The sequence below is a fragment of the Sphingobium sp. TomTYG46 genome, from assembly GCF_055396345.1.
On the sequence record NZ_AP027324.1, the window covers coordinates 660324 to 773043 of the forward strand.

Here is a 112720-nt window from a genome sequence, read left to right on the forward strand (position 1 = left end):
CCGCTCTTTCAGCGCCGGACTCTCCCAATAACCCATCGGATCGCTGTCCAGCACCCGATGCGCCTCCGCAATCGCAGCGGCAGGCGCGCCGGTCGAAGGCTGCCCGAATTCCATATGCAGGATAGAGCGCCCCTCGGCCTCCAGCCGATGCGCCTCCACCCCGATCGCGATGGCGTGAAATGGATCGATCTGCGCAATCATGCGCGCCTCACTCCGAAATCCAAACCTCGACCGACACGCCATGCTGGCACAGCGCCACCCGGATCGGCAGCTCCTCTACCGGCCCGCCAGCCAGCGCTCGGTCATAGACCGCCTTTTTCGCCGCTCCTCCGATCTGCAAAAAGATATGCCGACTCTTGAGGATCGCCCTGGCGCTCAGTGACATGCGCTGATGCGGCGCGGCAGGCGGCGTGACCGCCACCGTCAGCGCATGGGTGGAAAGCCCCTCCGCTAACTCCTTCGCCTCCGGGAACAGCGAAGCCGTATGCCCGTCCTCACCCATGCCCAACAGCACGATGTCCAGCGGCCAAGGCAATTCCGCCAGCGCCGCTTCGCAAGCGGCCTGCCCGGCATAGACATCCGCCGCGCCATTCTTCATGCCAACAAAGCGCGCCTTCGCCGCCGCGCCCTGCAACAGCGTCTCGCGCACCAGCCGCTCGTTGCTGTCCGCATGATCCGCCGCCACCCATCGCTCATCGACCAGCGTCACGACGACCTTGTCCCACTCCAGCGCAGCGCCCGACAGCGCCTCCAGCACTGGCCGGGGCGACCGCCCGCCCGACAGCGCGATCGTCGCCACGCCCCGCGCCGCGATGGCATCGCCCAGCACCACCGCGATCCGCCGCGCCATGTCGGCAGCGGCAAGCGCGCCATCAACGAAAAGATGTTCAGTGGGCATCGCGGTCGCCCCTGATGTCGGTCAGCTTACGCTCCCATGCCAGCGCATGCGCGACGATCTGGTCCAGATCGGCATGGCGCGGCTGCCACGGGAATTCCGCCATGATCGCGCGATTGTCGGAGATCAGCGAGTCCGGATCGCCCGCGCGCCGTCCTTCCATCCGCCGCTCGATTTTGATGTTCGTCACCCGATCGACCGCATCCAGCACTTCCAGCACCGAAAAACCGCGCCCATAGCCGCAATTCAGCAGATAATTCTGTTCCGGCTTAGCCATCAGCGCGTCCAGCGCCAGCACATGCGCCGCCGCCAGATCAGTGACATGGATATAGTCGCGCACGCCCGTGCCATCAGGCGTATCGAAATCCGTCCCGAACACCGACACAAACTCCCGCTTCCCCAGCGCGGCCTCGACCGCCACCTTGATAAGGTGCGTCGCGCCGGCCGTCGACTGACCCGACCGCCCCTGCGGATCGGCGCCAGCGACGTTGAAATAGCGCAGCGCGCAGAAGTTCATCGGATGCGCCGCGCTCACGTCGCGCAGCATATATTCGGTCATCAGCTTGGACATGCCATAGGGATTGATCGGCCGCTGCGGCGTCGTCTCCCTGACCGGGCTTTCCTCCGGAATGCCGTAGGTTGCGGCGGTGGAGGAAAAGATGAAATGCGGCACGCCGACCGTCACCGCGCTTTCGATCAGGTCGCGGGTCTTGGCGCTGTTGTTATGATAATATTTGAGCGGGTTCTCCACCGATTCCGGCACCACCACCGACCCGGCAAAGTGCATGATCGCCTTGACGTCATGATCGCGCAGAGCCTTCTGCACCAGCGGCTGATCGGCGATATCGCCCTCGACGAAAGCCACATCGTCCGGCACCGCCCAGCGAAAACCCGTCACCAGATTGTCGATCACCACGACGCCATAACCCGCATCGCGGAGCGCCAGCACCGCATGGCTTCCAATATAGCCGGCACCACCAGTGACCAGAACCGTGGGCTTTTCGCTCATAGAATAGGATTTCCTCTGACAGAATCGGGCGTTCATCCTCCGTCATCCTGAACTTGTTTCAGGATCCATGGTGCCTCCACACTCAGGCGGAGCCGAAGGCGAGATGGATCCTGAAACGAGTTCAGGATGACGAGCGTGGGGATAGCCGCTGCCCGACGACTAACGCACTGAAGCTACAATGCCCACCCCGTTCATGCTGCACCGCGAGACGAAAAGGGGTTAGAGAGGGACACGCTGCGTGTGTCCCTAAAACCTTGTCATCCTGACCTCGTTTAGCTGCGCTGGCCTTCGGCCCAGGATCTATCGTGCCCCACACTCAACTCCTGCCGGAGGCGAGATGGATCCTGAATCAAGTTCAGGATGACGGCAGGTCAGCTTTCCATCGTGCTGAACAAACCCTCAAGCCGCAGCCTTCACCCCTTCATCATAGAATGTCGCCCCACTAGCCGCCATGTCCTGCAACTGCACCGTCGGCGCGAAGCGATCCCCATGCCGCGCCGCCAGCCGTTCCAGCACCGCCACCACATGCCCGATACCAACCGTATCCATATGGCTGAACGGCCCCCCGGTCCAAGGCGCAAAGCCCCAGCCGAAGATCGCGCCCAGATCGCCATCCTCCACGGTTTCCAGCACGCCTTCCTCATAACAGCGGGCGCATTCCACCAACTGGCGATAGAGCAGCCGTTCCTTCACTTCCTCGACATCGGGCTGCACGGCAGCGCGCGGGAACATCTCTTCCAGCCCCGGCCAAAGATGCTTCTTCCCACCCTCGGGATAATCATACCATCCCTTCGCGCTCTTACGGCCCAGCCGCCCCAGCTCAACCATGCGCGCCATCACTGCATCGGACGGCTGCGCCACATAGGAATCGCCCAATTCCTTCTGAGCCGCGACGACGATCTTGTGGCCAAGCTCGATCGACACCTCGTCGCCGACCGCCAGCGGCCCCACGGGCATGCCCAACTGCCGCCCCGCATTTTCGATGAGCGCCGGGTTGATCCCCTCGGCCACCATCTCCACGCCTTCCTGCACATAGGTGCCGAAACAGCGCGAGGTATAGAAACCGCGCGAGTCATTGACGACGATCGGCGTCTTCTTGATCTGGCTGACGAAATCCAGAGCTTTGGCGATGGCGGCCGGGCCGGTTTCCTTGCCCAATATGATCTCGACCAGCGGCATCTTCTCGACCGGCGAGAAAAAGTGGATGCCGATGAAATTGGCAGGCTTGCTCCACGCCTTGGCGAGCTTAGTGATCGGCAAGGTCGATGTGTTGGACCCAAAGATCACATCGGGGCCGAGCACCTCCTCGACGTTCTTCGTGACCTCCGCCTTGATCGCGACATCCTCGAAAACGGCTTCGATCACAAAGTCCGCTCCGGCGAGCGCCGCATAGTCGGTCGTCGGCGTCACGCGCGCCAGCGTTTCCGCCATCTTCTCCGGCGTCATGCCACGGCCCAGCCGCTTCTTCAGTACATCCTCGACATGCGCCTTGCCCTTCTCCGCATAAGCGAGGTCACGGTCGAACAGCATGACCTCCATGCCTGCCTGCGCCGCCACTGTCGCAATCCCTGCCCCCATCATGCCAGCGCCCAGCATGGCAAGCTTCTTCGTCGGCGCCTTGGGCTGGTCCTTCGGCCGCCGCGCACCGCGTTCGGCGGCATTCTTGTTGACGAACAGGCTGCGGATCATGTTCGCCGCCTGCGGATCGGCAGCCACCTTGGCGAAATATTTGCTCTCGACGCGGATCGCCCGGTCGAACGGCAGCAGCGCGCCTTCATAGACCGCCGACAGCAAAGCGGTGGGCGCATTCATGTTCCGCTGCGTCTGCTTCAGCGTCATCGGCACTGCGCCGACCATCGTCTGCACGAAAGCGGGATTGAACGCACCCGCACCACCGGGGAATTTGAACCCCTTGACGTCCCACGGCTGCGCGCTGGCGGACGGGTTCGCCTTCACCCACTCTTTCGCCTTCTCGACCGCCAAGCCCTGCGGCACGACTTCATCGACGGCCTTCAGCATCGCCGCTTCGGCTGGGCGGAACAGCTTGCCCTGCAACATGTACATCAGCGCCGCCTGCACTCCGATCAGGCGCGGCAGCCGCTGCGATCCGCCACCGCCGGGAAAGAGGCCGATCAGGATTTCGGGCAGGCCAAGCTGCGTCTTGGAACTATCGCCCACCACCCGCCGATGGCACGCCAGCGCCAGTTCGAACCCGCCACCGACGCACGTGCCTTCGATCGCGCATGCCACCGGCTTGCCACATGTCTCCAGCCGCCGGAACAGTTGGTTCAGCATGAAAACCTGCTCGAAAATCTCGGCCGGGGCAGGGCGCTTTCCCGCGCCGCTCGCCAGCATCGACCCGAAATATTTAAGGTCCATGCCAGCCATGAACCCGCTGTCCTTGCCCGAAGCAATCACCGCGCCCTTGATCGCTTCCTCCGACCCGATGCGCGTAATCGCCTCATCCAGATCAGCGAGGAAGTCGGGGCCGATCACGTTCATCGATTGTCCAGGCACGTCGATGGTCAGCGTGGCGATGCCGTCCGCATCGATGTCAAAACTGATGGTCTGCATAAAATCCTCTCCGATCCTCAAAGGCCATCCCCTTCAGGTTCAAACGAGGCACGTGACTCGTTTGAAGGGTTGGGGTGGGGGCCATCCTCCAGAGCCGCGCTCGGATCAGCCACTACCAACCCGTCCTCAAACCCGCTCGATAATGATCCCGGTCCCCATGCCCGCACCTACGCACAGGTTCACCAGCGCCGTGCCCTTGCCCGACCGCTCCAGCTCATCCAGCGCCGTCCCCAGCACCATCGCGCCCGTCGCGCCCAGCGGATGGCCCATGGCTATCGCGCCGCCATTCACGTTGATCCGGTCATGGTCCAAATCCATCGCCTGCATGTAGCGCAGCACCACGCTCGCAAAGGCTTCGTTCAGTTCCCAAAGGTCGATGTCATGGCTGCTCATCCCCGCCCGGTTGAGCAGCTTGCCCGCAACAAACTCCGGCCCGGTCAGCATGATCAGCGGCTCGGACCCGATCGACGCCATCGCCTTGATCCGGGCGCGGGCTTTCAGCCCATATTTCTCGCCCATTTCCTTGTTGCCGACCAGCACCGCGGCCGCGCCATCGACGATGCCGCTGCTGTTGCCCGCATGATGGACATGGTTCACCCGTTCCAGCTCTGGATATTTCAGCAGCGCAATAGCGTCGAAGCCCGGCATTTCCTCGCCCAGCGCGGCAAAGCTCGGCTTCAGGCTGCCAAGCGACTGCATCGTCGCGTCGGGGCGCATATGCTCGTCATGGTCCAGAACCACTTCGCCGATCACGTCGCGCACCGGAATGATCGACTTGGCAAAGCGTCCTTGGTCCCAGGCCAACTTGGCCCGCCGCTGGCTCTCCACCGCATAGGCATCCGCATCATCGCGGCTGATGCCGAATTTGGTCGCGATCACATCGGCGCCGATCCCCTGCGGCGCGAAATAGGTCTTGTAGGCGACCGCCGGGTCCATGGCGATCGCGCCGCCGTCCGAAGACATCGGCACCCGGCTCATGGATTCCACGCCGCCGCCGATCGCCAGTCCCGCTTCGCCCGAATAGATTTTCGCGGCGGCCATGTTCACCGCTTCCAGCCCGGAAGCGCAGAAGCGGTTGATCTGCACCCCCGGCACCGTCTGCTCATAATCGGCGTTCAGCACGGCGGCGCGGGCAATATCTCCGCCTTGCTCGCCGATCGGCGTGACGCAGCCAAGCACGACATCGTCCACATCCGCCGTGTCGATCGCGTTGCGATCCCGCACCGCCTCCAGCACCTGCGTCGCCAGCTGGACAGGGGTGATTTCATTCAACGAGCCGTCCGGCTTGCCCCGGCCACGGGGCGTCCTTACGGCATCGTAGATAAAGGCTTCCATCGCTCGGTCATTCCTCTCGGCATTGGCGTCAGGCGCGCCGCAAATGTATTTACGTTTACGTAAAGTGCAAGCGCAAAGGCAATGCGGATCGCGCTTTTCCCGCTATTTCCTTCATTGAATTGAACTCCTTTCCTTCCTTCCGGGTTTGACGCTCCAGTCGATTTCAGGTTCATGCATTTTCCGTGTCAGAGGCAGATTCCCCTCCAGCGCCAACGCCCTTCGCCATCCCCATCTTCCGCGCGATATGGTTCGCCAGCCTCGCGTCGAACTTCGGCGGGTTGATCCAGTCGGTCGGTGCGGCATGGATGATGACGTCGCTGTCTGGCTCTCCCATGCTCGTCGCGCTGGTTCCGGCCTCTACGACCTTGCCGATCATGCTGCTCTCGCTCTGGGCAGGTGCGGTCGCCGACAATCTCGACCGCCGCCTCGTCATGCTCGCCTGCCAATTGTCGATGCTGCTGGTGTCCGCGTCGCTCGCCCTATTCGCGTGGCTCGGGTTGCTCACGCCCTGGTCGCTACTGGCCTTCACCTTCCTCGTCGGCTGCGCCACCGCCATCAACGGCCCGGCGTGGCAAGCATCGGTCGGTGACATGGTCCCGCGATCCCAACTGCCCAGCGCCGTCGCGCTCAACAGCATGGGCTTCAACCTCGCGCGCAGCGTCGGCCCGGCGCTCGGCGGCATCATCGTCGCAGCGGCAGGCGCCGCCGCAGCCTTCCTCACCAATGCGCTCAGCTACATTGCCCTGACCATCGTGCTCCTCCGCTGGCAGCCGGAACGCGGGCCGAAGCTCCTGCCGCGCGAACGCCTCGGCCTCGCGATGAGGGCAGGCGCGCGATATGTCGCCATGTCGCCCAAGATCCAGCTGGTCCTGATGCGCGCAGGAGCTTTCGGCATTGGAGCGAGCGCAGTGTCCGCCCTCATGCCTCTAGTGGCGCGCGACCTGTTGAAGGGCGACGCCCTTACCTTCGGCATCTTGAGCGGGGCGTTCGGCATAGGCGCAGTCCTCGGCGCGCTCTCGTCAGGCAGGCTCCGCCGCCGCTTCGCCATTGAAACTATCGTGCGCTCCTCCGCCCTTGCGCTGGCAATCGGCACCGCGATCACGGCTTCCACCGGCTGGCTGCTCGTGACCATTGCAGGTCTCCTGCTTTGCGGCGCGGGGTGGGTGATCGCGCTGTCTACCTTCAACGTCTCGGTCCAGATGTCGGCCCCCCGTTGGGTGCTGGCGCGGGCCGTTGCCCTTTACCAGATGACGGCGTTTGGCGGTATGGCCCTGGGCGCTTGGCTTTTCGGCTGGCTGGCGGAACATATGGGCGTGGTGACGTCGCTCCACGTCGCCGCCGGGGTGCAGTTCGTGGCGGCGATGGTCGGCCTTTTCCTGCCGCTATCCCAGACCGGCGACGAAAATCTCGACCTTCTGAACCGCTGGCAGGAACCGCAAACCTCGGTGCCCATAGAGCCACGCAGCGGGCCAGTCGTCATCACCATCGAATATCGTATCCCGGCGGGGTCCGTAGTGCCTTTCCTTACCGCGATGAGCGAGCGCCGCCGCATCCGCCGCCGCGACGGCGCGCATGGCTGGTCGCTGCTCAGGGACCTTGCCGACCCCGAATTGTGGGTCGAGCGTTATCACGTCTCCACCTGGCTGGACTATGTCCGCCACAATAGCCGCCGAACCATGGCGGATACCGCCAATTCCGACGCTCTTGCGTTGCTGCACAGCGGACCTCATCCACCAGTCGTTCATCGCATGCTGGAACGGCAGACCGGTTCGCTGCCGATCGGCCGGATGCCCGACGTGCGGGAAATGGACGACCCGATGACCGATCCCACCCGGTCGAGCTGAACAGCTATCCCTGCGGCAGGTCGTCCGGCGTGTCGATATCGACCAGCGAACTGCTCATCGCTTCGATCTGAAGCCCTCGACTCAACAGCGCTCTCGCACCCTGATCACCGCGCAAGGTCAGCAGCTCGGGAAAATGCTTTCGTCCGATGAAGGCGGGCGGTGAGGAAGAAAAGCCGTCCGTGCTCGCCACCACCGACCGCACATCCTCCGCCGCCAGGCATATCCGGTTATAATGCGACTGCGGCACATAAGGCATGTCGGCCAGGCAGATGAGAATGCCCCGGCAGCGCCTGATCGGTATGACATGGTTCACGGCCAGCACTATACTGCTCGCCAGCCCCTCCTCAGGCTTGTCATTGACCAGAACGCTGTAACCACGCCTTTCAAGTTTCCGATGAATGGCGGGAGCATCGGCGATGGGACGCGTCACCGCCACCAGTTCGGCGAAGGCGAGGGAGGCGACAGCTTCCAGCGTATGGGCAACGACCGGCTTGCCATTGAGGTCGGCCATCAGCTTGTCCGCCTCGCCAAAGCGCGACGACGTCCCGGCGGCCAGCAACACGGCTGCGATCCGTTCAGTTCGCACGCTTCAGCCTTGATGCCGTGGATGGGAGACGGGCGACGGGACGGCCATGCTTATCGGATCGGCTTCTTGTGATGCGCCTTGATGTGCCACCCGACATGACCCCTGTCCATAGCATAGGTAAAGGGGGCTGGCGTTCCGCAAACATAGCCGCCATATGCGCCCTGAACAAAGATAATGAGGAGTAGTGTCGGCCATGGACTATGATCCCGATGCCGAGGCTGTAGGCGAAGCGACAAAGGAAGCGGTGCCCGTCGATGTGGCAGATGCTATCCGTACGTTGATCCGCTGGTCGGGCGACAATCCGACGCGAGAAGGCCTGCTCGAAACGCCAGAACGCGTCGCGCGTGCGTGGCGCGAATATTGCCGTGGCTATGCCGATGATCCGGCCTATCATCTGTCGCGCATCTTCCACGAAGTGGGCGGCTACGACGACATCGTGCTGCTGAAGGACATTCCGTTCCAGTCGCATTGCGAACATCATATGGCGCCGATCATCGGCCGCGCCCACATTGCTTATCTGCCCGGCAAATATGTGGTCGGCATTTCAAAGCTGGCGCGCGTTCTGCACGCCTTCGCCAACCGGCTTCAGGTTCAGGAACGCCTGACCGCCGAGGTCGCCAACTGCATCTGGGAACATCTGAAGCCCCAGGGCGTGGCCGTGGTGATCGAGGCCACGCATGGCTGCATGACCGGCCGAGGCGTTCGCACACCCAATGTTCTGATGAAGACCAGTCGCATGCTCGGCGTGTTCCGCGAGGACGAAAAAAGTCGCGAGGAAGTGCTGAAGCTCATCGAATCGTGAGCGACGAGGAAGCACCCGCTTACCGGCCCCTCGGCGGCGCGCGCGGGCAGACCGAAGGGCCATTGCCGCTGGCAAACAAGCGGTTGGCGCTGATCACCGGCGGCCACAGACGGCTGGGCGGCGTCATTGCCGCCGAGTTTGCGCGCGCCGGTTATTCGCTCGCCATTCACGGCAGCCATGACACGCGGCTGGACTCGGCGCTTGCCCTGACCCTCGATGAAAATGGCACGGAATGGGACGGCTTCACCGCCGACTTCTCTGATCCTGAAAGCGCCGAGGAATTGGTCGCCAAGGTCGCGGAACGCTTCGGCCGCCCGCCCGACATATTGGTGAACAGCGCCGCGATCTTCGGCCAAGACCGGCTGGATAATGTCTCCGCCGACGATCTGATGCGGCATTATGCCGTCAACTGCGCCGCGCCCGCGTTGCTTACAAAATCGTTCGCAACCATCCCGGCCGGGGTCGCGGATCGGTGCATCATCAATATCCTAGATCAGCGGATCGATCATCCGCACGCCGATCAGCTGGCCTATACCTTGTCGAAGTCGGCGCTGGCGGGGCTGACCCGCCTTTCCGCCGCCAGCCTCGCTCCGCATATCCGGGTCAACGCGGTCGCGCCCGGCCTCACCATCGCAACGCCCGATTATGATGAGGCACAGATGGAACGGCTGCAATCGGCCATGCCGCTCGGCCGCCTGCCGCTAGCCGAACAGATTGCGGAGGCGGTCCTCTATCTGGCGCAGGCGAGCGCCGTCACCGGGCAGACGCTTTATGTCGACGGTGGCGCACATATGCGCAGCTACGACCGCGACTTCATGCATATGGGACGGTGATCGGCGGCGGCTGTTGCTGCCCCGCTGCAATGCAGATTTGAAGGAATATGACGATGAGCTTCGAAACGATTTTGGTCGAACAGCGCGAAGCGGTGACGCTGGTCACGCTGAACCGTCCGCAGGCGCTGAACGCACTCAACACGCAAGTTCTGGCGGACCTCAGCGCCGCTTTCGCGGCCTATGACGCTGACCCCTCGCAACTGTGCCTGGTTCTGACCGGCAGCGAAAAGGCCTTCGCCGCAGGTGCGGACATCAAGGAAATGGTCAGCAAGGAAGCCGCCGACTTCTTCCTGGAGGACTTTTTTTCGGGCTGGCAAAAACATGTGGTGGCAACGCGAAAGCCGTGGATCGCCGCTGTCGCGGGCTTCGCGCTGGGCGGCGGGTGCGAACTGGCCATGATGGCCGACTTCATCATCGCGGCGGACACGGCCAAATTCGGTCAGCCGGAAATCAAGCTGGGCGTCGCGCCGGGCATGGGCGGTTCGCAGCGCCTGACCAAGGCGGTCGGCAAGGCAAAGGCGATGGAAATGTGCCTCACCGGCCGGATGATGGGCGCGGAGGAAGCCGAGCGTTCGGGCCTCGTCTCGCGCATCGTACCGGCGGCGGAGCTGGTGGATGACGCGCTCAAGACTGCTGCGGCCATTGCTTCCATGCCGCCCATGGCGACCATGGTGAACAAGGAGATGGTGAACCTCGCCTTCGAAACCATGCTGGAGCAGGGGCTACTGACCGAAAGGCGTCTGTTCCAGCTGCTTACTGCCACGGAAGATCGGGTAGAGGGCATGACCGCCTTCGTCGAGAAGCGTCCGGGTGTTTGGAAGGGCCGCTGACCGGCGCGAAAAAATATCCACACTTATCCACAGCTTTAGACAGGGGCTGTCGCTGAACCGTCAGATTCCGCTTTGAACGACTCACATTTGGTGAGACCTTCGGGTTATCGAAACGAAAGAAGAAACGGAGAAATCCGGATCATCAAATCGGCGATCATATCGAAGATTTGACTGACGTTTCGGTCATCAGGCTGAAATTGGAACTGCAAGGTTCGAATGGAAACTGATGGTCTTCTAAGAGCCAAGTCATGCACGCGCGAAAGCGAACGTCTGACATGGAATTTTGAAGACAGCTGCGGAATATGGCGAATAGCCGGACGGCCGGAGCAAACACGATGCCAAACCTTCTCGGTAGAAGCATCGCGCGCCGAGTCCGATGATCGCATCCTGAAAGGGAAGCGGATCCGGGACACGACGGAAGTGGGGACCGACAGCAATGTCGGCCCCCATTTTGCTATTGGGCTGCCCTGCACAGCTCCACATTATCCTAAAGTCTATGTCTCTTTATTGCCAATCCATCGGCGCGGCTCTTCTGTACTCTATGATGAGGATAGAGAAGGATCGCATCATGGATGACCAGCTGAATTCGTCGGTAACGGAGGACAGACGCAACTTCCTGAAGACCTGCGGCCGGTTCGCTGCAACGGTCCCGCCCGCCATGACCATCCTCTTGTCCACCTCGTTAAGCTCTGAAGCGATCGCCGCATCCAGTGGCGGTGGGGGCGGAGGCGACCGAGGCCCCAGGGACAGCGGCCCCAAGCCCGGCCCCGATTCCACGCCGAAATATGGCTCCCTGGACACTGGGATAAAGACAGTGGAAGTGCGGCGGGATAAACCAGAAAATAAAAAGGCTGGATTCTAAATCGCTGCCTGCAAGAGCGATGGTGCCGGCTAGAGGGTTCGAACCCCTGACCCCCTGATTACAAATCAGGTGCTCTACCAACTGAGCTAAGCCGGCACGTCGATCGGACGGAAAAGCGCCTTACTATCAGATGACACCGAACGTCCAGCCCTCCGTTGCGGCAATATGCGGATTGAGCGCGGGCGGGGTCCAGATGCTCGGCCTCGGCGCGACGTTGCGCATCCACGCGGCGGTCACGATCGCGTCCGCGCCATGATCATCCGGCGGCAATCCCTCATAGGGCTGGGAGCCGAGCGCGGATAGCGCATCGTCCAAAGCGCCAAGATCACGCATCTTCGTCCGCCCCTTGGGCCGCCCCGCCGCCCGCGCCGCGATGCTTGTATAAATCTCCACCACCAGCGACCCGTCGCGCGGTGCGGAGTCGAATGGCCAGACGGGAACATGATCCCGCACATGATGGAGCAGGCGCATCCCCGCAAAGCTCGCCTTCGCCACCTGAGCCGCGCCGATCGCGTCATAGACGGTGGAGGGCTTGCCCCCACCGCCCGCATTATAATGCGCTTCGCACACCCGGTTGTGCATGAAGTCCGCCTTCACCCCGTCCGCCTTGCCGAAGTAGAAATGGCGGCGGTGCGTGACGTGCAGCAGGCTGCCCGCGCCCAGATCGGGATCATCGCACACGCTATCCACATAAGCCCAGAAGTCAGGCCCCGTCACCGGCACCTCATCACCCGGCAGATACGCTTCCCGCGCCACGAAGGGCGGCGCAAAGCTGAAATCGAACCCAAACAGCGTCGGCGCCTCCGCAGCCGCCGCGATCAGCCATTCCGCCACCACCGCGCGGGACCAGAAACCGCCGTCTTTCGGATGGATAAGCCGGGGAACTGCATCACCACGCTCGCACAGCGCGACCGCTATCCCCTTATGCCGCACGCCCTTCGCGCCGGACCAATCGATCGCGGCATAGCGGGCGAAGCGCGGTGTCATTCGCCTCCGCCGCGCTCGGCCCGCAGCTTGTTCCAATAAGCCATGCGCTCGGCTATGCGCGCCTCGAACCCGCGATCGGTCGGCGCGAAGAAGGTCTGCGGCTCCATCTCCTCGGGCCAATAATTGTCGCCCGAAAAGCCCTCCGCCTGATCATGATCATATTGATAGCCCTTGCCATAGCCGATGGTCTTCATCAGCCGGGTAGGGGCGTTCAGGATATTCTTCGGTGGCATCAGCGACCCTGTATCCCGCGCGGATTTCCACGCCGCCTTCATCGCCGCATAGGCTGCGTTAGACTTGGGAGCCGTCGCGCAATAAAGACAAGCCTGCACGATCGCCAGCTCCCCCTCGGGGCTTCCCAGAAAGTCATAGCTGTCCTTCGCCGCAAGGCACTGCACCAATGCCTGCGGGTCGGCGAGGCCGATATCCTCACTCGCAAAGCGCACCAGCCGCCGCAGCACATAAAGCGGCTGCTCCCCCGCCGTCAGCATCCGCGCCAGATAGTAGAGCGCGGCCTGCGGGTCCGATCCGCGCAGCGCCTTGTGCAGCGCCGAGATCAGGTTGTAATGCCCCTCCCGATCCTTGTCATAAGCCGCCATGCGCCGGTGCAGCAAAGCCGACAGCCCAGCCGGATCGAGCGGCTCGCCAAGATCGATCGAATACAGCGTCTCAACCTGATTAAGCAGGAACCGCCCATCACCATCCGCGCTAGCCAGCAAAGCGTCCCGCGCCGCCGCAGTAAGTGGCAAAGGCCGCTGCGTGATCGCCTCCGCCCGCTCCAGCAACAGCTCCAGCGCGGCGGCATCCAGCCGGTGCAGGATCAGCACCTGCGCCCGTGACATCAACGCCGCGTTCAATTCGAAACTGGGGTTCTCCGTGGTCGCCCCCACCAGCGTCACGGTCCCATCCTCGACAAAGGGCAGGAAACTGTCCTGCTGCGCCCGGTTGAACCTGTGAATCTCGTCCACGAACAACAAAGTCTTGTCCCCGCGCCGGGCATGCTCCTTGGCCGCCGCAAAGACCTTCTTGAGGTCCGCCACGCCCGAAAACACGGCGGAGATCGGCTCGAACCGCATATCCACCGCGTCAGCCAGCAGCCGCGCGATCGTCGTCTTGCCCGTACCCGGCGGCCCCCACAGGATGATGGATGAAAGCCGCCCAGCCGCCACCATCCGCCCGATCGCGCCTTCCGGCCCGGTCAGATGCTCCTGCCCCACCACATCGGCCAAAGTACGCGGCCGCAGGCGGTCGGCCAGCGGCGCATTTTCTCCGGCATCACCCGGCTCGTTCACGGCATCGGAAGCAAAAAGATCGACCATCGCCCCGATATAGGGAAAGTGCGCGGTTTAAGGAACCGGGCTGGAGCGCAACCGCGCGCCCTGCGTCCGCTGGCGGATCACCCGTATATAGGTATCGACAAGCGCCTGGTTCACCTGATCCCACCCATATCGCTCCGCCTCCGCCATCGCGGCAGCTCCGGCATCGGCCCGCGCATCAGGATGTGTGCAATAGCTCGCCAAGGCATCGGCAAAGGCCCCGATCGCCCCCGGACGGATCAGGCGGCCAGTCACGCCCTCGGTAACCAGGCTTTCGCTACCCGTCGCCCGCGCCGCCACCGTGGGCAGGGCGCAAGCCATCGCCTCCAGCGTCACATTGCCGAACGTCTCGGTGATCGAGGGATTGAACAGCATATCCATGCTCGCAACCGCGCGGCCCAGCTCATCACCCTTCTGGAACCCGGTGAAGACAGCGTCGGGCAGCCGGTTCTGAAACCACTCCCGCGCGGGGCCTTCGCCAATGATCAGCACCTTGTGCCGCACATCGCGCATCTTCAGCTGGTCGATCGCATCGGAAAAGACGTCCAGCCCCTTTTCCATCACCAGACGGCCGATGAAGCCGATCACCGGCTCATCATCTTCAATCCCCAGCGACTGCCGCCACGCCATGTCGCGACGTCCCGGATTGAAGATGTCCCGGTCGATCCCCCGCGTCCAGATGCCCACATCATAGCTCATCCGCTGTTCACGCAGCAGCTGCGCCATGGATTCCGAAGGCGCGACGATAGCATCGCAGCGCCGGTAAAATCGCCGCAGCATCGACTCGATCACCGGCTCCAGAAAGGCCAGCCCATAATAGCGCGGATAGGTTTCAAACCGCGTATGGACCGAAGCAACCGCTGGTAGCCCACTGTTCCTCGCCCATGTAACCGCCCGGTGTCCCAGTGGATCGGGGCTCGACACATGGACCAGATTGGGCCGAAACCGCTTCAGGTCGCGCCGGACATGCCCCGACATGCGATAGGGCACGCGATATTCCTTCCGCCCTGGAATCGCCAGGGATGGCGCGCTCACCAGATCGCCGGTCGGCTCGAATGCGGGCGTCGCGACCGTCGGCGAATAAACGCGTACGGCCGCGCCCTGACGCAGCAAATAGCCCACAAAGCGGTTGAGCGCCTGGTTCGCGCCATCGCGCACATAATTGTAATTGCCGCTGAAGAGCGCGACGCGAAGGCCAGTAACGTCCATCTGCCGCGCCTTAACCCAGCCAAACGAAAAACCCAAGGGAACCGCATCCGCAACCGGGATTTTTGTCGTCATGATCGTATCGAAACGCCGCCATGATGTCGCGGCAGGAGAAGGATGAAGATGTCCGAAGCTTTCCGCAGGGGGATGCGCGTCAAGTGGAATTGGGGGCAAGGCGTAGGCCGTGGCCGCGTGGCCGAACGGTTTGACCGCCATGTGGAAAAGACGATCGAGGGCGCGCTGATCCGCCGCAATGGAACGGCAAAGAACCCCGCCTATCTCGTCCAGACCGACAGCGGCAGCGAAGTGTTGAAGCTGGCGTCGGAATTAAGCCGCGCCTGACCCCCTCGCCAACATTCCGCGCCACTGTCATAGGGGCGGAATGGCTGAGCATCTTACCATCGAGGCATTGTTGACCGGCGCGCCCATGCCCTTTCGCGACGGCGATTACAGCGCCATAGCGAAACGGCCTGTGGACGGCGTCGTCCGGATCGGATGGCAGGGATTTGAAGGGGATGCCGTCGCCGACCCCGTTCATCATGGCGGGTGGGACAAGGCGATCCATCTTTACCCCCAGGAACATTACAGCTGGTGGCGCGAACGAAAGCCCGACCATCCATTGCTTCAGGCGCCCGGAGCCTTTGGCGAAAATATAGCCTCCCTTGGCATGACGGAGGAGGAAATCTGCCTCGGCGACCGCTTCTCCCTCGGCAGCGCGCTGGTGGAGGTCAGCCATGGGCGGCAACCCTGCTGGAAGCTCGATCATCGCTTCGGCTCACGCGACATATTGGCCACCATCGTGAAGACCGGCCGCGCAGGCCTCTATTTCCGCGTGCTGCGCGAAGGGGAGGCGGACGCGAAAGGGCGCATGGACCTGCTCGACCGCCCTTTTCCCGAATGGCCCATAGCCCGCGTCTTTCGCCTGCTGATCGGCGGGCGGCACAAGGTCGAACCGGATGCCGTCCGGGCGCTGGCGAGCGTGCCCGTTCTGGCGGAGGTTTGGCGTGACCGCGCCCGTAAGTTGGTGGAATAGCGAGCAGCGCCGCAAATCTCGGCCAAGCCATCTGGTACGCCGCTCGGGCCTTCCCTATAGCTGATCCATGGCATCGACCCAAAAGCAGAAGAAACCCGAAAAAGTCCGGCCCGCCGGCTTCCCCACTCGCGATCAGGTGATGGAATTCGTCACCTCCTCAGATCAGCCCGCAGGCAAGCGGGAAATCGCCAAAGCCTTCGGCCTCAAGGGGCAGGAAAAGATCGCGCTGAAAGCGTTGCTGAAAGACATGGCCGACGAAGGGCTGCTGGACATTGGCCCCGCGCGCGCTTTCCACAAAATGGGCGGCGTGCCCAAGGTCACCGTCCTGCGCATCGTCGATGTCGATGGCACCACCCTCATCGCCACGCCCGAGCGCTGGGAAGCGGAAGGCCAGCCCGCACCCCGCCTGCGCGTAATGGAACGCGGCAAGAGGGGCGCGCTGACCATCGGGGACCGCATCCTCGCCCGTACGGAAGAGGCTGGGCGCGGCTGGGTCGCCCACCCGATGAAGAAGCTCGCCAAGGCAAGCGAGGAACTGCTTGGCGTGGTGGAAGCGGGAGAGGGCGGCAAGCTATGGCTACGCCCCGTAGACAAGCGCATCCGCAAAGATACGCCGATTAGCGACGCGGGCAACGCCAATCCCGGCGATCTCGTTCTGGCCGAACCCGTAGGCCGCCCGCCGCGCATCAGCGCCCGCGTGACTGACATATTGGGCGACCCCTTCGCGCCCCGCAGCTTCAGCCTCATCGCGATCCACAAATATGGCATTCCGCATGTATTCCCCGAACAGGTGGAAGATGAGGCTGTCGTCGCCTCGGACATCACCCTGAATGAGGATAAGCGAGAGGACCTGCGCCACCTGCCCATCGTCGCCATCGACCCGGTCGATGCGCGCGACCATGACGACGCCGTCTGGGCCGCACCCGATGAAGACCCCGCCAACCCCGGCGGCTATCGCGCCATCGTCGCCATCGCCGACGTCAGCTACTATGTCCGCCCCGGCAGCGCCCTCGACAAGGAAGCCCGAAAGCGCGGCAACAGCGTCTATTTCCCCGACCTCGTCGTCCCCATGCTGCCGCACCAGCTGTCATCCGACATGTGCTCGCTCCGCGCCGGACAAGATCGCGCAGCCATGGCCTGCCACCTCACCATCGACGCATCCGGCAAAGTTACCGCCTGGCACTTCACCCGCGCCATAATCCGCGTCGCCGCTGTCCTGGCCTATGAAGACGCCCAGGCCGCAATAGACGGCATAAAGCCCCTCCCCTTCAGGGGAGGGGTTGGGGGTGGGGCCGCGCCCCAGTCGTTGAGTCATGAGGATAGCCCCCACCCCAACCCCTCCCCTGAAGGGGAGGGGCTAGATTTGCTCGAATCCGCCCTAAAACCCCTATGGTCCTGCTGGAAACTTCTCCGCAAGGCCCGCGACAAGCGCGACCCTCTAGCCCTCGACCTTCCCGAACGCCGCGTCGTCCTTGACGAGCATGGCAAGATCGTCAGCGTCGCCGTCCGCGAACGCCTCGACGCGCATATGCTTATCGAAGATTATATGATCGCCGCCAACGTCGCTGCCGCCAAGGCGCTCGAAGGCAAGAAGGCGCCCGTCATGTACCGCGTCCATGAACCGCCCAGCCGGGAAAAGCTGGTCGCGCTCAAGGAGTATCTCGCGACCTTCGACATCGACTTCGCGCTGGGGCAGGTCATCAAGCCCTCCACCTTCAATCGCCTGATCGACCGCATCGGCGAGGCGGAGGAAAAGCCGCAGATCATGGAGCAAATCCTGCGCAGCCAGACCCAGGCCTATTACAGCCCCGCGAATATGGGCCATTTCGGCCTGGCGCTCGGTTCCTATGCGCATTTCACCTCGCCCATCCGCCGCTACGCGGACTTACTGGTCCATCGTGCGCTGGTCGGCGGTTACAAGCTCGAACTCCCCGCGCCCAAGGGTGGCGCGCTGCCCGACCGCACGTCGCTCAGCGCCGACGATCATGAAAATATGGGCCGCGTCGGCGAAATGATCAGCCAGCACGAACGCCGCGCGATGGAGGCGGAGCGGGAGACGATCGACCGCTATGTCGCCGCCTATCTCGCCGCTCATGTCGGCGAAATGGTCAACGCGCGCATCACGGGCGTGCAAAATTTCGGCTTCTTCGCGACGGTAGAGGGGCTAGGGGGCGACGGCCTCGTCCCGGTCTCCACCATGGGCGACGAACGCTTCTTCTACGATGAAGCTGGCCGCGCCCTTGAAGGCGTGGAGAGTGGCGACCGCTACACCGTCGGCCAACATCTCCAGCTACGCCTTGCCGAAGCCGACCCGATCAACGGCTCCCTCCGCTTCGAACTGCCCGACGCCCCACCGCAACGGCCGAGCTTCAAGAAGGACAGAACACGACCGGGCGCGAAACGCGGCCGCCCCGCAAACATCCGGCACATGGGCGCAAAGCGAGGACGGCATAAGCGATAAGCTGTCCCCTCCGTCCTCCAACGCGTCATCCTGAACTTGTTTCAGGATCTATCATGCCCCACAGACCAAAGCTCGATCGGCAAAACAGACGGTCCCTTTGGATCAACCACCACCGCCCCTCAACTCAGCCGATCGATCGCCTCCGCACTCAACCCGCCCGGAATGACCATGATAGGGCAGGGCAGCTTGCCCGCGTCCGCCCCCGCAAAGTGCGACACCAGCGCGCCAGGATGGCCGCTCGCCGCCGCCCCCAGCACTAGCGCCGCGACGTCGGGCATCTCGTCCAGCGTCTCGCGCACCAGTGCCACCGCGTCCCCCTGCCGCACAGTGATACTCGGGCGAATGCCGGACTCCTCGGTCAACGTACCCGCCGCGCTGGTGACGAGCGCCTCGGCCCGCTGCCGCGCCTCGTCCTCCATGGTCGCCTGCACGCCGCCCCACTGCACGAACTCGGCGGGCGGCACGAGCGCAAGGATACGGATAGACCCCGCCGTCTTGGCCGCGCGCCGGGCCGCGAAACGCAGCGCGGTTTCGGCCTCCGGCGATTCGTCCACTACAACCAGATAAGTCCGCATAGCTGTTGCATCCCACGCCAAAATGGCGGCTGATGCACTCTGCCGCCCTCATGTCTGAACCCATCTGGTAAATTGTGAACCAGTCTGGTGAAATGTGGCGGATTATAGCCCAAGGCGCAAGCCACGCCCTTGACCCTCCCGCCCAAAGGGTCAAAACGGCTTCCAACGCTTACCCGCCCGCCCGGGAAAAGAAGAGAGGCCTTCACGCATGAGCAAGACAATCCAGATGCCCGCCTTGTCCCCCACGATGGAAGAAGGGACGCTGGCGAAATGGCTGGTGAAGGAAGGCGACACCGTATCCTCGGGAGATCTGCTCGCTGAGATCGAGACGGACAAGGCCACCATGGAATTTGAAGCCGTGGACGAGGGCAAGATCGCCAAGATCCTTGTCTCTGAAGGCTCCGAAGGCGTGAAGGTCGGTACGGTCATCGCCATCATCGCCGAAGAAGGCGAAGACATGGCCGAGGCAGCGCAGGGCAGCTCCGCTCCCGCCCCCAAGGCAGCCGCCGCCGCGCCCAAGGCCGATCCCGTGCCCGCCAAGATAGAAGCTCCCGCACCCAAGTCCGAGACTGCACCCGCCCAATCCGGGAACCGCGTAAAGGCCAGCCCCCTCGCGCGCCGCCTCGCCGAAGCCAAGGGCGTTGACCTCGCCAGCCTGACCGGCTCCGGCCCGAACGGCCGCGTCGTAAAGGCTGACCTGGAAGGTGCCAGCGCCGCCACCCCCACGCCCGCCGCCGCGGCCCCCACCGCAGCCGCCCCGGCCCCAGCCGCACCTGCCGCCGCGCAGGACTTCGGCATCCCGCACGAAGTCATCAAGCTCAGCGGCATGCGCAAGACGATCGCGCGCCGCCTGACCGAGTCCAAGCAGCAGGTCCCCCACATCTATCTCACCGTCGACATTCAGCTCGACAAGCTCCTGAAGCTGCGCACCGAACTCAACGCCGGTCTCGCCAGCCGCAACGTGAAGCTGTCCGTCAACGACCTCCTCATCAAGGCGCTGGGCGTCGCCCTCATCCAGGTGCCCGAATGCAATGTCCAGTTTGCAGGCGACCAGATGCTGCAATTCAGCCGCGCCGACATCAGCGTGGCCGTTTCCATCCCCGGCGGCCTCATCACCCCGATCGTGACCGGCGCGGACAGCAAGGGCGTCGCCGCCATCTCGAACGAGATGAAGGACCTCGCCACCCGCGCAAAGGACGGCAAGCTCAAGCCTGAGGAATATCAGGGCGGCACCGCGTCGCTTTCCAACATGGGCATGTTCGGCATCAAGCAGTTCGAAGCCGTCATTAACCCGCCCCAGGCCATGATCATGGCGATCGGCGCGGGCGAAAAGCGGCCCTTCGTCGTCGATGACTCGCTCCAGATCGCGACTGTTATGTCCGCCACCGGCAGCTTCGACCACCGCGCCATCGATGGCGCCGACGGCGCCCGCCTGATGCAGGTCTTCCGCGAACTGGTGGAAAACCCGATCGGCATGCTCGCCTGATGCGCGCCGCCGACGAACTGCCGCCGGAGGAAAGCCCCGCCGTCCGCGTCATCGCCATGCCCGCCGACACCAATCCTTATGGGGATATTTTCGGCGGCTGGTTGATGAGCCTCATGGACTCGGCGGCGGGTTCCGTCGCCGCGCGCCATAGCAAGGGCCGCGCCGTGACCATCGCCGTCGAAGGCATGAGCTTCCTGCGCCCCGTAGTCGTCGGCGACGAAGTTTCGGTCTTCGCAAAGCTCATCTCGGTCGGCCGCACGTCGATGAAGATCGACGTCGAGGCCTGGCGCCGCACCCGTCATGACGACCGCTCCTACCGCGTGACCAAGGCGACCTTCACCTTCGTGGCGATCGGTGAGGATCGCCAGCCCCGTACCGTTCCGCCCATGATTGCGGCTTAACAAGAAAGTTTGACCATGGCTGAGAATTACGACGTCATTGTTCTGGGCTCAGGCCCCGGCGGTTATGTGGCCGCGATCCGCGCGGCGCAGCTTGGGCTCAAGACCGCCATCGTCGAGCGTGAAAATCTCGGCGGCATCTGCCTCAACTGGGGCTGCATCCCGACCAAGGCGCTGCTGCGCTCGGCGGAAATCTTCCATTATATGCAGCATGCGGGCGACTATGGCCTCGCCGCTGAAAAGATCAGCGCGGACATTGCCGCCGTCGTCAAACGCTCGCGCGGCGTCGCCAAGCAACTCAATCAGGGCGTCACGCATCTGATGAAGAAGAACAAGATCACCGTCCACATGGGCGACGGTAAGTTGACCGGCAAAGGAAAGCTCTCCGTCACCAGGGACGGCAAGACCGAAGAACTGACGGCAAAGAACATCATCCTTGCCACCGGCGCCCGCGCCCGGGATCTGCCCGGCACGCCCACCGATGGCAAGCGCGTGTGGACCTATCGCCACGCCATGACCCCGCCGGAAATGCCGACCAAGCTGCTCGTCATCGGCTCCGGCGCGATCGGCATCGAATTTGCGAGCTTCTACAACGACATGGGCGCAGAAGTGACCGTCGTCGAAATGATGGACCGCGTCGTGCCGGTTGAGGATGCGGACGTCTCCGCCTTCCTCGAAAAGGCCCTGAAGAAGCAGGGCATGACCATCATGACCAGCGCTGGCGTCAGCGATATTCAGGTCGGCGCCAACGGCATCAAGGCAAAGCTGAAGGACAAGGCGGGCAAGGAAAGCGCCGCCGAATTCAGCCATATGATCGTCGCCATCGGCATCGTGCCCAACACCGAAAATATCGGCCTCAAGGAACTGGGCGTCGCGATGGACGATCGCGGCTTCCTGAAGACCGACGAAATGTGCCGCACCAATGTGGATGGCCTCTGGGCGATCGGCGACATCACCGCCCCGCCATGGCTCGCGCACAAGGCCAGCCATGAAGGCGTCATCGCGGCCGAAGCGATCGCGGGCAAGCATCCCCACGCCATGGACCCGCGCAACATCCCGGGCTGCACCTACTGCCACCCCCAGATCGCCAGCGTCGGCCTCACCGAAGCCAAGGCGAAGGAAGCAGGCTATGAGGTGAAGGTCGGCATGTTCCCCTTCATCGGCAATGGCAAGGCGATCGCGCTCGGCGAATCCGAAGGTTTTACCAAGACCGTGTTCGACGCGAAGACCGGTGAACTGCTGGGCGCACACATGGTCGGCGCGGAGGTCACGGAAATGATCCAGGGCTTCACCGTCGGCAAGACGCTGGAAACGACCGAAGCGGAACTGATGCACACCGTCTTCCCGCATCCGACCATCTCGGAATCGATGCACGAAAGCGTGCTCGCCGCCTATGGGCGTGCGCTTCATATCTGATCGCCGCTCATGGCAAAGGGGCGCGGGGATTTTTGCCCTCGCGCTTCTTTGCGTTCTGGCAATCGCGCTGCTTCAGCGATCCGGCTGGTTCGATCCGCTGAACATCGGCGCGATGAAGGCGGCGGGGGCGGGCAGGGCGGCTGCCCCGTGGATCACGCCAGTCATGGTCGCGGCCTCGGTCATCGGCGACACGGTCGGGCGATTACTCATCATGGCCGTCGTGGCGATCGCTTTGCTCTACCGCCGACAGCGATATGCCGCCCAATGGCTTGCGCTCATCACGGTCGGCGGCACCTTGCTCAACACCGGCCTCAAGCAGATTTTCGCCGCGCCGCGACCTGATCTTCTGCCGCACATCGACATTGTGCATAGCTACAGCTTCCCCAGCGGCCATTCCGCCGGGACCATGGTCCTGTTCGGCGCGCTCGCCATGCTGACGCGCCTGGAGCGTGGTGCCCCACCATCACCGTTCGCCCTGAGCCTGTCGACCCGAAGGGCGGCGATAGCCAACGGCTTTCCTTCCTCCTTTAGAAAGAAGAGGGCTTCGACAAGCTCAGCCCGAACGGCGTTGAGTGGGCTATATCTCGCCGCCGCCCTCATCATCGCTCTCATCGGCACCAGCCGTGTCTGGCTAGGCGTCCACTGGCCGACCGACGTCCTCGCCGGCTGGATCGAAGGCTTGGGCTGGCTATGCCTCTGGCGCTACTGGCTACCAGCGGGGCGAGGGCAGAATCAGCGCGTCGCTTAGCCGTTCATGCGGCGGCATCCCATCGGCAGTGACAAAGCCATGCGCCCAGAAACTGTCATAGGCACTGCCCAGCGCGATCATTAGCAACAGCAGCGCCGATCCGGCAAAGACCGGCCGCGCCGCCCGCAACCCCGTCTCCGGCATCATCGCCAGCAACACCAAAGGCAGCAGCGGCAGGAAATAGCGCCCCTGCGTCCCCTGCACATAATCCGCGCCCAGCGGCGTGCCCGTCAGATACATGGCCGTTTCGATCAGCAAAGCGGTGCCACCAGCCACAGCCAGCCACCACAGCCTTTGTGCAGCACCCACCCGCACGCCCGATCCACTCAGGACAGCCGTCCCCAACATGACAGCCGCCAGCAGATAGGCGCCAAGCGGCAGCAATATCGCGTTCCAGCCAAAGCGGCCGACGATCTGCAACGCATAAACCGGCGACCTCTCGACAATGCTGGAGCCCAACACATAGGCATACGCCAAAGGATCGCCCATGATGACTGCCAGCTGCGCCCCAAGCGGCGCGGTCATGACATTCTCGCCTGTCTTGCGCGACACGATATGGTAGAGCGCCTGACTGCCGCCGGACATCTTCATCCAGCCGATAAAAGCCGCCGCTCCCAGCGCCATCGCGCCCAGCAGCAGCCATGGCCGCATGTCTCGCCGATGCTGCGGCCATTGCAGCCCCGCCGCCATCAGGGGCAGATACACCCCCTTCGCCAGCGCGAGCAGAGGCGCGGCAATCAGCAACCCGGCCGACCGGATCGGACTGCTACCCATTGCAGCAAGGCGCAAGGTCAGCGCCAGTCCCACAAAGCCCATTCCATTGATCACGGCGTCGGGAGAAAGCGACCCCGTCTGATAGCAGAATGTCGGCAACAATGCCGTCCCAAGCAGCGCGCATCGACCAAAGGGCATCAGGCCGAACGCGATTACCAACAACATGAGGCCCCCAAGCGCATTGATTATTCGCCCTGCGTAGAAGCTCCCCATGCGCGGCAGGCCCAGTGCATCACCAATCTTCAATCCGGCCGCTGAAGGCGCATAAAGCGTCGGCGCATAATTGGCGACGTTGGGAAAGTCGGCAAAGGCAGTGCCCGGCCGCCCCGCGTCCGCCCTCCACGCCCGCTCCACCATCCCGGGATCAAAACGCCGCGCCTCACCCGTAACTTCAGTGGGAAAGTCGATCTCGTGCAGATCCAGCGCAGATCGCGACAACTCAGCCCCGATTTCCTCGCCCCGCTGCTCCGTCATGACCCGCCCGTCCGCCAGCAGCAGCGCCTTCATATAATGCTGATTTTCGTCGGGTGCCTGAAAGGGGGGTGTAATCACCGCAAACGACAATGTGACGGCGCAGATCAGCGCCAGCAGCCAGCGCTCCAGTGCCGTCACCGGCACGGCAATGGGCGAAAGCATCGCCCGCTCCGAAGAAATCGATAGTCTTTCGTGCCGCAAGAAGCTGCTCCACCAACTTAACCCTCTCCCCTGGGGGAGAGGGCAGGGAGAGGGGGCGGCGCGACACCCGTCGGACTCACATCCTCACCAAATCGCTCCCAGCCGGAAAGCAACAAGGCGGGCGCAACCCTAACGGTCAGCTCTTAACATTTCCCCAGCATTGCCCGCGCTTTTCCATAGCTACGCAGGCATCCCGATCATTCCGCTTCATTTTCTTTTTCAGCGGGTGGATGAAGCCGCAACCGCGTCACGCGGCGGCCGTCGCTGCTGACCACTTCCAGCTTCCAACCGCTCTGCTCATGATCCAATATCTCACCAGCATTGGGCACCCGTCCGGCGATGACGAACGCCAGACCGCCCAGCGTGTCGACATCTTCCTCGACATCGGCCAGCCGTTCGTCAATTTCCTCGGCGACATCCTCCAGCTCGGCGCGAGCATCCGCTTCCCACAGCCCGCCCTCCAGCGGCACGAGGAGCGCCTCGGGAGCATCGTCATGCTCATCCTCGACATCGCCGACGATTTCCTCGACCAGATCCTCGAAAGTCAGCAGGCCTTCGGTCCCGGAATATTCGTCCAGTACGATGGCCAGATGGGTGCGCTTCGCCCGCATCTCCGCCAGCAGGTCCAGCGCGCCCATGCTTTCGGGGACGTAAAGCGGCTGCCGTGTCAGCGGCTCCAGCGTCTCGGGCACAGGTGCCTTGCCCGCCAATATCGCAAAGGCGTCGCGGATGTGGACCATGCCGACGATGGTATCCAACGTCTCGCGATAGACCGGGATGCGGCTGTGCCCCGCTTCGGCAAACAGCGCCGCCAGTTCGGCAAAGCTCGCCCGCTCCTCGATCGCGATGATGTCGGCGCGCGGGACGGCGACGTCATCGACCGTATGCTCGGAAAAATGCAGCAGGTTGCGAACCATCTGCCGCTCTATCGCCGACAGGTCGCCCTTGGCCGCAGCGGGCGCGCGTTCGTCCTGCTCTTCCTCATCATAATCGTCGAGCGCCTCTTCCAGCTCGCGCCGCAGGCTGGGGCTCTCCTCCTCGCCAAACAGCAGCGACTTCAGGCCGCTCCATAAACCGCCCTCGTGGCTACTACTGTCCGATTCCTTTGAACCGTTGCCGTCCTTCGGACTGCCTTCAGCCATTGTTCTTCCTATTATCCTTTCAGGCGATCCCCATAGGGATCGGAAATGCCAAGGCTCAGCAGGGATTGGGTCTCCAATGCCTCCATCGCTTCTGCCTCGGCATCCTCCATATGATCATATCCCAGCAAATGAAAAGTCCCATGGATGATCAGATGGATGGCATGCTCGGCAACCGACACGCCTTTTTCCGCCGCTTCGCTGGCGCAAACGCCCTCCGCCAGCACAATATCGCCCAGCAGCACCTCGCCATCATCGGTGTTGCCGGTGCCTTCCAGCAGGTCGGACTGCACCATCGGGAATGACAGGACGTTGGTCGGCCGGTCCTTGTCCCGATAGGCGCGGTTCAGCTGATGCACCTCCTCATCGCTGGTCAGCTTCACGGCGACCTCATACAGCGCCTCGTCTGCGGCAAAGGCCGCATAGGGGCTGTGCGTGATCGCCGCCACAACCGCCCGCTGCGCCAGCAACTCCCAATCCTCGCCCGGCCAGCCTTCATCATGAAGGACCGCAACTTCAATCATCCAAATAAGCTCCGTTCGTTTCGGGCGAAGTCGAGAAACAGCCTAAGCCTCTACGCATCCGGCCCCTCATAAGCCTGAACGATCCGCCCCACGACCGGATGGCGCACGACATCGCCGATGCCGAACGGCACCACGGAAATGCCATCCACGCCCTCCAGCCGCGCTACAGCGTCAGCCAGCCCCGAAATACCTGGCTGAGGCAGATCGACCTGACGCGGATCGCCGCAGATCACCATCCGGCTACCTTCGCCAAAGCGGGTGAGGAACATCTTCATCTGTGCGATGGTCGTGTTCTGCGCTTCGTCCAGCACGATGAAGGCGTTGGCCAGCGTCCGCCCGCGCATGAAGGCGAGCGGCGCGATCTCTATCTCCCCGCTCGCGATCCGCCGCTCCACCTGCTCGGCGGGTAGCGTGTCGTAGAGCGCGTCGTAGATCGGCCGGAGATAGGGATCGACCTTCTCCTTCATGTCGCCGGGCAGGAAGCCCAGCCGCTCGCCCGCCTCGACCGCAGGCCGCGACAGGATCAGCCGGTCGACGCTGCCCGTGATCAACTGGCTCACCGCCTGCGCGACCGCGAGGTAGGTCTTGCCCGTCCCCGCCGGACCCAGCGCGAAGATGATGTCGTTCCGGGTCAGCGCCTCCATATAGGTGACCTGCGTCGCGGAGCGGGGCACGATCGTCTTCTTGCGCGTGCGGATCATCACCTTGGGCGGTTCGGCGACATCATGGCGGATGATGCCGTCCAGCATCGGTTCGGCGGACATGGCGATCACAGCCTCCACCGCGCCGCTGTCAATCTCCTGTCCCGCGACGATCCGGTTGTAGAGCCCGGTCATCACGTCCCGCGCCCGCGCCGCCGCTTCGGCATCGCCCTCGATCTGAAGCTTATTCCCCCGCGCCGCGATATAGACGCCCAGCCGGTTCTCGATCGCGACAAGGTTCTGGTCATATTGCCCGAACAGAGCGCCCAGCAGATGCGGCTTCTCAAAAGTCACTTCCAACCGCGCCCGTTCAGCAACGTCCACGCGATGATTTTGGTTCGGTTTCTTGGACATTCAGCAGCCTCCCTTTCCATCCGTCACAACCGCGCTGGCGGTTATCCATCTCCTTGTCTTCGATCCTGGGGGACAGGCTCGGAGATGGGTTCCTGCAGTAGCGGGAACGACGGTTTTTGGGTTCAAGCGGCTTTCCTCCTGCTGAGTTCGCCGGCCAGACTGTTCGGACCGGCACTGATGATATCTACTTCGACCATGTCACCGATGGAGAGTTCCGGCGCGGTGACATGGACTGACTGCAGCCAGGGCGTTTTCCCGATGAGCTGCCCCGGATGACGCCCCTTGCGCTCCAGCAAAATCTCGGTCGTACGCCCCACCGTCGCGGCGTTGAACTCCACCTGATGCCGGTTTATCACCGCCTGCAATCGCGCCAGCCGATCGTCCATGACCTCGGCCGCAATTTGCCCAACCATATCCCCTGCGGGCGTGCCGGGGCGGGGGCTGTATTTGAACGAATAGCATTGCGCATAGCGCACCTGTTCAACGATCTTCAGCGTATCCTCGAACTCCGCATTCGTTTCGCCGGGGAAGCCGACGATGAAGTCGCCCGACAGCGCAATGTCAGGCCGCGCTTCGCGCGCCCGCTCAATGATCCGCAAATAGCTGTCCACATCATGGCTGCGGTTCATCGCCTTCAATATGCGATCATTGCCCGACTGCACCGGCAGATGCAGGAAAGGCATCAGCTTCGCCTCGTCGCCATGAGCAGCGATCAACCCATCGCTCATGTCATTGGGGTGGCTCGTCGTATAGCGGATGCGCGCCAGCCCGCCGATCTTCGCAAGCTCGCGCACCAAGCCATCCATGCCCTGCATGCGGCCCTTGTCATCCTCGCCCGCCCAGGCATTTACATTCTGCCCCAGCAGCGTGATCTCCCGCACGCCGCCATCCACCAGCGCCTTGGCTTCGTCGATGATAGCGCCCCAAGTCCGGCTGATCTCCGCCCCACGCGTATAAGGCACCACGCAATAGGTGCAGAACTTGTCGCAACCTTCCATGATCGTCAGGAAAGCCGTCGGCCGCGCCTGTTTGGTACGACCGGGCAGGGCAGCAAATTTGGACGCCAGCGGCATGTCGGTATCCACCGCCTCTTCACCACGCCCGGCCTTCTCAATCAGGTCAGGCAGCCGGTGATAGGCTTGTGGCCCCACCACGATATCGACGCTCTTCGCCCGGCGACTGATCTCGCCACCTTCCGCCTGAGCCACGCACCCAGCCACTGCGATCATAGGCCGCGTACCATCCTCGCGGTTCAACCGGCCAATATCGGAATAGACCTTATCCACCGCCTTTTCGCGAATGTGGCAGGTGTTGAGGATGACCAGATCCGCCTCGGCTCCATCGACCGCTGCGGTCATGCCCCGTTCGCCCAGCATCTCGGCCATGCGCTCGCCATCATAGACGTTCATCTGGCAGCCGAAGGATTTGACGTGGAATGTCGCTGGAGTCTTTGGGGCGTCGTTACGATTCATGCCGTCCATCTATACAGGGGCCACGACCGGAGTGAAAGGCGGCAGGTGCATCGTAATGCTCGCGGCAATCCTTTCACGCGCCACTGCCGCTAACTGCTTGCGATCGGGGTAAAGCGCGGGATCGAAAGGCTCCAGAAAACGCAGCGTGACGTTCAGCCTGCCGCGCCGTTCCAGCAGTCGCCGCACATTCTGCCCCGCCGGTTCGTCGCTATGCCACGCAATCTCCGCCGTGGCCGCGCCATAGTCGATATGCACCGGCTGGATCATCACCGCGCGCGGCGGCGGCAGCAGAACCGCCAGTAGCGATGGCTTGAACGGCAGCAGGCCCTGACCATTGCTGGTCGTGCCCTCTGGGAACAGCGCAACCGGCTGGTGCCCCGCCAGCGCCGCGCGCAGCGCCTCGATCTGTCCGCCCAGCGCGCCTCGCCGGTTCCGCGCGACGAACAGGGTATTATTCTGGGCCGCCAGCCACCCGACGATCGGCCAGCCCGCAATCCCGTCATGCGCGACGAATGCGGCGCCCGTTGCACCGCCCAGCGCCAATATATCGATCCAGCTGACATGGTTGGCGATGATGAAACTGTCGCCGTGAAAGGGATGGCCTTCTACCCGCACCCGCGCACCGACGGCCCTTGCCGCCATTCCCAGAAAGCGGGGAGGCCAGGGAGATCTCGCTCCTGCGGCCCGCCATAGCAGATGCGGGATCAGGCAAAGCAGCAGGCATGCCGCCAGAGCGCTCAGCCGATAGAGAAAGCGCAGCCGCCGCAAGGCTGTCAGTTCTTGCGGTCCAACGATACGCCGTACAATTCCATGCGATGGTCGACCAGGCGGAAGCCGAGTTTCTCGGCGATCTGCTTCTGCAACTGTTCCAGTTCCGGATCGACGAATTCAATGACGTTGCCGGTTTCGACATCGATCAGATGGTCGTGATGCGCTTCGGGCGCTGCCTCATAACGGGCGCGTCCATCGCCAAAGTCGTGCCGCTCCAAAATGCCCGCTTCTTCGAACAGGCGAACCGTGCGGTACACGGTCGCAATCGAAATGCCCGGATCGATGGCCGACGACCGCTTGTGCAGTTCCTCCACATCGGGATGGTCCACCGCGTCACTCAGCACCTGAGCGATCACACGGCGCTGTTCGGTGATGCGCAGGCCCTTCTCATGACAAAGGGCTTCTACATCGATCTTGCGGTTCATGCGGGCTCGCTCATTCAGGTGTGTCGGATAATCAGCGGAAATCTAGCGGCATAACCGGCAATATAAAAGGGGCGCATGGCAAATGCGCCCCTCTCATCGCGGATCGCCCGCAGTTGCTGCTTATTTCGCGCGGGTGCGGCGGCGCTTTGTCCCAAGGCCGATCTTCTTCGCCAGCGAACGGCGCTGTTCGGCATAGTTGGGTGCGACCATCGGATAGTCGGCAGGCAGGCCCCACTTCGCGCGATAATCGTCCGGCGTCATCTGATAATGGGTCATCAGGTGGCGCTTCAGCATCTTCAGCTTCTTGCCGTCTTCCAGGCAGATAATATAGTCGGGCTTGATCGAAGAACGCACCGACACCGCTGGTTCCGGCTTCACTTCCGGAACGGCAGCGGGCTTGGTCAGACCAGAAAGGGCGGCGTGAACGTTCTGGATAAGCGTCGAAACGTCAGACACGGCGACACTGTTGTTTGAAACATGTGCTGCAACAATGTCCGAAGTCAAAGTAATGAGCAGCTCGCTCTGGGCTGATTCGATTTCCATTTCTTTTATCCCGCGAATGCTGAATTGAGTGCGACCCGCCCAGGTGAATTCGTTTCAGGAGCGGTATGTCGGCGTTATACCCGGATACGCCGATTAGCAAGGGCGATCCAGTCTATCCGAGCATTTCTATACGAAAGCTCAGCGCATCGTAAAGTTGTCCGTCGGCACCCCGGTAGTAACCAGGACGCCTATGCACATATTCGAACCCTGCTTTTTCATATAGTTTGATGGCTGTATTTGACGAACGAACTTCGAGATTCATCGACTTGATGCCTCGCCGTCGCGCTGTCTTCAAACTATCGACCAACAGTTCGCGGCCAATGCCCCGTCCGCGCCATGCCGGATGGACGGCCAGCAACAGCAGTTCGCATTCGTCCAGCACCGACCGGACCAGCGCGAAACCCATCGCCGCCGCATCCACCCGCGCGATCGTCAACCAGGTGCCCGGCATCATCATGACACCGGACAGCTGTGGCAGCGTCCATGCCTCGCCATAGGCGGGGTCGAATGCCTCTGCCATGACATCCATTGCGTCGGCCAGTGCGTTGCGCTCGCCATCCTCATATATGTCGATTTTCAGGCCGGGGATCATGAACGGCCCTGCTGCGGGGTAAGCTGCATCATGGGCTGCGCGTCGGCATCGCGGCAGTAAATGGGGGAGGGCGGCAGCGATGGCAGGCCCGCGATCAACGGATAATCGGCGGAATTGGGATAGAGGCTGACGGCCGTGCCATGGCCGCGCGCGGTCACCAATGCTTCGGCGCCCGTGCCATATATCACCGGCTGCTCCAGCATCGTGGCCAGCGTCGCAATCGGGGTGGACGCGGGCTGGGTGATAGCGGTCAGGCCATCGGCTTCGAAAGATTGCCAGAACAGTTCGCCATGCCCTCCGGTGATGGTGACCGCGATCGGGTCGCCATCCTGATGCGGATCTTGACCTTGGGCCGCCTTGGCCGCGATCAGCGACAGCGCGCAATAGCCATGTAAAGGCAGCGACCATGCGAGGGCAAGCGCCCTGGCGGCGGCTATGCCGATGCGCACGCCAGTGAAGCTTCCGGGGCCAAGGTCGACCGCAATCGCGTTCGCCCGCCCGCCGTCGGGCAGGGCGGCTATCGCGGGCACCAGCGCTTCGGCATGGCCCCGGCCGACGATCTCATGGAAATGGCCGATCGGCCTGCCATCCTCCAGCAGCGCCACGGACAGCGCCTGCGTAGCGGTGTCGATGACGAGAGTGCGCAAGAAAATCCCCTGTGAAAACCGGCGTGGGAGCGGGCGGCCTATGGCAAGCGGTTAGTCGATCGCGATCGTTTTGCCAAACGTCGCCGCCGCTATTTCAGACGGCGCGCACTTCCGTCACTTCCGGGACATAATGTTTGAGCAGTTGCTCGATCCCGTTCTTCAACGTGGCGCTTGAGGACGGGCAACCGGAACAGGCGCCCTGCATCCGTAAATAGACCGTCCCGCGTTCAAAGCCGCGATAGACGATGTCGCCGCCGTCATTGGCGACGGCGGGCCGAACGCGCGTGTCTATAAGGTCGCGAATCTGCGCGACGATCTCCGCGTCGGCGGGATCGTCGGTGAACTGCTCTTCCTCTTCGGGGATGAAGATTTCGCCCGCCGATCCGGGGGTGAACAGCGGCATGTTCGCCGAAAAATGCTCCAGCAGGATCGACAGGATATCGGGCTTCACATCGCTCCACTGCGCGCCCGGCGCGATGGTGACGGAAATGAAGTCGCCGCCGAAAAAAACGCCGGTGACGTCGCCAAGGCCAAAAAGGGCGTCGGCGAGCGGAGAGGCTTCCGCTTCCTCGGGCGTCGCGAAATCCCGTGTACCCATGCCCATGACGACGCGGCCAGGGATGAACTTGACGGTTGCCGGATTTGGCGTTGGTTCGGTCTCGATCAGCATGGCCGCTATGTGGAGAGAAGCTTGCTCAAGATCAAGCGTCCAGACGGGCTTTTGGGGAACTTCGCCAGATGCTGGCGATTAAACTCCTATCAGCATGAGCAGGAGACAAAAGGATGAGCACCGAATCCGATATCCGCCACCGTTTCTGGACCGAATTGTCGCAGAGCCCCTTTTTGATGATCGGCTTGCAGGGATCGCATGAACATAGCCTGCCCATGACGGCGCAGCTCGACCCCGGTGCCAACCATTGTTTCTGGTTCTACACGACCCGGGACAATCGTCTGGCGGCGGGCGGCCCGGCCATGGCGCAGTTTGCGGGGAAGGGGCATTATCTGTTCGCCTGCATCGACGGCACTCTTGTCGAGGAAAGCGACCCGGCGGTGATCGACCGCTATTGGACCCATGAAGTCGCGGCCTGGTATCCCGGCGGGCGGCAGGACCCCAATCTGCTCATGCTCCGCTTCAATCTTGGCCATGCGGAAATCTGGCGCGCGGACATGTCGCTGGGCGGCGTCTTCAAACAATTATTCGGCGGCGACGTGCGCGACGAAATGCGCGGCAAACATGTGGAAGTGTCGCTCTGAAGTCTTCCCAAGGGCTTCGTTTCGGCGAAGCCCTTGCTTTTTTGCATGAATGAAAGCATATGCGGCGCAACGCAGCGGGCGGCCTTCATGGCCCATCAGCGATTGGCAGCGTGATCGTCCCGGCCCTTGAGGGGTGACGGGGCCGGCCAATGAAAGTCTGCGCCAAGCTTTTGAGGCTTCCCTATTCACGCGGGTCGTTTCGCAACCCGCTTTGCGTCCAGTTGCGATTCGCAACCTATGGGCGCCTGAGCCTTTTTAATTCGAGAGTTCATTCATGCAATTCACCGACCTTGGTCTCGCCGAGCCCATCCTGAAGGCGCTCGCCGCCAAGAATTACGCCAATCCCACCCCCATCCAGACGCAGGCGATTCCCGTCCTGCTTCAGGGCAAGGACCTGTGCGGCATCGCCCAGACCGGCACCGGCAAAACAGCCGCCTTCGCGCTGCCCAGCCTCGACCATTTCGCCCGCAACCCAAAGCCCACGCCGCTTCAGGGCTGCCGGATGCTGGTTCTGTCCCCCACCCGCGAGCTCGCAGCCCAGATCGCGCAGAGCTTCCGCGACTATGGCCGCTTCCTTAAACTGTCGGTCGAAGTCGTCTTCGGCGGCGTCCCCATCAATCGCCAGATCCGCGCGCTCGGCCGGGGTGTCGACATCGTCGTCGCCACGCCGGGCCGTCTCCTCGACCTGATCGACCAGCGCGCCTTCACGATCAAGGACACGGAGATATTCGTTCTCGACGAAGCCGACCAGATGATGGACATGGGCTTCATCCACCCCTTGAAGCGCATCGCCAAACTGCTTCCCAAGGAACGGCAGAACCTGTTCTTCTCCGCCACCATGCCTGGCGAGATCGAAGCGCTCGCGGCGCAGTTCCTGAACAATCCGGTAAAGGTCAGCGTCGCGCCGCAGTCCACAACGGCCGAGCGCGTCCGGCAGCAGGCGACCTTCGTCAATCAGGCGGAAAAACAGGCGCTCCTCACTCTAACGGTTCGCAACGAACCGATCGACCGCGCGCTGATCTTCACCCGCACCAAGCACGGTGCCGACCGCGTCGTCCGCTTCCTCGAAGGCGCTGGCATCCAGGCCGTCGCGATCCATGGCAACAAGAGCCAGGGGCAGCGTACCACGGCCCTCCAGGCATTCCGGCACGGCCATGTTAAGCTGCTCGTTGCCACCGATATCGCTGCGCGCGGCATTGACGTTTCAGGCGTCAGCCACGTCATCAATTTCGAGCTTCCCAATGTGCCCGAACAATATGTCCATCGCATCGGCCGTACCGCGCGAGCAGGTGCGGAAGGTATCGCGATCAGCTTCGTGGCCGATGATGAGCGGCCCTATCTCAAGGCGATCGAGCGCACCGCAAAGGTGAAGCTCGAGATCGTGCCCTTGCCTGATAATTTCACCGAAGCCGTCCGCAACCTCCCGAAGGCCGCGCCTCAGCGCAAAGGCCGCGAGCAAACGCCGGAACAGAAGACGCGCCGGGCCGATGGCCAGCGCCGCTATCAGGACCAACAGAAGCAGCAGCGCGGCACCGCCGAGCGGGCTCACCGCCCCGATGGAGAGGCAAAGCCCGCGAAGAAGAACTTCCGTCGCAACCGGAACGGGGTTGGCGCACACAAGGGTGCTGTGCAGAAGACCGGCGGCCGTTAAGTTTCAGGCAGGATGGTGCCGGGTGGCGCCATCCTGCCCTCTTTCGTGAAACGCGGTTGCTCTTTGTCAGTAGCCATTCAGAATTTTGGCTCTAGGCTACGGCGCCATGAGCTTTCCCCTCCGGCGTCCCGCCGTTTCGCTGTCCGTCATTGCGTTACTGCTTTCGGGCATTCCTGCTTCCCTGTCAGCCAGAACTGGCCCGGTCCCGGCAAAGTCGGCGTCGGCCACCAATGATACGCAGGCGCAGGTCAGGCCTTGGCTCTATGAAAATAGCGACGTGCCTATCGATCCGGCATGGCACTTCGGCACTTTGCCCAATGGCCTGCGTTATGCCGTTCGCCGCAATGGCGTTCCGCCGGGGCAGGTCTCCGTCCGCCTGCGTATGGATGTCGGTGCCCTGATGGAGCAGCCCGATGAACAGGGCTACGCGCACTTCATGGAGCATCTGACTTTTCGCGGATCGCGCCATGTGCCTGATGGCGAGTCCAAACGAATATGGCAGCGGCTCGGCGTAACCTTCGGCAGCGACAGCAATGCGCAGACGACGCCTACCGGCACCACCTATGCGCTCGACCTTCCTCAGGCGACACCGACCAGCCTTGGCGAGAGCATGAAAATTCTCGCGGGCATGATGGTCGATCCCAACATCGTGGACAGTGCCGTTGAAGCGGAGCGGGCGGTCGTGCTGGCCGAACGGCGGGAAGGGGATGGGCCGCAGATGCGCATCTCCGACGCAAGCCGCCGCCACTTCTTTGCTGGCCAGCTTCTGGCCGAGCGCAGCCCCATTGGCACTATCGCCAGCCTCAATGCTGCCACCGCCGCGCGGATGGAGACATTTCATCAGCGCTGGTATCGCCCGGAAAATGCAGTGATCTCGCTAGCGGGCGACATCGATCCCGCTGTAGCCGAGCAGATCATCAAGGATAATTTCGCGTCGTGGTCGGCGCCGGGGCAGGGGGCTGCGCTCCCGGATTTCGGTGAGCCGGATGCCAAGGCACCGGCGACCAGCGTCGCGGTCGAGCCGGGCGCGCCAACGGGCCTGACCATGGCCTGGCTCCGCCCATGGAAGCCGCATGCCGACACCATCGTCTATAATCAGGACAAGCTGACGGACATGCTGGCGCTGCAAATCATCAGCCGCCGCCTCGAACAAGCGGCCCGCAGCGGAGGCAGCTTCATTCAGGCAAGCGTCGATCAGCAGGATGTCAGCCGATCGGCCGACGGGACCTTCGTCACGCTGGTCCCGACCGGTGAGAATTGGGAGAAGGCGCTGGGTGACGTTCGCGCGATTATTGAGGACGCGAAGACGACCGCGCCGAGCCAGCTCGAAATTGACCGGGAATATGCCCAGATCGACACGGCGCTCGCCATTCAGGTCGAGAACGCCGACACGGAAGCAGGCGCCAAGCAGGCGAGCGATCTGGTAAGCGCCGTCGATATCCGCGAAACCACCGTCAGCCCTCAGGCTGCGCTGGAGATATTCCGATCCGGTAAACCGGCGATGACGCCGCAGAAGATACTGGACTCTACGCGCAGGTTATTTTCTGCCGGTGTGTTCCGAGCCCTCCTGATTACGGGCAAGCCGGTGCCGGGGATCGACGCCCGCCTGTCCGCTGCCCTTGCCGCGCCCGTGAAGGCTGCCACCAACGTCCGGCTGGCGGACAAGGCGATCACGATGGCGGACCTTCCCAAGCTCGGTCCTCCAGGGAAAGTGGTGTCGCGCACGCAGGTCGGGTTGCCCGGCATGGAGAGCGTAACCTTTGTCAACGGCGTGAAACTCACCCTATTCGCCAATAATGCTGAAACGGAAAAGGTGCGGATCAACGTCCGCTTCGGTCACGGACAGCTGGCATTTTCGCCTACGAAGGCAGCACCCGGCTGGGCCGCCAATTATGCCTTGGTGGCCAGTGGCATCGGCAAGCTGGGTCAGCGTGAACTGGATGACCTGACGAACGGCCGCCGTATGGGAATGGATTTCTCAATCGACGATGATGCCTTCGAAATGCAGGCCGTCACTCGCCCGGCTGATTACCGGGATCAGTTGCAGCTCTTCGCGACCAAATTGGCCGCGCCTGGCTGGGACCCCGCGCCGATCGCCCGAGTGAAGACAGGCACCGCCGTTGCCTATGACGCGATGGCGCGCGCGCCGGATTCGGTGTTGGCGCGCGATCTCAACTGGCTGCTGCATGACAAGGACGTCCGGTTTCGTACCCCTTCGCGAAACGAGATCGAGGCGCTGACTCCGCAGGCGTTTCGGTCCACTTGGGAGCCGCTGCTGGCTTCCGGCCCAATCGAAGTGCAGATTTTTGGGCAGGTGAAGCCCGACGAAGCGATCGAAGCGGTTGCCGCCACCTTCGGCGCGATGCCCGCGAGGCCGGATGTCCCGGTTCCGCCCGCTAACAAGCTGATGCGCTTCCCCGCCCATGTCGCGACGCCGGTCATTCTGCGGCACAAGGGCGACAAGGAGCAAGCCGCGGCGGTCATGGCCTGGCCAACGTCCGGGGGTTTCGGGCTCACGAAGGAAGCGCGTCAACTCGAAATCCTGACGCAGATATTCAATGATCGTCTGTTCGACCGCCTCCGATCGACGGAAGGGGCCGCCTATTCGCCCAGCGTGCAAAATAATTGGCCATTTTCCTACGAAAGTGGCGGCTACATTCTGGTGACCAGCCAGGTGCGTCCCGACCGCGTCAATTATTTCTATGGCGTCGTTAAGGATACAGCGGCTGACCTCGCCAAAAATCCGGTCAGTGACGATGAGCTTCAGCGGGCTGTCGCGCCCATGCGCCAGCTGCTGATGCGGGCCAGCACTGGCAATGCCTTCTGGATGAACCAGATGGAAGGCGCGACCCAGAACCCGCAATATGTGCAGGCCATGCAGACCATGGCTCAGGACATGCTGTCGGTGACGCCAGCCCAGCTTCAGGTGCTGGCCGCCAAATATCTGGTTCCGGGGAAGAGCTGGTCCGCTGTAGTGCTGCCGGAGGGGGTGGACGCTTATTGATTGCACGGCGATCTTTGAAGGCAAGCGGCAGGAAGCCAACGCGAAGAGGGCGAGCTATTCTTCAGACCTTGGAAGGATAAGTTGTGACATTCGCCTTTGATATATTCAAGTCTCCGGTGGGCGATCTCACCATGGTTGCCAGCGATATCGGCCTGGCTGCCCTGTTATGGGAAGATGATGATCCCTTGCGCGTACGGGCCAGACCTGGGACGAGGACCCCGGATCACCCACTGCTACAGAAAACGTCGAGGCAATTGCGCGCCTATTTTTCAGGCAATCTCACCCGCTTCGACCTTCCGCTCGATTTTCAGGGATCGGATTTTCAGAAGCTCGTCTGGGCAGCCCTGCTTCGTATTCCGTTCGGGCAGGTGCGCAGCTATGGTCAGGTGGCGGCGGATATCGGCCGTCCCTCAGCCTCCCGCGCGGTCGGTGCCGCTAACGGCCGCAATCCGCTGTCCATTATCGCGCCCTGCCACAGGGTGATCGGATCGGCGGGCGCGCTGACCGGCTTTGCGGGAGGGCTGGAGGCCAAGCGCTATCTGCTGGATCATGAGCAGGCTGTGCTGCGAACCGGAGGAGAATGGCGCACCCAAGAGGATTCGAACCTCTGGCCTCTGCCTTCGGAGGGCAGCGCTCTATCCAGCTGAGCTATGGGTGCGTGTCGCTTGGTGCGAAGCGCCGCTTAGCAAAGCGCAACTGCCGACGCCAGCACCAAAATCGCGACGCGCCGACTATTTGACCTTCTTCATGGGCTGGAACTTGCCGAGTCCGCAACTGGCACCGCGCATCAGATCAGGCGAATTGTACAGGACCGTGATGATATCCACGGAGCAGAGCTGCGACAGGCTCGTCTTATACATGAAACGCTTTTCGAAACCCAGGCTTGGGCAGCTGTTCGGCAGTGTGTTCCGGTACACCTTATTGCCGTTCAGAATGAAATCGATCGTCTGATCGTCGCGCACATCGGTCTGGCGGATCGAATTTATCTGAACGCAATCAACGGGCTTGCCAGCTGCAACCAGATTGTCGGGCCGCGTCTTGGCCGTTGCCGGGGCAACCAGGGACATGAGCGCCACGGCGAAACCCAGACGAAGCGCCGGGGAAACAGGGACGAACATGATTGTCTCTCCTTATTGTCGTCACGGGTAACACGTCGTCGAAGGACGCGTTCCGTCTCTCCCCTAGCACAGCTTGGCTGAACCGCATGATAATGGCGTGCGCTCAGGTGATCGGCTTGGCTCCTTTGGGAGCAGGGGTTTTCGGCTTGTAGCGGCACAGGTCGGCGACGATGCAGCGCCAGCATTCCGGCCGACGCGCCTTACACACATAGCGGCCATGAAGGATGAGCCAGTGGTGCGCATCTCGGCGAAACGGGCCGGGCACGCGCTTCTCCAGCTTTTGTTCGACCGCTAGCGGTGTCTTGCCGGGCGCGAGGCCAGTGCGGTTGCCCACGCGGAAAATATGGGTATCAACGGCGAAAGTCTCATGCCCGAAGGCAGTGTTCATCACCACATTCGCCGTTTTCCTGCCCACCCCCGGCAGCGTCGTGAGTATGTCACGATCCTGCGGGACTTCGCCGCCAAAATCGCGCACCAATATTTCGGACAGGGCGATGACGTTCTTCGCCTTGGCATTGAAAAGGCCGATCGTCTTGATGTGCTGCTTCAAGCCCTCTTCGCCAAGCTCCACCATCTCGGCGGGCGTTTCCACCTGCATGAAAAGCGCGCGCGTGGCCTTGTTGACGCCGATGTCGGTTGCCTGAGCGGATAGCACGACCGCGACCAGAAGCTGATAGTCGTTGTCATATTCCAGTTCCGTTCGCGGCGCCGGATTGGCTTCTGCGAGGCGGCTGAAGAAGTCGAAGATCTGCGTCTTGTTCATCGCAAGGTCAAAGGCCGAGCACTGCCTTCATGTCATAGCGCCCGGCAGGCTGGCCGATCAGCCAGGCCGCACCCTTTACCGCGCCGCGCGCGAATATGACGCGGCTTTCGGCACGATGGCCAAGTTCGATGCGTTCGCCATCGGCGGCGAAGATGACCTGATGATCGCCTGCCACTGACCCGCCTCGCAGAGCCGCGAACCCGATCGCACCCTTAGCTCGCGCCCCGGTAATGCCATCCCGTCCACTTTCACTGTTACTGGAAAGCTCGATAGTGCGGCCACGTGCTGCCGCTTCACCCAACAGAAGCGCGGTGCCCGAAGGCGCATCAACCTTGTGTCGATGATGCATCTCGACGATTTCGATATCCCAATCGTCTCCAAGGCGGGCGGCAGCCTGCTCGACCAATGCGGATAACAGGTTTACGCCCAGAGAGGTGTTGCCCGTCTGGAGCACGGGGATCATCCGGGCGGCCTCATCGATCAGATTGTGATGCACCTGCTCCAGCCCAGTGGTGCCGATGAGGATCGGCTTCTTCGCCGCCACGCAAGCATCAAGATGGGAGGAAAGAGCAGCCGGAACCGAAAAGTCGATCAGCACGTCACTCCGTTCGGCCAGTGCAAGCGGATCAGACGTGATCGCAAGTCCCGGCAGAAGCTCTCCACTGCCTTCGCGATCGGTGCCGCCACTGATGGTCAGTCCTGCGTCGATCGCGACCTGGGCGATCGTGCGTCCCATGCGGCCCGCTGCTCCAAAAAGTCCGATCTTCGTCATGATGTCGCTTGTCCCCGGAAATCCGCCCGTCCGATGCCAGAATGACCCCGCCTTGTCATCTGGAAGCTGTAGCTTTTGGATTGAGCAGCAGACATGATGACAAGATGGACGACATCTTCAACATCGTCATTCTGACGGGCGCGGGAATCTCTGCCGAAAGTGGGCTTGCAACATTTCGAGGGCCTGATGGCTTGTGGGAAGGTCATCATGTCGAGGACGTCTGCACGCCAGAGGCGCTTGAGCGCAACGCGGCACTGGTGCATCGCTTCTATGACGAACGGCGCGCGAAGCTGCATGAAGTTGAGCCGAACCCGGCGCATCAGGCTTTGGCAGCCTTGGACGCGCAATGGCCAGGCGAGTTGCTCATCGTCACGCAGAATGTCGATGATCTTCATGAAAGGGCGGGGGCTCGTCGCCTGATACACATGCACGGTGAACTTCGATCGGCCCTCTGCGCCGCCTGTGGCAAGGCGGTGCCCTGGTCTGATCCCTTGCCACCGGCCGCGCAGTGCGGAGCGTGCCGCAGTGCCAGCCTGCGTCCGGACATCGTGTTCTTCGGTGAGATGCCGTACCAGATGGAGGTGATCGACGCGGCGTTGCGCCGGGCCGACCTTTTCGTATCGATCGGCACCTCCGGCGCTGTCTATCCGGCCGCGGGCTTTGTCCAGACGGCGCGGCATGCGGGCGCCCGGACGTTGGAGTTGAATCTGGGGTCCTCCGCGGGCAGCTTCTATTTCGAGGAAACTCGCATCGGTCTTGCCGGCGATCTCGTGCCTGATCTGGTACGGGAATTACTGTCCTAGATTTCGCCAGTGATGCATTGGCGTCAGGCGGAGCGAACGCGGAGCTCTCCGATTCGCGTTTCCTGATGATCGGCCTCATCGACCGTGGAGATCGAGAAGATGGCGGCGATGATGAACAGGATTACGGCAACTCCAGCCGCGATCATGATATTGCGCGACAAGCGGCGTTGCTGCTCGCTGGCGATGAGCGCGATAGTCGGCAAATCGTTGTCAGCCGATGCGCTCTTCAGCACTTCAGCGAATTCCCAGGCCGCCTCCGCCCTTGCGTAAGCTATTGCGTGCCGCGGGTCCGCTTCGATCCACGCGGAAAGTTCCGCCGCATCCTGAACAGCCGGGTCGGTGTTAAGCTTGACCAGCAGACGCGCGGCTTTCGCCTCGATTTCTTCCCTGCTGCTTGATCCTCGCCCCAACGCTTGCACGTTCGAAATCCGTTTCCTGACGTTCCGACCATGCCCGCATAACTATCGCGATGGCTTTGGCCAGATGTTTTTCAACCGTAGAAACGGACAAAGACATTTCTGCCGCTATTTCGATCATCGATCTTTCATGGATACGGCGCAGGACAAATACCTTCCGGCATTGCGGCGGAAGCGTTTCGACGATCGCTTCGATCTGTCGCAGGGCTTCGCGAGCATGAAGTTGAGCCTCGACACTGTTTTCCGCTTGCAGCAGTTCCAGGTCAGCGATCGTTTCGAAGCTGACCACTTTGTTGCGGCGGGCATTGTCGATGATCAGATTGCGGGCGATCGTGAACAGATAGGCGCGGCCTGTCGTCACATTGTTCCAATTTTCCGTGGCATAGGCACGGGCCATGACCTCGGCAACCATGTCGTCAAGTTCCAGGAAGGAAGGCAAAATCCTCCGAAGCCGACCCCGAAGTGCGGCCTCCTGTGGTAATATAACTGCCTTGAACCAGTCTAATTTGGCGCGAACCCGATGCACGATGACCCCCTTGATGTCAGCCGCGCCTCTCCCGCTTTTCTTCTATCTGTCGCGGTTCAATCATGCTTGCAGGGGCCTGTCCAGCACAGGAGAGGGAGAAAATTTCTCGCTACTGCAAGAATATGACGCCGCTGATACACTCAATCCGGCGGCAATTCCGGGATGGACCGATCCGGTTGGTCAAAATCGGGCCGCGTCGGCACGAACTCGGGTGGCTCGCCCGCAGGAGTTTCATCAGGGGTAGAGGGGGGAGGCGACTCCGGGGGTGACTGCGGCTGAATCGTGTCGGGCGGGGGTACGCCGATCGGTTCCGGATCAGGCTGAGTGGCCATATCTCTCTCCTTATCGAAACGTTACGCCTGAGGCCCTGCGTGAGTTCCGGGCAAGTTATCCACAATTGCTTGCCTCCCCGGATGCTTTTCTCTATGCCGCGCCGACCGGCGGCCGATGCGGGCGTGGCGAAACTGGTAGACGCGCCAGATTTAGGTTCTGGTATCGCAAGATGTGGGGGTTCGAGTCCCTTCGCCCGCACCAGTGCGCCCGGCTTGTATCATGTCAGGCGCCACCTGAATTCAGCTGAAGAAAGCGTTTGAGAGAAGAGATGCAGACTGTCGAGACGTTGAACGAGGGCCTGAAGCGCGCCTACACCGTGACCATCACGTCGAAGGACATCGACGCCCGCGTGGAAAAGGAAGTGGCGGCGATCGCACCGCAGGTTCGTATGCCCGGCTTCCGCCCCGGCAAGGTGCCTGCCAACCTCGTCAAGAAAATGCATGGTGAATCGCTGCAGCGCGACGCCCTTAACAATTCGATCCAGGAAGGCATTCAAAAGCTGATCGCGGACAACAAGCTGCGTCCGGCGATGCAGCCTTCCGTGGAGCTGGACGAAGGCTTTGAATTCGGCAAGGACGCCGAGGTTAAGGTCGCGCTGGAAGTGCTTCCTGAAATCGCCGCGCCGAGCATCGAAGGTCTGAAGCTGGAGCGTCTGACCATCGAAGTCGCTGATTCGCAGGTTGATGAAGCCGCTGGCCGCATCGCGACCCAGCAGGGCGCGCTGGAAGAGCATGCCGCTTCGCACAAGGCGAAGGACGGCGACACGCTGACCATCGATTTCGTCGGCAAGATCGACGGCGAACCCTTCGAAGGTGGTTCGGCCGAAGATGTGAAGCTCAAGATCGGCTCTGGCCAGTTCATCCCCGGCTTCGAAGAACAGCTGACCGGCGTCAAGAAGGGCGACGAGAAGACCATCACCGTCCCCTTCCCGGAGGATTATGGCGCGGCCCATCTCGCCGGCAAGGAAGCCACTTTCGACATCACGGTCAAGGCGATCCTGAACGCCGACAAGCCCAAGCTCGACGATGATTTCGCCAAGTCGCTGGGTCTGGAAGGTCTCGACAAGCTCAAGGAGCTGCTGAAGGGCCAGATCGAGCAGGAACATAATGTCCTCACCCGCACCCACATGAAGCGCAAGCTGCTCGATCAGCTTGCCGCTGCCCATGATTTCGATGTGCCGCCGAGCATGGTGGAAGCCGAGTTCGAACAGATCTGGGCGCAGCTTCAGCACGAAGCCAGCCATGAGGCGGACCCGGAAGCTGCTCTCAAGGAAATGGAAGCTGAGAAGGAAGACTATCGCGCGATCGCTGTTCGCCGCGTGCGCCTTGGCCTCCTTCTGTCCGAAATTGGTCAGGCAAATGGCGTGGCGGTTTCCGATCAGGAAATGAACCGCCTGATCATGCAGGCCGCTCAGCAGTACGGCCCGCAGGATCGTGAGCGGTTCGTCCAATATGTCCGCCAGGACCCGATGGCAGCCGCCCAGCTTCGCGCGCCGCTTTATGAAGATAAGGTCGTAGACTTCCTGTTCGGCAAGGCCGAAGTCACGGATCGCGCCGTCAGCCGCGAAGAACTGGAAGCAGCGATCGAGGCCGAAGATGGCGACCTGAAGCCGCACGTCCATGGTCCGGGTTGTGGCCATGATCATCATGATCATGACGAAAAGCCCAAGGCGAAGAAGGCTGCTCCCAAGAAGAAGGCTGCGGACGCTGACGAAGCCGCACCTGCGACCGAAGAAGCTCCGGCGAAAAAGGCTCCGGCCAAGAAGGCTGCCGCCAAGAAGGACGAGGCCGTGGCTGAAGAAGCTGTCGCTGAGGAAAAGCCCAAGGCCAAGAAGGCTCCGGCCAAGAAGGCTGCTGCCAAGGCTGAATAAGGATTGGGGTTGCCCGGCTGGCTGATGTGCGCCGGGCCACTATCAAAACATGAAAAGCGTCCGTCTCCAGATGGAAGACGGGCGCTTTTCATTTAGCATTCGGCATGGCAGACGAAATGTTAATCCCGGCACGTCATGCCGCGATAAGTTCGGGTGAGGTTTGGGGCAGATGAAGGAATTTCCGGCAGTGGTAAGCGGGCAGGGGGCGGCAGGTCCGCGCATTGCCGTAATCCTGCCCTGCTATAATGAAGCGGGCGCGATCGTGAAGACGGTGCAGGATTTCCGCCGCGCACTGCCCGCCGCCGACATCTACGTCTTCGATAATAACAGCAGCGACGGCAGCGCTGAACTCGCCGCCGGAGCGGACGCGATCGTTCGCCGGGTGACGCAGCAGGGCAAGGGCCATGTCGTGCGCCGCATGTTCGCCGATGTGGATGCTGACATCTACGTCATGGCCGACGGTGATGCGACCTATGATGCCGCCGCCGCGCCCCGTCTCGTCGCCGCCATGTTGGAAGATAATCTCGACATGGTCGTCGGCGCGCGTAAGAGCGAGGTGGAAGAAGCCTATCGCCGTGGCCATCGCTTCGGAAATTGGGCGCTCACCAGCCTGCTCAAGCAACTTTTCGGTCGCAGCTTCACCGATATTTTGTCGGGCTATCGCGTCTTTTCCCGCCGCTTCGTCAAGAGCTTCCCTGTCCTGTCCGCAGGTTTCGAAATCGAAACGGAAATCAGCGTTCATGCGCTGGAACTGGCGATGCCCGTTTCCGAAGTCATGACTGTCTATGGCGCTCGGCCGGAAGGTTCGGTCAGCAAGCTCTCCACCTATCGCGACGGGTGGCGTATCTTGCGAACGATTTTCACGCTCTACCGGATCGAAAAGCCGATCCTCTTCTTCGGCATCATTGCCGCGCTGCTGGCGGCAATCGGGGTCATTCTGGCCACCCCGTTGATCCTCACCTATCTCAATACCGGGCTTGTGCCACGCTTTCCGACCGCCATCCTCGTCACGGGGCTCATGATACTCGCTACCCTATCGGGCATGTGTGGGCTGATCCTCGACACCGTGGTGCGCGGACGCCGGGAAGTGCGGCGCCTTGCTTATTTGACCTTCCGTGCTCCTTCCGATTTCGAACCACGCCGCTGAACTCGCGGCCGGCGATCACAGTACCCCTTGAACCCGCCCGCTTTTGTGCCGATGTAGAGAGCGGGCAAAAATCACCCTGAAAGAGCAAAATGACCAATATCATGTCTGATCCCATGGCCGCGCTTGTTCCTATCGTCATCGAACAATCCAATCGCGGCGAACGCAGTTTTGACATTTTCTCCCGCCTGCTGCGTGAACGGATCATCTTCGTGACCGGTCAGGTTGAGGATCATATGGCCTCGCTCATCGTCGCTCAGCTCCTGTTCCTCGAGTCGGAAAATCCGAAGAAGGATATCTGGATGTACATCAATTCCCCCGGCGGCGTGGTGACGGCGGGCATGGCGATCCATGACACGATGAAATATATCCGCCCCCAGGTCGGCACCGTCTGCATCGGTCAGGCAGCATCCATGGGCAGCTTCTTGTTGGCAGCAGGTGAGCCGGGCAAGCGCATCGCGCTTTCCAACGCACGGATCATGGTGCATCAGCCGTCCGGCGGCGCCCAGGGCATGGCTTCGGACATCGAAATCCAGGCGAAGGAAATCCTCCGGATTCGCCGCCGTCTCAATGACCTGTATGTGCAATACACCGGCAAGTCGCTGGACGAAGTTGAGCGCGCGATGGACCGCGATACCTTCCTTGAGGCCGATGAGGCCAAGGCGTTCGGGCTGGTGGACGAGGTATTTGATCGCCGTCCAGCCGCACCCGAAACGACTGACAGCTAACATGGATCTTAATCGCGCGCGCCGTTTTCTCCCCTTGTGAAATCGGCGTGACGCGGTCTAGGATGATCCTAGGACCAGAATATCCCTCGCCGTCGCGGCTTTTCGCTTGGGGCAGGGAGGAAAGATTGGCGAATGACTAAGCTTACAGGCTCCGATTCCAAAAGCACGCTTTACTGCTCCTTCTGCGGCAAGTCGCAGCATGAGGTTCGTAAGCTGATCGCGGGGCCGACCGTCTTCATCTGCGACGAGTGCGTGGAACTGTGCAACGACATCATCCGCGAGGAGACCAAGGGCGGTCTCGTCGGCAAGAAGGATGGCGGCGTGCCGACCCCGCAGGAAATCTGCGATGTGCTGGACGATTATGTGATCGGCCAGAATCGGGCAAAGCGTGTCCTGTCCGTCGCCGTCCACAATCATTACAAGCGCCTGAATCACGGCACCAAGCCGGGTGAGGTAGAACTCGCCAAGTCGAACATCCTGCTGGTCGGCCCCACCGGCTGCGGCAAGACGTTGCTCGCCCAGACGCTGGCCAAGACATTCGACGTGCCCTTCACCATGGCCGATGCCACGACCCTGACCGAGGCGGGCTATGTCGGTGAGGATGTTGAAAACATCATCCTCAAGCTGCTCCAGGCGTCCGACTATAATGTCGAAAAGGCGCAGCGCGGCATCGTCTACATCGACGAAATCGACAAGATCAGCCGCAAGGCTGAAAATCCCTCAATCACCCGCGACGTGTCAGGCGAGGGCGTGCAGCAGGCGCTGCTGAAGCTAATGGAAGGCACCACTGCTTCGGTTCCTCCGCAGGGTGGCCGCAAGCATCCGCAGCAGGAATTCCTTCAGGTCGACACGACCAACATCCTGTTCATCTGCGGCGGCGCCTTTGCTGGGCTGGAGCGGATCATTGGCGACCGTCTGGAAGCCAAGTCTATCGGCTTCGGCGCACATGTTGCGGCGCCCGAAGAGCGCAAGACCGGCGAACTGCTGCGTCAGTCTGAGCCGGAAGATCTGCTGAAATTTGGCCTTATTCCCGAATTTGTTGGCCGTCTCCCGGTGATCGCGACCCTCGAAGATCTCGACGTGACCGCATTGGTCAAGATTCTGGTCGAACCGAAGAACGCGCTGGTGAAGCAATATGGCAAGCTGTTCGACATGGAAAATGTCGAACTGAGCTTCACCGACGATGCACTTACGGCGATCGCCAAGAAGGCGATCGAACGGAAGACCGGCGCACGCGGTTTGCGGTCGATTCTGGAATCGATCCTGCTCGACACGATGTTCGATCTTCCGTCGATGGAAGGCGTGGGCGAAGTCGTCGTCGATAAGGATGTCGTGGCTGGAACCAAGGAACCGATCCGGGTCTTCAGCGAAAAGGACAAACGCGCCGAAGACGCTGCCTGATCGCGGGGTTCTCTTAAGCATTCAAAAGCCTCGCTGGATTATTCCAGCGGGGCTTTTTTGGTGGTGGGAAGCAGGGCGGCTTTCGACCAGTTGTGGTCGTCATCGGTATTGCCATGATCGCCGCAAAGGAGACATTGTTGAGAGAATTTCTGTTCGTGAGCGTGCAGGCCGTCTACTTGCTCACGTCGCCTAATCTATCTTGCCCGGTATAGAGAGGATAGGTTCGGATGGCTTGGGCTACTTTTGCGGTCGACCCTTTAAGAGGAAATAGGTTGATCCCCATTTGCTCGCCGAACCACCGGTTCTCAAACCGGAGATACCGTTCGCGCTCGGTTACGCCCAGCATCAGATAGTTGGCTTTCCCAACACGCTGAACTTTCGCAGATGTGACAGCAGCCCAAGGTAATATGCTTTCATCGGGTTCCCAAAGATGCACGCCTCGTTCGTCCAGCAGGACCAGTGGCTGCTTTCGGCTCTTTAACCTCCGATACAGGTCCACGATTCCTTTTCCGGATACAACCGCTCCTAATACCGGGAGTGCCGCATAGGCCGATTGCCATCCGCCTTCAAGTAGAACCGGTAAAAAAGCAGAAAATAGGAAAATGGAGCATAACAGCGCTAAGGGGAAAAGAACTATTAACAGTGAAAGCATCTGAAGGAACATCGCATGGCTCCTGCCGAAGGCGATAGTAGGCGCAGCCATTTCGTGTTCTATCGACGTATCTGACATATGCTGTGTTCTCAATCCATGTCCGCAACCTGCGGGTCGCACCGAAGACAGAAATTAATAGCCTCGCTACCGGTACGGTGACAACATGACTGAATGGTAGAAATCGGGCTATAACCTCTGCAAGCCGCCTTTCCGCTTTCCACCCAAGCACGACGCTTCATTCACCGAACGCAACTATCCAGACCATCCCGCTGCACCACGCCAATCCGGCTCGTGATGCTGTTGCCATAGCGCCGGGTAAAGCCTTGCGGCGCAATCGCGCCCCTTTTCTTGGGCAATGGCAGTACGGCAGCAAGACGCGCCGCTTCCGCGCGCGTCAGCTTGCCGGCCCCATGGTGGAAATAGCGGATGGCACCGGCCTGCACGCCATAAGTCCCAATCCCCGTCTCCGCGACGTTCAGATACACCTCCATGATCCGCCGCTTGCCCCAAAGCGCCTCGATCAAGACAGTAAACCATGCTTCAAACCCCTTGCGGATAAAGCCGCCACCCTGGAACAGGAACACGTTCTTCGCAGTCTGCTGGCTGATAGTTGATCCGCCGCGAATCCTGCCGCCACTGGCATTGTGGCGGAGGGCTTGCGCGATCGCGACCGCGTCGAAACCATGATGACTGCAAAAGCGGCTGTCTTCGCCTGCGATGGCCGCGCGTGCCATGTCCGGATCAATATCGTCCAGACCCACCCAATCTTTGGTGATGCCATTCGGATCGGCCAGCATCGTCAACGTCACGGGGGGCGGTACGAAGCGATAGAGCAGCACCAACAGCAATGAGAGAGCGACAAAGCCGCCCAATATCCGGATGACGAAGCCGGCCCAACGGAAGCGGCGGCGAGACGAAGCGGCGATGGTGGCACTCATTTGCCCGTTCGTAACGCGGTTCGTCCAGCATTCAAGGTGGCATGCACCACCAAGCCAATCCGCCATAAATCGGTCGCTGCTAACAGTCGCCAAAAAAAAGCCCCGGATCACTCCGGGGCTTTTATCTCATTGTAATGAGCGTCAGGCCAGCGCCAACCGCATCTTGCCCAGCCTGTCGCCAGCAATCCGCATCATGGCCTTTTGCAGCTTCTCAAAGGCACGCACCTCGATCTGGCGGACACGCTCGCGCGAGACGCCATAAACCTGGCTCAGTTCCTCCAGCGTCTTGGGCTCTTCGGCCAGACGCCGTTCGGCAAGGATATGCTTTTCACGATCGTTCAGATCATCCATCGCCTCGACCAGCATATCGTGGCGCAGCGTCTTTTCCTGCTCATCCGCGACCAGCTCGTCCTGCAACGGGTCGGTGTCGGCGAGCCAATCCTGCCATTGCCCTTCGCCGTCCTCGCGCATTGGCACGTTGAGCGATGTGTCGCCGCCCATCGCCATGCGACGGTTCATGGAGACCACGTCTTCCTCGGTCACGCCCAGGTCGGTAGCGATCTTCTTGACGTCGTCGGGATGCAGGTCGCCATCCTCGAACGCTTCGATATTGTTCTTCATCCGGCGAAGGTTGAAGAACAGCTTCTTTTGCGCTGCGGTGGTGCCCATCTTCACGAGCGACCAACTGCGAAGAATGAATTCCTGGATTGACGCGCGAATCCACCACATGGCGTAAGTAGCCAGGCGGAAACCGCGTTCCGGCTCAAACTTCTTCACGCCCTGCATCAGGCCGATATTGCCTTCGCTGATCAGTTCGCTGACCGGCAGGCCATAGCCGCGGTAACCCATGGCGATCTTCGCCACCAGACGCAGGTGGGACGTCACGAGTTGCGCCGCCGCCTCCGGATCCTGATGTTCCGCGTAACGCTTGGCGAGCATATATTCCTGCTCAGGCGTCAGCAGCGGAAACTTGCGGATTTCCGACAGATAGCGGTTGAGGCTGGCTTCACCGCCCAGCGCTGGAACCGCGGGGACATTGCTTTTTGCAGCCATGTCGCTTCACCTTTCCCTTTCGTGCGCGGCGGGACCCAGAAGAGGCGTCCGATGCGCCGTCGCAAACTTGTCAAAACTTATACGTGGAGCTCGCTTAACAGTTCCTGCATGTCGGCAGGCAGTGCACTGTCAAAGCTGAGTTTTTGCCCCGTCACCGGATGTATGAACCCCAGCTGTTTCGCGTGCAATGCCTGCCTTCTGAAACGCATCGTTTCCAGTATCGTTTTGAAACCTTTTCTCTCTCTACTGTAAACCGGATCGCCGATCAAGGGATGACCCAGATGCGCCATATGAACGCGCACCTGATGGGTTCGTCCAGTTTCCAGCCTGCATTCCACCAATGCGGCGCCGGTCAGGCGTTCGATCGTGCGATAATGGGTGACAGCATGCTTGCCACGTCCTTCGCGATGAACCGCCATTTTCTTGCGATCCGAATCCGATCTTCCGATCCATGTGTCGATCGTTCCGGCCGCTGGTTGGGGATGCCCGTAGACGATCGCCGCATATAGCCGGTCGATGCTGTGGGCCTTGAATTGCTGTGCCAGCCCTTCATGCGCCCGGTCGGACTTCGCGACGACCAGCAGCCCGGACGTATCCTTGTCGATCCGATGAACGATACCCGGACGAGCGACGCCGCCGATGCCGGATAATTGCCCGCGACAATGATGCAGCAGGGCATTCACCAGCGTCCCGTCCAGATTGCCCGCCGCCGGATGGACCACCAGACCCGCTGGCTTATCGACGACGATCAGGTCGGCATCCTCATGCACGATGGTCAGCGGAATATCCTGGGCGATCGCCTCGGCATCAGTGGGCGCTGGAATGCTGATCGTAAAAGTCTGACCATCGGCCACCTTCACCGACGGGCTCAGCGTTCGTCCCGCGAGAGTTACTTGACCATCGACGATCAGGCTCTTCAATCGTTCGCGTGAAAGTTCCGGAACCAGTTCGGCAAGCGCCTTGTCCAGGCGAAGGCCATGCTGCGCTTCGCCTATCGTCGTCTCGATGATAGAATCCCCCGAACCCATTGGTTAAGCATGTAAGAATGATGGTCCGCATTTCAAGATTGCTGCTGGAACAGATCATGTCCCACGCGGCCAGCAGCTCTGACGAAGTCTGCGGGTTGCTGCTGGGGCATTCCGGCCGCATCGCGGAAGCGCGTCCGGCAGAAAATGTCGCGATTGATCCAGCACGGCATTTCGAACTCGATCCCGTGGCTCTCCTCGCTGCTCACAAGGCCGCCAGGGCTGGTGGACCAGCCGTGATGGGGCATTACCACTCGCACCCCAGTGGTCGCCCTGAACCATCCGCCACGGATGCGGCCTGCGCGGCCCCCGACGGCAGCCTGTGGCTTATCATAGGTCGTGGGGAAGCGCGGCTTTGGATCGCGAGCATGGGGCGGTCGGAAAAGGTGACATTTTCCGAAGCAATGCTCGACATCATGTGAGGCAAAGGCGGCAGGCCGGGGTTGCATCATCTGGCCCGGCAGCGCATTAGCCTGTCATTCCTTTCAGTTATTTCCGGCGGCAGAACCCTTCATGACCAACCCGACCGACAGCATCGAATTTGCCAGCTTGCTTTGTTCGCGCCTGTGCCATGATCTGTTGAGCCCGGTCGGCGCCCTGAACAACGGTCTGGAGCTGATGGCGGATGAAACCGACCCGGAAATGCGCCAGCGCTGCCTCGATCTTCTGGCCGACAGCGCGAAAACTTCGGCCAACAAGCTGAAATTCTTCCGGCTTGCCTTCGGATCGGCAGGCGGTTTCGGCGACGCTGTGCCCACGCATGAAGCCCGGGTGGCGATTGAGGGCATGTTCGCGGCGGGCCGGGTCAAGATTGGCTGGCTTGTCGATGACGACATGCTGGACAAGCTGCCGGTCAAGGTGTTGCTGAACCTCGCCCTCATCGCGGGCGACGCGCTGGTGCGCGGTGGCCAACTGGACATCGGCGCTGAAAAGCGGCCTGGCGTTACTGAAATCGTGGTCCGTGCCGAAGGTCCCAAGCTGGTGCTGGACCCCGATCTTCGCGCCGCTCTCGCAGGAACGCTCCCGGAAGACAGTCTTGCGTCCCGCACAGCGGCCGCGTGGATGATCCGCAGCCTGGTGACGAGCGCGGGAGGGGAGGTCGCGCTATCCCCTGCCGGAGAGCCCGTGCTGCTCTTCGGCGCGTCTATCCCTGGGTGAAGTTGTCCTGATGGGGCGCTTTCCCCTCAGGTCATGATGCTCCACGACTGTTCTTCTGGTATGAAGAAGCGGTTCGGCCCTTGGTCCGCATCCGGGCCGAAGGGCCTCAGGCGATTGTCGAACGCTTTGTAACCCGCTGCCGCCATTAGCTGCATCACAGCGTCTTCCTGATTGGTCACTTCCACCATCAATTTGGGCCGGTCGCGAGCCAGGCATTCGGTCATGCCGCTCAAAGCCATCAGTTCCGCTCCCTCGATATCGATTTTCAGGAAGTCGGGCTTTATCATTCTTGACGCAACGAAGCTGTCGATGGTGGTCACATTCACTTGCATCTGGTTGTAATGCTGGTTCGAAAAGGCGTTCTGATTATTCCTTTCCAGATTTTCATAATCCTGGAGCAGGGACGAGTTCTGACCCGACAGATTTTCGACGTAGAAGGACGCCTGTCCCACCGTATCCCCGACAGCTTCCGGGACGATTTCCACCTGGGGGAATGACGCCACGTTGGCGGTCAGATAGCGGAGATTGTCGCGGCTGGGCTCAAAGACGAAGACCTTGCCCTCAGGGCCGGTCAACTTCGCCAGGTAGATGCTGATATATCCGATGTGGGCGCCAGCTTCGATCGCCGTGTCACCGGGCTGGATGAGCCGCGCAAGGCTGGACATCACACCGCTTTCTCGTCCGCGGCCGTGATACCAGTAGCCGCGGTGACGAAACAGATTGAGGCGCAGTTTCGCGCCATCGACCCAATGATGAGAGATGCTTATATCTCGGGACGCGAGCCGCGGCAGGATCGCGAAAGCCGCACGCCGCAAGAAGCGATGGCGATGCAGGCCCATGGATCTAAGTGTGGGGATACCCGCCGATGGTTGCATGTTGGTCACGGTCTGCCTCCATTTTGGGTACGGTGATATCCCACATGGACGGCGCGGCAATCATCAATGAAGGCTTACTCATCATGGCTATCAGGTTGCGCAAAATGTTTCTGATTTCGTTGGCCCTACCCAAAGAAAAAGCCCGGCCACTTGCGTGACCGAGCTTCTTTCTTGACGGCAACCCGAAAAAATCAGGAGCTGTAGTACATGTCGAATTCGACCGGCGAAGGAGCCATTTCCCAGCGGTACACTTCGGGCCACTTCAGCTCGATATAGGCTTCGATCTGGTCCTTGGTGAACACGTCACCCTTCAGCAGGAACTCATAGTCCGCTTCCAGGCTGTTCAGTGCTTCACGCAGCGAACCGCAAACGGTCGGCACCTGGCTCAGTTCTTCCGGCGGCAGATCATAGAGGTTCTTGTCCATCGCGGAACCCGGATGGATCTTGTTCTCTATGCCGTCGAGGCCAGCCATCAGCAGCGCGGCGTAGCACAGATAGGGGTTGGCCATCGCGTCGGGGAAGCGGAACTCGACGCGCTTCGCCTTCGAACCCGCACCATAGGGGATGCGGCAGGACGCCGAACGGTTACGCGCTGAATAGGCCAGCAGAACCGGCGCTTCGAAGCCCGGCACCAGACGCTTGTAGCTGTTGGTGGTCGGGTTGGTGAAGGCGTTCAGCGCCTTGGCGTGCTTGATGACGCCGCCGATGAAGTAGAGGCACATATCGCTGAGCCCCGCATAGCCCTCGCCAGCGAAGAGCGGCTTACCGCTGTCCCAGATCGACATGTGGGTGTGCATGCCCGAACCATTGTCCGCAGCGATCGGCTTCGGCATGAAGGTCGCGGTCTTGCCATAGGCCTGGGCGACCATCTGCACGACATACTTATAGATCTGCATGCGGTCGGCGGTCTGCACCAGCGTGCCGAAGGTCAGGCCGAGTTCGTGCTGGGCAGCGGCCACTTCATGGTGGTGCTTGTCGCAGGGCAGGCCCATTTCGAGCATGGTGGTGACCATCTCGGCGCGGATGTCGGTGGCCGGATCGACCGGAGCGACAGGGAAATAGCCACCCTTGGCGCGCGGACGGTGGGCAAGGTTGCCACCTTCATATTCACGGCCGGTGTTGGTCGGCAGTTCGATGTCGTCGATCTTATAGAAGGATTCGTTATAGTCGTTGTTGAAGCGGACATCGTCGAACATGAAGAATTCGGCTTCGGGACCCACATAGACGGTGTCGCCGAAACCAGCCGACTTGACGAAGGCTTCTGCGCGCTTGGCGGTCGAACGCGGGTCACGGGCATAGAGTTCGCCAGTGTCGGGCTCGACGATGTCGCAGAACAGGATCAGCATCGGGGTCGCGCTGAAGGGATCGACATAGACCGCGTCCAGGTCGGGCTTCAGGATCATGTCCGACTCGTTGATCGCCTTCCAGCCTTCGATCGACGAACCGTCGAACATCAGGCCTTCGTTCAGCTCATCTTCGCCCAGCACGGAAGACACCATGGTCAGGTGCTGCCACTTGCCCTTGGGATCGGTGAAGCGCAGATCGACCCACTCGATCTCCTTTTCTTCGATCATCTTCAGGATGTCTTTTGGCGTGTTGGCCATGTGCGCTTGCCCTTCTTTCATGATTGCCCCCCCGAAGGGGTAGTGGATGTTGCAGTTCGTCAGCTCCTTTACGAAGCTGACGCGAAATCAAAATTGATGGAGATCAGATAGCGTCGCTGTCCCGCTCGCCGGTGCGGATGCGAACCGCGCCTTCGATCGCCGAGATGAAAATTTTGCCATCGCCGATCCGCCCGGTTTGCGCGGCGGCGGAGATCGCCTCCACCACGCGGTCTGCCAAGGCGTCGTCCACGACCACCTCCAGCTTCACCTTGGGCAGGAAGTCGACAACATATTCAGCGCCACGATACAGTTCGGTATGGCCCTTCTGACGGCCAAAGCCCTTGGCCTCCGTAACCGTGATGCCGGACACGCCCACTTCGTGCAGCGCTTCCTTCACCTCGTCGAGCTTGAACGGCTTGATGATCGCCTCGATCTTTTTCATCACTCTAATCCCAACTCAAACGCGCGCGCGATGACGAAGTGATCTTCGCCCTCATCATTTAAAAGCGACGATCTTCATGCCCCCGAGACATGCGCCGTGCCTTTCAACAATCAATTACCGTGCCAAACGGCGAATCGCTACGCCACGCTTTCGGCGATGCCGCAATCTTTGTCCATATTGCCTGATTTCAGAGCAATATTGTCCCACCGTGCCTGATTTTTAGGCAGTGTTTTTTCAGCTCAGATAAGGCGGTGCGTCGAGGCCCGCCGGGCTCTTCGTGAAAATCTCGCAGCCATTTTCGGTAATCCCGATGCTATGTTCGAACTGCGCCGACAGCGTGCGATCGCGCGTGACGGCGGTCCATCCGTCTTCCAGCATCTTCACGCCGGGCTTTCCGATGTTGATCATAGGTTCGATGGTGAAGAACATGCCGGGGCGCAGTTCCGGCCCAGCGCCCGGTCGGCCGATATGGACGACTTCGGGACTGTCGTGAAAAACGCGGCCCAAGCCATGGCCGCAAAAATCGCGGACCACGCCATAGCGATGCTTTTCGGCGTGCTTCTGAATAGCATGGCCGATGTCGCCCAGATGGTTGCCGGGCTTTGCCTGTTCTATGCCCAGCATCAGACATTCATAGGTCACTTCGATCAGCCGCCGTGCCTTGATGCTGGTTTCGCCGACTATGAACATCCGGCTCGTATCGCCATGCCACCCATCGACCAGCGGCGTCACGTCGATATTCAGGATATCGCCATCCTTCAGCTTCATGTCGCCGGGGATGCCATGGCAAATGACATTGTTGAGCGAGATGCAGCAGCTATGCGTATAGCCACGATAGCCAAGGGTGGCGGGCACGCCGCCCCCGTCCAGCGTCATGCGCCGGACGATGTCGTCCAGTTCGCCGGTGGTTACGCCCGGCACCACATGCGGCACCAGCGCATCCAGGATTTCGGCAGCTAGCCGTCCCGCCTTGCGCATGCCTTCGAAACCAGCGGCGTCATACAATTTGATCGCGGTCGATCGCGAAATCGGCGCATCGGCCGTCATCGTCATATATTCGGTCATGTCCCGGTTATAGGCGGTGCAGCAGGATATTGCGAGGCCCCGATCGCGTCGGGCTAGGCAGCCGACGCGTCAAACGCTATGGCCAGCCTCATGCCCGTAACCGAACGTATCTGGACCGCCGCGCTGATCGTGATCGGAGACGAGATTCTGTCCGGCCGAACCCAGGACAAAAATATCGCGCAGATCGCGTCCTGGCTGAATGTACAGGGGATCAGGCTGCGGGAAGTACGCGTGATCGCGGACGACAGCGACTCCATCGTCGAAGCGGTAAATGCGCTTCGGGTGCGCCACGACTATCTGTTCACCACCGGAGGCATCGGGCCGACGCACGACGATATCACGGTCGATGCGATTGCCCGCGCCCTTGATGTCGATGTCGAAATTCATCCGCAGGCCCGCGCCATGCTCCAGGGCTATTATGAAACACGGGGCGGGCTGACCGACGCGCGGTTGCGCATGGCCAGGGTGCCCGCCGGGTCCGACCTTATCGAAAACCGGATGTCAGGCGCGCCTGGCATTCGACATGGCAATATCTTCATCATGGCGGGCGTGCCGCATATCACGGCTGGCATGCTCGACATGCTGACCGGCACGTTGGAGGGCGGCCAACCCCTGCTGTCGGCGCAGATTGGCTGCTGGGTCGCGGAAAGCGAAATAGCCGACCTTCTCGCCGTGACGGAGCGTACGCATGAAGGCTGTCAGATCGGCAGCTATCCCTTTTTCCGGGATGGCCGGACGGGGGCAAACTTCGTCATCCGCTCAACTCGGGCCGCAGTGCTGGAGCAGTGCACTGCCGATTTGAGCGCTCGACTGGAGCAAGGCGGCTGGCCGGTCGTCGCTGGCGGCATCTGACACGGTTTCCTACCAGCAACCGGCTGGTTCCACGCCCATATGTGTCTGCTTAGCGGCAGGTTGCGTTGCATCAACTCGGTGCGAGACGCTATGCTGCGCTGCATCAATAGCTGGCTGGTTCCAGCTTTTGGACGTCAGGCTTTACGCTTGGGCATCCGATCCATGGCGAAAGGCTAAGCCCATCAGTCCCGCGCTCGCGGGATCGGCTTTTTGCGCCTTTTTCTCCGGATCGCTGCGCAAGGGGAGCCGCTTGTTAAGGAGAATAGGTGATGCGGATCGTGATGACCGGATCGGGCTATGTTGGGCTGGTTTCGGGCGCATGCCTTGCCGACTTTGGGCATGATGTCGTCTGCGTGGACAAGGACGTTGCGAAAATTGAGGTGCTGCGCGACGGCGGCGTACCGATTTACGAGCCGGGCCTCGCCGACCTGATCGCGCGCAATGTGAAGGGTGGGCGCCTCACCTTTACCACGGATCTGGCCGCTGCTGTGGCAGAGGCGGACGTCGTGTTCATTGCGGTCGGAACGCCTGCCCGCCGAGGCGATGGCCACGCTGATCTCAGTTACGTCTATGATGCTGCCCGGGAAATCGCGTCATCACTGCGCGGCTTTACGGTCGTTGTCACCAAATCGACTGTTCCCGTCGGAACAGGGGACGAGGTTGACCGCATTATCCGCGAAGCCAACCCTGCCGCGGAATTTGCCGTTGCCTCCAACCCCGAATTTCTGCGCGAAGGCGCGGCGATCCAGGATTTCAAGCGTCCTGACCGCATCGTCATCGGCATCGAGGATGATCGCGCCCGCCCCGTGATGGAGGAGGTGTATCGCCCGCTCTATCTGAACCAGGCACCGATTCAATTCACCGGCAGACGCACCAGCGAACTCATCAAATATGCGGCCAATGCCTTCCTCGCGATGAAGATCACCTACATCAATGAAATCGCGGAACTGTGCGAACATGTCGGCGCGGACGTTCAGCAGGTTGCGCGCGGCATCGGCCTCGATAACCGCATCGGCAGCAAGTTCCTCCATGCGGGTCCCGGCTATGGCGGCTCCTGCTTCCCCAAGGATACGCTGGCGCTGGTGAAGACCGCCGAAGACGCGGGCGCGCCGATCCGCCTGATCGAAACAACCGTTGCAATCAACGAAAGCCGCAAGCGCGCCATGGCCCGCAAAGTGGTCGCTGTGTGCAACGGCTCCGTTCGCGGCAAGACGATCGGCGTGCTGGGCCTGACCTTCAAGCCGAATACCGACGACATGCGGGACGCGCCTTCGCTCTCCATCATACAGGCGTTGCAGGATGCGGGTGCCCAGGTCCGCGCCTATGATCCGGAAGGAATGGAGGCCGCTCGATCGATGCTGCGCGGCGTCGATTTCTGCGCCAATCCCTATGAGGCCGCCCAAGGCGCTGCGGCCGTCGTGATCGTCACCGAATGGGACGCGCTCCGTGCGCTCGACCTGCCGCGCCTGCGATCCGTGATGAGCGGCGAGGGCCTTGTCGATCTTCGCAACATCTACCGGGCCGCCGACGCGGAAGCGGCGGGGTTCTCCTATGTCAGCGTAGGCCGGGGCGCAGAACCGGAGCCCGAAACGCTCATCCAGGCAGCGGAATAAAACCTAGCTGTATCGGCTCATCGCAAAAGCTCCGGCTTTGCGATGAGCCGTGCTTGACCGGAAGTTTTTGTTAATCTTCGTATAGGACCCTCAAGGGGCTAATAAGCGGGGGTTGCAAAAATGAATATCAAACTGACCGGCTCCATGTGTGGAGCCGGATTATCGCTACTATGCGTCATGGCGGCGGGGGCCGCAACGATGTTATCGAGTGGATCGACATCGACTAACTTGCAGACGGGGTCGAGCACGACTCTACTCAGCAGTGGATCGACATCGACGACAGCTTCGACAACTTCACTATCGACAGACACCACTTCGACCGTTTCATCCAGTTTCTCCACATTTGATTTCGCCAATGGTACAAAGTTGCCGGACAAGTCGACCCTGTCGCTAGGCAATGCGACCGTGCATCCGGGCAGCGGCACCGCCTATGTGCCGGTAACGCTGGATCGTCCGACGCCGAACACCGTCATCGCGCGGGTCATTACCGTGAACGGTTCAGGCACGCTGCGCGCGCTGTCCGGCTATAATTACCAGACGGTAGATACCGTCGTGATCTTCCGCCCCGGCGATCCGCTCGTCCAGACGGTCGGTGTGCCGATCACCAGCCTCGCCGAGGGACAGCAATTCCAGCTGAAGCTGCGTGAAGCGCCATGGGGCGGCCTCCAGGGGCAGTCGCTGGCGACCATCACCGCGACCAGCGCCGTCGCGCCAACACCCAAGGCAACCGGCACTTTCCGCCAGCCCCGAACTTTCGCGGCAACGGGCACGCTCCAGTTCGAGCTGAAGAAGGACACGCACAAGCGCTCGCCCGACGGCGGCTGGGATCGTTGGGCCACCTCGCTATCGCATGGCCGTACCCAGATCGCCAATGGAGAGACCGGCCTCTATCTGGATTCGTCGCTATTCCCCGGCATTGAAGGTCCAGTTTACTGGGGCACACAGGGCCTCGTCCTGCACAGCCAGAAGCTGAAGTCGCCCATCTGGTATGAAGGCCAGAACTGGTATTATGGCGCGTCCGTACTGGACGGTCGCAACTTCACCGCCTCGCAGATCGGCTATGGCCAATATGAATGGGTGGCCCGGATGCCCAACCGTCGCGGCTCATGGCCCGCATTCTGGCTTATCTCCACCAGCGGATGGCCGCCCGAAATCGATATCTATGAAGGCTTTGGCTATCAAAGCTTTTGGGACTTCGATCGTCATATCGCCCACACGATCCATGGCGGCAGCGACGGCGTCCGCAGCTTCCAGCGCGGCGTCACGATCCAGGCGGAGCAGGCTTACGGCCTCAATGGCTTCGCCCAAGACTTCCACCGCTTCGCCGTCGATATTCAGCGCGATTATATCACCTGGTTTGTGGATGGGGTCGAAACCTATCAGTCGGTCAATCCCTTCCAGGGGCATCGCTGGTATCCGATAATGGACGTCGCGGTGAAGACTAGCGGCGCCTATGATGATGGCTCTGGAGACATGATCATCAAGAGCCTGCGCATCTATAGCGCGCCATAATGGGCGTGTGCGCCGCCTGACAGGGCATAGAGGCGCCCCCAGCATTTCACCCACTGCCCGGCAACGTCCACGCGGCGAACGCCGGGCAGGATAAGTCCTGCAAGGCCGACGGTGCGCAACCCCAGAATGCCGAGTGTCCGCGCTACCAGCACAGCCTGCGCAACGCGCCCCGGCCGCCCCTTCCGCCGCGCCAGTGTCTCGGTAAATCCGATCCGCCACATCCGCTTGAGCACCCAGCTCAGCTTCGCTCGTTCCGGCGGCACCCATTCGCTCACCCGCGCATCGGGTGCCCAGGCGAACCGCGCGCCCGCTTCCCGCAACCGCGCAAGGAAATCCAGATCTTCACCCCCGCTGCGGTTGAAGCGCACATCGAACCACGGCCGTGGCACCATCTCCAGCGCCCTGCGGTTCACCAGCAGGTTATTGCTTGCCCACAACATGCCCGTCGCGCCCCATGCACGCTGCTCCGGCCGGAACACCAAAGTCTGTCGCGCCCATCGTGGCGGCCCATCCTTGAAGTGAAAATCAACAGGTCCGGCGACCACATCGGCACCCACCTGCGCCTGGCAGGCAAGCAGCGCATCGAGCCAGCCGGGCTGGGGCCACTCATCATCGTCGATCATCGCAATGAACCGCATAGTGGGATCGGCCATCGCGGCATCACATATCGCATTGCGAACCGAGCAAAGCCCCGGTTCCGCCACCGGCAGCAGAGTAAGGGGTAGGGGATAGCCGCTTCTCTGCAACGCTTCCACGACAGCGGCACCCTCCGCCGCGTCCCCGTCATTGTCGGCGACCAGCACCATGACATCCTGCCGCTGCACCATCTTTGCCAGCGTCTCCAGCAAGTGCCGCAATTCGGCGGGCCGCCGGAACGTCGGAACCGCAATCCAGACAGGCTTGCTCATCATGGTGCCGCTGGTTCCAGTGCGGTGGGACGCTGTGGACGCCCCTTCTGCAGCCATTTGATGAACTGGTGCCCTCGTATCTCGATCAGCAAATAGCTGACCCAGCAGATCAGCCAGGTGACCACCAGCATCCCAAGCACAAACAGCCAGTCCACCCCGACTATCCCATGCCGCTGCGCCACGCCCATCGCGCGCGCGGCGACGTCGCGCACCAGTGGATGCCAAAGATAGATGGAATAGCTGATGAGGCCGAGGTGGAAGCTCAGCCGATTGGCCATTACCGTTCGCGCGGCTGGCCCGTCATAATAGCAGCTCAGCACCAGTGCAGGCATCAGGCACACGACCAGCACGTCAGCTCCCGGCAACAGCAGCGCCAGCGCGATCAGACCGCAAACCGCTGCAAATCCACCCCTGCGGCCAATCACGGCCTTGCACAGAGGATGGTCCGCAACGCGATATGTCAGCACGCCCAGCGAAAAGCCCGCAAGGCAGCGCAGCAACGTCAGCACGCTGTCACTGTCATTGACGTCCAGCGGCCCGCTGGCCCCCAGTCCCGACGATGCAACGAACAGCAGCAGTCCGATGCAGATTGCCGCCTGCGCCCAGGCCCAGCGCGAAAAGGCAAGGATCGCGATCAGCGGATAGATGAGGTAGGCAGCAACCTCCGTGCTGACAGACCAGCTATTGCCCGCGATCGGCTCCGTGCCCCAACCCCAGCTCTGCACCATGAAGAGGTTGCTGAGGATATTGGCCGGGTTCAACTCTATCGACTGATTGCCTGACACGTTGAGCAGGATGCGCAGCCCAAAGACCAATGTGACGATCAGGTGCAGCGGCCAGACCCGCGCCATGCGATTGATCAGGAAATCGAAATAGCTCGCTCGGCCCAGATGCTTCACCACCCGGTCATGATAGCCGTAGGAAATGACGAAGCCGCTCAGGATGAAGAAGAGATCGACGGCCAGATAGGCCCGCGAGAAAAGCGGGATCGCAAACTGCGAAAAGGCTGGTTGATGCGGGATGTGATAAAGCAGGACGGAAACGGCCGCGACCCCGCGCAGGCCGGTGAGCGAGGCGACCCTCATGCCCGGTTCCTCCTTGCAGGAGGCGCCGCATCGAAGGCGCCAGCGATTGCGTCCCAAAAAGGCTTTCGGGCCATTTTACCATCAAAGGGCAGGCCACGGGATAGCTGCCCGTCAGGCCATTTATATTCGGGATATTTGGAAAGCCATGAATCGCTGTCCGACACGCCCCAGCACAGGACTGATCCCATCGCCGGATTATCCAGTGCCACATCGAGGAAAGCCTTGGCAAAGGCCGCAACCTCGCGGTCGCGCTTGTCCGGATTAGGTGGCCCGCCACGGTCGGCGATATCCAGTTCAGTGATCGCCAGCTTCAAACCATATCCGCTCAGCGTTGCCAGAAAATCGGCAAATTGCCGCTGATTGAACGGCTCCTTATAGGGTTTCAGATGCCCCTGAATGCCGATCGCATCCACAGGCACACCCCGACCCATCAAACGATCGAGCAGCTTCAGCATGGCGGTCCGCCGCCGCTCGCAGCGCGGAGAGTCATGCTCCAGCCCATAGTCGCCCAGGAACAGCGTGGCCTCGCCATCGACTTCCCGCGCGCGGTGGAAGGCAAGGTCGATATATCGCTCGCCCATGGCCTTCATCCATAGACTCTCGGCGCGCATGCCATCGGCTCGGCCCTGATTGGGCTCAAGTGTTTCATTGACCACGTCCCATTCGGAAATCCGGCCCGCATAGCGCCGCATGGCAACGTCGATATAGCCCGTCATCAACTGTCGTTGCTGCGCATCGCTTGCCTGCTGCACCGCCGGTTCCAGCCAGGGCGGATTGGCCGTGTACCAGACCAATGTGTGTCCGCGCGCCCGCATCCCATGCGCTTGTGCAAAGTCGATGATCTGGTCAGCCCCGCTGAAGTCGTATTTGCCGGGCTTTGGTTCGGTGGTTCCGCGCTTCAGTTCATATTCCTGCACCAGAATGTCGCATTCCCGCGCCACTGTTGCGCGATAAGCACTGTCCTCGCGCAGCAATCGCGATTTCACCGCCGCGCCGAAATAGCGCCCGGAAGCCTTTGCATGATCGGCCAATCCTTCGCGCGACACGACGCGGGCGGCGCCGGGCGGTATGGGAGAGCAGGCTGCCAGCGTCGCTGCCCCCGCCAGAAAATCCCGCCGCCTCACAGGCTTTGCCTCCGCCCGCTCAACAATCGCATGACGTCGATCCAGCGGTCACAGATTTTGCGGTAAACGCCGTCCGGCAGAACGATCTGCATCAGCACCGCGCCCGCCAGACGCGGCCCATAGGCGCCATGGAACAATGCCGTCAGATAGTAGCGGATGGCTCGAAGCCGTTTGGTCGGCCAGATGCTCTTTGCAGCATGCCAACCCATATATCCGGAAAAGGCGCGCGCCGAGATATGGGGGCGCAGGTCCGCCAGCCAGGTCAGGCTGCCGACACTCCCCCGGATCTGCGACAGCCTGTCCTCTGCCTGACGGTCTGCCCAGATCGTACCGGGGCGGCTGGCCATCACGAAACGCGCGCCCGCCAGCGACAACCGCAACGCGAAATCGGTGTCGTCCCCGAACTTCACATCTTCGCGATAACGGACCTTTTCGGCGAGCGAACGGCTGAGCGCCACGCTGCTGGTCTGGATGAAGCCTCTATCGCACATCAGGTAGCGATCGACCGGCTCATTCTGTTGGATCGCGCGCGGGGGCTTGAGGAAATTCCGCCCGCCGCCCCGGTCAGCCAGCACCTGCCCATAGGCGACGACATCGTCACTCTCCTCAAGCAGGGGCAGCAGATCGGCAAGGTGATGCGGCAGGAAACGGTCATCGCAATCCAGAAAGGCGATGTATCGGCCCCGTGCGCGATCGACACCGGCGTTGCGCGCCGCCGACGCTCCCCGGTTCTGCTGGACGACGATGGTCAGGCGTGGGTCCTTGATCGCGCCCAGTGCTAGTTCGGTGCCGTCGGTCGATCCATCGACGACGACAATCACTTCGATCACCGCGATGCTCTGCTCCAGTGCGGAAAGCACCGCCGCCACGACGGCTTCGCGGCGTTGATAGGTAGGGATGACAACCGAAAATATCGGTTGGGCGACGGCAGCCCGAAGCTGCGATGGAGGTTGCCAGGCGCTCATCACGACCGCGCTCCGCCATGGGCGGGTTCGCCCTTGCCGAACCGCAGTACGAACAGGTTGACCAGCGAACGGTAGAGCGGCTTGGGAAGGTAGGATCGCAATATCTGCCGCGCGACCACCCGTGGCGGCACCCCACCTGCGAACATGCCGATCACCAGATCGCGTAGCGCAGCGACGGGGCGCACGGGCGCCATGTGATAGGCCAGCACCGTCGCGCGATAGCCGCGCCGCGCCCGATCGGTCAGCATGTGACCGCAGCGATCCAGCCAATCCAGCGAGGTTTCATAACCGCGAACATAGGATGTGCGGCCATCTTCCGTCGCGTCCAGCCAGACCGTCAGCGGCTCGTCGATCATCTTGAAACGCGCCCCTGCGCCCTGCAACCGGACGCAGAAATCAAGGTCCTGTCCCTTTTTCAGCGCCGGATCGAACAGCACCTTTCGCGCCATGTCGCTTGGCACGACCATGGTCGATGTCTGCATGAACTGGTTGGCGCAGAAAAGATATTCGCCGACATCCTCGCCGTCTCGAATGCCGCGATCAGGCCTGATCCAGTAGCGATCGACGCCCCGGTCCACCTTCATCCTGGAATAGAGGACTGTGCGGCCGTCATCATCCTTCAGCGCCTGCGCCATGATCGACAGTTTGCCCGGCAGGAAGAGGTCGTCCGAATCGAGGAAGGCGATATATCGGCCCCTCGCGGCCTTGATCCCATGATTGCGCGCGGCTCCACCTCCGGCATTATTCTGCCTGATATATCGCACGCGCGGGTCGCCAATGGCGTCGATCACCGGAGCGGGATCGTCGCGCGATCCGTCATCGATCACGACGATTTCAAAATCTTGCCAGTCCTGCGCCTGCACCGACCGGATCGTATCACCCACGATATCGGCCCGATTATAGAGCGGGATGACGACGGAAAAGAAGGGAGCAGCATCGCTCATGCGCCATGCACCTTTCGATATTCTTCGTAACGGAAGCCCGCGATTCCGGCGATCTTGCCGATAGCGCGGTAGAGTTTACCCAGCCGCACGACGCGCTTGCCTCGGTCGAACGTCGTCGCAGCGCCCAGCGTGCCCACCAGAAATCCTGCGGCAATGCGCGGCGCTTCGCCCACCAGAGTGCGCAACCGCCCCCTGTGAAACCGCTCGACCATCATGTCGGTCATCCCCAGCCGATAGCCGCGCATCAGCAGCCATTTGGTAGTGACCCGGCTCGCCGGGATCAGCTCCGTCACAAGGGCCTCCTCCGACCAGGCAAAGCGAAAGCCCTTGCGTGCCATGCGGCTGAACAGCTGCTTGTCCGACCCGCCTGTCAGCGCCATGCGCTCATCGAATGGCCGTTCGCCCATCTGATGCAGCGCCTGCGCGGAGATCAGCACATTGGCGGTACTATCCACCAACGCGACAGGCCCGGACGTCCCGCGCCGCTTGGCCTGCAACAAGGGATGCCGCGCGGCCCAGGGCGCAACCCGCGCGTCCATCTCTCGCACTACCGCGCCGCCCACGACATCCGCATTCCACCGCATCGCCGTATCGACCAGCGCATCGATCCATCCGGGGGAGGCGGCTTCATCATCGTCCAGCATCGCGATATGCGTCGCGCCCGGCCGAGCCAGCGCCTCTGCCACCAGAGCATTGCGCACCACGGGTATCCCCCGCTCAGCCACCAGCAGCGCCTTGATCGGCCAACGGTAGCCTTGCGAAGCCAGCCGCTCGACCACGCGCATGCCTTCGGCTCGCGCGGCGTCATTGTCCGCGACCAGCACCTCCAGCTTGTGCCTGGTTTCCAGCGCCGCGATCGACTCCAGCGTCCGCTGCAACCCTTGCGGCCGATTGCACGTAGCGATGCAGATAATAGCCCTAGCCATCAACAGCCTCCGGGGAAGAAATGTGCCGCCGCTGCCATTGCGGGCGCGGCTTGGCCTTGAAAGTGGCGTGCGCGGTGGCGACCGCCGCGAGGAAGATCACCCAGACCTGCCGATCCTTGTCGAAGAAGGAGGTCTCGAGCAAATTCTGGTACATGACGAACACCCAGATGGCGAAAGCCGGAACCATCAGATGCTGGTTCTCCTTGGTCGATCCGGTCAGGAACCAGTAAGCGGGCAGGGCAAGAAAGCTCACCAGCAGCATCGCCAGCCCTAAAGGCCCGGTCGTCACCCAAATCTCCAGATATCCGTCATGCGAATGCGCCGTCAGCATCTGGAATTGCTGATTGAGATAATCATGCGCCGGGGAGTTCGCCCCCACCTGCCAGAAGCCGCCAAACCCCGCGCCAAGAAACGGGTGATCGGCCAGATAATCCAACGCCACGCGCCAGATCGACACGCGCCCGGTAAAGCTCGTCGGATCAGCGAACAGCCGCTCGATCGTCGGCTGATAGGCGATGTAGAGCGCCAGGAACCCCACCATCCCGAACCCCAGCATGATCAGCAGGATCGCCCGCTTCTGCGTATTGTCGCTCAGCGCCCGGTAGATGTTGCTGATCGCCAGCATGCCGATGCACAGCGCCAGCGACGTCTTGCTCTTCGTCCCGATCACGAAGACGAACGCCATGATTGCGAACAGCGCATAATACCATTTCCGGCGATCCACCCACGCATTGCCGCACACGATGAAGCACAGCGCCATCACCGCGCCAGCGATATTCTTGTGAAAGAAGAACCCTCGCCACGCGCCGATCAACGCCTTGTCGCTCTCGGTCGGTGGATGCACCGCCGCAGACGTCAGCGGCATCGAAACCCAACATATGAGCAGCGACGTAATCAACGCCCATCGCAGCGCGGTGAACAACCGTTCCGGCCCGATCAGCGCCAATGCGCAGAAGGTGATGTAGATCACGATGAACTGCTGCATCACCCGCTTGAAAGACACGAACGGATCGACGCCCCAGCTACAGGTGATCAGGAACCAGACCAGCATGATCGCCAGCGGCCAGAAGGTGAAACGGTATTTCAGCGGATGCTGACGGAATATCTGCACTCCCGTCAGCAACAGCGCAAAGCCGATGAACAGCGCCTGCTTGAACAGGTCCGACCCGTCATTGTCGGCCGCCATTGCCACCAGCTCATCCTGCGTCCGCGACGCGAACGGCTGCTGGCCAATGAAGACCATCATCAGGAATATGAAGTAGAAAATCTGAGCAATGAGAACCACCCGACTTTCCCGCGATGCAGCAGGAGCGGGGAGGGGCGACGCAAGGCCAGTGCGGTGCCATGTTGACGCCATGGGTTCAGCCTTCCGCCCGCTGGCTCGCCCGCCATTTGCGGTCGAGCTGCCAGATGCCCAGCATCATCACCAGCTGTGACAGCACGACGCCAGCGAGCGAGAAAATAGGCGCAACCGCCAGCGTCAGCAGCGTCACTGCCACAATGCCGACTCCACAACTGCGCAGGCTCTGATGAGCGAGCGGGCGGAACGCCTTGCGCGCCTGCGTCATGACGCTCATCGGCGTCTGCACGCACTGAACCAGTGAAAGCAGGGCGCACAGCCCCACCGCGATTGCAACCAGCTGCCAATCAAGCGTCGGCTTCAGGATCAGTTGGGGAAAGATGAACAGCACGACCGCCGCCAGCACGCATGTGCCCGCCCACAGGAACAGCAACGCGCCCATGAAAATGCGCTCGGACGTGATCGCGGCGTCATGATCGCCGCGCGCCACGGCCTTGGTCATGCGCGGCCGTTCTAACTGGGTGAGCGCGGTGATGCACACATTGACCGGCCGGAAGAACAGCATCCCCACCGCGACAGGCGCAAAGGCCGCCGGACCCGCGAGCAGCGTCACGATATAGCTATGCGCGTTGGATGTCGCTTCGGTCGAAAGCACCCCCACCAACGTCCAGCCCGATTGCTCCCGCCACACGGGACGATAGGCGCCCAGAGCACTCGTCGGCCGCATGCTAAAATGCCGCCGCAAATAGGAAAGGCCGAAGGGCAGCAACCCCACAATGCTCGCCACCACCAACATCGCGCCGATGCTGGCCAGGTCCGCGCCCGTTCGGGAAGCCACCAGAAGTCCCGCGACGATTGTGCCTGCATAGGCAAGATCGGATCGCGCCGCCCGCGCGGGCCTATGATGCGCATAGGCATTGGATCGCCCGAACCACCGCACCAGGGACAAGGTGCCCGCCAGTCCGAACATCGCCGCCGCAGCAGGGGAAGCCGTCGCCCATGCAATCGCCGCGCAGATCAAACCCTGACTGGCCGCCAACAGCAGGTTCACCGGAAAGAAGAAGTCGAACCACTTGTGGTCGGCGTGGTCGTCCTGATTGACCGCGATAGTATAGGGCGTCGAAACGAGCGCGTTCGACAGGCTGTACCCAAACTGGATGATGACCAGCAGGAAGGCCAGCGTGCCGATCGCCGCCGTGCCCAGATGATGAATGGAAAACAGTTGCACGGCCAGATGACTGACCGACACGATGGCGGACGACAGGCTGGCCAAGCCGAAGCGGCCAAAGATGCTTCCAAGTTTCCGCACGCGCCCTTCGTGTTCCCCCTCCCGCAAGCGGGAGGGGGTTAGGGGGTGGGCCTGCGCAACCGCTGTTCCATCGCTCAGCGCCAGCGACGGAAGAGAGTCCTGCACAAACCCTCCCCCGGCCCCTCCCACGCGCGGGAGGGGGGCTTTCACCGACTGGGATTGAGGCCCGATCCCATCAGCCATGGCGATGCTTCCAGATCAGCCAAAGCGCATGGGGATTGGTGGTGATATAGCGCCAGGCCAACTGCCGGGGCCGCGTGACCATCCGGTGCAGCCACTCAAGGCCCGCATTCTGCATCCACATCGGCGCGCGCGGATAATCCCCCGTCACATAGTTGAACAGGCCGCCGCAGGTGACGATCCACCCCGCCTTGATCCGGTGCCGGTTGCGGACGCAAAAGGCCTGCTCTCGCGGCTTTCCCGTACCGACCCACAACACGTCCGGCGCCGCCGCGTTGATCTCCTCGATCAGCGCATCTTCCTCCTCCGCGCTCCAGAAGCCATTGCGCCGCCCGGCCAGCTTCAGGCCCGGCGTCGCATCGGTGATCCGCCGCGCACATTCGGCATTCACCTTCTCTTCGCCACCCAGCAGATAATAGCGGACATCGCCCGCGGCTGCCTGTGGCAGGCTGTCTATGAACATGTCGGTCGTGCTCGACCGGTCGGCTATCGGCGTGTTGCTGAACCAGCGTGACGCCATGACGATGATTTGCCCATCGGCGTGGATCAGGTCTGCCTGAGCCAGATCGGCGCGGAAGTTGGCATCAAGAGCGTTCATCGACAGCCCCTGTCCGTTGCAGTCGAACACCAGCAACGGCGCTTCCTTCTGCATTCGGCGCAGCGGCGCTTCACGCACCATCTTCGCAATCAGGGCGTCAAGCGAGAGGGTCGAAACCGGCACGCCGCCGACCAGCACGCTCTTGTTTTGCGGCTCGACGGACGGAAAAGGCTGGGGGAGGGCTCGCTCTGCACTCATGCAATGACCGTCCCGGCGATCGGCACGCCTTGCCGGTCAAGATCATCGATGATCCGGCGCAAATCGGCGATGGCGGTATCGCCACGCCGCGCCACGATGACCACGGCGTCGAAGCCCGCCAAAATGCTGCCAACCGGTGTCTGCTCGCCCTTGCGTTCGGCAAGGTAGAACAGCATCGATGTTTCCTTAAGGCCCCATCCATTGGCCGTGTCGGCCAGCGGCCCACGCGTGATGAGGCTCGACGCACTGCCGGAGGCGCGCCCGGCGGTCATCAACCACAATCCCTCGATCGCGGTCTTGGCGGCGGGTAACAAGGCCGCGCTGCCCATCAACTGTTCGGCGAGACCCGCCTTGTTCGCTACCCGGAACAGCCGGTCGAGCGAAGGGTTGCCCATGTCGACGTCAATCAACATCGTTTGCCCGTCCATCTGCGCCAGTACGACGGCAAGGTTCGCGGCCATGACCGCAGCCTCATCCCCCGCATCGACGGACAGCACCGCCAGCCGTAGTGCGGATGGATCGCCCGCCTTCGCGGCTGACCGCATCTTCGCCCGGATCGTCCTGACCTTGGCCGCGTAGGGACTTGCGGGGTCGAAGGCTGCGACAACGGCCGGGTCGATCCGCTCATCACCCGCTGGCAATAGCGAAAAACCGCCTGCCAGCGCCGCCAGCAGATTTGCCGCCTCGGTATCCAGCGCGCCCATCTCAACAGCCGCCTCGTGGAAGGCAAGGCCATGCTCACGCGCATGCATGTCGACCCGGGTGACGTCGGATTCCGCCAGGAACCCGTGATCCACCGCCAGCTTGGCAAAGCTCTGCTTGTCCCGCCCTCTCGGGCGTAGCGCAGCGGTGCCGCCGCCGGGCATTAACTGGGGTGGGGCGCCTGCCGTGGAACGCAGTCTCATGCGGCCTCCTGCCGATTGAGGAACCAGCCGCCCCGGGTCGGGACCGGCAGCAGTTCGGTGATGACTTCAACTTCGGTCGCCTTTGCGACACCAGCGGCGGATCGAACGCGAGGCTTCAGGATCTCGGCGATCACAACTGCCGCCACCCCGCCGATCAAGCCCAGAGCGACCCCTGCGATCAGCCACAACATAAGATTGGGCTTGGCTGGCAACAGCGGTACGGACGCCTCATCCAGCAGGCTGGCATTGGGCTGCGAGATCTGGCTTTTCAGCGTGGCCTCGTTGAAGCGCTGCCGAACCGTATCGTAGGTCTGCCGTGCGGCATCCACGTCCCGTTGCATGACCATCAACTGGTCCTGCACGTCCGACATGCGGATCATGCGGTCTTCCTGACCTGCCATGTTGGACTTAAGGTCGCCTTCACGGCGGTTTGCAGCGACGCTGTTCGCATTCACCGCACCGGCCTGGCTCGACCGCGCCGCCGCCAGCTTCGATTGCAGTTCCGACAATAGTGCGTTCGCCGCGACCATGCTCGGGTGGTTCGGACCCAGTGTCTTCGACAGCTCCGAAACCCGGCCCGATTGGGTCGCGACCTGCTCCTGCAAATTCTGGACGATCAGCGATCCTTCGATGTCCGAAACGGAACCCGCGCCCGCCTTGGATCGCGCCGCTGCCGCCTCGGCCTGCGCCTGCGTCAGCTGATAGGACATGTTCTTCAGCTTCTCGGCTTCAAGGTCCATGCGGTTGATGCCGATAATGTCATGCGCCCGCTGGAAATCGGACAGCCGCTTCTGCGCCAGTTCGTAGCGGCGGCGTACTTCCTGCGTCTGCTCGTCGAACCATTTGGCGGAACCGCGCGCGGGGGATGCGCGCAGTTCGACCTGCTCACGCATGTAAATCTGGGCGGCAAGGTTTGCGACTTTGGCCGCTACCGCCGGATCGGCATCCAGATATTGCAGTTGCAGCACATTGCTCTGCCGCCCCGTCGTTACGGTCAGATTGGCCCGAACCCGGTCGGCGGCCTGCTGCAAACGCGCGTCGAGGGGCGTGTCCTTTGGCAGGGCATCAACGAAACCGGCTTCCTTCGCCACGGCATTGATCACCTTGGCCGACCGGATGACATCGGTCTGCGTCCCCAGGATGCTATCCACCTCCACCCGAACGCCGGGCTGATTGTTGGCATCCGTGGGGTCCGTCTGCGACAGGTCCAGCAGCAGCGAGGATGTCGCCGCATATTGGCGCGGTTGGACGAAGGCCAGGATGGCGATGATCAGGAACAGCGCGCCGCCCAGCAGCGCCGCCGTCCGCCATCGCGCCTGCACGGCCGACAGCAGATCGATCGGGTTCATGGTCATAGCCCGTCAACTCCTCGCAACATGGCCCGCATCTCTTCGGCGGGGGTGGGGGCAGGGGGCGTCGCGGGCACCGGCTGCTTCGCCATCAACAACAGAAACTGGGGCGCCAGCGTATCCTCGAACATGAACAACTCGCCGCCGGGCATTGGCGTAAGGGCAGGCTCCAGCCGTCGCATCGCATCAGCCGCCTGACCTTCATTGATCGATCCGCCGCCCAACACTTCATGGCTTAGGCGCACCAGCCGGTCATAAGAGATGACCGACATCTGCGAAGCGGCCACGCCTGCCAGCGCGATCATCCGGCGGCTCGCATTGGCTTCCCACAACACGCGGCGGAACAGCGCGTGGGTCGCGCCGCTCATCTCCGCCCAATCTTCCAGCGCGGAAGCGAGGCCCTGCTCCACGTCGGCCAGCGTCATGCGCTCGCGTCCTGCGGACTCGGTGACGAGCGCCGCCTGCATGCCGAACAGCCGCGCATGGTAGGGCGATCCCATCGCCGCGCCCGCCAGCGCATCGAGCGCGTCGGGGTCAAGGCTCAGCCGCGCATTGTCCGCGCAGCTCATCAGCAGCCGTTCCAGCTCCAGCTTGGGGATCGGGGCGACCCGTTGTGGCGCGATATGCCGCCGCAGTGAAGGATGCGCCGCGATCAGCCCGTCCACATCTCCCGCGATGCCCACCAGCACCACCTGAACCGGTGAATGAATATCGGTCAGCAGCTTCAGCAGCGTCGCAACGTCTGACTTTGCCTCGTCCGAACGGACCCGGTCATACTCATCCAGGATCAAAATCGTACGCTGGCGTACGTCTTCCACCAGCAAGTTCGCCAACCGCGTTCCATCAATGGTTTCATTCATTAATTTCCGCGCTTTTTCCTGCCCGCCAGCACTCATCGGTAGCTCGCTGAGGAACGGCCGGAACAACGCATCGAAGTCCGCATCCCCGCTAGCGGATCCATAAAGCGCAACGCATCCGGCCTCATCCGCCAGATCGCCAAAAACCCTCGCCAGCGAAGTCTTGCCCGACCCCCGCGTCCCGAAGATCACCGCATGCTTCCGCTGAACGACGATCGCCTCGACCAGCTTCTCCAGCTCGCTGTTCCGCCCCGCCAGCCCGTGACGATCCGTCACCGGCATCGCCGTGCTGAAAGCGCTGTAGATGGAATCCCGCCGCAAGCTGATCGGCTTCAGGGGCGCGGCCATCGCCCCCATCGAAAGGGCGCGCGGCACGTCCGCCATCTCATCTTGCTGTTGCCGGAACCCCGGCGCCACGGGCGTGTCGAGCAGCAGCGGCTCAGCCATTGCTGCGCTAGGCCCACCATTGGGAGCCTCGGCATTTACCGTGCTGCGTCGAAAAGACAGGAACCAGTCCCGCATGCCACTGGACCGATCCTGCGCGAAGCCATGATCGATTGTCGTCAAAACAGCTTCTCCCGGATGATGAGGACGTCCTCAGGCTGAACCGGATCATCCAGGTTCGCCTGTATTTCCTTGCCTCCCCGGCGTACTTTTATGCGCTTGGTAGAACCTGCGAGCGTCGGCCCTCCCGCCAGTGCGAGCGCTTGGCGGAAGCTCTGGCCCGGTGCGAACGAGAAGGCGCCAGGTTGCTGCACCTGGCCGTACACATAGACCTTCTCAACTGGCGGGACGAACAGTATGTCTCCGGGCTTTAGCTGGCGACTGCCCCCGACAGCCATGTCGGCGAGCGAGATGCGGACGGCGCCGCTGCCATCGACTGGCGTCAGGATGACGGCGTTGGCGCCGTCCTTCGTCGAGCCGCCAGCCTTGGCAAGCATCGACGCGACCGTATAGTTGCGATCCAGCGGATAATTGCCTGCTTGGGGCACATTGCCCAGAACAGTGACGAAGCGACTGACATAATTGCTCACCTCGACGTTGACCGAAGGATTGGCGAGGAAGCCTCCGCTCGCGTAACTGGCCGCGATTGCCTGAGCCAGTTGCGACGTCGTCTTGCCCCGAGCTTGAATCGGACCGATTAAGGCGAGCGTAACGGTGCCGTCTTCCTTGATGCGGGTCGTGGATGACAGGTCTGGTTGACCGAAGATCGCAATCCTTACTTCGTCGTCAGGCCCCAGTTGATACCCTGCGTCGGCCTGAGGCTTGGCCGACGGCGGCGCTGTAGTGACCGCCATTTCGGCCGTCTGCGCGTCACCGGGTGCTGCTGCGGCGACTGCAAGGAAGATCGAGAAGCTGGTCAGGAGAGCCTCTGCTTTCACAGTTCATGCTCCTTTAAGTTCGAGGTCAAAATCGGATCGCCGTGCCCAGTGTCACCTGGGTTCCGCGATATTCAGCCACATCCGTATCGGTGCGCCGCTTGTAGCGTTGCGCATCGAGCGAGATGTCGACGCGATCCGACAGCTTGCGTTTCAGCATTGCTCCGAACCGCTGGTTGCGGTCGGCGGTTATGGAGAATGGCCGCAAAGCGGCGTCCTGGCGGAACCTGCGCCGCTCCAGTTCGCCGTAGAATCCGGCAGAGGTGAGTTCCGAAATGGTGAACTCGCCCTCCAGTCGATATCTGGTCCGGATGGCAAAACCACTGGCTATCAGGCTGTCGTTAACAACGCTGCGTTCTGTCGTGGCCGTCAGTTTGAGCCGGGGAACGACGCTGGTCGAAATACTCACATCCCAGCCTGGGCCATTATAATTGCCAACGGCCGCCGAATCGCTCCTCACATTCAGCCAGCGCACCTCGGCATCAAGTTGCGTGATTGGCGACACCTCACGCTTGAACCGCAGGCCATAACTGTTGGTTCGATTTTCAATGCCAAGCTTGTTCCGATCGCTGTTCACGCGCTCATAAAAGGCGGTCAGCGTACCCAGGCTCGGCATGTTATAGCCGACCCCGGCAACAAATGTGTCGCTTGTCTGATCCGCATAATCGAAGGGGTTATCATTGCGTGTCATGTCGCGACGGTAGGATGCCACCGGGAACAAGCCCGGGCGCTCGCAACTCACGTCTGCGCCAAAAGTGGTGAACCGCTGCAGATTTTCCGTTTGCTGATTGATGTCGCCATAATCAGCACGCTGTTGCCTGTAAGATGCAACTGGCGTGATGGAACAGGTCGCGCCAAAACGAATGACTGCCTTCGCCTCGGCGTCGAGCCGCAATTTGCTGCGCTGCCCTTCCGAAATAAACCGATCATAGCCGACCCGGCCTCTCAGCAGCAGGTCATGTCGTCCTATCGGCTTCCCATAAGTCAGTTCAGCCCAAGGCGTTACGATGATGTCGTCGGTGGGATTCTCCAGCCGATCATCCACACGATAAACATTGTCGTCATATAGAAGGTCGACGCCAGCCGTCGCATGGAGGCCCATCGTCTTGAGCCGTGAAGCGTCATCGACCGTCGCCGTCTGAGCGCTGACGGGACAGGGTAGAGCGGTGAGCGCAGCACAGCTCATGGCTGCGGCAACCACCCGAGTGACCGGAGAAAGATCATGGCTTGCAGGCGCGTTAAAGCGCCTCCAAAAATGTGGAGTGTAAATGATAGCCAAATGTGCAACCCTTTATTGCATTGCAGCAATCAGGGCATGCTAGGCGCCTTTGCGCGCAAAACGAACCTCTTAACATGCAGCTTGTCGCGACTATGCCACGCTTCGTTTCATCGTGAAAACGAGCGATCATCGGCGCTTTGTTGCGGTTGAGGACTGTTAATCTGCCAGCAAGGTATCAAACCGGACGCTGTTCATCTGGCAGCAAGATTAAGCTGAGTCTTCGTCAGAGCCAATACCAGATGATCGAACCGGTTGCAGATGCGAAGGTGATGATCCCTGCCCAACGGGACAGAATTTCGACGCCGCGATCGGCGCGATCCGCGAAGGATGAATACACCAGCTTGGGCGCACAATCCTTGTTGCTATCAAAGGAAGAATGTTGCGCAACGGCAACCGGCGCAAGATCGTCTGCCACGTGATTTGTCCGCCCTGTTCGAGATAGCAGACATATCCTATTTTACGCTTAACAAATAGTTCACGTACGCGCCGAGCGTCACTCATTCCGTCGCAAATTCAATGAGGTGGTGCAAAAATCATACGTAGAGGGCGATACCGCCTGTCCCTCAGTAAGCGTTGCGATGAATCAGGACGTTGAATGTACCGATCAGGATAGCGATGTCGCGCATCAGGCTCCAGCCATGGAGATATTCGAGGTCGGCTTCAACGCGATTGAGAATGTCCCGGCGCGTCTCGGTAGCGCCACGGAATCCGCGGATTTGAGCAAGGCCCGTGATGCCCGGCTTCAGCGCATGGCGATGCCAATATTGACGGTCGACTTGCCAGAATAGCTGTTCTTCGGCTGTCGAGCCCAGAGCGTGAGGACGTGGCCCCACCAGGCTCATTTCGCCTAGCAGAACATTGATCAGTTGGGGCAGTTCATCGATGCTGGTTTTGCGGATGAAAGCACCTACTCGAGTGACGCGATCATCATCCCGTCGTGTGGATGAGGCGCCAGCCGCGTCACATTGTTCAACGCGCATGCTTCGGAACTTCAGAATGTGGAACAGTCGATTTCCGCGGCCGATACGTTCTTGTTTGAAGAAGATGGGGCCAGGCGAATCGAGCCGGATCGCGATCGCGATCGCAACCAGCAAGGGCGTCAGTGCGATCAGCAGCGGTACAGTGATGGCGATATCCAAAAGCCGCTTTTGCGCGCGGTTCGCGAGGTTCAGAGGACCGCGCGCCACGACGAGAGTGGAAACGCCGCGATATGTTTGCACAGCCAAGGGCGCCATCGAATCCAGTTCCGGCACGATGATCTCGCCCAGGATATTGCCGCCCTTGAGCATTTGAGCCCAATCCGTCTTGCGATCGGCAGGACAGGATATGACCACACGGTCAAAATCGCGCAGCAAGGTGCCTAGCCTATGCAGCATATAAGGATCGTCGAGGTCTGCCTTGATGCCTGCACCTTGCGCATCGACAATCACCATGCCGCTGACATCTTCAGGGATCATGCCCCCATCGATGATCATCAGTTGTGCGAATAGATTGTCGCTGAAATGTCTCCGCACCGTGCGAACGATAATCAGGCGTTGGATAACCAACAGAGTTGCGCTGCAAAGTATGCCTGCCGAAATGCCCAGCCGCGAAAGATGACCGGTCGCCTTCAGCGAGAAAACCGTGAGCAGGAAGATCAGCAGCGTTCCAGCCAGCGCAAGCGATGCATTGCGCAAGCTGGGCGTTAATTGAGTCAGGCAGACGGGATTGAATGCCTGATTATGAAAGGCGACGATCCCGTACACGATCATGCCCCCGCCAAGTGGTTGCCATAGCCCCGAGAAGAGCAAGGGCACGCCAGCCGCGCGCAAGCCAAGACCAAAGCCAGTTGCGAGAGCGGCCATGTCTGCTGCTACGAGCAATAGGCACAGCCAAAGCCTTACGTTCCGCTGAACGGCGGATGTTGTAGGCTGGCGACCGGGAAATCCCTCGATCGCCAGATCGATTTTCGACATCTGCAACCCTTTTCGTGTCCTGACGTCAACTACGCTTCATCCCGAAGGATGAATGTGTGCATCAGGCATCCGCTGCCTTGTGATTATGTTGCGGAGCAGCAGGACATAATTGTATCGGGCTGGCAATCATTGCTGGGACGCTCGGATGCTCTTTTCCGATGATCCGTTAGGATGGGGAGGTACGGCGCCCCACATCTGCGACGACCCGAAATTCAATGGCAGAAATGTGCAAGCGAAAATTTACCGCACTTACGAAGCGCTTGTTCGAATCAGGCTGCCATTTTCGCGAATCATGCAACGAACCACCACCCTAGAAGAACAAGGGTCCCAGCCAGGACGATCGGTCCCGCCCAACGCGATAAAAACTGTATGCTCGCCTCGGCGCTTTCATAGGTGAACAGTCCCGCGCGATGATGATGTTCTGCGGGGCGGTTCCGAACGGCCGTATCGTGACGCGGCCCGGACTGAAGTTCTGCCCCGTCGGAAGTCTCATTCTGAGGTTGAGGTGACAGGTCGATCATCTGCAATAGCCCCAATGCGATACGCCCCTCACAAATAGAACTTTTGATGAAAAAAAGAAGAGCTTTCTACTCGATTTGTAACTTTTGGTGCGCAAATTCCGCATCATTTTGGGGCGTGCAGCACATTAGCTGAGCAATTCGAGATTCGCTGTTAAATGATGGCGTGTCCGACATCCAATTCGTCGGATGTGTGGTCCACTTCGGGGACACGGCAGACCCTGTCGCGCCGTTTCACTTTCTCGCCCCAGCGCCAAAATCAGTTTTCCACAAGGCATGGCAAGTCTGTCAAAGCGTTTTTCCGCTACGGCGAATTGAACCAAAATGGCGGTTTACCCGTTGTTAAGAAAAGAAACTTTTCGCACTAGTCGCATGTAGCTGATATTTAGGGGCCGGCAAAAAAGAGGAAAAGGTCAGGTGGCGCATATCCTGGTCGCAGACGATGACGATCTGCTGGGCGAATTGGTTCGGTTCAAGCTTGAAGCGGCAGGTCACGATGTGACAATCAGGCAAGATGGCGCATCTGCGCTGCGGGAAGCGCGAGCAGGCGAATACGACCTCCTCGTACTTGATGCCATGATGCCGGTCATGTCCGGTCCCGATGTGCTCAGGGCTCTAGCAGAAGAGCGACCTGGGATGCCGGTTGTCATGCTGACCTCGCGGAAGGCGCAGGCCGACGTATTGGCGGCGCTGACTTCGGGCGCTCGTGACTATTTGACGAAACCGTTCATCCCGGATGAACTTGTCGTGCGGGTAAACGCCATCCTCAAATCTGCGAGGCCCGTTCAATGAGCCTGCTTGTTCTGGCGATTGCAGCGGCAACCGTCGCGGAGGATGACACCAATGTTCCGCAGCGTGCGGAGTTGATCGCGCAAGCACAGGCAGCCTTGGCACGGCAAGATTTCGCTACGGCTATTGGCAGGCTGGAGCAGGCGGATGCCGCCAATCCAAATGATGCGGAAATCTTGCGCATGCTTGGCAGTGCTTATGCCTTTGATAAACGCTATCCACAGGCGATTTCGACCCTTCGTCACGCAGAACTGCTGGCACCAGAAGACCTCGACATTCGTGCAGCGTTGACGCGCGCTTATCTGTGGTCTGGCGACCGGGCAGCGGCAGAGCGGGAGCTTGTCGCCCTGGAGCAGCGGTCTCCAGCAAATGCGGATGCCGTTGCCATCAGGCGTCAATTGGACGATCGCGATCCCGCCAGTGCCGCGCCGACGCACTGGGGCTTGGCGGCCACGCAGAGCGTTTCCCGCGTGTCCTTTGCCAATCGGCCCAGCCAAACCTGGTATGACACGAATATCGCTCTTTTCGGCGGCATTGACTCCAATACGTCGGCAGCCTTGACTGTGGAAAGAGGAGACCGGCGATCATTTGCTGACACCCGCCTCGAAACCCGCATCGACCATCGGTTCGGCAACAAGCTTCGGACTTTCCTGGCTTTAGCCGTGACGCCGAATGCGAACTTCCGGGAAAAATGGGGCGTGACAGCCGGAATGGAGGCGGACATTACCTCATTTGCGACGGTGCTGGCTGATTTGCGGCATGCGGAATATCGCGATGCGTCGGTCACCGTCTTTCAGCCCGGCGTTCGGCTTGCAGCGCAAAAGTTGAGACTGGCTGCCACCGTCCGGATGATCAACCTGTGGGATGAAGATGGCACCCACCGGTGGGGCGTGTCCGGCCGAATGGATCGCACCTTCTCGGGCGGGGCAACACTCTATGCCGGAGCTGCTACCTATCCCGATACGGAAGCCGGGATAACCCGGCAGGTTCATTCCCTGTTCGCGGGCGCAACCATGCCGATCACTGACAAGGTCTCACTTCGGGCAGGGGTCGATTATGACCGCCGTCGCGCTACCTACAGGCGGACAGGTGGGACGCTAGGTCTTCAGGTCAGGTTCTGATCGTGCCGGGCTTCCCCATCGCCGATCATGTTGCCCGGATCGCCATATTCATATCCGTCTACGGGGCGCTGGCGATGGCCGCCTGGCTGCTCTTCCTGGTGATGCGCCGTGATCGAAAGGAGCGTGCCAGCGTCGCGAGGGCGGAACTGACCCGCGCCCTGACGAGGGAAATCCTGGGGGCTGGCCAAAATATCGCCGCGTCGCCCGCTTTCCAGCTTGCCCGCCCAGCTGAAAGACTGGCGGCGATCAGCCGGATTGTTCAACTTCTCAGGGGTGAAGAAAGAGAGCGGCTCGTTGCCCTGGTGGAGGAGCAAGGGTTGCTCAAGCAGGCGCTGGTGGCGGCGAGGCGGCCCCGGCCGAGGCGGCAGATCGACGCCCTGCGACTACTCGGCAGTATAGGAGGAGGGCAGGCGATCGATATGCTCTACCTTGTGCTGCGGGAGGATCCGAAGCTCGACACGCGGTTGGAGGCCGCTTCGCTGCTTGCTCGGTTGGATGCCTTGCCTCCGCCAAACGAGTTGATTGACCATCTGGACCTGCGAAGCGCGCAAATCACGCCGTTACATCGAACCTTGTTCAGGTTGATCGCTGCACGCCATCCGTCCGAACTGTTCAGCCTGGCTCAGTCCGCCGATTTGCCCCCAGCAGTCCGGGCGCTTGTGATCGACGCCCTTGGGTGGACCGAAGATTTCTCTGCGCTTCCACTATTGGAAGCTGCCGCCGCCGACACCCATGCGCCTGTGCGTCTGGCTGCATTGGATTCGGCCGCCCGATTGGGGCACCCCGGCAGCGCCAAATGGATATTGCCGCTTTTGAACGACCCCGTGCCTCCCGTCCGTGCCCGAGCCATCCGCGCGTGTCAGTTGATGAGGCTGAACAGCAGCCTGCCTGCTATCGCGGAACTGCGCAAAGATCCTTCGCCCTGGGTACGCCTTCGCGCACAGCAGGCTCAACAGGTGCTGGGGACTGCCTGATGGACGTGGGTTCTATATCCTCGACGTTGGAAAGCGTCGGGCTGGGCACCATGGTCGTGATAGGTGTCCTGTGCTTTCTGGTCGTGACCGTTCGCAATCTCGTTTCGACTATCCAGTTGCTGCTTGCTGCACGAGTCTTTGCCACGCGTGTCAGACCTGCTCAGCGATCCTATGACCTCTGGTCTCGCTATGCCGACCTTGCCCTCCCCGTGTCCGTCATCGCGCCCTGCTTCAATGAAGAGTTGTCAATCGCAGACAGCGCGCGCGCCTTGCTGGCGCTGGAATATCCGGACCATGAAGTGATACTGGTCAATGACGGGTCCAACGACGCAACCTTGTCCGTCCTGATTCAGGAGTTCGATCTCCGCCCGATTGAACGAGAACAATTGGCGGCGCTTCAGAAAACGCGCATTTTAGGGATATATGGTTCCGCTCGCTATCCGAACCTCATCCTGATCGACAAGGAGAATGGGCGGAAGGCGGACGCCGTGAACGCCGGATTGGGCTTTGCCGCCGCGCCGCTGGTTTGCGTCATCGATGCCGATTCCATTATTGAGCCCGATGGCTTGCTGCGCGCTGCGGAGCCTTTCATGACAGATGATGGTTCGTTGATGGCAGTAGGCGGAGCCATTCGCATCGCGAACGGATCAATTGTCGAAGGCGGGCATGTTCGCCAGATCCGGCTGCCGCGTCGCTGGTTGCCGCGCTATCAGATATTGGAATATCTTCGGGCTTTCCTGACGGCCCGCATCGCCAATGCGCGGCTCGATATGCTGATGCTGATTTCCGGGGCCTTCGGCATATTCCGGCGGGCGCCATTGGTGGAAATAGGCGGGTACCGGCACGACACGGTCGGTGAGGATCTGGAAGTCGTCACCCGTATCCATCGCCGGATGCGGGAGCAGAAGCGGCCTTATCGCATTGCCTTCGTTCCTGAAGTGGTATGCTGGACCGATGCGCCCGAAAACTGGAGAGGGCTGCGCAACCAGCGCGCCCGGTGGGAGCAGGGCGCGCTGGAGACGATTGTCGAGCATAGGCGCATGCTGTTCAACCCTCGTTACGGCCGTATCGGTCTGATCGGAATGCCATTGATCGTGATTGAAGATGTGCTCGGACCGCCGTGCGAACTGTTGGGCTATCTTTTGATCCCCATCCTTTACTTTCTGGGGATCGGATCGGGCACGGTCGTGCTTGCCTTCTTCTCTTTGACGGTGCTGTTCGGAACCGCGCTCAGTCTTGGAACCCTGGCGCTTGAGGAAATGCAGCTCAGACGGACGCCCAGTGCACGCGACCTTTTCATGATCGGCGTCGCTGCCGTTGTTGAAAATCTGGGATATCGCCAGGTGAATTTGGCCTTCCGGACTTATGGCATGTGGCGTTTCTACAGGAAGGACAATCGTTGGGCCGCAGCGGGGAGGGCTGGCTTCTCTAGAGAATGAGCGTTGTTCCGGGCCAGGGCGGATTTCCCAATGCGCTAGTGCCACGGCTGGGCCTTTCGGTTGAACCCGGTTACCGGACGGGTCGTCGCAGCGCTCTTCTGCTCGCCTAGAGGCATCGGCAGGGGCGAGGCAAGCATTTCCCTCCCGCAAAAAGATTGCCTCTGTTCGATGAAATTGCCCCGGTTTTTCTCGTCCTCTGCCTTTGACATGGCCATCGACCTTGGCACTGTTAACACGGTTATCCATGTCCGCGACCGGGGGATCGTCCTCAATGAGCCGTCGGTCATCGCCATCGAAACCCGGCAGGGGTTCCGTCGCGTAAAGGTGGTGGGCAATGAAGCAAAGCTGATGATGGGGAAGACGCCCGCCAATATCCAGGCGATCCGGCCTTTGCGCGATGGTGTTATCGCGGACATCGACGTCGCCGAACAGATGATCAAGCATTTCATCGACAAGGCGCTGAACGGCAGCCGCTTTGGCCGACGCCATGAGGTCGTGGTCTGCGTTCCGTCCGGATCGACCATGGTGGAACGGCGCGCGCTGCGCGATGCCGCGGCCAATGCCGGGGCCGCCCATGTCCAACTAATCGAGGAACCGATGGCGGCGGCGATCGGCGCGGGATTGCCGGTTACGGAACCGCGCGGTGCGATGGTGGTCGATATCGGCGGCGGAACAACCGAAGTCGCGGTCCTGTCGCTGCGCGGGATCGCCTACAGCAATTCCGCGCGGGTCGGCGGGGACCGCATGGACGATGCGATCGCATCGCATATCCGGCGCAACCACAACCTCCTGATCGGCGAAGCAACGTCCGAACGAGTGAAATGTGAACTCGGCGCGGCGACGCTACCCGACGGCGAAGGGCGGCGGATAGTGGTCAAGGGCCGCGATCTGGTAAATGGCCGCCCTGCCGAAATGACGATCAGCGAGGCGGAAATCGTGGACGCGCTTGCAGAACCCGTCGGCCAGATCAAGATGGCGGTCAGGACAGCCCTGGAGAAGACCGCGCCGGAACTGGCGGCGGACATCATCGAGGAAGGCATCACCCTGACGGGCGGCGGCGCGTTGCTGCGGCGACTGGACCAGGCGCTGATGGAGGAAACCGGCTTGCCAGTGAAGGTCGCGGAAATGCCGCTGATGTGCGTGGCAATGGGAGCGGGCAAGGCTCTGGAAGATCCCGCCTATCAGGGCGTTCTGGCCATTTCCTGATCGTCAGGGAAATCTAGGCACTGAGACGCGGAGAAGGTGGCTCAGATGGCTCCGCCTAACAGGGTGGTCCATCGAGCAGTATCGTTTCTGAAGATGTCGTGCCCGGATCGTCACGATGGAGGGCGGCGCACCCTCCTCGACGCCGATCATGGCCCCAGCTTCCTTCCTTGGGTTTGGGTCAGCGGGCTTCGCGGGCCGCCATGGTCGTATCGCCTTGATCGTGTAACCGCCGCCGACCGAACGGCTCGGTCATCCCCTCGTCCGAGCCACCTCCGCGCCGCGATGGACGGAGCGGAGCTTGAGCAGGTCCTGCCGAGCCACAATGCCGATGACTCTGCGCGATGCGGGCTCGACGATCGGAATGCGGCCGATGCCTGCATCGACCATCATGTCCGCGATGCGGCTGATCGGATCATCCGGCGTGCCATAGGGCTGCGATGCATCGGACAAGACTTCTGCGAGGGTCGCTTGCACAGGCGCGCCGTCCACCTGCCAGCGCAGCGCATCAGAACGGGAAACAAGGCCGATGAGCCGCCCTTCCTTGTCCACCACCGGGTAACTGCGATGGACGGCCTGCCCCGCAAAGAAGCCAATGACCGCACCAATGGACATCGTTCCTTCCAGCGTCTGCGGTTCTCGCGTCATCACTTGCCCAGCCTGAAGGAAGTCGAACGGATCAACCGTATATTCCTGAAGCACATGCCGCCCGCGTCGAGCGATCTTCTCGGTTAGTATCGAGCGCCGCATCAGCAGTACGCTTACCGCATAGGCCCCCACCGACGCCGCAATCGTCAGCGGCAGCATCGCGAAATCCCCGGTTAGCTCCGCCGCGAACAAGGCGGCGGTCAGCGGCGCGCGCATCGCCCCGCTCATCGTCCCGGCCATCCCCGCCATTGCCCACAGCGCGCTCCCGCCCGGCAGATACTGACCCAGCAAAAAGCCCAATGCCCCGCCCAGCATCAAGAGCGGCGCCAGCACGCCGCCCGACGTTCCGGATCCTAGCGCGATCAGCCACACTGCCGCCTTAACCACCAACAGCGCCAGCGCCACTCGCACCGCCAACGAGCCGTCCAGAAGGCCCCTGATACTCTCATAACCCGCGCCCAGCACGTGCGCGTCCAACAGCCCGCCGATGCCGACGGCAAGCCCCCCGATCGCTGGCCACCACATCCAGTGGACGGGCAGACGTCCGAACATATCCTCGATCCGATACAGCAGCGCAGACAGCAACGTCGCCTGCACCCCTGCGATTGCCCCCATGCCCAGTGCAATTCCGATCAGCACTGGCGTCAGTTCCACCGCATGATGCACGGGAAAGAGCGGCCCGCTTTCGATCAGCACTGGCCGCCACAGCAGTGAGATCAGCACTGCAATAACCACTGGCACAAAACTGCGCGGCTTCCACTCGAACAGCAGAACCTCAACGGCGAGCAGGATGGCGGCCATGGGCGTGCCGAAGATCGCTGTCATACCCGCTGCGGCGCCCGCGACCAGTAGGGTTTTGCGCTCCGCCGCGCTCAGATGAAAGAGTTGAGCGAATAGAGACCCGATCGCTCCGCCGGTCATGATGATCGGCCCCTCCGCGCCGAACGGCCCGCCGCTGCCGATGGAAATTGCAGAGGAGAGGGGTTTCAGCACCGCAACCTTGGGCGACAAGCGGCTTTCGCCATAGAGGATCGCCTCGATCGCTTCTGGAATGCCGTGCCCCCGAATCTTTTCCGACCCATAGCGTGCCATCACGCCTACGATCAGGCTGCCTATGACCGGAACCGCGATGACGCCGATCCCCAGCATGTTGTCCGTGATCGCAGTAGGCGCGGCAGAGAGCCGCCCGAACCAGAAGAGATTGGTCGCTACCGCAATCGCCCGAAGCAGCAGCCATGCGCCCAGAGCACCGCCCGTCCCGACGATCAGTGCGGCGGCGGCCAGCATCATCATGCGTAGGTTGGCGCTATGATCGGCAAGAAGGCTTTGCGATGGATAGGAAGTCGATGAGGTCATGCGGGGAGCAACTATATCGCATTACGATATTTATCAATGCCCCTTGGCACGCTATGATGTTGCATGGCCGATGAGTTGACCGACAATGACTATGCGGCCCTTGCCGATTTCCGCTTCTCCCTGCGGCAGTTCCAGGCGTTCAGCGAAAGGGAGGCGGCGCAGTGCGGTCTGACGCCCCAGCAGCATCAAGCTCTCCTCGCCATCCGCGCCGCGCCACGGGGCAGGGCGACGGTCGGATATGTCGCGGAACGGCTGATCCTCAAACCCCATAGCGCGACTGGCCTTGTCGACCGACTGGAGGCGCTGGGCCTCGTGCGGCGGCGTTTATCGGAGCAGGATCGTCGGCAGGCGCTGCTCGAACTGACTGAGCAGGCGCACGGGATACTCACCACACTCAGCGCTGCGCATCGGCAGGAAATCGGGCGGCTGCGGCCACTGTTGATGGAGTTATTGGAAAGAGTTGCGGTCTAAGGAGAAAGCCCTGCGCGCTTCGCGTAAATTCTACGCGTAACGCGCGACTTCGTCATGTTTGGGGGAGGGTGGGGTTGCTGGGCCTCAGCAAGCCAGACTAGCCGACGGCCCGCTTCTGCGAAGCGAAATCCGGTCAGCATCCGGGGCGGGGAATCTTTTTACGGTAGGTCCGTTAGAACAAGGTACGGCAGTGCCACCACGCGATGAAACGCTGTATTTTCTGGGAGAAAATGGTGGACGCACTAGGGCTCGAACCTAGGACCCGCTGATTAAGAGTCGAGGCAGGCGCGTCCGGCCATCTCTCCACTAGACCCTCCGTGACGATCCTGTATTCCACTATAAACCCCGTATAACCCGTTAAACACGTTTGACATGTCAGCGGGTCCGCTCCTAGATTCTATACAAGTCGATACCGGGCTCTACCCTCCGATAGCGGCTTTTTGGAATACATATGGAGCGCATACCATGCCCGCCGCCTTGACCAAGCCCGTGATCGTCGCAGCCATCGCCAAGGTGAAGAAGGGCGAGCGGATACGGCTTCGCGATGATCGCGAGCCGAACCTGTTGCTGGTGGTCGGCGAGCGCAGCGCCTCGTGGATCAGCAATCCGCGCTTGAAGAACGGGAAGCGCGCCAGCATCACCCTTGGCCGTTGGCCCGCCATGGATATCCCCGGCGCGCGCACCGCCGCGCAGGACGTGCGCCGCATCATTGACGCGGGCGGCGACCCCAACGCCGAAAAACGCGAAGCCGTGCGGCAGGCAGAGCAAGCGGCGAAGAGCCGCCGCAGCCTCGCCGACGTGCTCGACCAATACGAACGGGAGAAACTGGCCAACCTCCGCCGGGGCACTGCGGTGCGCCGGGCGCTGGACGGGAAGAAGGGGCTTCTCCGCGAACTGGTGCGGCGGGAGCCCGCTTCGATCACGAAGGCCGATATCGCCGACGCCGTAAAGAAGCACGCGAAGACGTCACCGATCGCCGCCAATCGGGCGCTCGCCTATGCGAACGCCTTTTTCAACTGGTGCATTCACGAGGACATTATCGCGGCCAATCCGGCCGGGACGGTGAAGAAGCCCGGCAAGGAAAATCAGCGCGACCGCTATCATACCGTCGACGAGCTTGCGGAGATTTGGGAGGCGGCCGGGACGCTCGGCTACCCCTTCGGCCCTATGTATCGCCTGCTTATGGTGCTGCCGATGCGCCGCGAAGAGATCGCGGGCCTGCCGGTGGCCGAACTGGACCTTAGCGCGGAGGCCGCTGTCTGGACCCTACCGGCCAGCCGCACGAAGAACGGCCAGGCGCTCCGCGTGCCCCTGTCGCCGTTGGCGCGCTCGATCATCGCGGAAGCCTTGGCCGACGAGGAACGGCCGACTGAAAGTGTCGACGAAAAGGGCCGGGCAAAGCCCAATCCCTACCTCTTCAGCACGACCGGCTATAGCCCGGTAAGCGGCTTCGCCAAGGGCAAGCGGCGGCTGGACGCTGCTATCGCCGAAGCACGAGCAAAGGCCGCAGAGGCCAACGGCGGCGAGCCGGAGCCGATGCCCGAATGGGTGATCCACGATCTGCGCACGAGCTTCGCGACCATGGCGTGCGATCACCTAGCCGTCGACCCGGCCGTGGCCGATCGGTGCTTGAACCACACGGCCAGCGCCACGACGTCGAAGATCATGCGGACATACAACCGCAGCGACCGCTTCGAGGAACGCCGGGCCGCCTTGAGCGCATGGGCGAATTTCATGGAAACGACCGTGCTAGGCGACAAGGCCGCCAACGTCGTGCCGTTCGTTAGGGCCGAAGTGGCGTGAAGCGCTTGGCGTTGCTCGGTGCGGGCGCGCGTGCCCTAGACCCTGATCGGCGTCTTCGGCGTGTGGTGCAGGCGCGACCGGGCTGGCCGCGTGGCGAGCGCAATCCTCGCGCCATGGATGCCAATCGCGCTTGGCTTGTTGGCTGCGCCTATTCGCTCGCAATCTGCCTTCTGGCGCTTCGTCGCTTTCCAGATGGCCCCAAGGGTCCGAACCTCTCCCGCGCGGCACAGGACGCCGTGTTGCTCCTGTTGGGGCGCGACCCGCTGGACGGCCAAACCTACGCGACGATGCGAAAGCAGGTCGAATACGACCGCGAGACCCTGGCCGACAAGGACGAGCCCGATCTAGCTTTGAAGATCAAGGCTTCCCGCCGTCTGGAGGAAAATCGGCAATTCCTCGCCGATATCGACACCCTCTATAAGAAGCGGCTCCGGCGCGACCCGCACCTTGTCGCGCATGTGAACTGGCTGCGCGGCCGCCGTGAGCTTCGGCCCGTTCTGGAGTCGGCGCTGGAGCGTTTGCTGGACGCGGAGCTTTTGCCGAATAGTGGCTAATCGCCATGCGCCCGCATGGGCCGCATTCTCCACCTGTCGATACACGGCGGAGAACAGACAGTGACAGTCCAAGACGATATTCTGGAGCCCGGAGCGCTCACCGTGCCCGCGTTCTGCAAGTGGGCGGGCGTGTCGCCTGCTTGGACGTGGCGGCTGATCGCCGAAGGCAAGCTCGGCAGCGTGAAGCGGGGCAAGCGCCGCCTGATCCCGATGGCCGACGCCCGCGCATGGCTTGAAGCCGGTCGCGAAGCTGCCTGATCCCCAAACGAAAAGCCGATCGCGCGAACTGGAGACCCGCGCAACCGGCTTGATGCGTCGAAAGGAAACGACGGTGCTTCATAGCAGAATCGAGCCCGATGGCCAAACCCGCAACTGGTGCCGCCATGGCGACCCTGTTCCGGGCGTGCATCCCGACCCTTACCGCGATCACCGTGACGCTGCCCGGCTTGGAGCCTTCGTCCGCATCGCGACCACGGACGAGGACCGCGCAGAGGTGCTTCGGCCGCTGGAGCAGCCCGCGTGCATTGTGCGGCGGACCTGCGACCCGCGCGTGATTAAGCGGAGCCGGGTCGCATTCGCGCCGAACCGTAGCCCCTTTCCCGATTGGTATAGTGCCAATCCCGATGAGGATTGGCGACGGCCGCTCACCCCTGAAATTGTCGGCCAGGCGAGGCGGACGTGATGGGGCGCGGGACGGCGGCACTCTGCCGTGAAGTCAAGGTGACGCTGCGCCGGGCGCGTCCGCACGAGCAATTGTCCGTTCCACCGGGCTATAAGGTCATTGTCGCGATTGCTGACGTTCCGACCGGCCCTGAAGAGCAGCCGTGGCTCGTTCCGGCTCGCGCCGCGAAGCAGGCGCTCAACCCCCGGAACCGATCAGCGCCGCGCGATCTGGCCGCCGGGATAATTCCTCCCGGCTGGCTGCGCGCCTAGCCCATTTTTCCAATCATCGCGCCGCAGGGCGCGCCCGGTGCCCGCAAGGATAACGCCGTTGGTCACAAGAGACACAACAATGGCCACCGTTCTAGACGTCCTCCGCTCCAAATCCGAACCCGGCGATATGCGCGAAGCCGCGCTGGCGTGGGCGGCGAGGGGCTTCAAAGTCTTCCCGATCGTTGCGGGCACGAAGACTCCGCTCGTTGCCGATTTTCCCGCCGTGGCCACGGGCGATCCCGACAAGGTGCGGGCGCTCTGGACCGACCCGGTGATGGGCGAGGGCTGGCCACTGCCCCACAACGTCGGCGTCCTGACGGGCGGCGATTTGCTCGTGCTGGACGTCGACACGAAGCGGGGGAAGCCGGGGCTCGCGTCCCTTGCCGCTCTGGAGCTCGGCGCGCCGACGCTAACCGTTCGCACACCGACCGGGGGCAAGCACCTCTATTTCCGCACCGATCGCGAAGTGGCCAATTCGGCCGATCATCCCGGCCCCGGTTTGGACGTGCGCGGCCGCCACGGCTATGTTCTTGGCGCAGGCAGCGTCATTGATACGGGGCACTATGAGATCGAGCGGGACGGCCCTGTGGCCGCCGCGCCGCTGCACTTCCTTGCCCGGCTGGCCGCAGCACGGGAGCGCGCCGATACGACGGCCCCGTCGACCGATCTGGACACACTGGAGGCGATCGAGCGGGCGCGGGATTTTCTGCGCACCCGCGCCCCGGCCGTGGAAGGCCAGGGCGGCGACGATTGGACCTATCGCACGGCCGCGATCGTGAAGGACATGGGCCTTTCGGCCGGGATGGCGCTGGACGTCATGCTTGATTGGAACGAGGGCAATGCTCCGCCGTGGTCCGTCGAAGAGCTAGAGGCCAAGGTGGATAACGCCTTCGCCTATGGCCTGTCGGCGGCCGGATCGCAGAGCCCCGCCGTCGATATGGCGGGCGTGGAGATCATCCCGCCCCCATCGCCCGCTCCGGCCGCCGCTGCCCGCGTGCGCTTCCTGTCCGACGTCGACGCGGCGGTGCGCCCGTCGTGGCTGCTGAAGGGCTGGCTCCCGAAGCAGGGCGTCGTATTGCTCGCCGGGCAATCGCGGATCGGAAAGACGTTCCTGTCGCTGGAGCTTGCGGGCGCATTGGCCACCGGGGGCAGCTTCTTCGGCCGTGCCGTGCGCGAGCGCGTCGGCGTGCTGATATTGGCCGCAGAGGGCGGGGGCACGATCGCGCCGCGCCTTGAAGCCCTGCGGCTGCACCGGCTTGGCGGTATCGACGCCGCGTCGCTGCCGATCGCATGGGCAGAGATCAGCGAGGCGAACGAGATCGGCGCAATTGTCTCTGCGGCGGCCGTGGAGATGCGGGAGCGGTTCGGGCTGCGCCTTGGCCTTGTCGCCGTCGATACGGTCGCAGCGGCCTTCGGCGTCGACGAGAACGACGCGCAGCTTGCGACCTCTGCCATGAAGGCGCTCGGCAAGCTGGCGACCGACGCCGACGTGCTCGTCGTGGCCGTTGCGCACTACGGCAAGAGCGACGGCGCGGGCGTTCGCGGATCGAGCGCTTGGACGGCCAGCGCCGACGTGATCTTGGCGGCCACGGGGGATATCAGCGAAACGACGGGCGAGGTGAAAGACCGGAAGCTGGCGCTCACGAAGAGCCGCTTTGCCGAGACGGGGCCGATCGCCGACTTCGACCTTCGCAGCGTCAACCTTGGGCTGGACGAAGACGGCGACCCGATCGGCGCGGCGATCATCGCGCCCGTCAACACTGTGGCGCTCGATCCGCACCAAGGGCTATATATGGACGGCTTCGAAGGGCTGTTGCCGGTGGCCGGGGAGGCCATTGGCGAGGGCCGAACGGGCGTCCCGCGAAAGCTGCTGCGCGAGCATTGCTACAGCGAATGGTTCGATAGCAACAATGCTACAAAGAAGAAGCGCTTCGAACGGATCGAGCGGCGACTGATCGACGCGCGGCGCATTGAACGCTGTTTCGGGCCGGGCGGTGTCGAGTTCATCGCCATTGCGCCGCCGATCAACCCCGCATCGCTGTTTTAGGGGGACACCATGGGGGACACCATGGGGGACACCCTGTCGCGCCTCTGTCTCCCTGATCGGGGAAGTGGGGCAAAAATCCCGGAAATCCGCCATTCCTTAGCGTTGCATAGGGGGACAGCTATGGGGGACAAGGGGCCTCACCCTGTCTCCCGGCCCCTTCATCGGCGGGCGCGCAGCCGTAGGCGCAGCGCCGCAGGGGGACAAAATTTCCAGAGTGTAGGGGGTGTCCCCTGTCCCCCTCTGCAAGTAATTGAAATCAGGTGATATATTTTAGGTGTTTCGGGACTGAAAAGATGGCCTGTCCCCTGTTTGTCCCCCTAGGAGCAAAGTCCGATGAGCATGATTGATCCACCCGAAAAGTCGTTTGGTAGCAACGGTGCTACGGCGAAGCGGGATGAGGGCGGCCGTTTTTTATCCGTTCCGGAGAATAGTCCCAATGCTGGCCGTAAGAAGGGCGCGCGTGCGCGTTGGTCCGAAGAGTTCATGGCGGACATTGAGGCCGCTTGGAAGGAACAGGGGCCGACCGTCATCGCCCGCGCCATGTTCCACGATCCGGCCGGGACGCTGAAGGCCCTGATCGGCATTCTGCCCAAGCACGCGAAGCTGGAGATCAGCACGCCAACGGACGGGATGACCGACGAGCAGCTAGAACGCCTGATCGCCTATGCAGAGGCCAAAATGGCAGAGGCGAACACGATCGAGGGCAGGACGATCACCGTTGCGCCGTCGCTGCCTCCACCCCTGGCCGATGCGCCACCGACGAGCGCGGAGCAGCGCGCGGCGGCCGTGCGCCGCGACATGCTCGATCAGTCCGACGCGATCAATGCCGCCGTGCACAAGCTGCCGTCGCAGGATATCAACCCGGAGGACCTGTTCTAATGACGATCGAAGAGACATTGCAGGCCCGCTTGGACGCCTTGCTTGAATGCCAGCCCGCCACCGATCAGAGCTTGGCCCGCGCTGCGCTGGAGGAATGCGCGGAGCGCTTCGGCGAGGCGGCGCTGAAGGCCATGGTGCCAGCCGGTTCGCTCCCCTTCGCGGTGCTCGTCCAGTTGTCGCGCGGCATGTCCCGGCAAGAGGTTGGGCAGAGCATGGCTTCGCACCTTGGCGGGTCGACGCCGAACTAGACCCGCTGATTGTTGATCGAAGCGCGATGGGCTGGAAATGCTGGTATTCCGACGCTGTGCGTCCCCTCTGCGCCAAGCGCGCAGTATGTATGCCGCATGTGTTCCAGAATGCCCGCGTCGGCCTGCTCCGCCCTTGCCGCTGCCGCCCTGGCCGTGCCGTGTCGGCGCGCGCGCCGCCACCTACGAAAAACGCGATCGGCCAATTTCCCCGCCGGGTGGGGGTGGGGGGCCGCAGCGCAGCGGGTCCCATTGGGGAGATTATACCTCATCCACACTGCGGCCGCTCCCGCCGGATCGACCTTCAAGGCCGCCTAACCCGTTAAACGTGGCAATTGTGCCAGCCCCTTCGCGGCCGATCGGCGTGCCGAATAGTGGCTAATCGCATGTCGGCGCGACGCCGGGCAGATTCTCTTCACCGAAGGAGATCACCCCATGGCCGACCACGGCAGCACGCTCGACGAGCGCATTCACACCCTGAACGCCGAACTGGACGACACGGCGGAGCGGCGCTCCGCTGCGATCGTCGCGGGCAACACCGAAGAAGCCAAGCGTCTCGACGCCGAATGCGCGGGGCTGGAGCGCGAGATTGCCGCGACCACGGCCGCCCGCGCTGCCGTTGACGGTGCGGCCGTGCAGTTGGCGCGCGAAGCCGAAGACGCCGAACACGTGGCCGTTGTCGCCAAGCTGAAGAAACTCTGCCGCACGGCCCGGCAACGGGCGAAGGAATTGAACGATGCGATCGACGCCGTTGGCGCGGCGACGCTGGCGCTACGCGAAGCGACCAAGGACATTTGGGAGGCCAGCGACGGGCCGACGCGCCGGGAAGAATTGGAAGAACTGCCCCGGCTGCTTGCCAGCCTGTCGGCCGTCCAGAACGAGCGCCTGGCCTTCTATCACGTCCTGCCGTCGCGGATGCCCCTGCTCGATCGTTCACTTCCCCCGCCGTGCATTGAGGCCCACCTGTCCGTTTGCCTTGACCGGCTCGCACCTGCACCGGGCCGACCGAAGAAGCCGGGCGAAGAGCCCGCCGACGCCCGAGCGGGGCAGGCCGCCAATGTCTGACGTGGCCGATGAGCTTCGCAGGCTCTACCTGCAACGCGAGCAAGTGTGTCTCGCTGGCCGGGTGGCCGACGAAGCCGTTGTGCGCGGCGACCGCAGCGCACGGATCGAGGCCGAACGGCTCTTCGCCGAACTGCACCGCATAGACCTTGCAATCAATCGACTGGAGGCAGGAAGTGACACAACCCATTGAAGGCGGCGCTGCCGTCGCGCCGAATAGTGGCGCTCCGGCGTCCGTCGACCACGACGCAGCCTATGCCGCTGCACTCGACACGGCCATGAACGCTCCGACGCCGCAGGCCCGCGCCAAGGCCGTCGACACGCTGGAGATGCTGGCGAAGCAGCGCTCCAGTGACGGTGCGGCCAGCGCATCGCCCGACACACCCGCAGAGGGGCTGGAGCCGCCGTCATCGCCCCTGGCCTATACGCTCGAACAGTCATTGCCGCCCGGCGTGGAGATCGTCGACACGTCGGGTCTTAGCGCGCTCAAGACCGCCTTGTTCGATATCGGCGTGCCGGTGCCGATCGCGCAGGGAGGCTTCACCGAGATCGCCGGGCTTCATAGTGCCGGGGCCTTCGCCAGCGACGCGGCCTACGATCAGCAAATCACGATCTGCAAAGCGGCCATGGTGGAGACCCATGGCGAGAACGCGAAGTCGGTGATCGCCGATGGCCTCGCCTTTGTCGACGCCGCCGTGCGCTCCGGCAAGCTCTCCGAAGACGTCGCAGCCCAAATCATCGCCGCCCCCATGGCCCTCTCCGCCGCAGCCAATCTCAAACGCTTCGGCGGCCGCAGGTAACAGAAAGGAACTTTATCATGGCAACTCGCACGCCAACTCTCGACCGCTCATCGTCCCGCACCACGTATGTGACGTGGACTGGCCTGCTCAATGGCGACGACGGCGGACCCGCTGCCGTTTCCGGCATGGACCTCGTAAGCTGGCAGATCACGGGAACGCTCGGGGCGGGCGGCTCGATCCAGTTCGAGGCCAGTAACGAGGCGACGCCCGCGAATTGGGGCCTTGTCGGTGCCGCGCAAACAGCCTTGGCCATGGTCGTCCCTGCCGACGATGTGGTCGCCCGCAACTTCCGGCCCCGCGTCACGGCTGGCGATGGCACGACGTCGCTTGTCGTCAATGCCTGCTTCCGCCTGCCATGACGATCGGCGTCACTCTTTACGATTGGGGCGGCAAGCCTGCCCTGATCCAAGATGGCGAGGTCCGTTACATCGCGTCGGCGGGCCAAGGCTGGATCGGAGCGACGCCGGAAACTGCCATCGCTGTCGCCACGGTGCGGACGCAGGGCGTTTCGATCGGTGAAGGCGCTTTCGCCGATCGGTTCAGCGGGCCGCCGTGGAACGTGCCCGATCTGGACGGCTGGTATCAGCGGCGCGATCCCGCCCGACCATATGACAGCTACGCCAAGGCTCGCGCTTGGGCATATCGCTAGGAGATCACTATGCCTCTCGTTGACGCCCGCCGCGTTGAACCCGCCCTCGGCACGCTCATCGGCACGGTGCCGCTGCCCGAAGACGTCGAGAACCGCGCTCCGGCTCCGACGCTCTTGTCGACCATCAGCGCGGCCTTCGGTGCCGACAATACCATCGTGAACGCGATCACCTTTGCGCGCGACAGCTTGGCGACACCGAATGGGGTGGAGCCGGGCTATAACCCGTGGAAGGACATTCAGGGCACGCCCTATGAGGATCATTGGGAGAGCTTCACCGGCTCGAACAACCCCCGCTATACCAATATGTTGAAGGCCCGGATCGACCGGGAAGAAGAGAACCGCCGCACCGTGGCCGCAGCGGGGACGACAGGCGTTGTCGCCAGCATCGCGGCGTCGGTGCTCGATCCCACGATCTTGATCCCGATCGGCGGCGAAGTCGCCGCAGCAGGCAAGGGTAGCTATGCAATCGGGCGGGCAGCGCTTCGCGTCGGTGCGGCCGCCGGGGCGTCCACGGCGCTTCAGGAAGGGGTGCTTCAGGCAACGCAGGAAACGCGCACTGCCGAAGAGAGCACATTCAATATCGGTGCGTCTGTCGTGCTCGGCGGTCTGCTTGGCGGCGGTGTCTCCCTGCTCACGCGCGGACAGCAGGACACGGCTGCGGCCGCCCTGCACAATATCGTCACTGCGCAGCCGGGCAGCGTCGGCGCTGCGGCCGTGGAGCACGCCAGCCTGGCCGATCTGACGGTCGCCGGAAATGTCACGGAACGGCTGGCGAACGCGACGAAGGCGATCAGCCCGAACCTGCGCGCCAATTTTCGCGAGAGCGCCGTCGCGCGTTCCGTATCGCAACAGCTTGCCGAAAATACCCTCTATCAGACCATGCACGGCGAAGGGCGCACGGTCGGCGCTGCGGTCGAAACGCTCGCGCGAAGCACCTATAACGCCCGCATGGTCGACGCCGTGAAGGCGCACAACGCCATCTATGCCGACATGAAGAAGGGCGGGCTCAACATGAGCCGTCAGGATTTCGAGGAAGCGGTCGGCGACGCCATGCGCAACGGCGACGCTGGCGGCAATGAGTTCGTGTCTCGCGCCGCGTCGGCATGGCGCGAACGGGTCTTCGAGCCCTTCAAGAACGAGGCTATCAATCTCGGCCTTCTGCCCGAAGACGTCGGCGTCGACACGGCCGCCAGCTATTTCAGCCGTGTATGGAACCGGGAAGCGCTCACCGCGCGCGAGCCGGAGTTCAAGGATATTGTCGGCCGCTTCTATGAAGGCCGGATCGCGCAGGACTATGCCGAGAGCGCCGAAGCGCTGAAGAGCCGCATGGGTGCGCTCGATCAGGAGCTTGCCGATTTGCGCCTGTCGCCCGACGACCGCGCCAAGGCCCTGTCCGACATAGACGAGGCAGACGACGCGCTCGATGCCTCGAACCCCGATCAGATTGATCGTGTAACACGGATCAACGAGCATCGCCGTCAGGCGCGTGCGGCCGATCAGGCGGGAAATCTTACCGCTGCCCGCGAAGCACGCTCACAGGCCGCGAGCGTAGCCGCAGAGGGTGGCGATGGCCTGCGGTCATATCTCGCGCAGCGTCGTGCTCTTCGCGGCCGCCGTCGCAATGTCGATTTGGGCTATGCTGGCATGGTGGAGCGCGCCGACGCGGTGCAAAGCCAGATTGCCGACATTCAGGAGGCGAACAGCCGGAGCCTGTCGCGGCTGATCCAGCGCGGTCGCGTCTTCGAGCGGGAGGCGCAGCGGCTCGATCCGGGCAAGCTGGCGCAAAAGCTCTCCGACCTCCGCACCGCCTTTGCCGAGGTGGTGCAGCGCTCCGAACGGGCGCAGGATCGCATTGCCCGTGCGGCGGAACGGCTTGGCGATGATGCGCCCGCCGCCCTGGCCGATCGGCTGAAGCGGGAAGCGGCCGCAGAGGCCGCCCGGCATGAGCGGTTGAGCAGCCTATCCCGACGCATGGAAGCGGCCGAAGCGCTCGATCCCGACGCGGCCATGGCCGAACTGCGCGATGCGATGGAGGCGGCCGCCCGCGAAGTGTCCGATACGACGCTCGCGCGGGGCGAGCGTGCGCAGCGGTTGCAGGATCGCCTTGCCCGGCTCGATCCGGCGAAGATCGATGCGCGCGTGCAGGCCGTTGCGGAATTGCGCGCCAGCATCACGCGCAAATTCTATGACCGTTGGGAAATCCGGCACCTCGGCGAAGGCGTCGATCTGGCCAGCGCTGCCGGCCGGACTTCACGGCGGCCGCTCGCGACATTGCCGACAGCGTGTTCGACAAGCTCACCGGCCGCGCCACGGGCGAAGGCGGTTCGGCGCTGCCCGAATATCTGACGCCGATCACGCGCGGCCCCATGAAGGACCGGACGTTCAATATCCCTGACGCGCTAGTGACGCAGTTCCTCGACAGCAATGTCCTGTCGGTGGCGGAACGCTACGGCCGCACGATGGCGGCGGAGACAGAGCTTGCCCGTCGCTTCGGCCGCGCCGACATGCGCGATCAGATTGACGCCATCCGCAACGACTATCGCGACCTGCGCGCGGCGGCCGGGACCGACGAGGCCAGGTTGAAGACGCTGGCCACTGATGAGACGGGGGCGATTGGGGATTTAACCGCGATGCGCGACCTTGTGCGCGGCACCTATAAGGCGGCGGAGAACAATGGCGACTTCGGCCGGATCGTCCGTGGCCTTACCGCCTTCAACTATATACGAAGCATGGGCCGCGTCGTGCTGTCGAACCTGTCCGACCTGTATCGCGGGGCGGCATCGCAGGGCCTCGGCCGCTTCATGTCGGAGGGCGTCCCCGCGCTGCTGACGAACCTCGACGCGATCAGGCTGTCGGTCCACGAGGCCCAGCTTGCCGGACAGGTGACAGAGCGCGTGCTTCAGAACCGGCTCGCGACCCTTGGCGAGATCGGCGACCCGTATCGTTCCGGCACCGCGATCGAGCGGCTGCTTCAGAACGGCACCCGCATCGGCTCGACGTGGAACGGCATGTCGATCTTTACGGATGCGTCGAAGGCCATTGCGTCGATCATGTCGCAGAACCGGATATTGCAGGCGGCGGCTGGCCAGGCGGACGATACGCGCTTCCTCGCCTATCTCGGCATCGACAAGGGCATAGCGGGCCGGATCGGCCGGGAGTTCGCGGAGCACGGGCAGACGCTCGACGGCGTGCGCGTGGCCAACACGGAGCGCTGGACCGACGTGGAGGCGATCCGGGTCTATCGTGCCGCCATCTCGAAAGAGGTGGATAGCGTCGTCGTGACGCGCAGCGTCGGCGACGTTCCTCTCTTCGCCCATACGCCGCTCGGCAAGGCGCTGCTCCAGTTCAAGACCTACAACCTCGCCAGCCATCAGCGCGTGCTCCTGCGCGGGATGCAGGAGGGCCGGGCGAACTTCACGAGCATGATGGTCGGCATGACGTCGGTCGGGCTCCTGTCGGCATGGCTGCGCGCCTATGCGGTCGGGGGCGAGCGTTACGAGCGCTTCACGCAGGCGGCCGAGAACCCCGGCTATCTGCTTGGCGAGGCGTTGGACGCATCGGGCTTCTTCGCCCTGCCGATCGAGGCGGCCGCGACGGTCGACACGATGACCGGCGTCAATCCGTTGAAAGACCCGCTCATGGCGGCCTTTCCCGATGCTCCGCAGAGCGGCCAGGGCCTGCGGCGCATCGGCGTCGATCCGGTCGGAAAGCTCCTAGGCCCGAGCGCTGGCCTCATTTCCGACGTGTCGAAGGCCGCAGGCGCCCCGATCGGTGCGGCCACGGGTGACGCCATAACGGACAGTCAGGCGGAAGCGGTGAAGCGGCTGGTGCCGTTCCAATCCTATGTGGGGATGCGGCAGGCGCTCGATCTGCTGACGACGGACGAGTGACTAGGCGGCCTTAGAGGTGCTGACGGCTTTGTCCCGCGCAACCTTCATTTTAGAGAAGGCCGTCAAGCGCTCACCCAATCCCGTCGCATTCTGAGTTTCGTTCATGACGTCGCGGAACCCCGACAGCAGGTCGAGATACTGATCTACTTGCCCGGTCCCGATGAGCGCGCGCAGAGCGTCTGCCTGCGACGCGTGAACACGCACCGCTTGATTGAATTTTTGAAGCGGAGCATCCAGCGCGCGACCATGAGCCGCTGCATCATTCACGTCCGCAAACGCCTGATCGACCGCTATGCCGGTGTCCTGAAACTGATTAACCCGCGATAGGTCTTGCGTCTCGACTGCAAGCTGCGAAGCGGTGCGATAGCTGACATACCAGCCGATCGCGGTAATGAAAAATCCGGCCGCAAGCAGGCTCTTCGCAACGCTCCATACGCGCTGCGGCCAGGCTTTCAGGGCAGGATGGACCAACTGCATGTGCCTTATTTGGTCGCTACAGGCGGATTTTTCAAACGAGCCTCCGTTTTCAGGGTCGCCGAATCGCGTGCGTCGACTGCCATCTTACACGCTTCTTGCCAACCTTTCGCCCCGAGAGCGTCGATATAGCGCCGAACGCTTTCATCGACCTTACCAAGACACTCCGTGTCGGCGTTCCCGACGACCTTCGCCTCGACGTGCGCCGTCTTCGCTTCAGCGAGCGACGGCTGCGCGCTGGCGAGGGTGAAGAGCGCCATAGCCACAAGGGCGAACTCTTTCGCGGAGCGAAGAACAAATTCACCCGGCGAATTGATATTGATCGAAAGCTCGCTTGCATCGGATGCGGTAGCGGCGAGCGCGATCTGATAGAAGGTCTGATCCTTCAAGACATCTGTTTGGTCGGCCTCAACGGCGTCGCGGATCGCGGCCAGGGCCTCGAACCACACCGATACAATCAGATTATCGCGGGAGGTGAAGTGCTGCTTCGTCGTCTTGAAGGATGCGACGTAGAGGTCGCCCGCTGTAAAGTTTTCGTAGGCGATCTCATAGATCGCTTCATAGTTCCGCTTGCCGATATCGAAAAAGGCGGTCTGGCTATGAAGGAGTTGGATGAGTTCGTCGGAAAACAGCCTCTTTGGTAGTCGGCCGAGCCATTTCACACGACGCCCGACGTAGGTGAGGGTCTGGCCGTCGCTATCCTTTGCCTTTATCTCCACGACCTTGCCTGGAGCGTCCAGAAGTTCACCTACGAGGACGTCACGTTGGTAGCCTTCGGCTGGCACGACAATGAGATCACCCTTCTTGGCGGTCTGATACAAGCCAATTGCGAAGGTGGTGTCTCGCCGATCTGTGCGGCTGTATCCAGTTGCGCTGTATCCGGTGCGCTTGGGGACCTTGCGGCCCTTCGCTATCAAATCCGCTTCGCGCTTCTGGCGATCAGAACGGATCGTGTCGACGATCTCTGTGCGCTTCCACTTGGTCGAATCGTCATCCAACCTTCGAGACCAAGAATATCGAGGAAGACGACGCTCTCGTCGCGGACGAGTTCATAGAAACGATAGGCTTTGCCGGGAAAGCACTTGTAGACCTTGTGGTCCTCCGGGACGATGTAGGCGTCCAGAGATACAGTCAAATCCGCCACTATCGACACGCTCCCCCTTTGCGATGGGTAGTTCTTATTCGTTCACGGGCGAAAGTCGATATGAAATGCTAACTCGGTCCAGAACGGGCTCGATGGCGGGCGCGCATCGCCGCTCGGTCGAGAAATATTTCTTACGCCATTTATCCGGGCAGAGACGCTGTAGGACAGCAGAATTTTCGTGGAACACATACGGAATACATGACGCTGTGCTGTATTCCAGCCCTCGCGGGCTTGTCTCACATCTATCTGATTTAATAGGGAAATTTGGTGGACGCACTTGGGCTCGAACCAAGGACCCGCTGATTAAGAGTCAGCTGCTCTACCAACTGAGCTATGCGTCCACACTCGCTTTCGGATCGCTCCGTTTGGAGCCTCGCCTTGGCGTGGCCGGGCGGTTAGCATTATCCTCCGGCTTTGCAAACAGTAAATCACCGCAGTGCGGAAAATTTTGCATCGTGGCTACTTTTAGCCCCAATTTCCGGGCCGTCTCCCGCCCCGTCGGCCAGACCGGTCAATGGCCATGATGATCCCGATGCAGAGCATGACGGTCAACATGGACGATCCGCCATAGGACATGAAGGGCAGGGGAATGCCGACGACAGGTGCCAGGCCCATCACCATCATGAGGTTGATCGCGACATAGAAAAAGATTGTCGTGGTCAGGCCCGCCGCGACCAGCCGGGCATATTTGTCGTTCGCGCGCAGTGATACGCCGATGCCCCACCGGAAGAGCAGCAGGAACGCGCCGATCAGGAATATCCCGCCGACGAGACCCCATTCCTCCGCCATGGTGGCGAAGACGAAGTCGGTATGCCCCTCGGGAAGATAGTCTAGGTGGCTCTGGGTGCCCTTCAGGAAGCCTTTGCCCCAGATGCCGCCCGACCCGATCGCGATCTTTGACTGGCTGATATGGTAGCCCGCGCCCAGCGGATCGCTTTCCGGGTCCATGAAGATGAGCACGCGCTTTTGCTGATAGTCGTGCAGGAAACTGAACGCGATCGGGATGATCGCAGCCATCACCAGGCCCGATCCCACGAACAGGCGCAGCGGCAATCCAGCCAGGAACATGACTGTCACGCCGCCCGCCGCGATCATTGTCGCTGTCCCCAGGTCCGGTTGTACTAGAACCAACGCCCATGGCACCCCAATTAGGACGAGTGCGGGCCATATCGCCGTCCAGCGGCGGATTTCGCCTACCGGGAGCAAAGCATAAAAGCGCGCTACGGCTAGAACGATGATCGGCTTCATGAACTCCGATGGCTGCAACTGCATGAAGCCAAGGTTGATCCATCGCTGACTGCCGCCCGCAACGCCGCCGATCAGTTCGACAAGCACCAGCGAGATTAGAATGGCCCCATAGGCCGGAAAGGCGAAGCGCGCGAAAAGCTCCAGCGGCACCCGGCTGATGGTGAAGGCCATCACCGAAAAGATGATGAACCGCACGCCTTGGTTGATCGCCCACGGCGTGATGCTGCCGCCCGCCGCGCTGTAGAGCACGAGCGTGCCAAACCCTGCGATGGCGATCAGGATCGCAAGTACGCGCCAAGGGAATTCCGTCAGCGGTTGAGGGATAATGCCCATCAGTCGGCCACCGTGCCGCGGCCGGGCGGCGGCGGAGCATCATCTTCTGCAGCGGGCGATGGCGACGCCGGGGTGGCCGTGTTGGTGGCATTCGTCGCCTGGGCGGCATTGGCGGCCTCTGGCGGCGCCTCGCCCTTTTCGATCGCCTTGGCGAGGCGGAACGCGGCCATCTGCCGGGCCATCCGCTCGGCAGGCGGGCCACCCCAGCCTTTTTCTAGCGTCTCCAGCTTTTCTATCGCCTTCGCCTGGTCAAAAAGGAAAGACATGGTGTCGCTGGCGATCATCGGCGCGTCCTCTACCCTGTTGGTATGGCCGCCATGTTCGAGGATGCACGCGATCGCGTAGCGGGGATTGTCGAACGGCGCGAAGCCCTGGAACAGGGCGTGATCGCGTAGCTTGAAGGGTAGGGAAGCGTTGCCGCGCACCCCGCCCGCGCGCTCTGACATGGTGATGCGCCGGACCTGTGCTGTACCGGTCTTTCCTGCCATGAGGACGCCGGGAATGCTCATCCGCGCCGCGCCGCCGGTGCCGCCACCATTGACGACGGCGCTCATGGCATCACGGATAGTGACAAGATGTTGCTCCGCAACGCCGACGGGGGCCGGTTCCGGCCTATGAGCGCCATGGATGAAATTGGGCATCAACTGACGGCCGGTCGCCAGACGTGCCGCCATGACCGCCATCTGGAGCGGATTGATGAGCATATAGCCCTGGCCGATCGTAGCATTCACGGTGTCATAGACCTGCCACTTCTGCCCATATTTCTTGAGTTTCCATGCCGGGTCGGGCACCGTGCCATAGCTCTGGCTGGGGAAGGGCAGGGAAAATTTCTGACCCATGCCGACGCGATGCGCCATGCTGGCAATGCGGTCCATCCCGATCCGCTGGGCCATTTGGTAGAAATATATGTCGCAGCTTTGCGCGATGGCGCCCCGCATGTCGAGCGCCCCATGTCCGCGCTTCTTGTGACAGTGGAACAACGTGTTCCCCACTCTGATCGCGCCGGGGCAGTTCACACGGTCGGCAGGAGAGATGCCCGCCTCCAGAAGGGCGAGCGCGACCATCGGCTTTACCGTCGAGCCGGGCGGATACAGGCCTTGCAACGTCTTGTTGCGAAGAGGGATATGATCGTCGCTGGACAGCATCTGCCATTCCAGATGGCTGATACCGTCGGAAAAGCTGTTGGGATCGAAACTGGGCATGGAAGCCATGGCCAGCACGTCACCATTCTGGCAATCGATGACCACGACCGACCCACTCTGCGTGGCGAGCCGCCGTCCGGCATATTCCTGCAACCCCGCATCGATCGTCAATTTAATGGACTGGCCTGGTGTGTCGGGCCGGGTGGTCAATTCCCGTACGATCTTGCCGCGCGCCGTAACTTCGACCCGCTTCGCGCCGGGCTTCCCCGTCAGTTCCCTGTCGAAAGATTTTTCAAGCCCGTCCTTACCCACCTTGAAGCCCGGCGTGATCAGCAGCGGGTCCCTGCGTTCCTCAAAATCCTTCGCCGAGGCCGCGCCTACATAGCCCAGCAGATGACCCACGGTCGCACCGGCGGGATAGTAACGCGAAAAGCCCTGGCTGGGCGCAACACCCGGCAGGTCGGGCAGACGAACGCTGACCGCCGCGAACTGATCATAGGTGAGCTTTTCGGCCACCTGCACAGGGCGGAAGCCGGGTGCCTTTTCCAGTTCCGTCTGGATGCGCTCCACCTCATCGGGCGGTAGCGACAGAAGCTGCGTCAGGCTGCGGATCGTGCCTTCCGGATCGGTCACGCGTTCGGGGATCAGGTCGACGCGAAAGTCCGTCCGGTTATTGGCCAGCGCGCGGCCGTTCCGGTCCAATATCCAGCCACGACGCGGCGGAATCAGAGTCAGGTTGACCCGATTGCTTTCAGAGAGGAGATTATATTTTTCGTTTTCAGCGACGCTGATCCAACCCATGCGGCCGATCAGCATGGCGCCTATTCCCGCCTGCAACCCGCCTACCACCATCGCCCGTCGAGTGAAGGTGAAGGACAAGGATGCTTCGTTAACGGTCTTACGCTTGAGCTTGGGCAGCTTCATGCCATCACGCGCCAGCGATCGATCCGGGCGCATTGCCGCACCACGAAGGGGAAGAGCAGGATCGTCCAGAGCATTTGTGGCGCGACCAGTTCCAGCTTGATGTTTCCTCCGCCGGTAATCCGCGCAAAGAACAGGCCCCCGGCGATGCAGAAGATAATGGCTGCCGCCGCGATTAGCCAGTCTTGCCGATAGCTGCGCCACACCATGCGATGTTCAACCGCGTCGATGCTGATCAACATCATGGTCCACAGGAACATTGCTGAGCCGATCGGCTGCCCACTCATGATGTCGTCGAACAGGCCGAGCGGAACGCCGATCCAGACGCGCCACAACTCTGGTCGCAGCAATCGCCATGACAGCAATAGCAGCAGGCCGAAGGGCGGCATGACCGGCGCTTGTGCGATTACCGGCAGAACCGTGATGGACGACCCGAGCATGACCGTGATGACTGGCGTCCCTGTCAGCCGAAAATTGGACGGGGTGCGGCCCAGCTTGGGAACATGCTGGAGGTGCGGGTCGATCATGGCGCGCTGGCGTTTGCCGCCGTTTCTGCTGGGGCGGCTTCAGGCATAGTCGGGCTACCGCGCGTCACGACCTCTTCAAAAGAGCGTTCGACTACCACCGCATCTACCTTCGCCGGATTGGCGAGCGGCACACCGTAGGCGATCTCGCCCGCTATGCGCACGACAACCGCAACCGGAATATTGGGTTGATATATACCACCGACACCTGATGTGACGAGGATGTCGCCGGGGCTGAACGGATTTCGGCCCGCCGCTAGCGAACGGATTTCGACGGTTCCATCTCCCAGCCCGGTTGAGATGGCTGCCACGCTGTCCGTAGCGCGGCGAACCGGCACGATGTTGCTGCTATCGGTCAGCAGCAGCACGTCAGCCGTGTTGGGCGTCACGCTGTGGATGCGCCCCACCAGGCCCTCGGATGCACGCACGGGCATGCCGGGACGGACGCCTTGCCACCGGCCGGCGTTCAGGCGGGCGAAACGGCGAGCGCTGGAGGAGGAGGAGGATATCAGCCGTGCCGTGAGCAGATCGCTCTGATCTTCATCGACCAGTTTCAACAATTTCTTGAGGCGCAGATTTTCCTGCGCGATCGCCTTCGCCTCGATGATGCGGTTGCGATCCGCATCCACCTGATGGCGCAAGGCGATATTCTGTGATCCGGCACGCCAATAGGCGGTCAGCACATCGTCCAGCGAACTTGCCCCGCTTACCATGTTGCGCAGGCCGAGCGACGCGGGGCGGGAGATTTCCGCCGTAGCCATACGGATCGCCGCGAACCCTGTGGGATCGAAAATTGCCACGGCGACCAGCAGCAAGCCAGCAGCCGCACCCGTCACCGCCACAACATAGCTGGCAAACAGGCTGTACTGCGCCTTGCGGTTATGGCCGGGACGTCGGCTGGATGGCCGCGCCATGCTGTGGTCCCCCTGACCTTAAGCGGTCTGCAGCACGCCTCGGAAGATCGGGTCCTCCATCGCGCGGCCGGTGCCGATAGCAACGCAGGTCAGCGGATCTTCGGCGATCGTGACGGGCAAGCCGGTTTCGTCACGCAGTTCATCGTCCAGACCCTTCAGCAGCGCGCCGCCGCCAGTCAGAACGATGCCCTGATCGACAATGTCCGCCGCCAGCTCCGGCGCGGTATTTTCCAGAGCGATCCGGACACCCTCAACGATGGTGCTGATCGGTTCCGCCAGCGCGTCCGCGATCTGCCCCTGATTGATCGAGATTTCCTTGGGCACGCCGTTGACGAGGTCGCGACCCTTGATGTGAATGGTTTCGCCCACGCCGTCTTCGGGGGGCTGAGCCACGCCGAACTGCTTCTTGATGCGCTCGGCGGTGGCTTCACCGATCAACAGATTGTGGTGACGGCGCACGAATGAAACGATGGCTTCGTCCATCTTGTCACCGCCGACGCGTACCGAGGTGGTATAGGCGAGGCCGCGCAGCGAAAGCACCGCGACTTCGGTGGTGCCGCCGCCAATGTCCACGACCATCGAACCGATTGGTTCGGTCACTGGCATGTCGGCGCCGATCGCGGCGGCCATCGGTTCCTCGATCAGGAAAACTTGGCTCGCGCCCGCATTGCTCGCCGCATCGCGAATCGCGCGGCGCTCGACGCTGGTCGAGCCGGAAGGAACGCAGATCACGATCTCAGGGAAGCGCCAGGGGCGCGACTTGCCGCCATGCACCTTCGTGATGAAGTGCTTGATCATCTGTTCAGCGACATCGATGTCGGCGATCACGCCATCACGCAGTGGCCGGATCGCCTCGATCGAATCAGGCGTCTTGCCCATCATCAACTTGGCGTCGTCGCCCACGGCCTTGACCCGTTTCACGCCGTTCAGTGTCTCCACCGCCACGACTGATGGCTCATTCAATACGATCCCGCGGCCCCGCACATAGACGACGGTGTTCGCCGTGCCGAGATCGATAGCCATATCCTGGGAGGAGAGTTTGAAAAGTCGCGAAAAGATCGACATGCCTGTTCCTGTTCAGCCCGCCTATCCCGGCGACGCGAACCGGGGCGTTCGGAGGTCCCTGCCACGTTCCGGCGTCCCTGTCATCATCCTCTGTCGGGAGGTAAAATTTTCGGGGGCAACGGCTCGCGGAAAGCGCTCGCTTGGGCTAGTCACTAATCAATGTCAATACGCCGCCTGCCCGAACATCTGGTCAACCGTATCGCTGCCGGTGAAGTGGTCGAAAGACCCGCCAGCGCGCTCAAGGAAATTGTTGAAAACGCTCTGGATGCCGGGGCAAGCCGCATTTTCATACGGTTAGGCGGTGGCGGGCTCGACCGGATAGAGGTCAGCGACGATGGCTGCGGCATGGCGCCTGACGAGATCGCGCTGGCGCTGGAGCGACATGCGACCTCGAAACTGCCCGACGATGCGATCGAAAATGTATCGACATTAGGCTTTCGCGGTGAAGCACTGCCATCCATCGCCAGCGTTGCCCGGCTTTCCATCGACAGTCGCCCTAAGGGACAGGACGGCTGGAATCGCACTGTCGATAATGGCGCGCTGCTGTCCGAAGGTCCCGCCGCCCTGCCGCCGGGCACCCGCGTGGCGGTGGAGCAGCTTTTCGCGAGGGTGCCCGCCCGGCGCAAATTCCTCCGGTCAGCCAAGGCGGAATATGCCGCCTGCCTCGATATCGTCCGCCGCCTGGCAATGGCCCATCCGTCTGTTGCCTTCACTATGGAGCATGACGGCCGCCGGGTCGTGGCCGTGCAGGCAGGAGAAGCGCGGGAAGATCGGGTGGCCGTGCTCACGGACCGAGCGCTTGCCGAGAATCATGTGATCGTCTCGCTAGACCGGGAAGGCGTTCGCTTGTCAGGCGTTGCCTCGCTCCCGACCTATAATCGCGGTGTGGGCGATCATCAGTTCCTCTTCGTGAACGGCCGCCCGGTGCGTGATCGCCTGCTGATAGGAGCGGTGCGCGGTGCTTATGCCGACATGCTGGCGCGCGACAGGCATCCCGTGGTCGCCCTGTTCCTCGACGTTCCCCCGCTGGAGGTGGACGTGAATGTCCATCCGGCAAAAACCGAGGTCCGCTTCCGCGACCCGGCGATGATCCGCGGCATGATCGTTTCGGGTGTACGGCGGGCACTCGATGCGGAAGGGTTCCGATCCGTGCAGCAGGCCGACCCGGCGAGCCTTTCCGCCTGGCGGGCAGAGCCTGTGTCGCCCACCCCCATCAATGCGCTCCCCATCTTCGAAGCTGCCTCAGCATCCTACACGTCCCCCGCCGCCGCATTCGCCGATCGCCGCCCTTCCTTCTTCGCTCCCCCGCCGCAAGCGCGCGCGGAACCCGCTGCTGCCCCTCCGCCGGAAGGAACCAGCTTCCCGCTTGGCGTGGCGCGTGGGCAGGTGGCGCGCACCTATATTGTCGCAGAGGCTGAGGACGGGCTTGTGATCGTCGACCAGCACGCCGCGCATGAACGCCTGACGCTTGAACGGATGCGCCGCGCGATGGAGGGGCAGGGCGTCGCTGCGCAGGCGCTGCTACTGCCCGAGGTGGTCGAACTGGACGAGCCTGCTTGCGACCGCCTCGAAACGCGTATCGATGAGTTGCGCGACTTCGGCCTGGAACTGGAGCGGTTCGGTCCCTCCGCCATGCTCGTGCGCGCGGTTCCCGCAATGCTGGGGCAGGGCGACGTGCAGGGGCTCGTCACCGACCTCGCCGATGATCTGGCTGCCTATGACGATGCTCTGTCCTTGAAGGAGCGGCTCGATCTGGTCGCGGCGACGATGGCATGCCACGGATCGGTACGCGCCGGTCGTATGCTGAGCGTCACGGAAATGAACGCGCTGCTGCGGGAGATGGAAATCACGCCACGCAGCGGCCAGTGCAACCACGGCCGTCCGACATGGGTGAAGCTGGGTCATGGCGACATCGAGAAGCTGTTCGGGAGGAAATGATCATGCGCATGATCGCCTGTTTGGCTGCCTTGAGCCTGTCCGCGCCCGCCCTTGCCGCAACGCACGGCGGTGACCCATGCCGCAATGCGCCGCTTCCCCCCGAGCCATGGACTAGCTGGAACCAGAGCGGCACGGAGACAGCGGCGGGCGAAGCAGCTTCCGCGCCCCGGCTGATCCTCGGCAAGCCCATCGTCGCAACCTTGCGTCCTTCAGCGCAGGTCCAATATGCTGTGAAACCGGCGCGTCGGCAGCCTAAAAGCTATGGCGGCCTATTCAGCCTGGCGATCAAGGCGCCTGCACGGGTGGGCATAGGCCTGTCCGGCCCCGCCTGGGTCGATATTGTCACCGGCCACAGCGCAGTCGCGTCTTCCGCCCATGGTCATGGCGCCGCATGTTCGGGCATTGCGAAGATCGTCTGGTTCGATCTGCCGCCCGGCCTGCACCTCGTTCAACTGTCGAACTCGTCAGCCAGTCAGATCCGCCTAATGGCTGCGGATGCCCTAGCCAACCAGCCGCTGCCGCCAAAGCGCGACAGATAGGCTACCGATCCGTTCAGATCGGACGCGTGCGAAACATCGTGATCGGCATCAGCGTCATAACTGGTTCGTTATGCTGATTGAAGATGGTCACCTTGCTCTTGATGATGCCCATCTCCGGCCTGCTTCGCGAGGCCTTCTTTTCCACGACTTCTGATGCGCCCCGCAGCGTGTCGCCGGGCCTGACCGGTTGCAGCCAGCGCAGTTCATCGATGCCCATGGCACCCAGGCTTGCATCCTGATGTCCGCCAGCCTGCATTTTCGCGACGAACATCTTCATGAACAGAGCAGTGGTGTGCCATCCGCTGGCCGACAGGCTACCAAAATGCGTTTCTGCCGCAGCTTCGTCTGAAAGGTGAAAGGGCTGGGCGTCAAATTCAGTGGCGAAGGCGATGATCTCGTCCCGGCTGACGGTGATTGAACCGAACTCCAGTTTGCTGCCGACTTCCACATCTTCGAAATAGACAATCTCGCTCATGATCCAGCACCTCTCATGTTGCAGACGATCTAAGTGAGCCTTACGTTTACGTCAATGTTAGGGTGACGCGATCCATTGGCGCAGCGTCCGCCATAGCTCTGCCTTCTTGTCGCGGGATAGCATGGCGTTAGCGCCACTGCTGGATGGCAGGTCGATTAAGGACAGTCCCGTGTCGGCGCCGATCTGTCGGCGGCCATGCACCGACGCCGTCTTGCCGTTGAAGGCAATCGCCCGCAGCGCAGGCAGGCGCGCGATAAAGGCGCCTAAATCCCGAAGTTCCGCGCCACGGATCGCGCTGTCGAGGCTGCCTTCCCGATCTGCGCTCTCGATCACATCCCACAAACCAACGCCTCGCGCACGCAAATGCTTCAGCCGCATGGCATAGGGCAGGGCGCGCAAATCCTCCCCCAGCACATCCCCCATTAGCGACCAGAAAGCGTTGCCGCGATGGGCATAATATTCGCCCTGCCTGATCGAGGCATCACCCGGAAGGCTGCCGAGAATCAGCAGTGTCGTGCGCTCATCGACACTAGGCGGAAAAGCGGCCTTGCGCTGGGCCGGGATCTGGCCGGGCCGCAGCGTCACGACGTCAGACGTTGAAGCGGAACAGCATGATATCGCCGTCCTGCGTCACATAATCCTTGCCTTCGGATCGCCACTTCCCCGCTTCCTTGGCACCGGCTTCGCCATTGAACTGGACATAGTCGGCATAGGCCATGGTTTCGGCGCGGATGAAGCCCTTTTCAAAATCGGTATGGATTGCGCCGGCCGCCTGGGGCGCTTTCGACCCCTTGGTCACGGTCCAGGCGCGTGCTTCCTTCGGACCAACGGTGAAGAAGGTGATGAGCCCCAGCAATTCATAACCCGCCCGTATGATGCGGGCGAGGCCTGCTTCGGTCAGGCCCAGAGCTTCCAGATATTCGGCGCGCTCTTCGACCGGCATGGTGATCAGCTCGGCTTCGATCGCGGCCGATACGATCACTGCCTTTGCGCCCTCTGCCGCCGCCTTCTCGAAAACGCGGGCGGAGTGGGCATTGCCCTCGGCCGCCGCCTCTTCCTCGACATTGCAGACATAGAGGACAGGCTTGGCGGTCAGCAGCTGGGCCTGTTGGAAAATGCGGGCTTCCTCGTCGTCGGCGGGCTGCGTCAGCCGCGCGGGCTTGCCGTCGCGCAGCAGGTCCAGCGCTTTGCCCAGGACGGACGCCGCCACCTTTGCTTCCTTGTCGCCCTGCGCCGCCTTCTTGGCGAAGTTCGGCACGCGCTTTTCCAGGCTTTCCAGGTCCGCCAGCATCAACTCAGTCTCGACGGTCTCCGCGTCCGCGATAGGATCGACCTTGCCCTCGACATGGGTGATGTCGCCATCTTCGAAGCAGCGCAGCACGTGGACGATGGCGTCCGTCTCGCGGATATTGGCAAGGAACTGGTTGCCAAGCCCTTCGCCCTTGGAAGCACCGCGCACCAGACCCGCAATATCGACGAAGGACAGCTGCGTTTCGATGATCTTGGCGCTGCCGCCAATCTTGGCGATGGTCTGAAGCCGGTCGTCGGGCACGGCGACGCGGCCCTCATTGGGCTCGATCGTGCAGAAGGGGTAGTTCGCCGCCTGCGCCGCCTGCGTTTCGGTCAGCGCATTGAACAGGGTGGACTTGCCCACATTGGGAAGCCCGACGATACCGCAACGAAAACCCATGGAACTGCCTTCACGTCAAAATGATGGCCGGGCCGATAGCCTGTTCCGCGTCCGAAGGCCAGCCTGTGCTCAGCGTCGGAAGAACAGCGTGACTGAGGCAACATGGTTCATGCGCTCGTTACCGCCCCGCTGGTTGATGATCTGATTGAGGTAGCCAATCTCGGCCGTGGACTTGGCCATCAGCTTGACCTCCGCGCCGACAAAGCTCCGCAACTGGTCGAAGCCCGCTCTCTGTCCCCAATCCGTGCTGTTGATCGCGGCAAACCCCTCCGCATAGACCAGCGCGTTGACGGCCTGGCTGCCGGGCTTCAGCGGTTTTTCATAACGGAGCATCTCCCGCAGCCGCCATCCCATGCCGCTGCCGTCAGAACGCCAGCGCTGCTCCAGCCGCGTGCGGGACGAAAGTTCGCCGTCCCACGGCTTGGCAATCGTCCAGCTGATCTGCTGAAAACTACGCTCTTCATTGACATCGCGCCCGCCTTGCGAGGGCAGGACGATATGCAAATAGCCCTGATAGACGGACAGCTGAGGCGACAGCTTCCAACCCACCGCGCCACGCAGGAGAGTCTGGTCGGCCCGTGAGGCGCCTTTGCCGAACCGAGGCTGGATCTCGGCGAAATAGATGAGGCCGCCGCTGACCGGCCCCATGGCCGTCAGGTTGAGCCAGACCTGCTCATCTTCGGCTGTAGTGGCATGCGTAGCAGCGCCAGTCAGGAGGGTGCAGACGCCTAAAAATGCGCGGAAAGAACGAGCGATAGTGCGGGAGCGAAACATGGCGCGTCCCTAGTCTTTCGCTCTTGCCGTCCCATGTCCCTCGGATAACTTTTTATGTCTGTCAGGTGATCACGCTCGGCCGGTCCATGCTGGTAAATCCGGCAATATCCGCGATTTCTTGCGCGGCTCGGACCAGCGGCGCGAGGGCGTCGGCGGTTCCCATGCCAAGGTTGCCGTCACGATCTACGTAGCGTTCAATATAGACGCGCAAGGTAGCGCCTTCGGTGCCGGTGCCGGAGAGACGAAAAACGATGCGCGAACCATCCTCGAACAGGATGCGGATGCCCTGATTGTGACTGACGGATTGGTCGGTAGGATCAGTATAGGCGAAATCATCCGCGCTCTTCACCGTGCCGCCGCTATTGGAGGTGCCGGGCAGAGTGAATAGTTTGTCCCGCAATGCCAACATCAGCGCATCGGCTCGGTCCTTGGCGATGGCTTCATAGTCATGGCGCGCATAATAGTTGCGGCCGTAAATAGCCCAATGCGCCTGCATAATCTCCGTCACGCTT

General features: G+C 62.0%; 112 protein-coding genes, 4 tRNA genes and 1 pseudogene (2 of these 117 only partly in view). 50 read left to right on the plus strand and 67 right to left on the minus strand.

From position 1 onward, the window contains the following. From ACZ5YV_RS03455 to ACZ5YV_RS03475, 5 genes are all read right to left on the minus strand, one after another. On the minus strand, window positions 1–201 hold the 5' portion of the coding sequence (locus ACZ5YV_RS03455; RefSeq protein ID WP_464788591.1) for an aminotransferase class I/II-fold pyridoxal phosphate-dependent enzyme. 939 nt of this gene lie to the left of the window's left edge; the window shows 201 of its 1140 coding nt (coding positions 1–201); its start codon is at window positions 199–201; its stop codon lies beyond the left edge, outside the window. A gap of 7 nt (window positions 202–208) precedes the next feature. Further along, window positions 209–898, minus strand: a complete 690-nt coding sequence (gene pgl / locus ACZ5YV_RS03460; RefSeq protein WP_464788592.1) for a 6-phosphogluconolactonase — start codon at window positions 896–898, stop codon at window positions 209–211. After that, window positions 888–1904, minus strand: coding sequence for a UDP-glucose 4-epimerase GalE (galE, locus tag ACZ5YV_RS03465; protein ID WP_464788593.1), 1017 nt, complete (start codon window positions 1902–1904; stop codon window positions 888–890). The genes pgl and galE overlap by 11 nt, the downstream gene beginning before the upstream one ends. 399 nt (window positions 1905–2303) lie before the next feature. Then, window positions 2304–4478 carry a 3-hydroxyacyl-CoA dehydrogenase NAD-binding domain-containing protein gene (locus ACZ5YV_RS03470; protein ID WP_464788594.1) on the minus strand — a complete coding sequence of 725 codons (2175 nt, stop codon included), beginning with the start codon at window positions 4476–4478 and terminating at the stop codon, window positions 2304–2306. 126 nt (window positions 4479–4604) lie between these two features. Continuing rightward, a complete protein-coding gene (locus ACZ5YV_RS03475) occupies window positions 4605–5813 on the minus strand; it encodes an acetyl-CoA C-acetyltransferase (RefSeq protein WP_464788595.1) in 1209 nt (402 codons plus the stop codon). A gap of 182 nt (window positions 5814–5995) precedes the next feature. Here ACZ5YV_RS03475 and ACZ5YV_RS03480 point away from each other — a divergent pair, with 182 nt between their 5' ends. Continuing rightward, window positions 5996–7657 (plus strand): MFS transporter, encoded by a 1662-nt coding sequence (locus ACZ5YV_RS03480; protein ID WP_464788596.1) that lies wholly within the window; start codon window positions 5996–5998, stop codon window positions 7655–7657. 4 nt (window positions 7658–7661) lie between these two features. On the opposite strand, the gene ACZ5YV_RS03485 is transcribed toward ACZ5YV_RS03480, so the two are convergent. Further along, complete coding sequence (locus tag ACZ5YV_RS03485) at window positions 7662–8243, minus strand: nucleotidyltransferase family protein (RefSeq protein ID WP_464788597.1); 582 nt, start codon at window positions 8241–8243, stop codon at window positions 7662–7664. Between the two features lie 193 nt (window positions 8244–8436). Here ACZ5YV_RS03485 and folE point away from each other — a divergent pair, with 193 nt between their 5' ends. The 4 genes from folE to ACZ5YV_RS03505 all read left to right on the plus strand — a co-directional run bounded on the left by folE (window position 8437) and on the right by ACZ5YV_RS03505 (window position 11570). Further along, the gene (gene folE / locus ACZ5YV_RS03490) at window positions 8437–9045 is read left to right on the plus strand and encodes a GTP cyclohydrolase I FolE (RefSeq protein WP_464788598.1); all 609 of its coding nucleotides are present in this window, start codon (window positions 8437–8439) and stop codon (window positions 9043–9045) included. Beyond that, entirely contained in the window at window positions 9042–9878 is an 837-nt protein-coding gene (locus ACZ5YV_RS03495) for an SDR family oxidoreductase (RefSeq protein ID WP_464788599.1), read from the plus strand. Before folE ends, ACZ5YV_RS03495 begins: the two co-directional genes overlap by 4 nt. Before the next feature lie 53 nt (window positions 9879–9931). Continuing rightward, the gene (locus tag ACZ5YV_RS03500; protein WP_464788600.1) at window positions 9932–10708 is read left to right on the plus strand and encodes an enoyl-CoA hydratase-related protein; all 777 of its coding nucleotides are present in this window, start codon (window positions 9932–9934) and stop codon (window positions 10706–10708) included. 568 nt (window positions 10709–11276) lie between these two features. Then, window positions 11277–11570, plus strand: coding sequence for a hypothetical protein (locus ACZ5YV_RS03505; protein WP_464788601.1), 294 nt, complete (start codon window positions 11277–11279; stop codon window positions 11568–11570). Between the two features lie 20 nt (window positions 11571–11590). On the opposite strand, the gene ACZ5YV_RS03510 is transcribed toward ACZ5YV_RS03505, so the two are convergent. The 4 genes from ACZ5YV_RS03510 to ACZ5YV_RS03525 all read right to left on the minus strand — a co-directional run bounded on the left by ACZ5YV_RS03510 (window position 11591) and on the right by ACZ5YV_RS03525 (window position 15082). Further along, window positions 11591–11666 (minus strand) — tRNA-Thr (locus ACZ5YV_RS03510). A 30-nt stretch (window positions 11667–11696) separates the two neighbouring features. Further along, window positions 11697–12557 (minus strand): hypothetical protein, encoded by an 861-nt coding sequence (locus tag ACZ5YV_RS03515; RefSeq protein WP_464788602.1) that lies wholly within the window; start codon window positions 12555–12557, stop codon window positions 11697–11699. Continuing rightward, a complete protein-coding gene (locus ACZ5YV_RS03520) occupies window positions 12554–13876 on the minus strand; it encodes a replication-associated recombination protein A (RefSeq protein WP_464788603.1) in 1323 nt (440 codons plus the stop codon). The genes ACZ5YV_RS03515 and ACZ5YV_RS03520 overlap by 4 nt, the downstream gene beginning before the upstream one ends. Window positions 13877–13903: 27 nt before the next feature. Beyond that, entirely contained in the window at window positions 13904–15082 is a 1179-nt protein-coding gene (locus ACZ5YV_RS03525; protein ID WP_464789137.1) for a glycosyltransferase family 4 protein, read from the minus strand. A 120-nt stretch (window positions 15083–15202) separates the two neighbouring features. Here ACZ5YV_RS03525 and ACZ5YV_RS03530 point away from each other — a divergent pair, with 120 nt between their 5' ends. The 3 genes from ACZ5YV_RS03530 (at window position 15203) to ACZ5YV_RS03540 (ending at window position 18573) form a co-directional block, all read left to right on the plus strand. Further along, window positions 15203–15421: a hypervirulence associated TUDOR domain-containing protein gene (locus ACZ5YV_RS03530; RefSeq protein WP_196225914.1), complete on the plus strand. Its 219-nt coding sequence runs from the start codon at window positions 15203–15205 to the stop codon at window positions 15419–15421. 40 nt (window positions 15422–15461) lie between these two features. After that, entirely contained in the window at window positions 15462–16112 is a 651-nt protein-coding gene (locus tag ACZ5YV_RS03535) for an MOSC domain-containing protein (RefSeq protein WP_464788604.1), read from the plus strand. Between the two features lie 67 nt (window positions 16113–16179). Beyond that, window positions 16180–18573: a ribonuclease R family protein gene (locus ACZ5YV_RS03540; protein WP_464788605.1), complete on the plus strand. Its 2394-nt coding sequence runs from the start codon at window positions 16180–16182 to the stop codon at window positions 18571–18573. A gap of 119 nt (window positions 18574–18692) precedes the next feature. Here the strand turns inward: ACZ5YV_RS03540 and ACZ5YV_RS03545 are convergent, their stop codons facing one another. After that, window positions 18693–19148 (minus strand): universal stress protein, encoded by a 456-nt coding sequence (locus tag ACZ5YV_RS03545; RefSeq protein ID WP_460985984.1) that lies wholly within the window; start codon window positions 19146–19148, stop codon window positions 18693–18695. A 208-nt stretch (window positions 19149–19356) separates the two neighbouring features. Between ACZ5YV_RS03545 and ACZ5YV_RS03550 the strand changes: the two genes are divergently transcribed. Genes ACZ5YV_RS03550 through ACZ5YV_RS03565 form a run of 4 tightly spaced genes read left to right on the plus strand, consistent with a single transcriptional unit; the run spans window position 19357 to window position 23196 of the window. Continuing rightward, the gene (locus ACZ5YV_RS03550; protein WP_464788606.1) at window positions 19357–20634 is read left to right on the plus strand and encodes a pyruvate dehydrogenase complex dihydrolipoamide acetyltransferase; all 1278 of its coding nucleotides are present in this window, start codon (window positions 19357–19359) and stop codon (window positions 20632–20634) included. Continuing rightward, complete coding sequence (locus ACZ5YV_RS03555; protein ID WP_464788607.1) at window positions 20634–21035, plus strand: acyl-CoA thioesterase; 402 nt, start codon at window positions 20634–20636, stop codon at window positions 21033–21035. The genes ACZ5YV_RS03550 and ACZ5YV_RS03555 overlap by 1 nt, the downstream gene beginning before the upstream one ends. A 15-nt stretch (window positions 21036–21050) precedes the next feature. Further along, window positions 21051–22448: a dihydrolipoyl dehydrogenase gene (gene lpdA, locus ACZ5YV_RS03560; protein ID WP_464788608.1), complete on the plus strand. Its 1398-nt coding sequence runs from the start codon at window positions 21051–21053 to the stop codon at window positions 22446–22448. Further along, window positions 22426–23196, plus strand: a complete 771-nt coding sequence (locus tag ACZ5YV_RS03565; RefSeq protein WP_464788609.1) for a phosphatase PAP2 family protein — start codon at window positions 22426–22428, stop codon at window positions 23194–23196. Before lpdA ends, ACZ5YV_RS03565 begins: the two co-directional genes overlap by 23 nt. On the opposite strand, the gene ACZ5YV_RS03570 is transcribed toward ACZ5YV_RS03565, so the two are convergent. The 11 genes from ACZ5YV_RS03570 to ACZ5YV_RS03620 all read right to left on the minus strand — a co-directional run bounded on the left by ACZ5YV_RS03570 (window position 23158) and on the right by ACZ5YV_RS03620 (window position 32483). After that, window positions 23158–24606 (minus strand): DUF2142 domain-containing protein, encoded by a 1449-nt coding sequence (locus ACZ5YV_RS03570; protein ID WP_464788610.1) that lies wholly within the window; start codon window positions 24604–24606, stop codon window positions 23158–23160. The two genes, ACZ5YV_RS03565 and ACZ5YV_RS03570, sit on opposite strands and share 39 nt — an antisense overlap. A gap of 236 nt (window positions 24607–24842) precedes the next feature. Then, the gene (locus tag ACZ5YV_RS03575) at window positions 24843–25787 is read right to left on the minus strand and encodes a hemolysin family protein (protein WP_464788611.1); all 945 of its coding nucleotides are present in this window, start codon (window positions 25785–25787) and stop codon (window positions 24843–24845) included. Window positions 25788–25798: 11 nt separating this feature from the next. Further along, window positions 25799–26308 carry an rRNA maturation RNase YbeY gene (gene ybeY, locus ACZ5YV_RS03580; protein ID WP_464788612.1) on the minus strand — a complete coding sequence of 170 codons (510 nt, stop codon included), beginning with the start codon at window positions 26306–26308 and terminating at the stop codon, window positions 25799–25801. A 50-nt stretch (window positions 26309–26358) separates the two neighbouring features. After that, window positions 26359–27363 carry a PhoH family protein gene (locus ACZ5YV_RS03585; RefSeq protein WP_464772444.1) on the minus strand — a complete coding sequence of 335 codons (1005 nt, stop codon included), beginning with the start codon at window positions 27361–27363 and terminating at the stop codon, window positions 26359–26361. A 122-nt stretch (window positions 27364–27485) separates the two neighbouring features. Then, window positions 27486–28835: a tRNA (N6-isopentenyl adenosine(37)-C2)-methylthiotransferase MiaB gene (gene miaB, locus ACZ5YV_RS03590; RefSeq protein ID WP_464788613.1), complete on the minus strand. Its 1350-nt coding sequence runs from the start codon at window positions 28833–28835 to the stop codon at window positions 27486–27488. A 9-nt stretch (window positions 28836–28844) separates the two neighbouring features. Continuing rightward, window positions 28845–29477 carry a lysophospholipid acyltransferase family protein gene (locus tag ACZ5YV_RS03595; RefSeq protein WP_464788614.1) on the minus strand — a complete coding sequence of 211 codons (633 nt, stop codon included), beginning with the start codon at window positions 29475–29477 and terminating at the stop codon, window positions 28845–28847. A gap of 131 nt (window positions 29478–29608) precedes the next feature. Then, a complete protein-coding gene (locus ACZ5YV_RS03600) occupies window positions 29609–30031 on the minus strand; it encodes a Fur family transcriptional regulator (protein ID WP_196225926.1) in 423 nt (140 codons plus the stop codon). 120 nt (window positions 30032–30151) lie between these two features. Then, the gene (locus ACZ5YV_RS03605) at window positions 30152–30574 is read right to left on the minus strand and encodes a Ros/MucR family transcriptional regulator (protein ID WP_464772441.1); all 423 of its coding nucleotides are present in this window, start codon (window positions 30572–30574) and stop codon (window positions 30152–30154) included. A gap of 112 nt (window positions 30575–30686) precedes the next feature. Then, window positions 30687–31166: a ribosomal protein S18-alanine N-acetyltransferase gene (rimI, locus tag ACZ5YV_RS03610; protein ID WP_464788615.1), complete on the minus strand. Its 480-nt coding sequence runs from the start codon at window positions 31164–31166 to the stop codon at window positions 30687–30689. Beyond that, window positions 31163–31813, minus strand: coding sequence for a tRNA (adenosine(37)-N6)-threonylcarbamoyltransferase complex dimerization subunit type 1 TsaB (gene tsaB, locus ACZ5YV_RS03615; protein ID WP_464788616.1), 651 nt, complete (start codon window positions 31811–31813; stop codon window positions 31163–31165). Before tsaB ends, rimI begins: the two co-directional genes overlap by 4 nt. Before the next feature lie 94 nt (window positions 31814–31907). Continuing rightward, window positions 31908–32483: a NifU family protein gene (locus ACZ5YV_RS03620; protein WP_449473083.1), complete on the minus strand. Its 576-nt coding sequence runs from the start codon at window positions 32481–32483 to the stop codon at window positions 31908–31910. Between the two features lie 113 nt (window positions 32484–32596). Here ACZ5YV_RS03620 and ACZ5YV_RS03625 point away from each other — a divergent pair, with 113 nt between their 5' ends. From ACZ5YV_RS03625 to ACZ5YV_RS03640, 4 genes and pseudogenes are all read left to right on the plus strand, one after another. Continuing rightward, a complete protein-coding gene (locus tag ACZ5YV_RS03625) occupies window positions 32597–33067 on the plus strand; it encodes a pyridoxamine 5'-phosphate oxidase family protein (RefSeq protein WP_464788617.1) in 471 nt (156 codons plus the stop codon). A 274-nt stretch (window positions 33068–33341) separates the two neighbouring features. Next, complete coding sequence (locus ACZ5YV_RS03630) at window positions 33342–34718, plus strand: DEAD/DEAH box helicase (protein ID WP_464788618.1); 1377 nt, start codon at window positions 33342–33344, stop codon at window positions 34716–34718. A 106-nt stretch (window positions 34719–34824) separates the two neighbouring features. Further along, window positions 34825–37722 carry a M16 family metallopeptidase gene (locus ACZ5YV_RS03635; RefSeq protein ID WP_464788619.1) on the plus strand — a complete coding sequence of 966 codons (2898 nt, stop codon included), beginning with the start codon at window positions 34825–34827 and terminating at the stop codon, window positions 37720–37722. 83 nt (window positions 37723–37805) lie between these two features. Then, a pseudogene (locus ACZ5YV_RS03640) lies at window positions 37806–38288 on the plus strand (methylated-DNA--[protein]-cysteine S-methyltransferase); the annotation flags it as partial. Window positions 38289–38303: 15 nt separating this feature from the next. On the opposite strand, the gene ACZ5YV_RS03645 reads toward ACZ5YV_RS03640, so the two are convergent. From ACZ5YV_RS03645 to dapB, 4 genes are all read right to left on the minus strand, one after another. Continuing rightward, window positions 38304–38380, minus strand: a tRNA-Arg gene (locus tag ACZ5YV_RS03645). 73 nt (window positions 38381–38453) lie between these two features. After that, window positions 38454–38840, minus strand: a complete 387-nt coding sequence (locus ACZ5YV_RS03650) for a hypothetical protein (protein ID WP_464788620.1) — start codon at window positions 38838–38840, stop codon at window positions 38454–38456. Between the two features lie 103 nt (window positions 38841–38943). Beyond that, complete coding sequence (nth, locus tag ACZ5YV_RS03655) at window positions 38944–39603, minus strand: endonuclease III (protein ID WP_464788621.1); 660 nt, start codon at window positions 39601–39603, stop codon at window positions 38944–38946. 7 nt (window positions 39604–39610) lie between these two features. Beyond that, window positions 39611–40375, minus strand: coding sequence for a 4-hydroxy-tetrahydrodipicolinate reductase (gene dapB, locus ACZ5YV_RS03660; RefSeq protein ID WP_464788622.1), 765 nt, complete (start codon window positions 40373–40375; stop codon window positions 39611–39613). Window positions 40376–40479: 104 nt separating this feature from the next. Between dapB and ACZ5YV_RS03665 the strand changes: the two genes are divergently transcribed. Next, complete coding sequence (locus tag ACZ5YV_RS03665) at window positions 40480–41178, plus strand: NAD-dependent deacylase (protein WP_464788623.1); 699 nt, start codon at window positions 40480–40482, stop codon at window positions 41176–41178. A gap of 23 nt (window positions 41179–41201) precedes the next feature. On the opposite strand, the gene ACZ5YV_RS03670 is transcribed toward ACZ5YV_RS03665, so the two are convergent. The 3 genes from ACZ5YV_RS03670 to ACZ5YV_RS03680 all read right to left on the minus strand — a co-directional run bounded on the left by ACZ5YV_RS03670 (window position 41202) and on the right by ACZ5YV_RS03680 (window position 42452). Continuing rightward, window positions 41202–41411, minus strand: coding sequence for a hypothetical protein (locus ACZ5YV_RS03670; RefSeq protein ID WP_464788624.1), 210 nt, complete (start codon window positions 41409–41411; stop codon window positions 41202–41204). Between the two features lie 109 nt (window positions 41412–41520). Next, window positions 41521–42120 (minus strand): sigma-70 family RNA polymerase sigma factor, encoded by a 600-nt coding sequence (locus ACZ5YV_RS03675; protein WP_464788625.1) that lies wholly within the window; start codon window positions 42118–42120, stop codon window positions 41521–41523. Between the two features lie 140 nt (window positions 42121–42260). Beyond that, complete coding sequence (locus ACZ5YV_RS03680; protein WP_196225946.1) at window positions 42261–42452, minus strand: hypothetical protein; 192 nt, start codon at window positions 42450–42452, stop codon at window positions 42261–42263. Between the two features lie 117 nt (window positions 42453–42569). On the opposite strand from ACZ5YV_RS03680, the gene ACZ5YV_RS03685 reads away from it, so the two are divergent. The 5 genes from ACZ5YV_RS03685 (at window position 42570) to clpX (ending at window position 47596) form a co-directional block, all read left to right on the plus strand. Continuing rightward, window positions 42570–42654: transfer RNA gene (locus ACZ5YV_RS03685), tRNA-Leu, on the plus strand. 67 nt (window positions 42655–42721) lie between these two features. After that, window positions 42722–44323, plus strand: a complete 1602-nt coding sequence (gene tig, locus ACZ5YV_RS03690) for a trigger factor (protein WP_464788626.1) — start codon at window positions 42722–42724, stop codon at window positions 44321–44323. Window positions 44324–44492: 169 nt separating this feature from the next. Further along, window positions 44493–45470, plus strand: coding sequence for a glycosyltransferase family 2 protein (locus tag ACZ5YV_RS03695; RefSeq protein ID WP_464788627.1), 978 nt, complete (start codon window positions 44493–44495; stop codon window positions 45468–45470). Between the two features lie 89 nt (window positions 45471–45559). Next, window positions 45560–46195, plus strand: coding sequence for an ATP-dependent Clp endopeptidase proteolytic subunit ClpP (gene clpP, locus ACZ5YV_RS03700; protein ID WP_449473060.1), 636 nt, complete (start codon window positions 45560–45562; stop codon window positions 46193–46195). 132 nt (window positions 46196–46327) lie between these two features. Then, window positions 46328–47596 carry an ATP-dependent Clp protease ATP-binding subunit ClpX gene (gene clpX, locus ACZ5YV_RS03705; protein WP_066523548.1) on the plus strand — a complete coding sequence of 423 codons (1269 nt, stop codon included), beginning with the start codon at window positions 46328–46330 and terminating at the stop codon, window positions 47594–47596. A 172-nt stretch (window positions 47597–47768) separates the two neighbouring features. On the opposite strand, the gene ACZ5YV_RS03710 is transcribed toward clpX, so the two are convergent. The 4 genes from ACZ5YV_RS03710 to ACZ5YV_RS03725 form a co-directional block, all read right to left on the minus strand. Continuing rightward, window positions 47769–48299, minus strand: a complete 531-nt coding sequence (locus ACZ5YV_RS03710; protein WP_464788628.1) for a hypothetical protein — start codon at window positions 48297–48299, stop codon at window positions 47769–47771. 188 nt (window positions 48300–48487) lie between these two features. After that, on the minus strand, window positions 48488–49186 hold the full coding sequence (gene mtgA / locus ACZ5YV_RS03715) for a monofunctional biosynthetic peptidoglycan transglycosylase (protein WP_464788629.1): 699 nt from the start codon (window positions 49184–49186) through the stop codon (window positions 48488–48490). Window positions 49187–49327: 141 nt separating this feature from the next. Then, complete coding sequence (rpoH, locus tag ACZ5YV_RS03720; RefSeq protein ID WP_196225951.1) at window positions 49328–50239, minus strand: RNA polymerase sigma factor RpoH; 912 nt, start codon at window positions 50237–50239, stop codon at window positions 49328–49330. A 77-nt stretch (window positions 50240–50316) separates the two neighbouring features. Then, window positions 50317–51267 (minus strand): RluA family pseudouridine synthase, encoded by a 951-nt coding sequence (locus ACZ5YV_RS03725; protein ID WP_464788630.1) that lies wholly within the window; start codon window positions 51265–51267, stop codon window positions 50317–50319. 17 nt (window positions 51268–51284) lie between these two features. Here ACZ5YV_RS03725 and ACZ5YV_RS03730 point away from each other — a divergent pair, with 17 nt between their 5' ends. Together ACZ5YV_RS03730 and ACZ5YV_RS03735 are read left to right on the plus strand one after the other, a co-directional pair. Continuing rightward, a complete protein-coding gene (locus ACZ5YV_RS03730; RefSeq protein WP_464788631.1) occupies window positions 51285–51686 on the plus strand; it encodes a M67 family metallopeptidase in 402 nt (133 codons plus the stop codon). Window positions 51687–51777: 91 nt separating this feature from the next. After that, a complete protein-coding gene (locus ACZ5YV_RS03735; protein ID WP_464788632.1) occupies window positions 51778–52422 on the plus strand; it encodes a histidine phosphotransferase family protein in 645 nt (214 codons plus the stop codon). A 26-nt stretch (window positions 52423–52448) separates the two neighbouring features. On the opposite strand, the gene ACZ5YV_RS03740 is transcribed toward ACZ5YV_RS03735, so the two are convergent. From ACZ5YV_RS03740 to map, 4 genes are all read right to left on the minus strand, one after another. Beyond that, window positions 52449–53357, minus strand: coding sequence for an FkbM family methyltransferase (locus ACZ5YV_RS03740; RefSeq protein WP_464788633.1), 909 nt, complete (start codon window positions 53355–53357; stop codon window positions 52449–52451). A 131-nt stretch (window positions 53358–53488) separates the two neighbouring features. Beyond that, window positions 53489–54901 (minus strand): type I glutamate--ammonia ligase, encoded by a 1413-nt coding sequence (glnA, locus tag ACZ5YV_RS03745; protein WP_464788634.1) that lies wholly within the window; start codon window positions 54899–54901, stop codon window positions 53489–53491. A gap of 103 nt (window positions 54902–55004) precedes the next feature. Continuing rightward, window positions 55005–55343 carry a P-II family nitrogen regulator gene (locus ACZ5YV_RS03750; protein ID WP_196225956.1) on the minus strand — a complete coding sequence of 113 codons (339 nt, stop codon included), beginning with the start codon at window positions 55341–55343 and terminating at the stop codon, window positions 55005–55007. Window positions 55344–55577: 234 nt separating this feature from the next. Continuing rightward, window positions 55578–56408, minus strand: coding sequence for a type I methionyl aminopeptidase (gene map, locus ACZ5YV_RS03755; RefSeq protein ID WP_464788635.1), 831 nt, complete (start codon window positions 56406–56408; stop codon window positions 55578–55580). Window positions 56409–56498: 90 nt separating this feature from the next. Here map and ACZ5YV_RS03760 point away from each other — a divergent pair, with 90 nt between their 5' ends. The 3 genes from ACZ5YV_RS03760 to ACZ5YV_RS03770 all read left to right on the plus strand — a co-directional run bounded on the left by ACZ5YV_RS03760 (window position 56499) and on the right by ACZ5YV_RS03770 (window position 60385). Further along, window positions 56499–57260 carry a competence/damage-inducible protein A gene (locus ACZ5YV_RS03760; RefSeq protein ID WP_464788636.1) on the plus strand — a complete coding sequence of 254 codons (762 nt, stop codon included), beginning with the start codon at window positions 56499–56501 and terminating at the stop codon, window positions 57258–57260. A gap of 269 nt (window positions 57261–57529) precedes the next feature. Continuing rightward, window positions 57530–58873 (plus strand): UDP-glucose dehydrogenase family protein, encoded by a 1344-nt coding sequence (locus ACZ5YV_RS03765; RefSeq protein ID WP_464788637.1) that lies wholly within the window; start codon window positions 57530–57532, stop codon window positions 58871–58873. Between the two features lie 120 nt (window positions 58874–58993). Then, window positions 58994–60385 carry a glycoside hydrolase family 16 protein gene (locus tag ACZ5YV_RS03770; RefSeq protein ID WP_464788638.1) on the plus strand — a complete coding sequence of 464 codons (1392 nt, stop codon included), beginning with the start codon at window positions 58994–58996 and terminating at the stop codon, window positions 60383–60385. Here ACZ5YV_RS03770 and ACZ5YV_RS03775 read toward each other — a convergent pair. The 16 genes from ACZ5YV_RS03775 to ACZ5YV_RS03850 all read right to left on the minus strand — a co-directional run bounded on the left by ACZ5YV_RS03775 (window position 60370) and on the right by ACZ5YV_RS03850 (window position 77646). Beyond that, window positions 60370–61296, minus strand: a complete 927-nt coding sequence (locus ACZ5YV_RS03775) for a glycosyltransferase family 2 protein (protein WP_464788639.1) — start codon at window positions 61294–61296, stop codon at window positions 60370–60372. The two genes, ACZ5YV_RS03770 and ACZ5YV_RS03775, sit on opposite strands and share 16 nt — an antisense overlap. Then, entirely contained in the window at window positions 61293–62378 is a 1086-nt protein-coding gene (locus ACZ5YV_RS03780) for an acyltransferase family protein (protein ID WP_464788640.1), read from the minus strand. The genes ACZ5YV_RS03775 and ACZ5YV_RS03780 overlap by 4 nt, the downstream gene beginning before the upstream one ends. Beyond that, a complete protein-coding gene (locus ACZ5YV_RS03785; protein ID WP_464788641.1) occupies window positions 62375–63502 on the minus strand; it encodes an endo-1,4-beta-xylanase in 1128 nt (375 codons plus the stop codon). The genes ACZ5YV_RS03780 and ACZ5YV_RS03785 overlap by 4 nt, the downstream gene beginning before the upstream one ends. Then, window positions 63499–64467 carry a glycosyltransferase family 2 protein gene (locus ACZ5YV_RS03790; RefSeq protein WP_464788642.1) on the minus strand — a complete coding sequence of 323 codons (969 nt, stop codon included), beginning with the start codon at window positions 64465–64467 and terminating at the stop codon, window positions 63499–63501. Before ACZ5YV_RS03790 ends, ACZ5YV_RS03785 begins: the two co-directional genes overlap by 4 nt. After that, the gene (locus ACZ5YV_RS03795) at window positions 64467–65411 is read right to left on the minus strand and encodes a glycosyltransferase family 2 protein (RefSeq protein ID WP_464788643.1); all 945 of its coding nucleotides are present in this window, start codon (window positions 65409–65411) and stop codon (window positions 64467–64469) included. Before ACZ5YV_RS03795 ends, ACZ5YV_RS03790 begins: the two co-directional genes overlap by 1 nt. Continuing rightward, window positions 65408–66337, minus strand: a complete 930-nt coding sequence (locus tag ACZ5YV_RS03800; protein ID WP_464788644.1) for a glycosyltransferase family 2 protein — start codon at window positions 66335–66337, stop codon at window positions 65408–65410. The genes ACZ5YV_RS03795 and ACZ5YV_RS03800 overlap by 4 nt, the downstream gene beginning before the upstream one ends. Next, window positions 66330–67622: an O-antigen ligase family protein gene (locus ACZ5YV_RS03805; protein ID WP_464788645.1), complete on the minus strand. Its 1293-nt coding sequence runs from the start codon at window positions 67620–67622 to the stop codon at window positions 66330–66332. Before ACZ5YV_RS03805 ends, ACZ5YV_RS03800 begins: the two co-directional genes overlap by 8 nt. Window positions 67623–67698: 76 nt before the next feature. After that, window positions 67699–68946 (minus strand): polysaccharide biosynthesis protein, encoded by a 1248-nt coding sequence (locus ACZ5YV_RS03810; protein ID WP_464788646.1) that lies wholly within the window; start codon window positions 68944–68946, stop codon window positions 67699–67701. Window positions 68947–69121: 175 nt separating this feature from the next. Beyond that, window positions 69122–69922: a WecB/TagA/CpsF family glycosyltransferase gene (locus ACZ5YV_RS03815; RefSeq protein ID WP_464788647.1), complete on the minus strand. Its 801-nt coding sequence runs from the start codon at window positions 69920–69922 to the stop codon at window positions 69122–69124. After that, a complete protein-coding gene (locus tag ACZ5YV_RS03820) occupies window positions 69919–70827 on the minus strand; it encodes a P-loop NTPase family protein (protein ID WP_464788648.1) in 909 nt (302 codons plus the stop codon). The genes ACZ5YV_RS03815 and ACZ5YV_RS03820 overlap by 4 nt, the downstream gene beginning before the upstream one ends. Beyond that, window positions 70824–72182: a GNVR domain-containing protein gene (locus ACZ5YV_RS03825; protein WP_464788649.1), complete on the minus strand. Its 1359-nt coding sequence runs from the start codon at window positions 72180–72182 to the stop codon at window positions 70824–70826. The genes ACZ5YV_RS03820 and ACZ5YV_RS03825 overlap by 4 nt, the downstream gene beginning before the upstream one ends. Beyond that, on the minus strand, window positions 72179–73600 hold the full coding sequence (locus tag ACZ5YV_RS03830) for an ATP-binding protein (RefSeq protein WP_464788650.1): 1422 nt from the start codon (window positions 73598–73600) through the stop codon (window positions 72179–72181). The genes ACZ5YV_RS03825 and ACZ5YV_RS03830 overlap by 4 nt, the downstream gene beginning before the upstream one ends. Continuing rightward, window positions 73597–74382: a polysaccharide biosynthesis/export family protein gene (locus tag ACZ5YV_RS03835; protein ID WP_464789138.1), complete on the minus strand. Its 786-nt coding sequence runs from the start codon at window positions 74380–74382 to the stop codon at window positions 73597–73599. Before ACZ5YV_RS03835 ends, ACZ5YV_RS03830 begins: the two co-directional genes overlap by 4 nt. Before the next feature lie 58 nt (window positions 74383–74440). After that, window positions 74441–75598: a hypothetical protein gene (locus ACZ5YV_RS03840; RefSeq protein ID WP_464788651.1), complete on the minus strand. Its 1158-nt coding sequence runs from the start codon at window positions 75596–75598 to the stop codon at window positions 74441–74443. A gap of 316 nt (window positions 75599–75914) precedes the next feature. Continuing rightward, window positions 75915–76106, minus strand: coding sequence for a hypothetical protein (locus ACZ5YV_RS03845; protein WP_464788652.1), 192 nt, complete (start codon window positions 76104–76106; stop codon window positions 75915–75917). 148 nt (window positions 76107–76254) lie between these two features. Beyond that, on the minus strand, window positions 76255–77646 hold the full coding sequence (locus tag ACZ5YV_RS03850) for a sugar transferase (protein WP_464788653.1): 1392 nt from the start codon (window positions 77644–77646) through the stop codon (window positions 76255–76257). A 935-nt stretch (window positions 77647–78581) separates the two neighbouring features. On the opposite strand from ACZ5YV_RS03850, the gene ACZ5YV_RS03855 reads away from it, so the two are divergent. The 5 genes from ACZ5YV_RS03855 (at window position 78582) to ACZ5YV_RS03875 (ending at window position 83693) form a co-directional block, all read left to right on the plus strand. Further along, a complete protein-coding gene (locus ACZ5YV_RS03855) occupies window positions 78582–78956 on the plus strand; it encodes a response regulator transcription factor (protein WP_464788654.1) in 375 nt (124 codons plus the stop codon). Continuing rightward, complete coding sequence (locus tag ACZ5YV_RS03860; protein WP_464788655.1) at window positions 78953–80074, plus strand: YaiO family outer membrane beta-barrel protein; 1122 nt, start codon at window positions 78953–78955, stop codon at window positions 80072–80074. Before ACZ5YV_RS03855 ends, ACZ5YV_RS03860 begins: the two co-directional genes overlap by 4 nt. A gap of 2 nt (window positions 80075–80076) precedes the next feature. Continuing rightward, entirely contained in the window at window positions 80077–81048 is a 972-nt protein-coding gene (locus ACZ5YV_RS03865; RefSeq protein ID WP_464788656.1) for a HEAT repeat domain-containing protein, read from the plus strand. Beyond that, on the plus strand, window positions 81048–82487 hold the full coding sequence (locus ACZ5YV_RS03870) for a glycosyltransferase family 2 protein (protein WP_464788657.1): 1440 nt from the start codon (window positions 81048–81050) through the stop codon (window positions 82485–82487). The genes ACZ5YV_RS03865 and ACZ5YV_RS03870 overlap by 1 nt, the downstream gene beginning before the upstream one ends. A 168-nt stretch (window positions 82488–82655) precedes the next feature. Next, on the plus strand, window positions 82656–83693 hold the full coding sequence (locus tag ACZ5YV_RS03875) for a rod shape-determining protein (RefSeq protein ID WP_460985936.1): 1038 nt from the start codon (window positions 82656–82658) through the stop codon (window positions 83691–83693). A 249-nt stretch (window positions 83694–83942) separates the two neighbouring features. Here ACZ5YV_RS03875 and ACZ5YV_RS03880 read toward each other — a convergent pair whose 3' ends face one another. Next, a complete protein-coding gene (locus ACZ5YV_RS03880; RefSeq protein WP_464788658.1) occupies window positions 83943–85694 on the minus strand; it encodes a chloride channel protein in 1752 nt (583 codons plus the stop codon). 63 nt (window positions 85695–85757) lie between these two features. Between ACZ5YV_RS03880 and ACZ5YV_RS03885 the strand changes: the two genes are divergently transcribed. The 16 genes from ACZ5YV_RS03885 (at window position 85758) to ACZ5YV_RS03960 (ending at window position 99027) form a co-directional block, all read left to right on the plus strand. Continuing rightward, entirely contained in the window at window positions 85758–86165 is a 408-nt protein-coding gene (locus ACZ5YV_RS03885; RefSeq protein WP_464788659.1) for a MarR family winged helix-turn-helix transcriptional regulator, read from the plus strand. A gap of 465 nt (window positions 86166–86630) precedes the next feature. Continuing rightward, the gene (locus ACZ5YV_RS03890; RefSeq protein WP_464788660.1) at window positions 86631–87968 is read left to right on the plus strand and encodes a tyrosine-type recombinase/integrase; all 1338 of its coding nucleotides are present in this window, start codon (window positions 86631–86633) and stop codon (window positions 87966–87968) included. 113 nt (window positions 87969–88081) lie between these two features. Then, window positions 88082–88522, plus strand: a complete 441-nt coding sequence (locus ACZ5YV_RS03895; RefSeq protein ID WP_464788661.1) for a hypothetical protein — start codon at window positions 88082–88084, stop codon at window positions 88520–88522. A 60-nt stretch (window positions 88523–88582) separates the two neighbouring features. Beyond that, window positions 88583–88780 (plus strand): helix-turn-helix domain-containing protein, encoded by a 198-nt coding sequence (locus ACZ5YV_RS03900; protein WP_464788662.1) that lies wholly within the window; start codon window positions 88583–88585, stop codon window positions 88778–88780. 73 nt (window positions 88781–88853) lie between these two features. After that, a complete protein-coding gene (locus tag ACZ5YV_RS03905) occupies window positions 88854–89204 on the plus strand; it encodes a hypothetical protein (protein WP_464788663.1) in 351 nt (116 codons plus the stop codon). Continuing rightward, entirely contained in the window at window positions 89201–89455 is a 255-nt protein-coding gene (locus tag ACZ5YV_RS03910) for a hypothetical protein (RefSeq protein WP_464788664.1), read from the plus strand. The genes ACZ5YV_RS03905 and ACZ5YV_RS03910 overlap by 4 nt, the downstream gene beginning before the upstream one ends. 79 nt (window positions 89456–89534) lie before the next feature. Next, window positions 89535–91502, plus strand: a complete 1968-nt coding sequence (locus ACZ5YV_RS03915) for an AAA family ATPase (RefSeq protein ID WP_464788665.1) — start codon at window positions 89535–89537, stop codon at window positions 91500–91502. A gap of 333 nt (window positions 91503–91835) precedes the next feature. Further along, window positions 91836–92381 (plus strand): hypothetical protein, encoded by a 546-nt coding sequence (locus tag ACZ5YV_RS03920; RefSeq protein WP_464788666.1) that lies wholly within the window; start codon window positions 91836–91838, stop codon window positions 92379–92381. Further along, on the plus strand, window positions 92381–92629 hold the full coding sequence (locus tag ACZ5YV_RS03925) for a hypothetical protein (RefSeq protein ID WP_464788667.1): 249 nt from the start codon (window positions 92381–92383) through the stop codon (window positions 92627–92629). The genes ACZ5YV_RS03920 and ACZ5YV_RS03925 overlap by 1 nt, the downstream gene beginning before the upstream one ends. A 432-nt stretch (window positions 92630–93061) precedes the next feature. Then, window positions 93062–93691: a hypothetical protein gene (locus ACZ5YV_RS03930; RefSeq protein WP_464788668.1), complete on the plus strand. Its 630-nt coding sequence runs from the start codon at window positions 93062–93064 to the stop codon at window positions 93689–93691. Then, window positions 93684–93881, plus strand: a complete 198-nt coding sequence (locus tag ACZ5YV_RS03935) for a hypothetical protein (protein WP_464788669.1) — start codon at window positions 93684–93686, stop codon at window positions 93879–93881. Before ACZ5YV_RS03930 ends, ACZ5YV_RS03935 begins: the two co-directional genes overlap by 8 nt. After that, entirely contained in the window at window positions 93865–94488 is a 624-nt protein-coding gene (locus ACZ5YV_RS03940; protein WP_464788670.1) for a hypothetical protein, read from the plus strand. The genes ACZ5YV_RS03935 and ACZ5YV_RS03940 overlap by 17 nt, the downstream gene beginning before the upstream one ends. A 17-nt stretch (window positions 94489–94505) precedes the next feature. Next, window positions 94506–94847, plus strand: a complete 342-nt coding sequence (locus tag ACZ5YV_RS03945) for a hypothetical protein (RefSeq protein ID WP_464788671.1) — start codon at window positions 94506–94508, stop codon at window positions 94845–94847. Further along, a complete protein-coding gene (locus ACZ5YV_RS03950) occupies window positions 94844–95137 on the plus strand; it encodes a hypothetical protein (RefSeq protein WP_464788672.1) in 294 nt (97 codons plus the stop codon). The genes ACZ5YV_RS03945 and ACZ5YV_RS03950 overlap by 4 nt, the downstream gene beginning before the upstream one ends. A 9-nt stretch (window positions 95138–95146) precedes the next feature. Further along, a complete protein-coding gene (locus tag ACZ5YV_RS03955) occupies window positions 95147–97483 on the plus strand; it encodes a hypothetical protein (RefSeq protein WP_464788673.1) in 2337 nt (778 codons plus the stop codon). Further along, window positions 97420–99027, plus strand: coding sequence for a hypothetical protein (locus tag ACZ5YV_RS03960; protein ID WP_464788674.1), 1608 nt, complete (start codon window positions 97420–97422; stop codon window positions 99025–99027). Before ACZ5YV_RS03955 ends, ACZ5YV_RS03960 begins: the two co-directional genes overlap by 64 nt. Here ACZ5YV_RS03960 and ACZ5YV_RS03965 read toward each other — a convergent pair whose 3' ends face one another. From ACZ5YV_RS03965 to ACZ5YV_RS04000, 8 genes are all read right to left on the minus strand, one after another. After that, window positions 99028–99504 carry a hypothetical protein gene (locus ACZ5YV_RS03965; RefSeq protein WP_464788675.1) on the minus strand — a complete coding sequence of 159 codons (477 nt, stop codon included), beginning with the start codon at window positions 99502–99504 and terminating at the stop codon, window positions 99028–99030. 5 nt (window positions 99505–99509) lie between these two features. Continuing rightward, window positions 99510–100499: a hypothetical protein gene (locus tag ACZ5YV_RS03970; protein WP_464788676.1), complete on the minus strand. Its 990-nt coding sequence runs from the start codon at window positions 100497–100499 to the stop codon at window positions 99510–99512. A 411-nt stretch (window positions 100500–100910) separates the two neighbouring features. Next, window positions 100911–100986, minus strand: a tRNA-Lys gene (locus tag ACZ5YV_RS03975). 124 nt (window positions 100987–101110) lie between these two features. Beyond that, window positions 101111–102226, minus strand: coding sequence for a rod shape-determining protein RodA (gene rodA / locus ACZ5YV_RS03980; RefSeq protein WP_464788677.1), 1116 nt, complete (start codon window positions 102224–102226; stop codon window positions 101111–101113). Beyond that, window positions 102226–104292 (minus strand): penicillin-binding protein 2, encoded by a 2067-nt coding sequence (gene mrdA / locus ACZ5YV_RS03985; protein ID WP_464788678.1) that lies wholly within the window; start codon window positions 104290–104292, stop codon window positions 102226–102228. The genes rodA and mrdA overlap by 1 nt, the downstream gene beginning before the upstream one ends. Beyond that, window positions 104289–104816, minus strand: coding sequence for a rod shape-determining protein MreD (gene mreD, locus ACZ5YV_RS03990; RefSeq protein ID WP_464788679.1), 528 nt, complete (start codon window positions 104814–104816; stop codon window positions 104289–104291). The genes mrdA and mreD overlap by 4 nt, the downstream gene beginning before the upstream one ends. Then, window positions 104813–105727: a rod shape-determining protein MreC gene (gene mreC, locus ACZ5YV_RS03995; RefSeq protein ID WP_464788680.1), complete on the minus strand. Its 915-nt coding sequence runs from the start codon at window positions 105725–105727 to the stop codon at window positions 104813–104815. Before mreC ends, mreD begins: the two co-directional genes overlap by 4 nt. 18 nt (window positions 105728–105745) lie before the next feature. After that, the gene (locus tag ACZ5YV_RS04000) at window positions 105746–106792 is read right to left on the minus strand and encodes a rod shape-determining protein (RefSeq protein WP_007685698.1); all 1047 of its coding nucleotides are present in this window, start codon (window positions 106790–106792) and stop codon (window positions 105746–105748) included. Between the two features lie 159 nt (window positions 106793–106951). Here ACZ5YV_RS04000 and mutL point away from each other — a divergent pair, with 159 nt between their 5' ends. Then, the gene (gene mutL / locus ACZ5YV_RS04005; protein ID WP_464788681.1) at window positions 106952–108730 is read left to right on the plus strand and encodes a DNA mismatch repair endonuclease MutL; all 1779 of its coding nucleotides are present in this window, start codon (window positions 106952–106954) and stop codon (window positions 108728–108730) included. 2 nt (window positions 108731–108732) lie between these two features. Continuing rightward, the gene (locus ACZ5YV_RS04010; RefSeq protein WP_464788682.1) at window positions 108733–109269 is read left to right on the plus strand and encodes a hypothetical protein; all 537 of its coding nucleotides are present in this window, start codon (window positions 108733–108735) and stop codon (window positions 109267–109269) included. A gap of 13 nt (window positions 109270–109282) precedes the next feature. On the opposite strand, the gene ACZ5YV_RS04015 is transcribed toward ACZ5YV_RS04010, so the two are convergent. From ACZ5YV_RS04015 to ACZ5YV_RS04035, 5 genes are all read right to left on the minus strand, one after another. After that, window positions 109283–109744, minus strand: coding sequence for a MaoC family dehydratase (locus ACZ5YV_RS04015; RefSeq protein ID WP_464788683.1), 462 nt, complete (start codon window positions 109742–109744; stop codon window positions 109283–109285). Between the two features lie 57 nt (window positions 109745–109801). Beyond that, window positions 109802–110329: a DNA-deoxyinosine glycosylase gene (locus tag ACZ5YV_RS04020; RefSeq protein ID WP_464788684.1), complete on the minus strand. Its 528-nt coding sequence runs from the start codon at window positions 110327–110329 to the stop codon at window positions 109802–109804. Between the two features lie 4 nt (window positions 110330–110333). Further along, complete coding sequence (ychF, locus tag ACZ5YV_RS04025; protein ID WP_464779446.1) at window positions 110334–111434, minus strand: redox-regulated ATPase YchF; 1101 nt, start codon at window positions 111432–111434, stop codon at window positions 110334–110336. A gap of 69 nt (window positions 111435–111503) precedes the next feature. Further along, the gene (locus tag ACZ5YV_RS04030; protein ID WP_464788685.1) at window positions 111504–112208 is read right to left on the minus strand and encodes a DUF2490 domain-containing protein; all 705 of its coding nucleotides are present in this window, start codon (window positions 112206–112208) and stop codon (window positions 111504–111506) included. 61 nt (window positions 112209–112269) lie between these two features. Beyond that, window positions 112270–112720, minus strand: the end of a protein-coding gene (locus ACZ5YV_RS04035) for an alpha-D-glucose phosphate-specific phosphoglucomutase (protein ID WP_464788686.1). The gene runs 1178 nt beyond the window's last position; only the last 451 of its 1629 coding nucleotides appear in the window; the start codon falls outside the window, past its right edge — the gene reads right to left on this strand; the stop codon is at window positions 112270–112272.

What these genes read in the sequence shown, in the direction of transcription:
- pgl (WP_464788592.1), bottom strand. Translation starts at nt 898, where the DNA reads ATGCCCACTGAACATCTTTTCGTTGATGGCGCGCTTGCCGCTGCCGAC.
- galE (WP_464788593.1), bottom strand. Translation starts at nt 1,904, where the DNA reads ATGAGCGAAAAGCCCACGGTTCTGGTCACTGGTGGTGCCGGCTATATT.
- ACZ5YV_RS03470 (WP_464788594.1), bottom strand. Translation starts at nt 4,478, where the DNA reads ATGCAGACCATCAGTTTTGACATCGATGCGGACGGCATCGCCACGCTG.
- ACZ5YV_RS03475 (WP_464788595.1), bottom strand. Translation starts at nt 5,813, where the DNA reads ATGGAAGCCTTTATCTACGATGCCGTAAGGACGCCCCGTGGCCGGGGC.
- folE (WP_464788598.1), top strand. Translation starts at nt 8,437, where the DNA reads ATGGACTATGATCCCGATGCCGAGGCTGTAGGCGAAGCGACAAAGGAA.
- ACZ5YV_RS03500 (WP_464788600.1), top strand. Translation starts at nt 9,932, where the DNA reads ATGAGCTTCGAAACGATTTTGGTCGAACAGCGCGAAGCGGTGACGCTG.
- ACZ5YV_RS03505 (WP_464788601.1), top strand. Translation starts at nt 11,277, where the DNA reads ATGGATGACCAGCTGAATTCGTCGGTAACGGAGGACAGACGCAACTTC.
- ACZ5YV_RS03515 (WP_464788602.1), bottom strand. Translation starts at nt 12,557, where the DNA reads ATGACACCGCGCTTCGCCCGCTATGCCGCGATCGATTGGTCCGGCGCG.
- ACZ5YV_RS03520 (WP_464788603.1), bottom strand. Translation starts at nt 13,876, where the DNA reads ATGGTCGATCTTTTTGCTTCCGATGCCGTGAACGAGCCGGGTGATGCC.
- ACZ5YV_RS03525 (WP_464789137.1), bottom strand. Translation starts at nt 15,082, where the DNA reads ATGGACGTTACTGGCCTTCGCGTCGCGCTCTTCAGCGGCAATTACAAT.
- ACZ5YV_RS03530 (WP_196225914.1), top strand. Translation starts at nt 15,203, where the DNA reads ATGTCCGAAGCTTTCCGCAGGGGGATGCGCGTCAAGTGGAATTGGGGG.
- ACZ5YV_RS03535 (WP_464788604.1), top strand. Translation starts at nt 15,462, where the DNA reads ATGGCTGAGCATCTTACCATCGAGGCATTGTTGACCGGCGCGCCCATG.
- ACZ5YV_RS03540 (WP_464788605.1), top strand. Translation starts at nt 16,180, where the DNA reads ATGGCATCGACCCAAAAGCAGAAGAAACCCGAAAAAGTCCGGCCCGCC.
- ACZ5YV_RS03545 (WP_460985984.1), bottom strand. Translation starts at nt 19,148, where the DNA reads ATGCGGACTTATCTGGTTGTAGTGGACGAATCGCCGGAGGCCGAAACC.
- ACZ5YV_RS03550 (WP_464788606.1), top strand. Translation starts at nt 19,357, where the DNA reads ATGAGCAAGACAATCCAGATGCCCGCCTTGTCCCCCACGATGGAAGAA.
- ACZ5YV_RS03555 (WP_464788607.1), top strand. Translation starts at nt 20,634, where the DNA reads ATGCGCGCCGCCGACGAACTGCCGCCGGAGGAAAGCCCCGCCGTCCGC.
- lpdA (WP_464788608.1), top strand. Translation starts at nt 21,051, where the DNA reads ATGGCTGAGAATTACGACGTCATTGTTCTGGGCTCAGGCCCCGGCGGT.
- ACZ5YV_RS03565 (WP_464788609.1), top strand. Translation starts at nt 22,426, where the DNA reads ATGGGCGTGCGCTTCATATCTGATCGCCGCTCATGGCAAAGGGGCGCG.
- ACZ5YV_RS03570 (WP_464788610.1), bottom strand. Translation starts at nt 24,606, where the DNA reads ATGCTTTCGCCCATTGCCGTGCCGGTGACGGCACTGGAGCGCTGGCTG.
- ACZ5YV_RS03575 (WP_464788611.1), bottom strand. Translation starts at nt 25,787, where the DNA reads ATGGCTGAAGGCAGTCCGAAGGACGGCAACGGTTCAAAGGAATCGGAC.
- ybeY (WP_464788612.1), bottom strand. Translation starts at nt 26,308, where the DNA reads ATGATTGAAGTTGCGGTCCTTCATGATGAAGGCTGGCCGGGCGAGGAT.
- ACZ5YV_RS03585 (WP_464772444.1), bottom strand. Translation starts at nt 27,363, where the DNA reads ATGTCCAAGAAACCGAACCAAAATCATCGCGTGGACGTTGCTGAACGG.
- miaB (WP_464788613.1), bottom strand. Translation starts at nt 28,835, where the DNA reads ATGAATCGTAACGACGCCCCAAAGACTCCAGCGACATTCCACGTCAAA.
- ACZ5YV_RS03595 (WP_464788614.1), bottom strand. Translation starts at nt 29,477, where the DNA reads ATGGCGGCAAGGGCCGTCGGTGCGCGGGTGCGGGTAGAAGGCCATCCC.
- ACZ5YV_RS03600 (WP_196225926.1), bottom strand. Translation starts at nt 30,031, where the DNA reads ATGAACCGCAAGATCGATGTAGAAGCCCTTTGTCATGAGAAGGGCCTG.
- ACZ5YV_RS03605 (WP_464772441.1), bottom strand. Translation starts at nt 30,574, where the DNA reads ATGGAAATCGAATCAGCCCAGAGCGAGCTGCTCATTACTTTGACTTCG.
- rimI (WP_464788615.1), bottom strand. Translation starts at nt 31,166, where the DNA reads ATGATCCCCGGCCTGAAAATCGACATATATGAGGATGGCGAGCGCAAC.
- ACZ5YV_RS03620 (WP_449473083.1), bottom strand. Translation starts at nt 32,483, where the DNA reads ATGCTGATCGAGACCGAACCAACGCCAAATCCGGCAACCGTCAAGTTC.
- ACZ5YV_RS03625 (WP_464788617.1), top strand. Translation starts at nt 32,597, where the DNA reads ATGAGCACCGAATCCGATATCCGCCACCGTTTCTGGACCGAATTGTCG.
- ACZ5YV_RS03630 (WP_464788618.1), top strand. Translation starts at nt 33,342, where the DNA reads ATGCAATTCACCGACCTTGGTCTCGCCGAGCCCATCCTGAAGGCGCTC.
- ACZ5YV_RS03635 (WP_464788619.1), top strand. Translation starts at nt 34,825, where the DNA reads ATGAGCTTTCCCCTCCGGCGTCCCGCCGTTTCGCTGTCCGTCATTGCG.
- ACZ5YV_RS03650 (WP_464788620.1), bottom strand. Translation starts at nt 38,840, where the DNA reads ATGTTCGTCCCTGTTTCCCCGGCGCTTCGTCTGGGTTTCGCCGTGGCG.
- nth (WP_464788621.1), bottom strand. Translation starts at nt 39,603, where the DNA reads ATGAACAAGACGCAGATCTTCGACTTCTTCAGCCGCCTCGCAGAAGCC.
- dapB (WP_464788622.1), bottom strand. Translation starts at nt 40,375, where the DNA reads ATGACGAAGATCGGACTTTTTGGAGCAGCGGGCCGCATGGGACGCACG.
- ACZ5YV_RS03665 (WP_464788623.1), top strand. Translation starts at nt 40,480, where the DNA reads ATGGACGACATCTTCAACATCGTCATTCTGACGGGCGCGGGAATCTCT.
- ACZ5YV_RS03680 (WP_196225946.1), bottom strand. Translation starts at nt 42,452, where the DNA reads ATGGCCACTCAGCCTGATCCGGAACCGATCGGCGTACCCCCGCCCGAC.
- tig (WP_464788626.1), top strand. Translation starts at nt 42,722, where the DNA reads ATGCAGACTGTCGAGACGTTGAACGAGGGCCTGAAGCGCGCCTACACC.
- ACZ5YV_RS03695 (WP_464788627.1), top strand. Translation starts at nt 44,493, where the DNA reads ATGAAGGAATTTCCGGCAGTGGTAAGCGGGCAGGGGGCGGCAGGTCCG.
- clpP (WP_449473060.1), top strand. Translation starts at nt 45,560, where the DNA reads ATGACCAATATCATGTCTGATCCCATGGCCGCGCTTGTTCCTATCGTC.
- clpX (WP_066523548.1), top strand. Translation starts at nt 46,328, where the DNA reads ATGACTAAGCTTACAGGCTCCGATTCCAAAAGCACGCTTTACTGCTCC.
- ACZ5YV_RS03710 (WP_464788628.1), bottom strand. Translation starts at nt 48,299, where the DNA reads ATGGCTGCGCCTACTATCGCCTTCGGCAGGAGCCATGCGATGTTCCTT.
- mtgA (WP_464788629.1), bottom strand. Translation starts at nt 49,186, where the DNA reads ATGAGTGCCACCATCGCCGCTTCGTCTCGCCGCCGCTTCCGTTGGGCC.
- rpoH (WP_196225951.1), bottom strand. Translation starts at nt 50,239, where the DNA reads ATGGCTGCAAAAAGCAATGTCCCCGCGGTTCCAGCGCTGGGCGGTGAA.
- ACZ5YV_RS03725 (WP_464788630.1), bottom strand. Translation starts at nt 51,267, where the DNA reads ATGGGTTCGGGGGATTCTATCATCGAGACGACGATAGGCGAAGCGCAG.
- ACZ5YV_RS03730 (WP_464788631.1), top strand. Translation starts at nt 51,285, where the DNA reads ATGATGGTCCGCATTTCAAGATTGCTGCTGGAACAGATCATGTCCCAC.
- ACZ5YV_RS03735 (WP_464788632.1), top strand. Translation starts at nt 51,778, where the DNA reads ATGACCAACCCGACCGACAGCATCGAATTTGCCAGCTTGCTTTGTTCG.
- glnA (WP_464788634.1), bottom strand. Translation starts at nt 54,901, where the DNA reads ATGGCCAACACGCCAAAAGACATCCTGAAGATGATCGAAGAAAAGGAG.
- ACZ5YV_RS03750 (WP_196225956.1), bottom strand. Translation starts at nt 55,343, where the DNA reads ATGAAAAAGATCGAGGCGATCATCAAGCCGTTCAAGCTCGACGAGGTG.
- map (WP_464788635.1), bottom strand. Translation starts at nt 56,408, where the DNA reads ATGACCGAATATATGACGATGACGGCCGATGCGCCGATTTCGCGATCG.
- ACZ5YV_RS03760 (WP_464788636.1), top strand. Translation starts at nt 56,499, where the DNA reads ATGCCCGTAACCGAACGTATCTGGACCGCCGCGCTGATCGTGATCGGA.
- ACZ5YV_RS03765 (WP_464788637.1), top strand. Translation starts at nt 57,530, where the DNA reads ATGCGGATCGTGATGACCGGATCGGGCTATGTTGGGCTGGTTTCGGGC.
- ACZ5YV_RS03770 (WP_464788638.1), top strand. Translation starts at nt 58,994, where the DNA reads ATGAATATCAAACTGACCGGCTCCATGTGTGGAGCCGGATTATCGCTA.
- ACZ5YV_RS03775 (WP_464788639.1), bottom strand. Translation starts at nt 61,296, where the DNA reads ATGATGAGCAAGCCTGTCTGGATTGCGGTTCCGACGTTCCGGCGGCCC.
- ACZ5YV_RS03780 (WP_464788640.1), bottom strand. Translation starts at nt 62,378, where the DNA reads ATGAGGGTCGCCTCGCTCACCGGCCTGCGCGGGGTCGCGGCCGTTTCC.
- ACZ5YV_RS03790 (WP_464788642.1), bottom strand. Translation starts at nt 64,467, where the DNA reads ATGAGCGCCTGGCAACCTCCATCGCAGCTTCGGGCTGCCGTCGCCCAA.
- ACZ5YV_RS03795 (WP_464788643.1), bottom strand. Translation starts at nt 65,411, where the DNA reads ATGAGCGATGCTGCTCCCTTCTTTTCCGTCGTCATCCCGCTCTATAAT.
- ACZ5YV_RS03800 (WP_464788644.1), bottom strand. Translation starts at nt 66,337, where the DNA reads ATGGCTAGGGCTATTATCTGCATCGCTACGTGCAATCGGCCGCAAGGG.
- ACZ5YV_RS03815 (WP_464788647.1), bottom strand. Translation starts at nt 69,922, where the DNA reads ATGAGTGCAGAGCGAGCCCTCCCCCAGCCTTTTCCGTCCGTCGAGCCG.
- ACZ5YV_RS03820 (WP_464788648.1), bottom strand. Translation starts at nt 70,827, where the DNA reads ATGAGACTGCGTTCCACGGCAGGCGCCCCACCCCAGTTAATGCCCGGC.
- ACZ5YV_RS03825 (WP_464788649.1), bottom strand. Translation starts at nt 72,182, where the DNA reads ATGACCATGAACCCGATCGATCTGCTGTCGGCCGTGCAGGCGCGATGG.
- ACZ5YV_RS03840 (WP_464788651.1), bottom strand. Translation starts at nt 75,598, where the DNA reads ATGAGCTGTGCTGCGCTCACCGCTCTACCCTGTCCCGTCAGCGCTCAG.
- ACZ5YV_RS03850 (WP_464788653.1), bottom strand. Translation starts at nt 77,646, where the DNA reads ATGTCGAAAATCGATCTGGCGATCGAGGGATTTCCCGGTCGCCAGCCT.
- ACZ5YV_RS03860 (WP_464788655.1), top strand. Translation starts at nt 78,953, where the DNA reads ATGAGCCTGCTTGTTCTGGCGATTGCAGCGGCAACCGTCGCGGAGGAT.
- ACZ5YV_RS03870 (WP_464788657.1), top strand. Translation starts at nt 81,048, where the DNA reads ATGGACGTGGGTTCTATATCCTCGACGTTGGAAAGCGTCGGGCTGGGC.
- ACZ5YV_RS03875 (WP_460985936.1), top strand. Translation starts at nt 82,656, where the DNA reads ATGAAATTGCCCCGGTTTTTCTCGTCCTCTGCCTTTGACATGGCCATC.
- ACZ5YV_RS03880 (WP_464788658.1), bottom strand. Translation starts at nt 85,694, where the DNA reads ATGACCTCATCGACTTCCTATCCATCGCAAAGCCTTCTTGCCGATCAT.
- ACZ5YV_RS03885 (WP_464788659.1), top strand. Translation starts at nt 85,758, where the DNA reads ATGGCCGATGAGTTGACCGACAATGACTATGCGGCCCTTGCCGATTTC.
- ACZ5YV_RS03890 (WP_464788660.1), top strand. Translation starts at nt 86,631, where the DNA reads ATGCCCGCCGCCTTGACCAAGCCCGTGATCGTCGCAGCCATCGCCAAG.
- ACZ5YV_RS03895 (WP_464788661.1), top strand. Translation starts at nt 88,082, where the DNA reads ATGGATGCCAATCGCGCTTGGCTTGTTGGCTGCGCCTATTCGCTCGCA.
- ACZ5YV_RS03915 (WP_464788665.1), top strand. Translation starts at nt 89,535, where the DNA reads ATGGCCACCGTTCTAGACGTCCTCCGCTCCAAATCCGAACCCGGCGAT.
- ACZ5YV_RS03920 (WP_464788666.1), top strand. Translation starts at nt 91,836, where the DNA reads ATGAGCATGATTGATCCACCCGAAAAGTCGTTTGGTAGCAACGGTGCT.
- ACZ5YV_RS03925 (WP_464788667.1), top strand. Translation starts at nt 92,381, where the DNA reads ATGACGATCGAAGAGACATTGCAGGCCCGCTTGGACGCCTTGCTTGAA.
- ACZ5YV_RS03930 (WP_464788668.1), top strand. Translation starts at nt 93,062, where the DNA reads ATGGCCGACCACGGCAGCACGCTCGACGAGCGCATTCACACCCTGAAC.
- ACZ5YV_RS03935 (WP_464788669.1), top strand. Translation starts at nt 93,684, where the DNA reads ATGTCTGACGTGGCCGATGAGCTTCGCAGGCTCTACCTGCAACGCGAG.
- ACZ5YV_RS03945 (WP_464788671.1), top strand. Translation starts at nt 94,506, where the DNA reads ATGGCAACTCGCACGCCAACTCTCGACCGCTCATCGTCCCGCACCACG.
- ACZ5YV_RS03950 (WP_464788672.1), top strand. Translation starts at nt 94,844, where the DNA reads ATGACGATCGGCGTCACTCTTTACGATTGGGGCGGCAAGCCTGCCCTG.
- ACZ5YV_RS03955 (WP_464788673.1), top strand. Translation starts at nt 95,147, where the DNA reads ATGCCTCTCGTTGACGCCCGCCGCGTTGAACCCGCCCTCGGCACGCTC.
- ACZ5YV_RS03965 (WP_464788675.1), bottom strand. Translation starts at nt 99,504, where the DNA reads ATGCAGTTGGTCCATCCTGCCCTGAAAGCCTGGCCGCAGCGCGTATGG.
- rodA (WP_464788677.1), bottom strand. Translation starts at nt 102,226, where the DNA reads ATGGGCATTATCCCTCAACCGCTGACGGAATTCCCTTGGCGCGTACTT.
- mrdA (WP_464788678.1), bottom strand. Translation starts at nt 104,292, where the DNA reads ATGAAGCTGCCCAAGCTCAAGCGTAAGACCGTTAACGAAGCATCCTTG.
- mreD (WP_464788679.1), bottom strand. Translation starts at nt 104,816, where the DNA reads ATGATCGACCCGCACCTCCAGCATGTTCCCAAGCTGGGCCGCACCCCG.
- mreC (WP_464788680.1), bottom strand. Translation starts at nt 105,727, where the DNA reads ATGGCGCGGCCATCCAGCCGACGTCCCGGCCATAACCGCAAGGCGCAG.
- ACZ5YV_RS04000 (WP_007685698.1), bottom strand. Translation starts at nt 106,792, where the DNA reads ATGTCGATCTTTTCGCGACTTTTCAAACTCTCCTCCCAGGATATGGCT.
- mutL (WP_464788681.1), top strand. Translation starts at nt 106,952, where the DNA reads ATGTCAATACGCCGCCTGCCCGAACATCTGGTCAACCGTATCGCTGCC.
- ACZ5YV_RS04010 (WP_464788682.1), top strand. Translation starts at nt 108,733, where the DNA reads ATGCGCATGATCGCCTGTTTGGCTGCCTTGAGCCTGTCCGCGCCCGCC.
- ACZ5YV_RS04015 (WP_464788683.1), bottom strand. Translation starts at nt 109,744, where the DNA reads ATGAGCGAGATTGTCTATTTCGAAGATGTGGAAGTCGGCAGCAAACTG.
- ychF (WP_464779446.1), bottom strand. Translation starts at nt 111,434, where the DNA reads ATGGGTTTTCGTTGCGGTATCGTCGGGCTTCCCAATGTGGGCAAGTCC.
- ACZ5YV_RS04030 (WP_464788685.1), bottom strand. Translation starts at nt 112,208, where the DNA reads ATGTTTCGCTCCCGCACTATCGCTCGTTCTTTCCGCGCATTTTTAGGC.